Here is a 114821-nt window from a genome sequence, read left to right on the forward strand (position 1 = left end):
CACCGCAGCCATCGCCACCATCCTGGAGGTGGACGAAGCCGCCCTTGTCGGCGCGATCCTCCCGGGAGTCAGGGAGGCTCTGCGCAATGGTCTGCTCACGGCATCCAGCGGAACCTGACGTCCAACCTCCCACGCAAGTTGATCGGGGAGTGGTGGAGAGTTCACCGGACGATTCTGGGGGTTGGGTCTGCTCCGCCAAGCCGTTACCCTGTGCTGAACCCGGCACGCGCCCGTCGAACGGTCATCGCGTCGGGCTACCATGACCCACGACCCGGCCGCCGATGGACTCGTCCTTCGGCGGCCTTGCATCACATCCATCGCCGCGCCAGCAGTATTGAAGGAAAGCCCATGACAGCCAGTCCCCGTCGCCTCGTGATCGTCGAGTCGCCCAAGAAGGTGCCCACGATCAAGGGTTATCTGGGTGATGGTTACGTGGTCGACTCCTCCTACGGTCACGTCCGTGACCTGCCCACCGGATCGGCAGAGGTGCCGGCCAAGTACAAGGGCGAGAAGTGGGCGCGCACCGGCATCAATGTGGAGAACGACTTCGAGCCGCTTTATGTGGTGCAGTCGGACAAGCGTTCGGTGATGAAGAAGCTCAAGGACGAGCTCAAGGAGGCCGACGAACTCTACCTGGCCACCGACGATGACCGCGAGGGCGAGGCGATTGCCTGGCACCTGCTGCAGGAGTTGAAGCCCAAGGTGCCGGTGAAGCGAATGGTCTTCCACGAGATCACCAAGAATGCGATCGACGCGGCCCTGGAGAACACCCGCGATCTTGATCTTGATCTGGTCGACGCCCAGGAGGCCCGGCGCATCCTGGACCGCCTCTACGGCTACGAGGTCAGCCCCGTGCTCTGGAAGAAGGTGATGCCCCGCCTGTCCGCCGGCCGGGTGCAGTCCGTCGCCACCCGCCTGGTGGTCGACCGGGAGCGCGAGCGGATGGCCTTCCGCACCGCGAGCTACTGGGATCTGGAAGCCATCCTCGACGCGGGGGAGCAGGCAGAGCCGCGCAATTTCAGCGCCCGCCTGGCCACCCTGGACGGCGCGCGGGTCGCGTCGGGTCGGGACTTCGACGCCACCGGCACCCTGACCAGCAAGAACACCGTCGCGCTGGACGAGTCCGCGGCAAAGACCCTTGCCAACGCGCTGCAGGCGGCGCAGTTCAGCGTCACCTCGGTGGAATCGCGGCCGTACACCCGCAAGCCCTATGCCCCCTTCCGCACCACCACGATGCAGCAGGAGGCCGGCCGCAAGCTGGGGATGAGCGCGCAGACCGCGATGAGCGTGGCGCAGAAGCTCTACGAGGGCGGCTTCATCACCTACATGCGTACCGACTCGGTGCAGCTCTCCAGTCAGGCGATCAGCGCGGCCCGCAGTCAGGCCGAGCAGCTCTTCGGCAAGCAGTACGTGCCGGACAAGCCGCGGCACTACAGCTCCAAGGTCAAGAACGCCCAGGAGGCGCACGAGGCGATCCGCCCCGCCGGTGAGAGCTTCCGCACCCCCGCCCAGACCGGTCTGCGCGGCGACCAGTTCCGGCTCTACGAGCTGATCTGGATGCGCACCATCGCGTCGCAGATGAAGGACGCCGAGGGCCAGTCGATGACGGTCAAGATCGACGCCCTGCCCGGTTCACCGGTGACGATCGGCGGTAGCGGTCTGGATTCCGTTGCCAAGGCCGGTTTCGTGGCCAGCGGCCGCACCATCACCTTTCACGGCTTCCTGAAGGCCTATGTGGAGGGCAGCGACGACGAGGACCAGAAGTCCGACGACGAGCAGGCCAAGCTGCCCAAGCTCACCGAGAAGCAGGCGTTGGAGGCGGCCAAGCTGAATGCCGCCGGGCACGCCACCAAGCCGCCGGCCCGCTACACCGAGCCGACGCTGGTGGCCAAGCTGGAGGAGCTGGAGATCGGCCGGCCCTCCACCTACGCGTCGATCATCCGCACCATCACCGCCCGGGACTATGTGTACAAGAAGGGGTCGGCGCTGGTCCCCACCTGGCTGGCCTTCGCCGTGACCAGGTTGCTGGAGGAGCACTTCCCCAAGCTGGTGGACTACCAGTTCACCGCCGCCATGGAGGGTGACCTGGACGAGGTGGCCAAGGGCAACCTGAAGCGGCTGCACGTGCTCAACCAGTTCTACTTCGGAGATGCTGCGGGCAGTGGCGACGCATCCGCCGAGCTCGCCCCCGACGGCCGCGAGGGCCTGCACCAGCTGGTGAACAACCTGGGCGACATCGACGCCCGGGGCCTGTCCACCTTCGGGATCGGTGACCTGGATGACGGGATCAACGTCCGCGTGGGCCGCTACGGCACCTACGTCGAGGACGAGGAGGGGCGTCGGGCCAATGTGGCCGACGACCTGCCCCCCGACGAGCTGACCGTCGAGGTGGCCAAGGAGCTGCTCAGCAAGCCGATGGGCGAGGAGCGGGAGCTGGGTCTGGACCCCGAGACCCACACCATGATCGTCGCCAGGAACGGCCGCTTCGGGCCCTATGTCACCGAGGTGCTGGGCGAGGACGTGCCCACCAAGGGCAAGAATGCGGTCAAGCCGCGCACCGGCAGCCTGTTCAAGTCGATGAGCGTCGACGACGTCACGCTGGAGCAGGCGCTGCGGCTGATGAGCCTGCCGCGCGTGGTGGGCACCGACGCGGAGGGCGTCGAGATCACCGCCCAGAACGGCCGCTACGGCCCGTACCTGAAGAAGGGCACGGATTCGCGCAGCCTGACCACCGAGGAGCAGATCTTCGACATCACGCTGGAGGAGGCGCTGGCCATCTACGCGCAGCCCAAGCAGCGTGGCCGCGCCGCCGCCAAGCCCCCGCTGAAGGAGCTGGGTGAGGATCCGGAGAGCGGCAAGCCCGTCGTGGTGAAGGATGGCCGCTTCGGCGCCTATGTCACCGACGGTGAGTACAACGCCACCCTGCGCCGCGACGACTCGGTGGAGGAGATCACCCTGGAGCGCGCCGCGGAGCTGCTGGCCGAGAAGCGCGCCAAGGGCCCGGCCAAAAAGACCACCCGCAAGAAGACGGCCGCCAAGAAGACGACGGCAAAGAAGACCGCGGCCAAGACGACGGCGAAGAAGACCACCGCCAAGAAGACCACCGCGAAGAAGACGACGGCGAAGAAGGCGGCAACCCCGACGGAGTGACGAGGGCACCTCGACAAGCTCGGGGATCGTGGTGACGTCAGGACTGGACCGCGGCGGCCGAGCCTGTCGAGGCCTCGTCGTCGGAAGCCGTCGAGGTCAAAGCGCCACGGTCACTTGCCAGCCACTAGGGTTCACCTAGCGGACCACGGAGCAGCACTAGGAGTAGTCATGGCCAAGCAGCGCACCTTGCGATTTGAGATGCCCTTTGCCATGAGCGACCCGATCCTGGTGCATCCGGAGCTGGGCATCGAGCACGCCACCCATCGGCAGAAGCGCTCCTTCACCGTCGACACCACCTTGCTGGACACCCCGGATCACCGCCTGCTGCGCGCCGGGATCGTGCTGGCGCACCGGGTGACCGGCGGTCTGGGCGAGTGGTACCTGGACGCGCCCGGCTGGAATCCGTGGTTGCCGACCGATCGCGCCGAGCCGCTGGGCGCCGCGGGTGACCTGCCGGAGGGATTCGCCAGTCTGGTGCGTCCCTTCCGTCGCAGCGCAACGCTGGGCCCCGTCGCCGCGGTGAACACCGAGCGCAATGAGTGGCTCCTGCTGGACGACGACGGCGAGACCCTGGCCAAACTGCGCGACGAGCAGATCACCATCCGTCGCGGCGGGCTGACCACCGCCCGGCATCGCGAGCTCACCTTCACCGCCGAGGACTCGATGAATCGGGAGCAGCGGCGCTTCGTGCTGGAATCCGTGCTGGCGATCGGCGGCACCCAGGTGGAGCGTTTCCCCACCCTGGTGGAACGGATCGGCGCCCCGGCCACTGGCCTGACCGACTTCCGCGGGCCCTTCGAGCGCGACGACGATGCCACCCTGGAGGGCTTCGTCAGCTGGCTCTTCGCTCGTCGGCTGGATGCGGTGATGCGCGCCGACCTGACCCTGCGCAGCGGCCAGAGCACCGACATGGATCTGTTGCGCAGCGAACTGGCCGAATTCCGTGGCGAGGTGCGCAGCCTGGCCTTCGCGCTGGAACCGACCTGGCGGGAGGTGGTGGAGCAGGAGCTCGATCTGGTGCTGCACGAGCTGGCCTCGCGCACCATCCACCAACTGGGCGACGAGTACTTCGACGTGCTGGATTCCCTGGTCCTGGGCGTGCGCGCCCCCAAGCTGGGTGATCTCTCCCAGCAGCAGGCGCTGGCGGTGCTGATGCAGCAGGCGGTGGCCAGCGCGACGATCCTGTTCGACCGGGCGCGGTCCCTGACGCTGAGCTCGCCGGATCATCGCTGGACGGCCACGCTGGCATCGGCGCAGCAGATGACCGCGCTGGCGCACACCAACCAACTGCTCTTCGGCAAGAAGGCGCGCAAGCTGGAGCAGGCGCTGGACGAGGTGATCGAGCGCCTGCAGCTGGCGCAGATGCCGCCCGGCGTTGACGAGCCGGCGATCGACCTGGACTGGGATGCCGTGACGGCCTTCCAGGAGGGGCGCCGCTTCGAGCGTCGTCGGCAGGAGTGCAGCGCGGCCCGCCGGGTCTTCATCGACCAGTGGCCGACGCTGGAGCAGCGGATGCGCAAGCTGAAGAAGAAGGGGAAGATCACGTGAGCGGGCTCTTCGTCGTCTTCGAGGGGGGCGATTCCGCGGGCAAGTCGACCCAGGTGCGACAGCTCGCCTCCTGGCTGAAGCACGTGCAGCGCCCTCACCTGGTGACCCATGAACCCGGGGACTCCTGGCTCGGGGGTGAAATTCGACGGTTGGTGCTGAGCACCGATTCGGGTGACATCTCCGCCCGCGCGGAGTGCCTGCTCTACATCGCTGACAAGGCGCAACACGTCGTTGAGGTGGTCAAGCCGGCCCTGGAGCGGGGTGAGGTGGTGATCTGCGACCGCTATGTGGATTCGACTATCGCCTACCAGGCCGTCGGCCGATCGCTGCCCGCTGACGACGTGGAAACCATCGCCCGCTGGGCGACCCAGAGCCTGCGTCCGGACCTGACGGTGCTGCTGGACGTCGACCCCACCCAGGCGGTCAGCCGGATTGCGGAGAAGGACCGGATCGAGAGCGCGGGGGAGGACTTCCACCGGCGGGTGCGGCAGGGTTTCCTGCGGCTTGCCGAGCGCGACCCGGAGCATTACCTGGTGCTGCCCGCGCGGGACACGGTGGACTCCATCGCACGACGGGTGCGCCTGCGGGTCGCCCAACTCCTCGAGGCGGCAGAGGCCGAGCCGAGCCCAACCACGGCGGCCGAGCCGAACCCAACCACGGCGGCTGAGCCGAACCCAACCGCGGCGGCTGAGCCGAGCCCAGCCACGGCGACCGAGCCTGTCGAGCCCCCCGAAGAGGCCCCAGAAACCGTCGTCGAACCCACCCGCTTTCCCACCCCCACGGAGCTGGCGCGGAAATTGTCGGACCCGTCTGGCACGGTGGAAACGTGACCAGCACCCAGCAGCCTTCCGCCGATCTCTGGTCGGAACTCGTCGGTCAGGCCAAGGCCGTCGAGGTGCTCAAGCGCGCCGTGGCGGGGGATGCCCATGCCATGACCCACGCCTGGCTGGTGACCGGCCCGCCCGGTTCCGGCCGCTCCAATGCGGCGCGCGCCTTCGCCGCGGCCCTGCAGTGCCCGCGCGGCGGCTGCGGTAGTTGCAATGAATGCCGAACCAGCTTGTCGGGGGCGCATCCGGATGTGACGCTGGTGCGCACGGAGATGCTCAGCATCGGCGTCGACGAGGTGCGGGATCTGGTCCGTCGGGCCGCGATGAGCCCCACCATGGGCCGCCACCAGGTGATCGTGGTGGAGGATGCGGATCGGGTGACCGACCGGGGCGGCGACGCCCTGCTGAAGGCCATCGAGGAGCCCGCGCCCAAGACGGTGTGGATCCTGTGCGCGCCCACCGCCGACGACGTGGTGGTGACCATCCGTTCCCGCTGCCGCAAGCTGGCCCTGGCCACCCCGAGCGACGACGCGGTGGCGCACCTCCTGCAGTGGCGCGACGGAATCGATCCGGCCCTGGCCGCACATTCGGCGCGGGCGGCGCAGGGGCACATCGGCCGGGCGCGGGCGCTGGCCCGCAATGAGGACGCCCGCAACCGTCGGCATGAGGTGCTGCTGATCCCCGGGCGCCTGACCAGCGTCGGGGCCTGCCTGACCGCTGCCGACAACCTGGTCAAGGCCGCCGCGGCGGAGGCGGCCAAGGCGACGGAACAGACCGATGCCGCGGAGCGCGCCAAGCTGGAGGAGGCGCTGGGTTTTGGCACCAAGGGTGCCCGACCGCGCAATGCCAATGCCGCGCTCAAGGAGTTGGAGGAGCAACAGAAGGCCCGCGCCAAGCGGATCCAACGCGATGCGCTGGATCGGGTGCTGACCGAGCTGACCACCTTCTATCGCGACGTGCTCGCCCTGCAGACCGGCGCGCTTGCGGCGCCGACCCCCGCGCAGGCCCTGCACTCCGGAACCCCGAGTGGCCCCGGGCCGCACCTGATCAATGGGGAGCTGCGGCCCCAGCTGGAGCGCGCCGCCCGAGCCTCGACGCCGGAACTGACGCTGCGCCACATCGACGCGATCATCGCCTGCCGGGAGGCGCTGGAGACCAATGTCGCCCCGCTGCTGGCGATGGAGGCGCTGCTGCTCAACCTTGCCGAGAACCGCTGAGGGGGCAGGGGCTGAACCGCGGTGGCCGAACCTGTCGAAGCCTCCAGTGCTCAGGATCGCCAAGGGCTGAACCATCTGACGCGTGTCCGCCCGCACAGTCGGGCGTCGGGTGTCACCATGGAAAAGTACTTCGGGCGCCACTGGCGTTCTTCCCCTCAGCGAAGGATCACCCCATGCCCAGCAGCAGCTACGACAACAACATCTCCGGCGCCAGCGAGCACACCGCCGTCCTGAACGACGACGACCTGCGCGCCCACCAGCAGGCCGAGCGCGACCGCGCACTGGGCCGCGTCCGCACCACCGGCCCCGACCCGGTGCGTCCGGAGGTCCCCAAGCCCACCACCCACAAGTTCCTGCCGTCGCTGGGGCTCTTCCTGCTCCGTCTGGTGACCGCCGGGATCATGGGCATCCACGGCTACCAGAAGATCAGCGACCTCTCCAAGACCCAGGCCTTTATGACCAGCCTGAACCTGCCCAGCCCCACCTACCTGGCGTGGGGGATCGCGATCGCCGAGATCCTGGCCGCTGTTGCCCTGGTCTTCGGCCTGCTCACCCGGGTTGCCGGTCTGGGCATCGCCGCGCTCACCATTGGCGCGCTGGCCCTGGTGCAGTGGAAGGCCGGCAATCCCTTCGAGGCCGGCAAGCCCGGTTTCGCCGGTGAGCTGGAACTGCTGCTGGCCGCGGTCGGCATCCTGCTCTTCTGCGTCGGCGCCGGCCGGTGGGCCATCGACGGGCAGCTGAGCGCCAACCGTCGCAAGGCGAAGTCGGAGATCTGAGCCCAGTCACCCTCGGCAGTGGCCCCGCACCGCATGGTGCGGGGCCACTGTGCTGCCCCGCCCTGGCACCATCGGCCCGACGTTCCCCCCGTTTGCGCCAAACCGAATCCTGAACGGAGCCCCGCCCCCCGTGCCGCACTGAGGCCTCCAGGGTGCACCCGACTCCGGCGTGCGGAGGTCTGGGCGCGACGGGTGGGGTGACAGTGCGGTGCGCGGGTCGCAGCGTGGCCGACGCGCCGATCCGGAAAGCGCCGCCCAAATTGGCAATTATTTGACGATTGGAACGAGCCAAGAATTTTCCGTGTCCGCCTGGCTGCCATTTTGGGCGATGGTCAATTGACCCAGGATCGAGTTCGCGGAAAGCGCGCCCCAAGAACTGACCAAGGTGAAGAAAACTGTTCACTCCCAGGACATGAAATTCCGCGGCGTCTGTCACCTTCGGCCCTTTCGATGGCACGCAGACCCCCACGCAGAGGAGTTTCACGTGCTTGGCTCGCCTGACAACGGAGTGCCCGTTCTGAAAACCGAGGACGCGCGCAAGCGCCGCCTCGTGATGCCCCTGTTCATTGCTGCGCTGGCCGGGCTGCTCGTGCTGGGGCTGGTCTGGAACCGCGGCAATGACTCGCAGATCCGCGGCGCCGGATCCACCTTGGCCGCGCCGCTGATCGACCGCTCCGCCATCTCCTACCGCAATGCCTTCTCCGCCGACAATCCCGAGCGTCCCGATCAGACCGGTCGCGACTGGGTAATGGACGGCAATGGCTTCAGCTATGAGCCGGTCGGCTCGCTGGGCGGCATCATGCGACTGGATGACCCGGAGGTTGACTTCGCGGTGAGCGACTACCCGCTCTCGCTGCAGACCATCAATGACAAGAAGCTGGGGCAGTTCCCGATCGCCGCCGGCTCGATCGCGCTGGTGCATGACCTGGATCTGGACGGCAAGGCGCTCAAGCTGGAGGCGGAGACCGTCGCCAACATCTACCTGGGCAAGATCAAGACCTGGAATGATCCCAAGATCGCCGCCCTGAACCCTGGCGTCACCCTGCCCGACCAGGAGATCACGCCGGTGCACCGCTCGGACGGCTCCGGCTCCACCGAGGGGTTCACCAAGTGGCTGGTGCGCACTGTTCCGGCGTGGAAGGACGGCCCCGGTTCCGGCCCGCAGATCACCTGGCCCGAGGGCATCGGCAAGGCCGCGGAGCGCTCCGGCGGCGCCATCGACGCCGTGAAGAAGACCAAGGGCGCGCTGACCTATGCCGAGCCTGGCCAGGCCAAGTCCGCAGGGCTGCAGGTGGCGCAGGTGAAGAACGGCGCCAACGAGTTTGTCGCCCCCGACGCCGCCGGCATGGCCGCGGCGCTGAAGGGCACCGACTGGGCCTCCACCGATCACTTCACCAAGCTGGCCGCCAAGCCCGATGCCAAGGGTGCCTACCCGCTGACCGTCCCGATCTACGTCGCGCTGAAGCGTGAGCCGCAGCAGAAGACCGACGGCAGGCGCAGCCTGGCCTACCTGATGTACGTGATGAACAAGTTCGACGGTTCGGCCGCCAAGCTCGGCTACCTGCCGCTGCCCGCCGAGGGCGCCAGCGAGGTCAGCAAGTACATCTCCGAGACCTTCCCGCATGCCCCGTCGGTCAACTGACCTGACACGCACCATCCCCAGCCCAAGACCCTGACATACCCCCAACCTCAAGGACGTATCGCCATGGAAGTGGACATCTTCAAGGAAATCCTTGTCCCCGTCATCGGGGGCCTGGGAATCTTCCTGCTCGGCCTCGAATTCATGGACAGCGGCATCCAAGCCCTGTCGGTCAACAAGATGCGGGAGTGGCTGGCCAAGATCGCCGGCACCCCGATCAAGGGCCTGATGGCCGGCACCGTGATCACCGGCATCATCCAGTCCTCCACCGCCATGACGGTGATGACCGTCGGCCTGGTGAATGCCGGCGTGCTCTCGCTGCGATCCGCGATCAGCGTGATCATGGGCGCCAACATCGGCACCACCCTGGGCAACGGCCTGATTGCCTTGCCACTCGGCCCGATCGGTCTGCTCTTCAGCGGCATCTTCGCCTGTGTCTACGTCTTTGGCCGCAAGGACAAGACCCGCAACATCGCGCTGGCCTGCATGGGCTTCAGCTTGATCTTCTACGGCCTGAACCTGATGACCGGTGGTCTGAAGCCGCTGCGCTCGATGCCCGAGGTGATGGCCGTCCTGCAGAAGCTGGATGCCACCAACTTCATCGGTGTCGTCTCCTGCGCCCTGATCGCCGCCCTGATCACCGCGATGATCCACTCCTCGTCGGCCACGATCGGCATCGTGATGGGCCTGGGTGCCTCCGGCGTGCTGCCCTGGCAGACCGCCATCGCCTTCGCAATCGGCGCCGACCTGGGTACCACCATCACCTCCTGGATCGCGTCGCTGAACCTCTCCAAGAACGCCAAGCGCACCGCCTACGCCCACATCGTGTTCAACTTCATCGGTGTGCTGGTGGTGCTGGCGCTCTTCTTCCCGGCCATCAGGCTGCTCAGCTGGGGCCTGGGCATGTTCGGCATCGATCCCGGCAAGGCCGTGATGGTCGACGGGCAGGAAACCTTCCCGATGGTGCCGGTGGCCGTCGGCATGTTCTCCATCGTGTTCAACATCTTCAACGTGATGATCATGTTCCCCTTCGTCGGCACCTTCGAGCGGGTGCTCTCCAAGGTGGGCGCCAACCACGACGACGTCGAGGACTACTCGGTGCCGCGCTTCCTGGACCAGAAGGTGCGTGACGACTACAACAAGGCCGTTCCCGCAGTGCAGGCGGAGATCCAGCGCTCGCTGGTGGCCGGCTCGATCTTCCTGGACATTGCCCGCGGCAAGCCCGACGCGCCCAAGGAGATCGGCGAGCACGCCGAGGCGGCCGATTCGCTCTCCCGCGAGATCCGCGCCTATTCCGCGCACCTCTTCCACGAGGACCTCAACCGGGAGCAGATGGACCTGGTGGCCAGCCTGATCGAGGAGGTGGACTTCACCAGCTCCCTGACCGAGCAACTGCACCAGATTGCCCGCCGGGTGAAGCGCGAGGACTTCAGCCCCGCCAGCCAGGTCTTCCTGGAGGAGGCGCTGGAGCGGCTCGACCGTCGGATGACCGACATCGTGGTGCCCACCGACGGCGAGTCCAAGCTGCCGCCCGGCCACCACAAGGAGCAGAGCATCGATGAGCTGCGCTGGCGCGTGATCGACACCAAGTCGCTGCCCGCCGGTGAGAAGGGTGCCCTGGTGGCGCTGCTCGGCTCGATCGAGCGTTCCGAGGGTCTGATCCAGCGGATCAAGGAGGAGCGCGGTTCCGTCGATCGTGGCATCGCCAGGATGGGCCAACCCACCGCCTGACCCGACTCCGTCGAGACCCGGTCCGGTACCCCAGCGGTACCGGGCCGGGTGCGTCTTCTGATGGCCCCTCGGCAGGCTCGGGGATCATGGTTGCGCTGGGCGGGTAGGCAACCACGGTGGCCGAGCTTCTCGAGGCCACTTTCGGGACCCTTTTCGGCAAGCCTCTAGTCTTGCCCCATGGCGCGTGTGATGGCGGTGACCTTCGAGACCCACGGTCAGCTGCACTACCTGGACCCCGGGGAACAGCAGTGGCGGGTGGGCCAGCAGGTGCTGTACCCCACCGACCACGGCCCCGAGGTGGCGCAGGTGGTGTGGGCGCCGGAGTTCGTCGACAGTGAGAACCTGACGGGGCTGCCTGTCTGCGTCGGTGAGGCGACGGAGCAGGACCTTCGTCGGGATGCGGAGAACCGGCGGCACCGGGCGGAGACGATGACCGTCGCCAAGGCGCTGATCGCGCAGCACAACCTGCCGATGAAGGTGGTGGGGGTGGACTGGGTCGACCGCTCCGAGGACTTCGACGTGATGGCCGCCATCTACTTCACCGCCCCCGGCAGGGTGGACTTCCGGGCGCTGATCTCTGACTTGGCGCGCTCGTTGCACGCCCGGATCGACCTGCGCCAGGTGGCCTCCCGGGATGCGACGCGGATCAGCGGTGGGATCGGCTCCTGTGGGCGAGACCTGTGCTGCTCCACCTTCCTGACCGACTTCGAACCCGTCGGGCTGCGGCTGGCCAAGGTGCAGGACCTCTCGCCCAACCCGTTGGCCATCCAGGGGCAGTGCGGCAAGCTGATGTGCTGCCTCAAGTACGAGCATCCGCTCTATGCCGACTTCAAGAAGCAGGCGCCGGCGGTGGGGGATCGGGTGGACAGCCCGATCGGCGAGGGCACCGTGATCGGCCATTCCGTGCCCGGGCAGAGCGTCACCGTCCGCAACCGGCAGGGCGAGGTGGCCCGTTGCCCGTTGGTGGAGGTCTGCCCCAGCTCCCTTCGTCGCAAGGAACGCGACGCCCAACTGCCCGACCCCGAGCCGTCCACCCTCGCCAGCGAGCCCCCGCAGCCCGAGGGCAAGCGCAAGCCGCGGCACAAGAAGCGCGGCGGTTTCGCCGGACGCAAGCCACCGACCGCACCACCCGCACAGGAGCCCCGATGAGCACCCGAAGCCTTCCAGTCCGGCTCACCGTGCTGGCCGCCGCCACCCTGATGGTGGCCTGCACCCCCAGGACTCCGGGCGGTTCCCCGTCGGCCTCGGATGGGGCGTCGACGCCGGCCGTCAGCGCGTCGGGGCAGGCCGGGCAGGATGCCCAGGGGGCAGAGGTGAAGACCACGGCGGCCGACGTCGCGGGCTTTGACCCTGACGCGCACCAGAAGCAGAGCAAGTACACGTCGCCGGATCGCACCACGATGACCTCCAATGCCAGGCCCGAGGGTTTCGCGGAGCCGCCGGCCGGCAGCGGTCGGCAGCGCTATCTGGACCAGAAGCTGGGCTGGAAGGATTGCGACGGCTACCAGTGCGCGTCGGTGCTGGTGCCACTGGACTGGGACCGTCCGGACGGCCAGGCGATCACGCTGAAGGTGAAGAAGCGGCCCACCCAGGGCAAGCGCACCGGCACCATGTTCATCAACCCCGGCGGCCCCGGCGGATCGGGGGAGGAGATGGTGGACGGCTTTGACGCGGACAGCTTCCCCGGTCACGACGTGATCGGCTGGGATCCCCGCGGCAGCGGCGAATCCACCCCCGTCGTGTGTGGCAGCAACCAGCAGACCGACGCCTATCTGGCCAGCGACTCCTCGCCCGACGACGAGGCCGAATGGGGTCTGGCGGAGAAGGCGAACAAGGACTTTGCAGCCCAGTGCCGGGAACGTTCCGGGGCACTGCTGGATCACATCTCCACCATCGACAATGTGCGTGACCTGGACTTCCTGCGCCACCTGGCGGGCGAGGACAAGCTGGACTACCTGGGCGTCAGCTACGGCACCTACATCGGCTCCATGTACGCCGAGCTGTACCCGCAGCGGGTCGGGCGGATGGTGCTGGACAGCGCGGTGAACATCACCACCGACGAGTCGGTGATCCAGTCGATGGGCTTTGACCTGGCGTTGAACGACTACGCGACGTGGTGTGCGCAGCAGAAGTGCTCGCTGGGCAGCACGCAGCAGCAGGTGCTCGATTCGGTGACCGGAATCCTGAAGAAGCTGGATTCGCAGCCGCTGGCCGTCGGCAAGCGCCAGCTCACCCAGTCGCTGGCGGTGACCGGCGCGGTGACCTACCTGTACTTCGGCAGCCAGGGCTACACGCAGCTGACCGAGGCGCTGGAGGCGACCCGCAAAGGCAACGGGAAGCCGTTGCTGTTCACCGCCGACCTGATGAATGGCCGCGAGGCCGACGGCTCCTATGGCTCCATGACCTACTCCTTCCCCGCGATCGCCTGCGCGGACAGCGAGGATCCGGGTGCCAAGGGGGCTCGCGACGAATGGCCGAAGGACATCCAGAAGGCGCCGATCCTGGCCCCCTTCTTCGGCCCCAATCTGCAGTGTTCCTTCTGGACGACGAAACCGTCGGAGCAGCTGAAGCTCACCGGCAAGGGTGCCGCCCCGATCCTGGTGCTCGGCGCGACGGGTGACCCGGCAACCCCGTACCAGCAGGCGGTCTGGATGGCCGATCAGCTGGAATCCGGTGTGCTGCTGACGTGGAAGGGCGCCGGCCACTCGGCCTGGGACCTGGGCAACGACTGCGTGAAGAATGCGGTCAAGGGCTATGTGAACGACGGCAAGGTGCCCGCCGACAAGATGACCTGCTGAGGCACAGGGCTGAACCCCGGCGGCCGAGCCTGTCGAGGCCTCAGCACCGCAGGGATCAGTGCGTCGCGGCCCACTCCGCCAGGAAGGCGTCCACCTCGGCGCGGGTCGGGGCCGTGGCCGGGCCACGGCGGGTGACCTTGAGCGCGGCGGCAGCATTGGCCCGTCGGGAGGCCTCCACCCAGTCGCCACCGAGCAGGTACTCGGCGGAGAGCACCCCGGTGTGGCAGTCGCCGGCGCCATTGGTGTCGACGGGCTTCTGCGGGTAGCCGGGAACCAGGTGGGTCTGGCCGTCGACGTGCACGGCACAACCCTCCCGACCGTCGCGGACGATCGCGATGGCACCCTCTGGCAGGAAGTCGGCGGCCTCCCGGGCGGCGGCCTGCATGTCCCGCTCCATGGTGAGCTGGTAGGCCTCGTCGCCATTGGAGGTCCACACGGTGGTGAGCGCCAACATCCGCTGCCGGACGGGCGCGGGCAGGGCGCTGAAGGCGGCGCCCGGGTCCAGCAGCACGATCACGCCGTCTGGCAGGGATTCCAGCCACTCCAGCAGCGGCTTGCGGGTGCTGCGCACCACCAGGGAGTAGCCGGTGACGTGCACCAGGTCTCCGGGTTGGGGATCGCTGGTCTGCAAGGATTCGACGCTGATCAGGCGTTCCGCGCCCATCGTGGTGACGAAGGTGCGCTCCGCGGAGGGCTCGATCATCACGAAGCAGATGCCGGTGTCGATGTCGTCGACGACGGGAGAGCTGACCTGGATTCCCTCGGCGTCCATCACCTGCCGGATCAGGTCGCCATTGGGGCCCTTGCCGTGGGCGCCGGCATGCACGCTCTGGGCGCCGGTGCGGGCGCTCGCGACCAGGATGTTGGTGGCGCCGCCGGCATAGCGGTGGTAGCTGGTGGCCATGGAGTTGTCGCCGCGCCAGGGCAGGGCGGGGATCTCGACGACCTCGTCGACCAGTGCCTGGCCGGTGTGGATCACGCGCGCCATTGTTGCTCCTCTCGGGCCCGGTTGGGCATGGGATCAGCCTATTGGCCGTGGCCGCGGTAGCGTGCCCGCATGGCAACCTTCGAGGATCTTGAGCTCTACCCCGGCGACCCCATCTTTGGCCTGACCGACATGTTTCGCGCCGACCCCCGGCCGCAGAAGGTGAATCTGGGCGTGGGTGTCTACCTGGACGAGCTGGGGCGTCTGCCCTTGCCGCAGGCGGTTGGCGAGGCCGAGAAGCGGTTGGCGGAGCAGCAGGCGCCGCACGGCTACCTGCCGATGGGCGGCAGCCCGGAGCTGGTGCCGCTGATCCAGCAGCTGGTCTTCGGTGCACCGTCGCCCGAGCCTGTCGAGGGGAACTCAGCCACGGCGCCCGAGCCTGTCGAGGGCTTGTTGGAGCGGGTCGCCACCGTCCAGACCCTGGGCGGTTCCGGCGCGCTGAAGGAGGGTGCGGACTTCCTGCACCAGCTGATGGGGGCCTCGACGGTTGCGCTGAGTGACCCGTCGTGGGCCAACCATGCCGCGATCTTCGGCGGCGCGGGCTATGACGTGGTGCGCTACCGCTACTACGACGCGGTCAATCATCGGGTGGACATTGACGGGATGCTGGCCGACATCGCCGCGCTGCGGCCCGGCACCGTCGTCGTGCTGCACGCCTGCTGCCACAATCCGACGGGCTACGACCCGGCCGCCGAGGACTGGCCGCGGATCGCCGACGCCGTCGCGCAGACCGGAGCCATCGCCTTCCTGGACATGGCCTACCAGGGCTTCTCCCGCGGGCTGGCCGAGGACCGTCTGGCGGTGGACGCCTTCGGCGCCAGCGGGCAGCGCTTCTTCGTCGGGAATTCGTTCAGCAAGAATTTCGGGCTGTACGGCGAGCGGATCGGCGGACTCTCGGTGGTTTGCCGCGACGCCGACGAGGCCCAGCGCGTGCATTCCCAACTGTGCAAGGTGATCCGCACCAACTACTCCTGCCCGCCCAGCCACGGCGCGGCGATCGTCACCACAGTGCTGGGCGATGCCGAGCTGCGCGTCAGCTGGGAGGCCGAGCTGGCCGGGATGCGCTCCCGGATCCGCACCATGCGCGAGGCCTTGGCCGCCGGGCTGCGCGCGGCCGGCGCCGAGCAGATGGACTTCGTGCTGCAGCAGAACGGCATGTTCAGCTACTCGGGTCTGAGCGTCGAGCAGATGCACCGGCTGCGCACCGACCACGGGGTCTACGGCACCGACGACGGCCGGATCTGCGTCGCCGGCCTGAACGAGGAGAACGTGGGCTACGTCGCCAAGGCGATCGCCGCGGTGGTCAAGGGCTGACCCGGACCCCGGCGCCCGAGCCCCCCGTTTCGTTCCCCGAGCTCGTCGAGGGGCCGTGAGTCCACCCAAGGCCCACCGCGCAACCGTTCAGAACAGGTGCAACCGCTAGGACGGTTGCACCTGTCAGCAACGGTTGCGCGGTGCCCGTCCTCCGCTGAACCCAACGACGCGCAGCCGCCCGAGCCGTTCCGTGGCATCTACGGGATGCCGATGTTCGCCAGGATCCCGTGCCCGGATCTGGCTGCGTCGGTGGACTTCTGGACCAACGCCCTGGGCTTCTTCGAGCTGTTCGGCATCCCCGGACAGCTGGTGCACCTGCGGCGGTGGGCCTTCCAGGACGTCCTGCTGGTTCCCGGCCCCGCCGCAAGCCCGTCTGGGCTGCAGCTCAGCTTCGCGTGTGTGCTCTCCCAGCTCGACGAGGTGGCCGACGCGTGCCGTTCCTTCCCTGACGCCAACGTCCAGGGGCCGACGGACATGCCCTGGAACACGCGCGACCTGACGGTGACCACGCCCGAGGGAACCCGGGTGGTGTTCACCGCCGCGAAGCCGCTGGTGGCGGGGAGCGCGGAGGAGGCCGGTTTGAAGGACGTCGGGATCGTCGCGCCTCGGTGACCGACGACAATGGCTGCATGGACAAGCAGCCCGAGGAGGTCGCCGTCGGCGTCGCCGCCGCGCGCGTGGGCCTGACGGTGCGGACCCTGCACCACTGGGACCGGATCGGGCTGGCGAGCCCGTCGGGGCGTTCGAGCACTGGCTATCGGCTGTACGGGGCCGCCGATCTGGAGCGGCTGCGACGGGTGGTGGCCTACCGGGAGGCTGGCCTGTCGCTGGAGGAGATTGGTGACGTGCTTGCGGCTGGCTCGTCCGATGTGGGCGCGATGCTTCGGAAGCGCCGGGTGCAGCTGGCGTCCGAGATGGAGAGCATGCGACGACGGGACGAGCGCCTCGCACGTCTGGTCGACGCCCACGAGCGGGGCGTGCTGTTGACCGGCGACGAGCAGCGCGCGGCCTTCGGGGAGGGGTGGCGTCCCGAGTGGCTGGGCGAGGCCCGCGCACGGTGGGGCGACAGCGCCCAGTGGGCCCAGTTCGCGGAAGGTTCGGCAGGCCGGACGGCCGACCAGTGGCGCGCCCAGGCGGACGCGATGAAGCAGTGGGAGCGCGACGCCGCCGAGGCGCTCGGCAGGGGAACCGATCCCGACGGTGACGAGGCCCGGGTGTTGGCCGATCGCTACCGGGCCGCGTTCAGCAACTGGTTCCCGATCACCCGCGCCATGCAGGTCTGCCTGGGCCGGCTGTTCGAGTCCGACGAGGGCTTCGCCGCCTACTACGACCGGCTGAACCCCGGCCTGGCCGGCTGGATCCGAGAGGCCTTCGACGAGGCCGCCCGGGCCGAGGGGCTCGACCCGGACGAGGCGAGGTGGGAGTGAGCTGCTCCGAGCCCGTCGACGGCCCTGTGCCATCCTCCGGGAACGACCCCGCAGCAGTTACTGACAGATGCAGGCGTTGCAGCGGCTGCCCCTGTCACTACCGGCTGCGCGGTTGCTCGGTGGCTGGTGTCCACGAGCCGCAGGCTGCAAACACGATGCCCGAGCCCGTCGAGGGCCCCGCCCAAAGTCTCGCCCGAGAATTTCCGCGGCGGGTGTGCATGTGCAACACATACACACCTCTCGTCAGACGATCAGGGAGATGGACCCTGACCGATGCCGCCAGTCCGGCTACTGGGTGATCGACGTCGCGGCGAACAGGTCCGCGGGCATCGGGATCCGCAGCTCCCAAGTGATCGCGATCGGTCGGTCGCCGGTGTGGCTGACGTACCGCGCGTCGCCCAGGAAGACATACGGCGAGGTGCCGAACTCCCCGTCGCGCTGCTGCCGGACGAACAGCAGCGGGGTGCTGGCGCCGGTCAGGTAGCGCTGACCGGTTCGGGAGCTCACCGACGTGGTGGACTGCGATTCCCAGTGGAACAGGCTTCGGCTGATCGGGTAGTCACGGTAGAGCGTGCTGGGGGAGTAGTCCGCCTCGGACTTCTTGAGCGTGATGAAGAAGGCGTCCACCGGCCGGCCGTCCACCTCGGTGAACAGCACACCCTCGCGGAATTGCGACGGCGGTCGCCCGGGCCGGGCGTGACCGAGCCCCGCCAACACCTCCTCGCGGGTGTAGCTGGCATGCGGGCGCAGCGGCAGACCAGTGAGCGGTCCGGCCAGCTCGACGGTCATTCGGTGGGTGTTCTCGAAGGCGAGGTCCACCACCTGGCTCAGCTCGTCGGTCACCGTCCCGTGGTTTCGCAGGCTGGCTAGGCCTTCCTCGGGCGAGGCGAAGCCGCCGCCGTCGGGCCAGAGCGTCCAGAACAGCATCCGGGCCAGCGCCGACTCCAGGTCTCCGGTGCCGCGCAGAATGTCCTGGTAGGCCTGTGCTCGCTGAGGATCGTCGACATGGGTGACTGCCCGGACACGACGCAGCAGCTTGGACTCCAGCGGGCTCGGCGCCGGTACCAAACCTGCGTCGGCGCGCAGATGCGTCCAGCTGCGGTTGTTGCCCGGACGCACCACCTGGGACAACTCCAGCTGGTTGTTGTCCAGGAAGTCTCGCAGTCTGTCGGTGGGGTCGGCGCGCAGTTCCCCGACCAGCTGTGGCCAGCGCATTTGCAGGTTGTTCTTGAGGTTCTCCAGAACCGTCTTCTGCGCCACCCGGTCCAGCACGATCTGGCAGCCCGACGGGAGCAGCGGGAAGCCCTGATCCACCTGCTTCTCCAGCTCCTTGCCGCGGTGCCCGGTGAGCGCGCGGAAGCGCAGATCCAGTCGGTACTCCTTGCGGTGCTGGGCGACGAAGTCCAGGACGGTCAGCACATCCTTGTCGGGGCAGGTGCGCAGGCCGCGGCCCAACTGTTGCAGGAAGATCGTCGGGGATTCGGTGGGCCGCAGCAGCAGGATGGTGTCCACCTCGGGGATGTCCACGCCCTCGTTGAAGATGTCGACGGTGAAGATGATGCACAGCTCGCCCGCGCGCAGCCTCTTGATGGCGGCGTCGCGCTCCTCACTACGGGACATGCCGCTCAGCGCGATGGCATTGAGCCCGGCACGGCGGAAGGTGTCGGCCATGAACTCGGCGTGCTTGACGCTGACGCAGAAGCCGATCGCCTTCATGCCCGACGGGTCAATCACCTTGTCGCGCAGCTGTTGCAGCACCAGGCGTGCCCGGGCGTCGCTGCTGGTGTAGATCTTCTCCAGCTCGCTGATGTCGTAGCGGCCCTGCCGCCAGTTGACGTGGGTCAGGTCGACGCCATCGCTGATCCCGAAGTAGTGGAAGGGCGCCAACAGACCCTGCTGGACGGCATCCCAAACCCGTAGTTCGGCGGCGACTCGGCCGTCGAAGAAGGTGCGGACGTCCATCCCGTCACCGCGTTCCGGGGTGGCAGTCAGGCCCAAGAGCTCCTTGGGCTGGAGGTGGTTCAGCAGCCGCTTGTAGGTGGCGGCTTCGGCGTGGTGGAACTCGTCGACCACGACGACGTCGAAGGCGTCGGTGGGGATCTTCTCGGGGCCGTAGCTGCTCAGCGACTGGATGCTGGCAAAGACGTGGCTCCACTTCTCGGGGTGGTTGCCGTCGACGAACAGCTCGCCAAAGGTGCCGTCGGCGAGCACCTCGCGGTAGGTGCGCAGCGACTGGATCAGGATTTCGCGGCGGTGAGCGACGAAGAGCAGCCGCGGGCGCTGGTTTCCGGTGCACAGTGAGCGATAGTCGAGCGCGGCCATGACCGTCTTGCCGGTTCCGGTGGCGGCGACGATCAGATTGCGGTGCCGATCGTGAGCGGTCCGCTCAGTTTGCAGCGCGTCCAGGATTGCCTGCTGATACGGGTAAGGGCGGACTTCGAGCCCGGAGATCAGGCTTTCGCTCGGGGCCATCCGGACACCCTTGGCGCGCTGGAGCTCCCGGTCGAGGCGTTCGGCGTCCTCGGCGCCGCGGTAGGGCTCGAACCGTTCGCTGTTCCAGTAGGAGTCAAAGGTGGCGGAGAACTTGTCCAGCAGGTGCCCGGTGGTGGCGGACGAGAGCCGGACATTCCACTCCGCGCCGTCGACGAGCGCGGCGCGCGACAGGTTCGAGGAGCCGACGTAGGCGGTGTCAAAGCCGGTGTTGCGGCGAAAGAGCCAGGCCTTGGCGTGCAGCCGGGTGACGCGGGCGTCGTACTGGACGCGGATCTCGGCGCCGAAGTCCTGCACCAGCCGGTCCAGCGCGCGGCGCTCTGTGCCACCGATGTAGGTGGTGGTGACGACGCGGATGGGCACGCCCCGGTCGCGAGCGTCGGCCAGCTCGGCTTCCAGGAAGCGCAGGCCGTGCCACTGGACGAAGGCACACAGCAGGTCGACGCTGTCCGCCGACGCGAGTTCCGCCCGTAGCTCGTGACCCAATCCGGGTTCACCAGGGGCGTTGGTGAGGAGCGCAACCTCGGAGAGAGGAGTGTTGGGCCGGCGCTCCGTGACGGCTTGGATGCCGGGGCGCGCTTCCGGGCTGAGCCGGAGCAGTTGTCGGATGGGGGCGACCGGTTCCTCGTCCGGATCCTGCAGGAGGCCGAGCAGTTGGTTGACGACGCTGATCCGCTCTTCGGGGTTCTTGGGCAGGCGACGACGCAGAGCCGCCGCAAGGTGCCGGGCGAGGACGTCGGGCTGATCTGCGGCGTCGACGTCTCTCAGTTCGGCTTGAAGGTCTGTCTGATCCAGCTGGTTGGCGAGCGCGCGCGTCACCAAACTCTCATACAGGCCGGGCTGGACGGCTGACTCACTCATAGCGACCAGGTTGGCACAAGCCTCTGACAGATTTCGCGAGGCCGGCCGCCCGGGCGACGGCGCGGTCTCGTTCGCGCCCGGGTAGGCGGACCGGCTATAGTTCTCTGGTCCGCTCCGGCGGGCGCGCCGCCCTAGCTCAGTTGGTAGAGCAACGCACTCGTAATGCGTAGGTCAGGGGTTCGACTCCCCTGGGCGGCTCCATCAAGTCCCCTTGTCAGGGGGGTTCGTCTTTTGTCTGGGAAAGAGAACGCCGCAGATCTCGTGGATTGCAACAAATTCTGCAGGTTTTGGTCCGGCGTCACCGACGTGCATCGCGACCGTGGTCCAGGCAGGCTCAGTGGAACCGGTTCTTGGTTCGCTTCAACATGAGACTTGCGGTTCCGAAGCGGATCGATGAGACCTCGGAGTCTCCTTCTACCGCGCTCCGGTTAGGTCCATGGTGGGTCCGGTGATCGCACGGACGAAGGTCTGGCCTCGCTGTCCGCCGTCGCAACCCAGAGTCCGCGGGGGAGAGTGGAGCTCTCAGCAGCAGTGCGTTCGGAAACGAAGCCATGTTTGTATCTGTCCGCCCCGGATGAACCACCCAAAGCATCAGGCGGACAGCTCGAGCCGGACTCAGTGCAGGTCCTCGTCCCGCGCTGGGGGTGGATCGTCCAGGGCCTCGTGGGGCGGATGGTGTTGTAGAAGTCGACCCACGTAGGGTTGCCAGCTCGATCTGATCGACACTGCCCCGGGGCCTTTGGAGCGGATCAGTTTGGTCTTGAACGGCCCGATCCGAGCGGCGCTGCCTCGATCGCGTGTGCCAGTGAGAGGCTGCTCGGTATGTGAATCACTTCCCGGCTGGCATCGTCAGACTAAGCTGCTGCCAGCGGGTCGTCGAAAATTCACGGGAGGCGAGAATTAAATGAGCCAGAATTTCGAAATTGTAATCCATACAAGTAATCCAAGAATCAATGGAATCGAAGGTCGCGTTTCGTATTTTGGTGGCGTGGGTGGAACTCAGTTCTACGATGGAGTTCGCGCTCAGCGAGGGGTGGTGACTATTGCCGGTAGTCGGAAGAGGATTAGTGCGGATAATCTATTTATCACTAAGAATAGTACTTACCTTAAGGCTGTTTCAAAGTCGATGCTTCTTTGTTACTTCAAATTTGGCGCCTTCGAGATCTTGGCATTGGATGCGAGGGTTGATGATTTGTCATGTAAAGTTCCAGAACTAGTCCAGAATTTCAAGGCGTCGCCTAAGTATCTTGACAAGAGCTTTGCTATTCCCGCACTCGAGCAAGGAGTTGAGTCTTCGGAGGTGGCGATGACTTCCGCTATGCAATTGGTGCTGGGTGCTAGTGATCCGATTCTTGAGTTTGACTATGCATGGCGAGCCTTTAATCGACTAGCTGGCTACAAGTCTGGTAAGGCGCAAGACTTTGAGATGCTCAAATATATCCGTAGGGAGATTAATTCTTCCCCGGAACGATTCCCTCGTGCTATGGCGTATGCGGCAACCGTAGACCAAGCTTTCTTGGAGGATCGGTGGATTATCGCGATGATTAACAACAACATCCCAAGAGCATCGAAGAATGAGGCGAAGAGAGTCGTCGAGTTCCTTGGGGGGTTCGATGACTATCGCGTGTGTGGGGCTTTGGCTGGGAAGGCCTCGTGCAAGAAGAAGATTCTGAAAGATGCTGGCTTGTGGGAGGGTACAATCGATCGACTCGACAATGTAGCGGAGTCGGGTCTGAAGAAGGATGCAGATGTTCTACGACTGTTGATTTTGAAGTACTGCTATTATCTACGAAATAAGTATTTCCATGGTGAGCGGTGGCCCTCTGAGTTCATCTTCTCTGAGACGGCAAATGCCCAGGAGTTGGGCTTGATGGCCAAGCCATTGACGCTGTTGTGCTACGACCTGCTCGAGGCGCTGTAGGCCTAGTTTCAATTTTTCATGAGTCCCGGCTGGTCCGTTGTTCAGTATCGTTATTGTCGCATTGTCCTAAGTTTGGCATGTGAGTGGCCGAATGATGGTTCTGGTCGAAGGCCGCCGGGAAGTGAGCCGAACCCGTGGCGGGTCATTGGCGCTACAGCCACACCCGCCCTGCATGACCGCAAGACACTCCAAGCGCAAGAGAAATAGGGCCCGAGCCGTCATCGCCGAAGATAAGACCGCCCCACACGCCGCGGTTAATTAGCGCCAGCAAGGGCACCGCGGCGCTGAACAGAGACGCCCTGGCCCAGGTGAAACGAAACCGCAAGGCCATCGAGAATATCTCAGGGCACTAAAGAGATCCAAAGCAGGGTCTGCAAAGAGGTGGATTGAGCTCGACGACCCGGTTTGCGCGGCCTTCCTTGGCTACGATCTGCAGGACGTCACTCTCGCAGCGGTCTTCATCTTCCGCCGGTGTGGTTCGATGCTGCTGCGCCCAAAGTCGGGAGCAGATCCGCCGGAGTTGGGTCTTCCTAGTTCTTGCCTAGATGGGCGCTTAGGGCTCTGGGGCTTGTGTTTGGGGGCCCTCAAGTTCCGCCATCAGAGCAGGTACCTCTGGGGGGACAATAAAATAGGCTGCTTTTACCCCGCGTGGGTAGCGTGCTGAAAATATAGCTCGTACACCTTCGGGTATTATGTTGCGATATTGGAGTAGTTCGGTTAGACGGGTGAATGGCCTTGTGAAACCACGGAGCATCCTGTCGTCGTCATACTCGCCCAAAGCATAGATCCGCTCCCGGTCGATGCGGCCTCCGGGGTTTTTCGCAGCCTCTCTCAGTGCCATGGCTTGGACGGGCGCCTCGTCATCCAAGGCGCTTAGAAGCGCCCTCAAGGCATCCAATGTCCACTCTTGTGGTTCCTCGGCATGCTCGTCGGCTCCTCCCTCTTCGGAGATGCGCTCCGCATCCCGGCTTGATTCTTCGGAGATTGGAACTTGTAGGGCTCGTGGTGCGATCTCAAGTACGTCAGCAGGTCGGAAGAAGAATACGCGCCTGCCCTCCGATGCTTCGGAATATTCATTAGCTAGCTCTGGGCGCGGCCCTAGGAATGCACCTCTTTGTTTCCACCACCAGTCCTCCTTTTCGTCACGCGTCACAAAAACCAAGTCAGTTTGAACTTGGCTGGCATATTTCATTGCTTGGTACCAGACCAAGTAGTCGCCTGCGGCGCCCTCGGCGCGTCCGCTATCTTCCTTTTCTTTGTCCAAGTATCCAGGGGGCTCTTCGGCTTGAACACGGCGCTTTCCCTCGATGACGCACTGTTCCCACTCTTCCTCGCTCAGTCTGGGAGTAACATGTCCCTCGGCTAAAGCGGCAATTCTCTCAATGAAACGGTCGCCGGAGGGGGTTGCGGCGTCATCTCCTTCTAAGGTGTCGGCTGCTGTCTGCAGAACTGAACTGATGCTATCGGCGACTTGGTCGCGTAGCTCCGCGACCTCGTTGTCGTTGACTCCTAGGCTCTTCCCCCACTGTCGGAGTGCCTCCTCCATGGCGCGTTGGTTCTTTTGGAGTGCTGCCCTCAACGTATCTGTGGCCCCCTCAGGGGACGATTGGGTGCGGCTGTGTCGGCGCCAAAATTCTCGGACGACTTGGTATGGAATGACGAGACGATCTCCGACCTGCTCCAAGCTGGACAGTAGGTCTTCCGCTGTTTGTGGACGGTATCGATATAAGTCGATCAGCACATTTGTGTCGACGGCTACGGTGGCGGTGGCAAGCGCATTCTCAAGTTCAGGTCTGGTTTGTCGCCTGTAGCCAGCGAAGTTCCCTGTGAAGAGTCCACCCATCTCAGTCATGAATCATGTCTATCGCAGGATGCGAGCGTTCGCTACTGAACCAGATGGACAATCTCGTCTGTCGTCGGCAGACTGGTCGAAGTTGCAAGTCAGATGCGGTCTGTTCGTGACGAGCTCGAACTGCAGAGTCTTACGCGCCTCGCACTCGTCCCACGAACTCCACGAGTTCGGCGACTACCTCGTCGCGGCTCTCCGGCTCGTTGTGCACCTCGTGCCTGAGCCCGCTCCACTCCCGAACCCGGACGTCCTCGTGACCCGTCGCCACAAGGCGGTTCGCCACGTGGTACGCGCCCTCGCCGTAGTTGGCCACCGGGTCCTGGTCACCGGCCAGGATCAGGACGGGGAGGTCCTGGGGGAGCTTGGCGTAGAAGTCGTCGGAGTTGGCAATGTCGTAGAGGTCCACGAAGCCCTTGAGGAAGCGCGAACTCATTGGGGCGCCGAAATTGTTGAACGGGTCGCGGCCGTGGTCGGCGACAATCTGCGGGTCCTTCGCCACCCAGTCCGTCGGGCCGGGATTCTCCCCGCAGCGGTCCAGGAAACCGTCAAACAGCTGCCCAACCAGTTCATCCGGTGCGGGCTCGGCGACGGAAGGGGCCGTGGCAAGGGACTCCAACCGTTCGCGGTCAATCGTCTGCTCGATGCCCTTCATCTGCGCCGCAATCCCGCACAGCGCCAGCGCGCTCAGCCTGGCCTCGGGGCGGATCGCCATCGCCCGCGCGATCATCGAGCCCCAACTGTGCCCAAAGGCCACATACGGCAGATCGGGGAACAGCTCGCGCGCCTTGGCCTGCAGCGTCAGCTCGTCGGAGACCACCACATTCGCGGCGTCGTCACCCGCGTCGCCCCAGATGCCGTGCTGCATCGCGGTGCGCCCATGCCCGGCATGGTCATCGGCCACGACGACGAAGCCCTGGTCAACCAGCGCCGAAATCAGTCGCAGATACCGGCGGGAATGCTCGCCCAGGCCATGGATGATCTGCACCACCGCGGTCGGCTCGCTGACTGGCGTGTATACCCACGCCTGAATGGTGTCGCGACCGTTCAGTGACGTGAACTCGATCTCCTGCAGAGCCTGCAGACCTCCTTGTCGTGCAGCCGAAACACCTGTCCCACAACCTACGCCGCATGCGTCGAGGCGGTGCCCGTTTCGGAGTGTGGATTTCACCGGCTCTGATCAGTTCCTCAAAGACTCAAGAGCCTTGGGGGAAGCCACAAGCGAGTCACCTGGTGGTTGCCGACGGTTGACCTCGTCGTCACGCGCCTTCCATTCGAGGCTGGTCGACTGGTGCAGATCTGCCTGCGGCGGATCGTGTTGGCAATACCCACCCCCACAAGGAGAATCATGCGCACCATCATCGTCCCCTCCGTCCTCGGACTTGCCCTGGCGGCAACCGCACTGGTGCCCGCCGTCGCGGCTCCGGGAAAGCCCAATGGCGTCGATCGCACCCTGACTGCCACAGCTACAACATTCATCACGCGCAGGGCGCCGACGGTGTCCTTGATCTGGAGCGCATCGCCACCGTCCTGGAGCAGACCGACGCGCAGGTGATTGGTCTGCAGGAGGTGGATCGTCACTGGGGTGAGCGCTCCGAGCATGTTGACCAGGCCAAGTGGCTGGCCGAGCGGCTCGGCATGAACTACTGCTACACCGCCAACCTGGACAATCCGCCCGCCGACGGGCACACCGAGAACCGCCAGTACGGCACGGCGATCCTGTCCGACTACCCGCTGGAGAACTGCACCTCAACCCCGCTGACCAATCACCCGAAGGGCGAGCAGCGCAGCCTGGCGCAGGCCGATCTCAAGGTGCGCGGCGTGCCCGTGCGCTTCTACAACACCCACCTGACGCACAACTCGGATGCTGGCCGGGAGGTGCAGGCCCGCGAGATGAACGAGATCATCGCCGCCGATGACCGCCCGGCGATCCTCGTCGGGGACCTGAATGCCGGCCCGGAGAAGCCCGTCTACCAGGACTTCGTGAAGCACCTGACCGACGTGTGGGCTGCGGTGGGCGAGGGCGACGGGTTCACTTTTGACTCGGACAACCCGAAGGGACGAATCGACTACATCCTGGCCAGCGGCCAGGTGGTTCCGATCTCCATGAAGGTGGTCCCGACCATTGCGTCGGACCACATGCCGATCGTCGCGGAGCTGAAGCTTCCGCATCCTTCCGAGGTGCGCGGACGCTGACGTCGCTGTAGTCACCGTTTCATTGACACTATGGTTCGCAATTGCGAACCATAGTGTCAATGGAGCCCGTTGGGTCTGGACGAGCCTGCGGTTGGGTGAGCCGACGGCAATGAACTTGGGATATTCACAAGTTTGGCGTAGGCTTGGTGCATGAACGAGACCATCGGCGCGCGCGTCGCCAAGGCAATCCCAGAAGGTGTCACCCGTCGGCAGATCGCCGCCAAGGTGGGCATCGCGGAGGATGCCTTTTCGCGTGCCCTGCATGGCAAGCGAGGGTTCTCGGCGTTGGAGCTCGCCCGACTGGGTGAGGCGCTGGAGGTTGACGTTCATGAGCTGATCACCGGTCGGCCGGACCCAAACCGGTTGGTGCTGGCCGCCCGTCACCAAGTGGATCGCGACACGTGGGAGCGGACCAATGATGGTGCCGCCGACGACAAGCAGATCCTGGCCGATGTCGGCATTGCCCTGCGCAATGCGGCGCGCGTCGCTCCGCAGCCCGCGAGCACCATCCCGCAGGATGTGGAGGATGCGCGTGCTGCCTTGGGCTCCGACTTTGTACGGCCCTTCATGGAGCGACTGCGGGATCTGGGAATCGACGTGGTCAGGGTCGCGGGTCTGGGAACGTCCTACAGCCTGCACGTTGGCAACCGGGCGGTCATCGCGGTACCGGAGAACGGCAACTGGTTCCGGGAGAACTGGGACATGGCCCACGAGCTGGGGCATCTGGTGCTGGGGCACCGGGAGGTTGACTGCACCACCCGGAACGACGTTGACCGGGAAGAGGCGGCGGCCAATGCCTTTGCTGCTGAGCTGCTGCTGCCAGCGGAAGAAATGCGGGCCGTCGACTGGTCGTCTGTGACGCCCGCAGAGGTGGCCGGGCAGGTCTGGGCGCGGGGTGTCTCGACCAGCGCTCTGGCAACCCGGATCGGCTGGCTGAAGCTGCCGGTGGACGAGCATCTGCTGGCTGGCCTCGACGTCACCACGCAACGCTATCTGCGGCAACACCGGAAGCCTGTCGGCGGCGGCGACCCGATCACCACCAGGATGAAGGAGGCCGCCACCCGCAGTTTTCCCGACTGGGTGGTCACCGCCTGCCTCGACGGAGTTGCCACGGGCGTGGTGCGGAAGTCGCTGCTGGCGTGGGTCCTCGGCGTGGACGAGGAAGCACTGGAGGTTGAGGAGTCCGAAGCTGAGTCGATTGACGGCGACAAGCTGATGAACCTGCTGTCATGACGGCTGCTGAACTCATCTTCCCCGACACCACCGTGCTGGTGAACTTTGCTTTGATCGACCGGATGGACTTGCTGGAACAGATCGTCAACGGTCGGGGGACGTGGTGCGGCACGGTTTCCGAGGAGTGTGCACGGCGCGCTGAGCGGATGGAACTGCCGGAGATGCTCCGCTCCACTCAGATCTTCGGTGAGCCGGTGCGCCTTGTCACCAGGGCAGAGTTTGATGACTACCAGCTCAATCTGGACTGGTTCGCGTCGGTTTCCACCGACCCCAATGCGGGGCATGAGGGTGAGTCGGAAACCTTGGCCATCATGATCAATCGCAAAGAGTCTGGGCTGATGGTCACCGATGACACGTCAGTTCCCAAACGGGTGGAGGTCCTCCAGGCGCAGCAGCGGATCAGCGTCTGTACCACCTGGGACCTCTTGCGTATCGCCCTGTGGCGAGGGCAGATCGAGGAGACAGACTTCTGGGCATACCGGCGGACATTGCTGGGCAACAAGCGCGGTTGTCCGAATCACGTTCGGCGTGCCGAGCTCTGTGCAGCATGGATCAAGCGATCCAGCTGAAGAGTCTGGCCCGACGGGCTTGAACCCAGCAGGGTTCCGCAGAGAATCTGACATCCCCCCAGCGGGATGCCTGGGGAAAGGCCACCCCGCCGTCGAGCCCTGACCCGGCGGGGTCTGGAGTGTCTGGCAGAAAGAGTCCTTCTCGGATTGTTACTCGAAGCACGTGCGAGGCAAGATCTGGGTCCGGGCAGCCGATGCTGCCGTGAGACTTGGGTCTTTTTCATGTCCCGACCACTTCGGTGCTCGTAACAGTCCCAAGGAGCAGACATGGAACATGTCGTCGCAGCCCTCGCCGGCGGTCTGGTGGTGTCCTGCCAGGCCCTTCCCGGTGAGCCGATGTATCGCCCCGACGGCGGTGCGATGCCGCTGTTCGCTATTGCCGCCGAGCTCGCCGGCGCCGTCGGCATGCGCGCCAACTCCGCCCGCGACGTTGCCGAGATCAAGCAGGCCGTCGCGCTGCCGTTGATCGGCCTGATCAAGCACAAGCACCCGCCTCGCCCTCCTGGCGCTGCACACGGCCCGCTTGGTCACCGCGGCTCGGGGCTGAACTCCAGCAGGATTCCCTCGTCGGAGGGGATTCGGCGAACGTGGCGCAGGTCGGGGATCAGCACGTCGACGGTGGTCGGGTCGAGCTTGTCGCCGACGCCGACCACCAGGCCGGCCCCGGCGGCCCGCGCCGCCTCGACCCCCACCGACGCGTCCTCGAAGACCGCCACCCGGGACGGCTCCAGGCCCAGCAGTTGCGCGCCGCGCAGGTAAGGGTCCGGGTTGGGCTTGCCCAGCGTGACGTCCTCCGCGGTGATCATCCGCGTCGGGTTGTGGCCGGCATTGGCCAGCCGCGGGACGGCCAGCTCGCGACCGGCGGAGGTGACCACCACCCACTTGTCCGCCGGAAGGCTCTCGGTGAAGGCGACGGCGCCGGGAACCTCCGGCATCCGGTGGGATTCGGAAACCTCCATGTCCTCGATGGACTTGAGGGCGCCAGCGTGATCCTCGGGCGAAACCCACGGCGCGATGATGTCGCGCGCCGGGGTGCCGTGCGGGAAGTCGACGGTGGGGTCGAAACCCGGGGTCCAGATCTTGCCCCACTCCCGCCAGACGCCCATGGCCACCGCCAGCGAATCCACCAGCACCCCGTCGCTGTCGAAGAGGATGCCGTCGACGTGTGCGGTGTGGATCATGTGCGGCCTTCCCCGGGGCGAGTTCGCCGGCGGACGCCGACGGGTTCAGGGCAGAGCCTAACCCCAGCGATCCCGGCCCCGGGTCAGCCAGCAAACTGCTGCACGTCGGTCGCCTCGAAGCTGGTCCAGGCAGCATTGCTGTGCTCGAAGCGGACCATGAAGCCGCCACCGTCAGCGCCGTCCGGGTAGGCCCGACCCACGACGCAACCGCGGGTGCCGATATCGATCAAGTCCCACGGCAGCGACTCGGTCATCGTCCAGTTCATGCCATGACAGGAATAGGTGGTCAGCTTGCCACCCCAGCGTTGGAGGCCCAGCAACTCGTCCACCGTCGAGGGAGTCGCGTAGCGCAGCGCGGCCTTGCGGTTCTTGGCGCGAATGGCGCTGGCCAGGGCCTTGAAGGTGCGCCACTCGTTGTAGTACGCCGGCTTGCTGCCCACCAGCTTGCGCTTCTTCTTGCTCCAGTTGATCTTGATGGTGGCGCTCTGGGTGCCCCACAGATCGCTGTCGTCCGGCTGGCCAACGGCGATCGCATGGATGGTGGCGACGCCCTTGCTGAGCTTGACGGAATGCACCTGCGCCCGGCCGGAGGCATAGCCGAGCTTGATCGTGCTGTAGCTGCCGACGATCTTCATGTTCTGGTCGTAGAAGACCACCACCTCGGGCCAGGCGACACCGCCCTTGCTGCAATGGAAGGTGGCGACGGCGCCGGTGCGCTCACCGGGCTTGACCGCACGGTGTTGGAGAGGTCGATGTTGATGCTGCCGGGCTGGCCGTCGCGCCAGACACCCTTCCTGAGCTTGCCGGGGCGGTGTTCGCAGAGCGACGGGACAGGCGCGCTGAGCAGCTTGGCCTTGGTGATGGGGGCCGGGCCGGCGCTGGCCGGCGCGGCCGTCAGGGTGCCGCACATCACCGTCGCTGCGAGTGTGAGGGGCAACAAGCGTTGAGTCTTCATGGTTCGTCCAATCCAGGGGCGCTTCGGGTGGCCATTGGCAGGCTAGACCCGCGGGCTGCCCTGGCGGACCCCCAGTTTCTTGGGGGTGATGCCGACGGACGAGGCGCCAAGGCCCTCCCTTGTTCACACGTGCGGATCACGGTCCTTCAACCAACCTGTCGGTCAGTACAGCTAGCTCGATCGGCGAGCTTCCGACAGAGTCCTGAGCCTCACGCGAACGCCGTGAAGCTCACCCACCCATCGCCCGGAGCCCCACCAGGATTCCCTGAGTGAGGGACGGGTCGGCCAGCACGTGGGGCAGCGCATGGCCCACCAGCACGGGCATCAGGCTGCGCCCACCCCAGACGTAGATGGCCGAGAGAATGGTGAACATCACGACTGAGGAGGCCATGTAGGTGGGGGTGAAGTGGCCCCCGATCACGCCGTGGTAGCTGCCCATTGCCAGCCCGCCCACCAGCACCTGCACCCAGCGCGCCACGCTGGCCCGGTGCAGGTGGTCCAGGATGAAGGCGCGCGCCACCTCTTCGCCGAAGGCCAGCACCGGCCCGGCCAGGACCATCGGGATCCGCTGCCAAGCCGTGCTGGTGGGGTCGCCACCAGAGGCATAGGACAGTGCTGCCCACAAGACGCCGAAGGTGACGCCCGCCACCCACGCCCAGCATCGGGCAGGGCGACGCCAACCCAGATCCGCCAGCGTTCGGCCGGTGCGTGGCAGCCACCACAGCGTCACGGCCGTCACCGTCAGGAAACCGACGACGAAGACCATGTCCAACACGAAGGCCGCGTGCACGCTGGTGCCCATCCGTCTGTGGATGGCACTGGCGGCCAGACCGAAGCACCCCACGCCAAGGACCAGCCACAGCACGGCCGTCATGCCAAGAGCCCGTACCCACGCTGTGCTCAGGCCCACCGGGGTGGCGGTGGGGTGGTCTGCGGTGGCGGGGCCTTTCATCACGCCGGAACCTCCTGAAGTGGAATTGTGGGTCACTTCGTCCCCATCGCACCGATGGCGGTGCGGAAAGGGTTCCGGGCAAGAGTCCGCTGTGAGTTCGTCTGCAGGTAACCCGATTGTCGCTCCCCTGTCATGGCACTTCCCACGGCAAGGGACCCCTGGCTCGATGGGCTCCTTTGGGGTACCACGGAGCCCCCGCATTGCGCCCGTGGTGAATCCACCCCTTGGTGGGTGTCCTCATCAACCCGGCTGTGCGACGATCTTTGGGTCCGCGACGTGAGGAGATCCCCGTGACCAGCACGAACGAGCACGACCAGCAGCTCACCGACGACATCACGCTGCTCAGTGAGCAGCTCGTCGTGCAGGGTGAGATGCGTGAATGGACCCGTGCGCGGGTCACCCGCCGGATCGTCACCGAGCAGCGCTCCATCACGGTCCCTGTCCGCCGTGAGGAGCTGGTGGTGGAGTACTTGGGAGGCGCGCCCGACCCGGAGCTCAGCACCGTCGACGGCTCCACTCGGGTGGCCGGCAGCCACCAGATCGAGCAGATCGTGCTGCACCAGGAGGTGCCGCGGGTCGAGTATGACCTGGTGCCCTACGAGGAGGTGTCGCTGGTGGTGGACACCACCGTGCGCGAGGTGCAGATCGACGGGGAAGTGGCCCGCGAGCAGCTGGACATCCAGGAGCAGTGAACCACCCCTCGACAAGCTCGGGGATCGTGGTTGAGTTCCTGCGCGGGGATCGTGGTTGAGTTCCTGCCTCGCGGAGCGTGACTGGCGCCCGCCCGGCGACGTGACCACGATGGCCGAGCCTGTCGAGGCCCCAGACGCCCAGACACCTGGACACCTTCAGAGAGCGGTGTGCATGCACACCCCCATACACACTCGTGTTCGCAGGTTGCGCGGCAATGCCCCTGGACAAGCTCGGGATCGTGGTTGGGGTGTAGCTCGGTGACGCGACCACGGTGGCCGAGCCTGTCGAGGCCCCGAACGACAGTGTGGGTGGTCACCACCGTCGACGGCGGCAACCACCCACACGTGGTGCAGGGCTGGAGTCAGATCACTTGGCGGTGGGCTCCCGCTTGCCCAGGCGCACCTTCTTGACCTCCTTCTCGCCCTCCAGGTCGGCGTCGGAGAAGCCGAACATGTAGGTGAGCACGAAGGACGTCACCAGCGCCGCACCCGAGGCAATCAGGAAGCCCCAGAAGCTGGAGTCGATCCCATCCTTGGGGTTGATGAAGGAGGTGAAGCCGATCAGCGAACCGGTGAAGCCCCACATGTTGACCTTCAGCAGGCCGGTCAGCAGGCCACCGACGGCACCACCGATCGACGCGGTGATGAAGGCCCGCCCGTACTTCAGGTTCAGGCCGTACATGGCGGGCTCGGTGATGCCGGCGAAGGCCGCCAGCGTCGCGGAACCGGCAAGCTCCTTGATCTTGGCCACCTTGGTCTTGGCAAAGATCGCCAGCACGGCGCCGCCCTGGGCAACCATCGTCGCGGAGATCAACGCGTTCAGGTTCGAGTTGCCGGTCTGGGCGATGTCGCTGGCCACCAACGGGATCACGGCCCAGTGCAGGCCGAAGATCACCAGCGACTGGTAGAGCGCACCGATCAGGCCACCGGCGATCGTCGGGTTCAGGTCGTAGACGCCCTGGATGCCCGCGGCCAGGCCGGCGGACAGGAAGGTGACGATCGGGCCCAGGATCAGCAGGATCGCGGCAGAGACGATGAAGACCTCGAAGAAGGGCACGAAGATCATCCGCACGGTGACAGGAATGATCTTCTTCAGCCACGGCTCCACCTTGGACGCCAGCCAGGCGGCCACGATGATCGGGAAGATCGAGTAGGAGTAGCTGGCCAGGTGGTACGGCAGGCCGAAGAAGTCGGCGTTCAGGCTCATCCCGGCGATCTTGCGGGTGCCCTCCTTGGCGGCCTCGGTGGTCAGCACCGGGTGGGTGAGCACACCGCCGATGATGGCTACGACGATCGGATCGGACCCGAGTCGTTTGGCGGCGGTGAAGCCGACGAAGATCGGCAGGAAGTAGAAGACCGAGTCGCTCATCGCGTTGATCGCCGCATAGGTGGACGACTTGTCGGTGATCACCTCGAAGTTCAGCAGCAGCGCCAGGACACCCTTGAGGATACCGGCGGCCGCCAGCAGGCCGATGATCGGAATCATCGAGCCGGTGATCACGCCGATCAGCTCGCTGAAGCCGTACTTCAACCACCCGACCAGGGTGGTGGGCTTCTCCCGGTCATCGATGACGTCGACGGTGCTGTCCACCTGCGGCAGCTGCTTGGTGATGGCGTCGAAGACGTCCTCGACGGCCGGGCCGATCACCACCTGGTACTGGCCGCCGGCCTTGGCGACGTCGATCACGCCGTCCAGGTTGGAGACGACGTCGTCATTGGCGAGCTTCTCGTCCTTCAGGTAGAAGCGCACCCGGGTGATGCAGTGGATCACGGAGCGGATGTTGTCCGCGCCGCCGACATTGTCGATGATGTCGAAGGCCAGCAGGTCGTGGCCGCTGAGCGTGGTGCGGTCCACCAGCTGGTGGTGGTTCGACGCGTTGGCGGGAGCGGCCCCCTCGACGGTCTGGGCGGCCGTGCTCGCGGCGGCGGGCACCGCAACGGCCCCGGCTGCTGCAGCGGCGGGCGCGGCGGACTTCTTCACCGGGGCGGGCAGTACCTGCGCGGTGGCCACCTGGGCGCCCAGCGAGGCGGGGCCGTGGTTCACGTCGAGCCCACCCAGCCGCTTCTTGGTATTGGTGATCACCAGGATCGCCGACGTGTCCTTGCCCGCCGCCACCACCTGATCCAGGTCCATGGTGCCGATCGGTTCGCCCGCGGCCACCTCCTGGCCCTTGGCGACGGTCAGGGCGAACGGCTTGCCCTCCAACTCGACGGTGTCGATGCCCAGGTGCAGCAGCACCTCGAGCCCCTCGGGCGACCGCAGACCGATGGCGTGGCCGGTCTTGGCCACCATGAAGACCGTGCCGGCGACGGGGCTGGCCACCTCATTGCCGGTCGGGCGGACGGCGAAACCGTCGCCCATCTTCTTGCTGGCAAAGGCGGGGTCGGGCACATCGGCCAGATCCACCACCTCGCCCGCCATTGGGGCGACCAGTGTCTCGGGACGGATCTCGGGGATCACATCATCGGTCATTGGGGTTCCTCTCCCTTGGGGTTGTGTGGCGCCCGGGACAGTAGGCGCATTGGGTGGGCTCAGCCCTCGGCGACGATGCCGAGAGCCTCATAGGGGCGAAGCACCAGGCGGGATGCCAGTGCAACGTCGTCGTGGTTGCCGATCAGCACCGAGCCGGCGGCGAAGTCCTCCGCGATGGTGACCTCGGCCGGTTCCGCGTGGAAATTGGCCAGCACCAGCAGGCGTCGCCCCTGGTGGGAGCGCAGATAGCCGAAGACCGCCTCGTGGCCCGGGTCGAAGGACTCGTAACTGCCCTCACTGATCAACTCGTCGCGCTTGCGCAGCGCGATCAACTCCCGGTAGTAGGGCAGGATCCGGCCACCGGCCTCCTCGTCGGCAACATTGATCCGCTCCTGGTTGGTGGGCCGCAGCCACGGCGCGACGTCGCTGAAACCGGCGTGCGTCGACGAGTCCCACTGCATCGGGGTGCGGGCATTGTCCCGGGCCTTGGCATGCACGATCTCGAACGCGCGCTGGGGCGTCTCGCCATTGGTCACCAGCTCCGCGAAGGCGTGCTGCGCCTCCACGTCGACGTAGTCCGTCATGGCCTCGTAGAGCGGATCGGTCATGCCGATCTCCTCGCCCATGTAGACATAGGGCGTGCCGCGCAGCAGGTGGATGGCGGTGGCCAGCATCGTCGCGGATTCGGTGTGGTAGTTGGCCGGATCACCAAAACGGTCGATCGCCCGCGGTTGGTCGTGGTTGTTCCAGAACAGCGCATTCCAGCCATTGCCGGCCTGCATGCCGCGCGCCCACTCGTCGAGCAGCCGCTTGAGTTCGGCCAGGTCGAAGGGCATCAGCGTCCACTTCTGGCCTCCGGCATAGTCCACCTTGAGGTGGTGGAAGTTGAAGACCATCGACAGCTCGTGGTTGTCCGGGTTGGAATAGCCGACGCAGGCCTCGATCGAGGTGGACGACATCTCTCCGACGGTCACCGAATCCTCGTCCTGGCCGAAGCTGGCGGCGGCCAGCTCCCGCAGGTAGGGGTGCACATCCGGCCCGTCGGTGTAGGCGTCGCGACCGTCGGTGCCGGGGGTGCCGTCCAGCAGCTCTGCCTGCTTGCCGATCAGGTTGATCACGTCGAAGCGGAAGGCCTTGACCCCCTTGCCCCGCCAGAAATTGACCACCGCCGCCATCTCCGCCCGCACCTCGGGATTGCGCCAGTCCAGATCCGCCTGGGTGATGTCGAACAGGTGCAGGTAGTAGTCGCCGGTGTCGCCGAAGGGCGCCCAAGCATTGCCGCCGAACTTGGAGCCCCAGCTGGTGGGCGGCGAACCGTCGGCCTTCGGCGGACGAATGATGTAGTAGTCGCGGTACTTCTGCTCCCCGGCCAGGGCCTTCTGGAACCATTCGTGCGCGGTGGAGGTGTGGTTCAACACCATGTCAAGCATCACGCCGATCCGGTGCTTTCCCAGCTCCTCGACGAGTTCCTCGAAGTCCTCCATGGTGCCCATCGACGGGTCGACGGCGCAGTAGTCGCTCACGTCGTAGCCATTGTCACGCTGCGGCGACGGGTAGAAGGGGTTCAACCAGACCAGGTCGACGCCCAGCGAGGCAATGTGCTCGACCTTCTCGATGATGCCGCGCAGATCGCCGACGCCGTCGGCATTCGAGTCGCGGAAGGATTTGGGATAGATCTGGTAGACGACAGCGTCATGGAAACTCATGCTCACCCCGTTGTGCAGACGACGCGGCGGGCGCCACGCTTGCCCGGCACAGTAGCAACGAACCGATGAGGCTGGAATGGTGTTCCGCTGATGGACGAACACGGGAGCCGAGGACGGCTTCCGGCTCGGTCAGGTCCGTGGTGTGAGTCAGTCCGTGCGTGAGTCAGTCCGTGCTGTGAGTCAGTCCGTGCTGTGAGTCAGTCCGTGCTGTGAGTCATGTCGGTGGGGTGCGTCGCGTCTCCGGATCTACAGCCCGGCACGGCGACCTCGGTGCCGGTCTGCTTCTTCGTCGCAACCCACGCTCTGGTGCGTTTCAACCATCCCAGCGCCGTGCCGGGCTGCAGATCCTCCGACGCGCCGCTCGCGGACGCCTGCGGGGCTGCTGTGATCCTCGGAGGACCGCTCCGCGGCCCGTCCTCGTATCACGGCCCCTCGACAGGCTCGGGGATCGTGGTTGGGAAGTCAGCGGGACAGGTCCGCCGCCCCGATCATCCCGGCGGAATTGCCCATCACGGCCATCCGGATCTCCGGTTCGGGACGGAACTTGCGCGCCGTCAATGACTTCTTGAAGGTCTTGTGCACCGGGGTGCGCAGCAGGTCACCGGTCTCGCTGACCCCGCCCGCCAGCACGAAGACGTCCGGGTCCAGCACCGCGGACAGTACGGCCATGCCGCGCCCGATCCAGGTGCCCAGCGTCGAGTAGCAGTCCAGCGCGGCCGCGTCGCCCTCCTGCGCGGCCTGGGTGACGTGCAGCCCGGTGATGTTCAGCGGGTTGTCGTCGGCCAGTTCCAGCATTCGCTTGCCCAGGTTCGGATCTAGCGCGGAGAGCTCCCGCGCCTCGTGCACCAGCGCGGTGCCGGAGCCGTAGCGCTCCCAGCAGCCGCGCAGGCCGCAGCCGCAGCGACGCCCGTCGGGGCGGATGATGAAGTGCCCCAGCTCACCGGCGAAGCCATTGGAGCCGCGCACCAACTGGGAATTGGAGATGATCGCGCCGCCAATCCCGGTGCCGATGGTGAGCACCACGGCGGAGCTGACCCCCTTGGCGGCGCCGAAGCGGGCCTCGGCCCAGCCGGCCGCGTTGGCATCGTTCTCCACGACGGTGGGCAGCCCGGTGGCCTGCTCGACGATCTGCTTCAGCGGCTCATTGCGCCAAGCCAGGTTCGGGGCGAAGATCACCGTCGAACGTTCCTGGTCGACGAAACCGGCCGCGCCGATCCCGATGGTGGTGGCGCCGTGCTCGTCGGCCAGCTGCTTGGCCATGCTGGCGATCAGTTCAGCGGTGCGGGTGGTGTCCTTGGCGGGGGTGGCGCGGCGCAACTGGGCGATGATCCTGCCGTCCTCATCCACCACTCCGGCGGCGATCTTGGTTCCGCCGACATCGACGCCGATGGCCAGTGACATGACAACTCCTGTGGGGCTATTCCCTGCGACAGGCTCAGGGACCGTGGTTGGGCGGCGCTGGGCCACCGTCAGCCTAGGGCCTGTTGGGTGGCGACGACAGTCTCGCTCAGGCCTCGTCCTCGGGATCGCCGGGGAAGTGCAGCCCCACCTGGTGCCGAGCCTCGTCCATCACGGTCAGGGCGTTCAGCGTCGCCTCCTGGTGCGGCCGGGCCAGGGCCGGCTCGGCGACCAGCCGGGCGAAGGCCTGCAGCACATGCGCCTGCTGCGGCAATTCCTTGACCACCTCGAGATCCTCGTGGGTGGAGCTGTGCGCCCACCAGATCCGCATGTGCTTCGGGTTGTCGATGGCGTCGATCTCCAGCGACGCGTCCTCGCCGGAGATCACATTCCATGACTTGTTGGCGGAGACCTTGGAGCAGGTCACCGTCGCAGTGAAGTCGGGATAGTCCAGCAGCAGGGTGGTGGAGCCGTCGATCCCGTTGGAGAGCTTCACGCTGGAGGCGCGTACCCGCGACGGCAGCCCGAACAGGGTCATCAGCGGGTGCAGGCAGTAGACGCCCAGATCCATCAACGCGCCGGCCGCCATCTCCGGCTTGAAGATGTTCTCCACCCGGCCGGCCAGGAAATTGTCGTAGCGACGCGAGCGCTGGCACAGCTGCAGGTTGATCTGCCGCACGGGGCCCAGGCTCTCCAGATAGGCGTTGACGGTGCGCCAGCTGGGCTCGTGCACGGAGCGGACGGATTCCAGCAGCACGACGCCGCGCTGCTCGGCCACCCGCAGCAGATCCAGCCACTGCTCGGCATTGACGCAGGCGGACTTCTCCACCAGCACGTGCTTGCCGGCGGTCAGCAGCATTCGCGCCTGCTCATGGTGCAGCACATTGGGGGAGGCGATGTAGACGGCGTCGACGCCCCGGTCGCGGGCCAGCTCGTCAAGGCTGGCCACCCCGCGGGCGCCGAAGCGTTCACCGAATTCGGTGGCCCGCACCAGATCCCGGGAATAGGCGACGGTGTAGTCAGCCTCCTCGACCATGGCCGCAGCCTGGGCGAAGAGCTCGACGATTGAGCTCGTACCGATTGTGGCGAACCTCACCATTGCCTGCCCCCTCTCTGAGCACGGCCAGCCTAGGGGAGCGTGGGTCCAGAGCCCTCCTCACCCCCAGCGGAATCACAGGCGATGAAGGAAAAGCGGAAGGCCCCTCGACAGGCTCGGGGATCGTGGTTGGGTTCCGCGCCAAGGATCAGGCGGACTCCAGCACCGCCTCGCGCAGCACATCCAACCCGACGCCACCGATGTCCAGGGCGGTCCGGTGGAAGTCCTTCAGGCTGAACGCGTCGCCCTGCTTGGCCTTCACCTCGTCGCGCAGTTGCAGCCACAAGCGCTCACCGATCTTGTAGGACGGGGCCTGGCCGGGCCAGCCGCAGTAGCGGTTCACCTCGAAGCGGGCGAAGCCCTCGTCCATGAAGACGTGCTGGTTGAAGTACTCCCAAGCCTTGTCAAAGGTCCATTCGCCACCACCAACCGAATCCGGAGCCGTCAGCCCCAGCTCTGCTCCACAGTGCAGGCCGATGTCGATCACCACCCGCACGGCGCGCAGCATCTGGCCGTCGAGCAGGCCCATCAGATTGCCCGGGTCGTCCTGGTAGCCCAGATCGGCCATCAACCACTCGGCGTACAGCGCCCAGCCCTCGCCGTGGCCGGAGACCCAACAGCCGTGCCGGCGCCACAGGTTGAGCAGTTCGCTGCGGTAGGCGGTCTGGCCGATCTGCAGGTGATGCCCGGGCACACCCTCGTGGTAGACGGTGGTCAGCTCCCGCCAGGTGCTGAAGCTCTCGACGCCTTCGGGGACGGCCCACCACATCCGGCCGGGGCGGGAGAAGTCCTCGCTCGGGCCGGTGTAGTAGATCCCGCCGTCGGTGGTGGGGGCGATGCAGCACTCGATCCGACGCACCGGATCGGGAATGTCAAAGTGCACGTCGGCCAGCGCGGCCACGGCCTCGTCGGCCTTGCCCTGCATCCATTCCCGCAGGGCGTCGGTGCCGTGCAGCCGGTAGTCCTCATCGGCATCCAACAGCTCGACGGCCTCGGCGATGCTGGCGCCGGGCTTGATCCGTTCGGCGGTCTGGCGCTCCAGTTCCTGGATCCGGGCCACCTCCGCCAGGCCCCACCGGTAGGTCTCGGCCAGGTCCACCGTCGATCCGAGCGAGGCGCGCGAGAGCAACTGGTAGCGCGCCACCCCGACACCGTCGACGTCGGTTCCGGCGGCGTCCAGCTCGGTGCGCAGGCTCAGCGCTGCCCCGACGAAGGCGGCGCGCGCCACCTCGATCCCGTCGGAGAGGTCCGCGGCCAGGTCGTCGGCCAGCGGGCCGGAATCGGTGCGGGCGCCGTCCCGCAGGCCGTCCAGGAAGCCGCCGTCGGCGCTCCACTGTTCCACCTGCTCGGCCAGCTGGTCCACCTGGCGCCGGGCGGGCAGCAGGCCACGCTCCACCGCGGCACGTTGGCTCGCCAGCCAGCCGTCGATGGCATCCGGGACGGTGTGCAGGCGTCGGGCGATGGTGCGCCAGTCCTCGTCGGTGGCGGTGGGCATCATGTCGTAGACGGAGCGGATCTGGTGCAGGGCGGTGGCGATGTTGTTGATGCCCAGCAGATCCTGCCCGGATTCGTGGATCTCCACCTCCAGGCCGAGGCGTTCTCGCATCGCGGCCAGGGTGACCCGGTCGATCGCGTCGGCGGGGCTGGCCTGCTCCAGCCTGGCCAGGGTCTCCCGGTTGAGCGCGTCGTAACGCTCCAGCCCGGCGGGGGAGAAGTCGTCGTACTCGTGCTGCCGCTCGGGACGGCCCAGGCTGGTCAGGTAGCAGGGGCTGAGCTTCACCGCGCTCTCGAAATAGTCGTCGGCGATCTCATCGATCGCGGTGCGAGGGCGGGTGGCGACGGGGCTCTGCGCTGAGATGGTCACCCGGCAACCCTAGCGACGGGGCCGTTGGTCGCACTAGGGTCCGGGGCAATGCGGTCGACGTCGATCGCACCACCCCCACTCAATGAGGAGAACCATGCAGCACCGAAACAGGGCTCTGCTGAGCAGCCTCGCGGCCACGGCACTGGCCGCCTCGTGCCTGACGGCCGTCCCCACCGCCCACGCCGAGGGCGCCGACCTTGGCCGGATGTCCGACTACATCAAGATCGCCACCGGCGACCAGAATGGTGAATTCGTGAAGAACCGCTGGCTGGTGCGGGTGGAGGGCGCCGCCCTTGCCGACGGCGGCAGCAGCACCGCCGTCGACGCGTCGCAGCGCGCCGTGGTGAAGGCCGCCGCCAGCGCCGGCGTCCGGATCAAGGGCCAGCGCACGTACTCGCGCACCTTCAACGGCATGGCCGTCACCCTGGACGCCAAGCAGGTCACCAGACTGGCGTCGGTGAAGGGCGTCACCGGCATCTACCCGGTGGCCCAGATCGAGCGGCCGGTGACCGAGGGCACCGAGCCCAACCTGGCCCATGCCGTGAACCTCTCCGGCGCGGCCGTCGCCCGGGATGATCTTGGCTACGACGGCTCCGGGATCAAGGTTGGCGTGATCGACTCCGGGATCGACATCGATCACCCTGATCTTGGTGGCGGCGGCACCAATGGTGGCACCGCCTTCCCCACCTCCCGGGTGAAGTACGGCCACGACTTCGTCGGCGACGACTACAACTCCAAGATCGACGGTTCGGTTCCGGTGCCCGACGCCGTGCCCGATGACTGCGGCGGCCACGGCACCCACGTCGCCGGAATCATTGGCGCCGACGGCGACACCAGCAAGCAGGGCGTCAAGGGCGTTGCCCCCAAGGTGACCCTGGGCGCCTACCGGGTCTTCGGCTGCAAGGGCAGCACCAGCTCCGAGGTGATCCTGGCCGCAATGGAGCGGGCCGAGGCCGATGGGATGGACGTGGTCAACATGTCCCTGGGGGCGGACATGATGACCTGGCCGGACTACCCGACCGCCACCGCCTCCGACGCCATGGCCAGGCGCGGCACCATCATGGTGGCTGCGGCCGGCAACGAGGGGGAGAGCGGCGTGTTCACCTCCGGCGCGCCCAGCGTCGGCAAGCGCACCCTCTCGGTTGCCAGCTATGACAACACCCACCTCACCCAGCGGGTGTTCACCCTGGTGGGCACGGACAAGAAGTACGGCTACGGTGCCGCCTCGCCGGCCCCCGCCCCCGCCACCAGCGGCCAGCTGCCGCTGGTCAGCGTTGGGGAGCCCGGCACCCCAGCAGCGGGTGGCTGTGACCCCTACGGTGACGAGCTGAAGCAGAAGTTCGCGACGCCCGCCGCGGCCCTGGTGCAACGCGGCACCTGCACCTTCTACCAGAAGGCGCTCAATGCGCAGCAGGCCGGTGCCAAGGCCGTGGTGCTCTACAACAACCAGCCGGGCACCATCAACCCCAGCGTCGAGGGTGCAGTCCCGATCACCATCCCGGTGGTGATCATCAGCCAGGCCGACGGAGTTGATCTTGCCGCGCAGGCCAACCCGGTGATCGAGTGGACCAACCAGACCATCTCCAGCAAGGATCCGGCCGGCGGCCAGGTCTCCAGCTTCTCCAGCTGGGGAGTCTCGGCCGATCTCACCCTGAAGCCTGATCTTGGTGCGCCCGGCGGCAACATCTGGTCCACCTACCCGCTGGAGAAGGGCGCCCACGCGTCGCTGTCCGGCACCTCGATGGCCACCCCGCACACCGTCGGCGCCATTGCCCAGCTCCTGCAGGCCCGGCCAAAGCTGAGGGGCAAGCCCGAGAAGGTGCAGCAGTTGCTGATGAACACCGCCGTGCACGACGCCCCGTGGAGCCTGAACCCCAAGCTCGGGCTGGCCGAGCCGGTGATCCGGCAGGGCGCCGGCCTGATCCAGGTGGATCGCGCCATCCTGACCCAGCAGACCATCAGCCCCACCAAGATCAGCCTGGGGGAGCAGCGGCATCGAGGTGTCACCACCACGCTCACCCTGCGCAATGATTCCCGTCGGGCGGTGGTCTACACCCTGGGCAATGAGACCTCGATCGGCACGGTTGGCACCAGCGACCCGCAGTTCGACCTGCTGGATGCCCAGGTCAGCCTGCCGAGCAAGGTCGTCGTGCCGGCCCGCGGCAGCAAGCGCATCAAGGTGAGCATCCAGGCGCCGAAGGATGCTCCCAATGGCTACCTCTACGGCGGCTGGATCGTCGCGAAGTCGGCCACCGGAGCGACCCTCACGGTGCCCTACCTGGGGATGGCCGGTGACTACCAGCGCGTCGACGTGCTGCACGGCCCCGGATCCGACGCCCCCTGCCTGGGCTCCGTGATCGACAAGACTCCCACCTGCTTCGACGAGCAGGCCGGGCGCAGCTACTCGATGGCCAACGACGATCGTCCGATCGCGGTCTTCCGGATCGAGTACCCGGTGGAGACCTTCCAGATCCTGGTGCACCGCGCCAATCCCGACGGCTCCAAGGGTGAGCTGCTGGGCACCGCACTGGAGTTGGAACACAACGGTCGCGAGGTGGGCAATCTGGCCTGGGGCTGGGACGGCACCTACCTGACCACCGGCAAGAATCCCTACCTGGCCAAGGCCTCCGCGGGCGACTATGTCTTCGAGATCAAGGCGCTGCGGGCCCTGGGCACGGCGCGCAAGGCCGACGACTGGCAGAGCTGGACCAGCCAGAAGTTCACCGCCCGCTTCGACGCCGGCAAGCCGGCCGTCAACAGTGCGTCGGTGATCGATCCGATGCAGGTCACGCACCAGGAGGGCTGACCGGGCGGCGCCCCGGAGAGGGGCGTTGCCCCCAACCCATCGGGCACAGTTCACCCCAGTTGGCAAGGGGTCCCACCGTCAGGTGGGACCCCTTGTGCCATGTTCCTGCAGGGCGCCCCCGGCGAATTTCTCGTCGGAGCGCCCAAGTAGAGTCGTGCCCAGAAAATGACACGTCATCCTGGAGGGTCGCGATGCTGGACTGTGTAGTGGTGGGGGCCGGACTGGCCGGTCTGAGTACCGCGACGAAATTGGTGCAGGCCGGCCGGGATGTCGTCGTGCTGGAGGCCCGGGATCGGGTTGGCGGGCGGCTGGAGAATGTCACCGCCGAGGGCGCGGTGCTGGAGATGGGCGGGCAGTGGATCTCCCCGTCGCACACCCGGATGTACGAGTTGGTGGACCAGTTCTCCCTGACCGCGCTCGATCCCACCAGCGGAGACATCGTGGTGCGGGTGGGCGGTGCCTCCCGCAAGGTGCCCACCAACAATGAGATCGAGCAGGATCTGTCGCCCTTCGAGATGGCCGATCTGGGGCAGGGGCTGTTGCGCTTCCGTCGCCTTGCCGAGCGGGTGATCAAGGATGCCGCGTGGGCCGACGCCAATCGCAAGTGGCTGGAGCAGACGGTCAGCACCTGGGCGGCCACCAACCTGCGCACCCCCGGGGCGCGAGCCTGGTTCGGCCGGGTCTTCGACTCGGCGATGGGAGTTTCCGCTGACCAGACGCATCTGGTGGAGGGGCTGCAGCGGGTCAACAATGGCGTGGACATGGAGTCCCTGATCGCCGTCAACGGCGGTGTGCAGCAGCAGCGGATCGCCGGCGGCATCGTGCAGATCTGTGAACTGCTGGCCGAGCCCCTGGGAGATCGGGTGCGCCTGGGGCAGGAGGTTCGCGGGATCCGTCAGGAGGCCGATGTGGTCACCGTGATCCTGGCCGATGGCACCGAGTTGCAGGCGCGTGACGTGGTCATCACCCTGCCGCCGCGGCTGGTCTGCGGGCTGGAATTCACCCCGGCACTGCCCGAATGGCGAAGCCAGATGGCGCAGAAGGTCCCCGCGGGAAATGTGATCAAGGCGGCCCTGGTCTATGAGGCGCCGTGGTGGCGTCGCGCCGGCCTGTCCGGTCAGCTGGGTTCCGACGAGGGCGCCATGCGGGTGATCTTCGACAATTCCGGACCGAACGACAAGCACGGCGTGCTGATGGGCTTCTTCGAGGGTGATTCCAGCGTCGGCAAGCGCTCCGGCTTCCTGCGGCAGCGGGCGATGGAGGAGACGGTCAAGGCCGCCTTCGGCGCCGAGCACCCCGCCCCGATCGCGTATGTGGATCGGGACTGGGCCGCGGAGGAGTTCACCGGGGGCTGCCATGGCGCCCACTTCGCGCCCGGTGTCTGGACGACGTCCGGGCCCGCGCTGGCCGCCAGCGAGGGGCGCGTGCACTTTGCCGGCGCGGAGTACGCCAGCAAGTACAACGGCTACATGGAGGGCGCGGTCCGCTCCGGCGAGGCCGTCGCGCAGACCCTGCTCGGCTGACCCTCACCCGGCTGACCCCCGCCCGGCTGACCCCCGCCCGGCTGACCCCCGCCCGGCTGACTCCGGGTGGGGCGCCCGGCCGGATCGGCGCTGGTCAGTGGATCAGCCCGCGTACAGCTCGTCGTGGGCGTCCAGCATCTCCCGCAGCAGCCGCTGCACCTCGTCGGGATCGTCCCCGAGCACCGACGCGATCCGCACTGCAGACAGGGCCGTCATCCCCATCATCCGGGATCGCCACGGGGCCAGTTGGGGATGCAGCGTCTCGGCCCGCGCCACCAGGGCCTCCACCAGGCCCGTCTCCAGGGCGCGCTCGCTGGAGATCACCAGGTGCGCCACCTCCGGCCGGTTGGCCATCAGACAGCGACGCCGGCGCCACAGGTTCTCGTCGCGGGTGCTCAGCTGGGCGAGCCGCTCAGCCACCAGCCGGGTGCTGGCCCAGACCGGCTCGTCGCCGGGGCGTTCGCTCACCAGTCGGGAGACCTTCTCGACGATCACCTCCGGCACGCCCATCAGTGCGGCCTCCTTGGTGGGGAAGTAGTTGAAGAAGGTGCGCGGGGAGACGCCGGCGGCCCGGGCGATGTCGTCGGTGGTGACGCCGGACAGGCCACGTTCGCTGACCAGCACGATGGCGGCGCGGTGCAGGCCATGGCGGGTCTGGCGCTTCTTGCGCTCCCGCAGGCCCTCGCGCTCCTCGGCACCGGGGAACTCGGGACCAGCTGGCCCGGGCTGATCTGCACTCATGCGGAATATTTTGCAGTAACTGCAAGTTCTTGTCACACTGGATGAGTCGCACCACCCGCCCAAGGAAATCTGGGAGGCCACGATCCGGGCTCCCGCAGACCGGCTTTTCGCAGCGACCATCCCACCTCCGCATCCGCTGCACCACAGGGAGTTCCGCATGTCCACCACCGCCGCCGTCCCCGGCAACACCCCGGGCACCTCGCCCGGACCCGGGGCCTCGGGCACCGACGCGCCGAGCGAGGCCTTCGAGGGTCTCAGCCCGCAGAACAAGCGCATCTTCATCGGCCTGATGCTCGGCATGTTCGTCGCGTCGATCAGTCAAACCATCGTCGGGCCGGCCATGCCCCGGATCGTCGCCGAGCTGGGCGGGATGGACCACTACTCGTGGGTGGCCACCGCCACCATGCTGGTCAGCGCGATCACCGTCCCCATCGTCGGCAAGCTCTCCGACCTCTACGGCCGGCGCGGGTTCTACCTGGCCGGCCTGCTGGTCTTCATGTTGGGCACCTGCCTGGCCGGGGCCTCGCACAGCTTCGGCTTCCTGGTCTTCGCCCGCGCTGTGCAGGGCCTGGGCACCGGCACCCTGATGCCGCTCTCCCAGACCATCATCGGCGACATCATCCCGCCGCGGCAGCGCGGCAAGTACCAGGGCCTGATGGGCGCGGTCTTCGGGATGAGTTCGGTGGCCGGTCCGCTGGCCGGCGGCTTCATCACCGACCACTGGGGCTGGCGCTGGCTCTTCTACGCGTCGCTGCCGGTGGGCATCGCCGCCTTCGGGGCGATCTTCCGCTTCCTGCACCTGCCGCACGAGAAGCGGGAGGTGAGCATCGACTGGGCGGGCATGGCCGTGCTCTCCACCGCGCTGGTCTGCCTGCTGCTGCCCACCTCCATGGGTGGCACGACGTGGGCCTGGAGCAGCCCGCAGGTGATCGGGCTGTACATCGCGGGGGCGGTGCTGACCGTCGCCTTCGTCCTGATCGAGCGCAAGGCCGCCGAGCCGGTGATCCCGCTGCGCCTGTTCCGCAGTTCGCTGTTCACGCTGAGCAACCTGGCCGGCTTCTTCATCTCCATGCTGATGTTCGGCGCCATCATCTACATCCCGGTCTATGCACAGGGCGTGCTGGGGGTATCCGCGACGAACTCCGGCCTGATCCTGATGCCGATGAACCTGGCGTTGATCGGGCTGAGCATCCTGGGCGGCCTGCTGGTCAGCCGCACCGGCCGCTACAAGGAGTTCATGCTGAGCGGCGTGGCGATCATGGGCGTGGGCTTCTGGCTGTTGACCCGGCTGCACGTCGGCTCCTCGCAGGGCCAGCTGACCCTGGCGATGACCGTCTTCGGCATCGGCCTGGGCCTGTGCATGCAGCAGTACACGCTGGCCGTGCAGAACACCGCCTCCCGACGGGATCTGGGCGTCGCCACCGCCGCCACCCAGTTCTTCCGCAATGTCGGCAACACCATCGGCATCGCCGTCTTCGGCACCATCATGACCACCCAGATGAAGACCGCCATCCCGCGTCACCTGCCGCCCGAGGTGGCGGCCCAGATGCAGGCCAGCGGAGCACAGCTGTCCACCGGCGACGTGCTCGATCCCGACGCCCTGGCGAAGATGCCGCCCGTGGTGGCCGAGGCGATTCGCGCGGGGCTGGGCGACGCCCTGCACACCGTCTTCGTGATCGGCATCCCGCTGAGCATCCTGGTCTTCGCGATCAGCATGTTCATCAAGGCGGTTCCGCTGCGCGACACCGTGCACACCGCGGACCAGGCCGGCGCGGAGCTGCTGGACACCATGGCCCAGTCCAATGGCAGCGATCCGCGGGTGCCGCTGGGCCGGCTGGGCGGTTCCACCCGCTCCGGGGAGCGGCTGCTGGGCCTGCAGCTGGACCTGATCGCCCGGCAGGCCGAACGCGACGACCGTCCGCTGCTGCGCCAGGCGGTCGCCGATCTGGGCTATGGCAACTACCACGACGGCGCCTGGATCCTGGCCCAGACCGGCCGGATGCTGACCAGCGAGGACGGCGACGAGGTGGCCGAGCTGGAGAAGTACGGCGCCGAGGTGGCGCACCGTGCCAGCCGCAAGGGCGGTGTGCTGGGGGAGGAGCTGCGCCGCGATCTTGCCGTTCGGGTGGCGGAGGTCACTCGGGCGGACCACGAGGGGGTGCTGGCCGGTGCCGAACCGACCGTCGCCGACCGCTTCGAGGCGGTCGACGTCAGCAAGCTGCGCGAGGCCAGCCATGACCTGACCAATGCGCTGATGCTGGACCTGTTCGACCACCCGACGCCGGTGGCGCCCCGCCGGGCGTTGTGACTGTCCGGGGACTCGCCTGCGGACGGCGATGAGGGGCGGTGCCATCGGCACCGCCCCTCATCCCCTTCCTTGTGCAGCGAGCACGCCCGGCGTACCCGTCAGATGGCGGCGTCGCCGCGTTCCCCGGTGCGGATCCGCACCACATCCGCGATGGGGGAGATCCACACCTTGCCGTCGCCGACGCTGCCGGTGCGGGCCGCGTCGCAGATCACCTTGACCACGGCCCAGGCCTCGTCCCCGGCGCACAGGATCTCCAGCTTCACCTTGTCGGTGAAGTCGATGGTGATCGCGTCGCCGCGGTAGACCTCGGTGTGGCCGCGCTGCCGGGCATAGCCGGAGACCTCGGTCAGGGTCATGCCGTTGATCCCGTGCTGGTGCAGGGCAATCTGCACGTCGTCGACGGCGTCGGGCTGGATGATGGCGGTCACGAGGTTCATGCCTCGACCTCCTGCTTCTCGGTGTTCTGGGGGAGGGGGACGACCAGCGACTTGCTGTAGCTGGAGTACTGCACCCGGGAGAGGTCGTAGCCGTTCTCGGCGTGCTCGGTCAGGTCGATCCCGGCGGCCTCGGCGCGGGCATCCACCCGCAGCCCGATCGTCCGGCCGACCACCAGCGCCAACAGGTAGCTGAGCACCAGGCTGTAGACCAGCACGGCGACGGCTCCCAGCGCCTGACGGCCCAGTTGCTCCAGCCCACCGCCATAGAACAGGCCCGCCGCCCCGTCGGCCAGCGAACCCTTGGCAAACAGCCCCGCCGCCAGGGTGCCGACCAGGCCACCCACCAGGTGCACGCCCACCACGTCCAGCGAGTCGTCGACGCCGAAGCGGTACTTCAGGCCGATCGCACAGGCGCAGGCGGCGCCGCTGAGGGCACCCACGGCGATGGCGCCCAGCGGGGTCACCACCGCGCACGCCGGGGTGATCCCGACCAGCCCGGCGACGATCCCCGACGCTGCGCCCAGGCTGGTGGCGTGGCCGTCGCGGAAGCGTTCGGTGACCAGCCAGGCCAGCATCGCCGAGGCGGCCGCCACCAGGGTGTTGACCCAGACCATCGCTGCCAGGCCGTCGGCGGCCAGGGCGGAGCCGGCATTGAAACCGAACCAGCCGAACCACAGCAGACCGGCACCCAGCATCACCAGGGTGAGGTTGTGCGGCCGCATCGGGGTGGTGCGAAAGCCGATCCGCGGGCCCAGCACGATGGCCAGCACCAGCGCGGCGGCGCCGGCATTGATGTGGATCGCGGTGCCGCCGGCAAAGTCGAAGGCCTTGACGTCATTGGCGATCCAACCGCCGCGCTCCGCGGCGAAGCCGTCGAAGGCGAAGACCCAGTGGGCGGCGGGGAAGTAGCAGACGGTCGCCCACAGCACGCTGAAGGCCACCCAGGCGGAGAACTTCATCCGGTCGGCCACCGCGCCGCTGATCAGCGCGACGGCGATCACGGCGAAGGCCGCCTGGAAGCCCGCGAAGGCGAAGGCCGGGATCTGGTGGCCCTCGGCGCCAACCGTCGCATCGAACAGGCCGCGCATCCCCGCGAACTCGAAGGGGTTGCCCAGCAGACCGTGCCAGGAATTGCCGAAGGCCATCGAATAGCCGTACAGCACCCACAGCACCCCGACGATGCCCATGCTCACCACGGACATCATCATCATGTTCAGCACGCCCTTGGAGCGGACCATGCCGGAGTAGAACAGGGCCAGCGCGGGGGTCATCAGCAGCACCAGGGCGGCGCTGACGAGGACCCAGGCGGTGTCACCCGCATTGATCTCGATCAGGTTCATGCGGAGAACAGTGCCGGGTGTGAATTTCCGCACTGTTGAGCCGGTGTTACAGCGATGTCAAGAAATCCGCGCCCATGTTTCGGGCGGGTTTCGGCCATTGACCGCATCCGGCACCGACTACGGTGCCAGATGCGGTCAGTACAGTCGTCCAGCTTTGGTGGGCTCAGCAGCGCCGGGCGGGCGTGGCCAGCTTCGGCGGGCGGGCCGCCACCTGCTTGGCCAGCTGGGTGGTGATGCCGACGCCGGTGGCGTAGCCGACATTGGCCACCACGATCACCACGGCGAGCCGCTGGCCCTTGACGGTGACCACGCCCAGCTGGCGCACCGTGTAGCGGCCATTGCGCTCCGGGCCCCAACCGCCCTTGAATCGCGCGCCACGGATGCTGCCCAGCCCCCAGCGCTGGTCAGAGCGCACCTGCCCCATCAGTGACAGCGTGCTCGCGGCATCTCCTCGGCAGGGCAGCGAGGCGGTGAACCGGGCCTGGTTGGCCGGGCTCCAGCCGGTCTGGCCAAAGATGGTGTAGCCCCGACGCTTGCGCACCGACGGCACGACGGTATGCCGGTCACCACCGGCGCGGATCACCGCGGTGGTGGCCGCCGCGGCCTGGCGGCTGGTGCCCAGGGAGCGGAAGAGTTCCTCGGCCGCGGCATTGTCCGACGCGGTGATGGCGGCGCGCATCCGGGCGCGGGTCTTGGCCCCACGCGGGTACTTGCGCTGTGCGGCGATCGCCACCGGCACCTTCGACGTGGACCAGGCGGCCGCATTCTTCAGCCGACCGGTCTGCCACGGTGTGGCCGTGGAGCCGACCGGCAGCACCGCCACCGAGATCAGGGCACCGTGCTTGCGCTCCAGCCGCTGCACCAGGGCGCTGACCTCACGTCCGGTGGCGGCCTGTGGCAGCAGGGCTGCCTCCTCGGCCGGAAGCGTGGTGGGCTGGATCTGCTGGGCCAGAGGCGCCTGCGCGACGGCCGGTGGCGCCGCGTCGGCCGCGGGCACCACCGCGCCAGTTGTCAGGAAAGCACCCGTGATGGCACCGCTGAGCAGTAGCGTTGCGGCTTGAACACTGCGACGTCGCAGTGGCGGGTCTTGGAGCATATCTTCTCCCCGGGTCGTTGGGCGGCGTCGGTGCAGATCGGGCGCCAGCCCAAGTCAAGCAGGTGGGCCGTCCACCTGGCCCGGAGCAGGTATGGAGGCGGGACATGTTTTGCGCGCGTTGTGGCCGAAAGGTGGAGGCCAGCGCCACGACGTGCCCCGCCTGCGCCGCCGAACTCTCGCAGGCCGGCGCGATCCGGCTGACCTCGGCCCAGGAGCCGGGGCAGGACTTCTCCGAGATCTTCCCGGAGGTCGACCACCCACCGACGGTGGCGCTGACCACGAACCCCGCCCAGGCGCCCGCTGCTGACAACACCCTCAGGGACGATCACGAGCTCGACACTCCCACGCCTGGCCCCGGGAGCGCGACGGGCGCCCCGAGCGTGGCCGGGGCCCCGAGCGCGCAGGCTCGACCCGCCCCGCCCCCCGGCTCCTGGGCAGCCTTCGACCTGATCCGGGAGCGCCACGGTATCCCGAGCACCACCCCCCAGCACGGGGAGTGGGAGCCCGGTGCGTGGACGCGCGTCAAGGACTGGTTCACCGCACTCGCCGCTCCGGCCCCCGCCGCCAGCGCGGCCACCGGTGACGCCGTGGCCGGCGCGGCCACGGCCCGCCCTGTCGCGGCCGAGCGGCCGGCCGACCCGAGAGCTCGCGATCTCTCGTCGGTCACCGTCGTCGAAGCACATCCTGCACCAATCGTCGGGCTTGCCCCAGCGGCGACGACCGACGCGCCAGCAAGCCGCGACGCCGAACCCGGCCAGGGAGCGCTGGCCACTGCGGGCAGCGCGCTGCAGGCCACCGGCAGTGCGCTGAAGCAACGCGGCACGGCGATGAAGGATCGCGGGGCCGACCTGATGTCCGGTGCCGCAATCACCACCCTCCCGTCCCTGGCCTGGATCACCGCCAAACCGCGCAGTGCGCGGGACAGCCTGCGTCGGCATCGCCGGACCCAGCTGGTGCTCGCCCTCTGCTTCGGCGCCGGGCTGCTGGCGCTCGCGCTGATGGTGTCCGTCGCGCCCCTGATGCGGCACATCGGGCCGTTGAAGATGTCGCCGGTGGGTGGCGCCTCGCACAAGGCGTCGGCCAAGAAGAAGGCCACCATCACCCCGACGCCCACCCCGACACCCACGCCGTCGGAGGACACCAGCGATCGGGCCACGACGCTGCCGGGATCGGCCAAGGTGTGCACCACCGCTGTCGGCGCCAGTCAGAGCACCAGCTGCGGTCTGGCGAAGGCCGTGCAGCAGGCGCTCCCGGACAAGCCGAAGGGCACATTCCAGCTGAAGGCCACCAGCCCGGTCAGCGGTACCACCTATGACTTCAGCTGCACCGCCGACCGGCTGATCGTGTGTTCCCGTGGCACCTCGGTGCGGGTCTACATCATCTACTGAGAGCCACGGAGCCGGGCGGCGCGGATACCGCTGAACCCCGCAGGTCAGAGCCGGCGGATGCCCGCCAGCTTCAGGCTCTGGTCGTCGGTCAGGCTCGCCCAGCCGCGCTCCAGCGTGAAGTGGCTGAAGGCGCCGGTTGGGAACCAGCACTTCATGTCATCGGCGGTCGACGGGTCGCCGGCCCAGGTCAGGTCCGCCGCCAGCGACGGGATCGCGGGGGAGTGGGCCACCACCAGCAGACCGGTCACCTCGTCGTCGATCTCGCCGATCCGCTGCATCAGCGTCTCGGTGCTGCAGTTGTACAGCGCGTCCATGTACTCCACGGGCACGCCCAGGTTGAGGCAGTCGACCGTCTCCCGGGTCCGCACCGCCGATGAGCACAGGATGTGCTGGATGCCGAGCCCGGCCAGCTCCTGACCGGCCAGCGCGGCCTCCTTGCGGCCCATCTCGTTCAGCTGGCGTCCCTTGTCCCCGGTCAGGGCCCAGCCCTCGGCAGCGGCGTGCCGCATCAGCACCAGCGTGCGGGTCATCGGATCTCCTCCTGCTTCACGGCGACCATCAGGTCCCGGTTGATGGATGCGTCGACGCGGTGTGCAAAGCCCTTCCACCGCTCGTCATCCTGCGGTTCCAGGCCACTGGCCCGCATCAGCTCGGCCAGGTCCTCCCGGGCCAGGCCGTAGGTGTTCCAGCTCATCCCCAACGCGCCGCCTGGGCGCAGCTGGCTGGCCCAGACCGGCAGCGCCTCACCGATCAGCCCCGCGGGTGAGCGATCGCGCTTGCCGGCATGGCCGCGCACGTCGGTGGCGTGGTGGGCGCCGTGCACCACGCCATAGGGGGCGTCGGTGATGATGGCGTCGAACTTCTTCTTGCCATACAGGTATTGCGAGGTGCGGGTGTCGCCGGTGAAGACGGTCAGCTCCAGCTTCTCGGTGGTCAGTTTGGCGTCGAAGCGCTTGCCGACGGACTTGCCCTCCCGGCGCACCGGCGTGGTGTCGGCGGTGTGCTTGATCCGCTTGCGGCGCAGCCAGGTCTTCACATACGACGCCATCTGCTCGACGGCCTTCTCATCACCCTCGACGCCGTAGCCGTTGTGGCCCAGCAGCCAGGCCACCAGCAGGGTGGTGCCACGGCCGCACAGCGGATCCAGGATGGCCAGCGGGCCCTGTGCCGCCTTGGGGTTCAGTTCGGTGTCGATGCTGGCCAGCGTGACATTGACCAGCAGTCGGGTGAACTGCTCATTGGTCTTGCCCGGGTACTTGGGGATGGTCACCAGGTCGTCGTCCAGCGTGAGCGCGTCGGGCAGCTCGACGGGGCGCAGCAGTTCCCCCTCGACGCCGAACAGGGCCAGCGCGGCCGACTGGCGGGCCAGGGTGCGCAGCGCCGCATCGTCCAGCTGGTCGGCGTCGAAGCCCAGGTAGTCGACCCCGGCGACGGTGGTGGGGGCCACATTGCGCACGAAGGGTGCGCTGATGCTCAGCTCACCCGCGGCGAGTTGCGCGGACTCACCTGCGTACACTCGGTTGGCGGACGGGGCGAGCAGCATCAGATGGTTCGGCACCGCTCAAGTCTCCCATGATCGCAGCAGGCAACCTAGCCGGAGGTGAACCCGTGATGCCCGCTGACCACCCCCGGCCGCCGGTTGACCCCGACGTCGACCACTTGGCCTCCGCGCGGCCGCTGCACCTGCGGCCCCGCTACCTCTTGGTGGTCTGCGTCGGTGGTAGCGCGGGCACGCTGGCCCGCTGGTGCCTAGTCGAGCGACTGGCGACCCGCGACGGATGGCCGGTGGGCACCCTGACCGCAAATCTGCTGGGGGCCTTCTGCCTGGGCCTGCTGCTGGAAATGCTGCTGCGGTTGGCGCCCGACAAGGGTCGGCCCCGGCTGGCCCGCCTGTTCTTCGGCACCGGCTTCCTGGGGGCCTTCACCACCATGTCCGCCCTGGCCACCGAGACGGTGTTGTTGGCCGACGCCGCCCGGCCGGGGCTGGCAGCGGGTTATCTGGCGATCAGCCTGCTGGGCGGGGTGCTGCTGGCCTGGCTGGGAATGCTGTCCGGTACCCGATTGGCTGCCCAACGGGTGATGGGGTCGTGATGAACCTGGTGCTGATGGCGCTCCTGGGCGGTGTCGGGGCGACGGCCCGCTTCGTCGTCGATGCGCTGGTGCGTGCCCGTCGCCCCGGGTCCTTCCCGCTGGGCACCCTGCTGATCAACCTGCTGGGCTCCCTGCTGCTGGGGATGCTCACCGCCGCCACGCTGCGCGACGGGATGGACCCCGACGTGAAACTGGTGCTGGGTACCGGTTTCTGTGGGGGTTTCACCACCTTCTCCACCGCCAGTGTCGAGGTGGTGCGGCTGGTGCAGCAGGGCCGAGCCGCACTGGCCCTGGCCTACCTGCTGGGTGGTGCCGCCGGCTGCCTGGCGATGGCGGGGACGGGTTTCTGGTTGCTCGCCTGACGCCCGGGAACGCCCCGTCGCCGACGTCGCGCCGGTGGGTGTTCAGGGCAAACAGAAGGGCCCGCTCCGTGGAGCGGGCCCTTTCGGTGTTCAGCGGCACGACGGCGCTGCGATGCACCCCCGTGCGACTCGCCACATTGCGAGCGTGCCTGATGTGTCCAGGATCAGTGCGAGACGTAGACGGTGTGGTGCTCGTACGCCGTCCCCTTGGCGCGCTCGAAGGAGTTCACAACCTCGGCCTCGGCGTTGGCGCGGCCGGTCCAGGTGGCGCCCTCCACCGACTTGCCGGGCTCCAGGTCCTTGTAGACCGTGAAGAAGTGTTCGATCTCCAGCAGCATGTACTCGGGAACGTCGGTGATGTCCTGCAGGTGGTTGCGACGCAGGTCGGCCGTCGGGATGCACAGCAGCTTGTCGTCGCCGCCCATCTCGTCGGTCATCCGGAACATTGCGATCGCGCGGCACTCGATCAGGCAGCCCGGAAAGGTCGGCTCGTTGCCGATCACCATGGCGTCCAGCGGGTCGCCGTCCTCACCCAGGGTGCCCTCGACATAGCCGTAGTCGTAGGGGTACTGGGTGGAGGTGAACAGCGTGCGGTCCAGGCGGATGCGACCGGTGTTGTGGTCCATCTCGTACTTGTTCTTGGTGCCCTTGGGGATTTCGATCGTCACGTCGAAAGTGACGCCCGGAGGCAGTCCGTTGAGGTTTGGCTTCACGAAGTCATCTGTCACGGTGAGCTCTCTCTATGATTGGGGCACCTGAACATTCCGTACACTACCGCCTAACGGGGGAGGATCGTGAGCTCACAGCGTGGTCAAAACCGCTCTGGTCAGGGTCGCGGGGTCCTCGCTGTGGTGCTGGCGGCGGTACTGGTGGCGGTCCTCACTGTTGCCGGGGCCATCTGGTGGCGTCCCGCGCTCTATGCCAGCGGGCTCTGGGTTGAGGGCGGGTCGCCCACTGTTTCTCCAACATTCTTCGACGAGCCGTTCCAAAACCCCTCCTCAGAGCCCTCTTCGGGCGCCGAGAGAGGCAGTGGTGTGGTGTCTGCGGCCGCCCCTGCCGCGGTCGGCAAGCCGGTGGACAAGGCCGCCCTGGCCAAGGCGCTGGGGGGCATCCCGGTGACCAAGATGGGCACCACCTCCGGGGTCGTCCTCGACGCCCGTACGGGTGCCGAACTGTGGACCAGCCGCCCCCAGACCGGGCAGATTCCGGCGTCGACCATGAAGCTGCTCACCTGTGCCGCGGCGCTGAAGGTGCTGGGCCCGGACAAGACCTTTGCCACGACGGTGGTGCAGGCCAGCCCCGGCAAGATCATTCTGGTGGGCGGCGGTGATCCGCTGTTGGCCGCCAAACCGGCCAAGGCCTACCCCTTCCCCGCCACCAGCCAGGAGCTCGCCCGGCAGACCGCGGCCGCATTGAAGCAGCAGGGGATCTCCAAGATCAGCTTGGGCTTCGACGAGTCGTTGTTCACCGGCCCCAACTGGCATCCCAGCTGGCCGCAGGGCTACCACGACCAGGTGAGCACCATCAGTCCACTGTGGATTGACAAGGGCAAGCCGGACGAGAAGTCCCCGCCCAGCCTGACCCCGGCGCTGACCTCGGCCACGGTCTTCGCGGCCCAGCTGAAGGCGGCCGGGATCACCGTCGTCGGCGCCCCGGCGAAGGCGTCGGCTTCCGCGAACGCGCGCCAACTGGCCGCGGTGCAGTCGCTGCCGGTCGCCGACCTGGTGCAGGAGACCCTGGTGCACTCCGACAATGGCGCCGCCGAGGTGCTGCTGCGCCACATCGGGCTGGCCACCGGCAATGGCGCCAGCTTCGCGGGCGGCACCAAGGGCATCCAGACGCAACTGGCGGAGCTCAAGATCAACACCGCGTCGATCAAGATCAGCGACGGCTCCGGTCTGAGCCGGGGCAACCTGCTGCCCGCCGACGCGCTGGCCCAGGTGCTGCAGAGGGCGGCTGCCACCGACAAGCTGCGTCCGCTCTTGGAGGGGCTGCCCAGCGCCGGCGTCAGCGGCACCCTGCAGAGTCGCTTCTACAACCCCGAGGAGGCCGCCGGTCGTGGCTGGGTGAATGCCAAGACCGGCACGCTGAGCAAGGTGGCCACCCTGGCCGGCTACACCCGCACCCGCAACGGGCAGGAGGTGGTCTTCGCCTTCATGGCCAACAACCCCACCCAGGAGTGGGATGTCCGGGTCTGGCTGGATCGGATGGCAGCCACCCTCACCGGGTGTGACTGCTGATGGCCCGGCGAGCCCTGGGGCCTGCGCAGCTGGCGGTCGTGCAGGCTGTCAGGCCCGTGCTGACGCAACTGGGCGGCTCGCTGGTGGTGGGCTGTTCCGGTGGTGCCGACTCACTTGCGTTGACCGCCGCCCTGTCCCAGCTCGCGCCGCAGGCCACCACCGCCGTCGTGGTGGACCATGCCCTGCAGCCCGGCTCCGACGCGGTGGCGTCATCCGTCGCCGAGACGGTGCGGGGGCTGGGCGTCGCGGCCCGGGTGACGCGGGTGACCGTGGCCGAGGCCGGGCAGGGGCTGGAAGCCGCTGCCCGACAGGCCCGGCTGGCGGCGCTCTTTACCGACGGCAAGCCGGTCTGGTTGGCACACACCCTGGACGACCAGGCCGAGACGGTGCTGTTGGGGCTCGCCCGCGGCTCGGGGTGTGCGTCGCTGCAGGGGATGGCGCCGATCCGGCGGCACGACGGCGGGCCGCTGCTGGTGCGTCCGCTGCTGGGCATTCGACGCGAACAGACCCGCGCCGCCTGCGCCGAATGGGGCCTGACGCCGTGGGACGACCCGATGAATGACGATCCGCGCTTCCGGCGGGTGCGGGTACGGCGGGAGCTGCTGCCTCTGCTGGACGACGTGCTCGGCCCCGGCGTGGTGGACGGGTTGGGCCGCACAGCGGGGCTGGCGCGCGAGGACAATGACCTGCTGGACCGGCTGGCCGCCGATGCGGTGCGAGACCTGGTGCGCGGCGACGAACTGGATGCCGTCGGCCTGTTGCACCTCTACCCGGCGCTGCGTGGCCGGGTGCTGCGCAGCTGGCTGACCGCCCGCGGGGTGCCGTCGCCGTCGATGAGGCATGTCCGGGCCGTCGCCGCGTTGGTGGAGGACTGGCACGGCCAGCGCGGGATCGACCTGCCCGGTGGCCTCACCGTGCGGCGCGTGGGCGGTGCGCTGGTGACGCTGCCGACCTCGGCTGGGTAGGGTGGCGGTGTGGACTCTGCTGACGTTTCGAATGACCTGACCCATGTGCTGTACACCGCCGACCAGGTGCAGGAGCGGGTGGTGGAGTTGGCCGCCCAGATCGACGCCGACTATGCCGACCGCGACGTCCTGCTGGTCGGCGTGCTGAATGGCGCCGTGATGGTGGTCAGTGATCTGGCCCGGGCGATGAAGATCCACCTCACGATGGACTGGATGGCCGTCTCCTCCTACGGTTCGGGCACCAAGAGTTCCGGCGTCGTGCGGATCCTCAAGGATCTCAGCAGCGACATCACAGACCGGCACGTGCTGATCGTGGAGGACATCGTTGACACCGGCCTGACGCTCAGCTGGCTGGTGCAGAACCTGAAGAGCCGCGAGCCCGCCAGCATCGAGGTGGCCGCCATGTTCCGCAAGCCGGAGGCGATGACCGCCCCGGTCAACGTGAAGTACGTCGGCTTCGACATCCCCAACGAATTCGTCGTTGGCTACGGTCTGGACTATGCCGGCAAGTACCGCAACCTGCGCGACGTCGGCACCCTGGCCCCACACGTCTACAGCTGAGGGCGGCGCCCCTCGACAGGCTCGGGGATCGTGGTGCGGTTGTGCTCGGGGATCGTGGTGGGTTGCCTGCCGACATGACCACGATGGGCGAGCCGGTCGAGGCCCTCTGAGGTGGCCTTGAACTCGCCTCGGAGTTCTTCCCGCCGCTGGTAGGGTGCAGGATGCTCCGTCGTCCAACGTCAGGTCGTCAATGAACAAGTTCCAGAAGGCCACCCGCAACCCCCTGTTGTTGGTGCTGTTGGCCATCGTCTTCGTCTTCGGTGCCGTCCAGCTGGCCAATTCCGCGTCGAACAGCGAGAAGGTGCCCACCAGTCGCGCGCTGCGGGTCCTGCAGGGCTCAGAGCCGATCCAGCAGGTGGTGATGAATGACGGTGACCAGTCGCTGAAGATCGTGATGAAGGACGCCAAGAAGACCTACCTGTCCACCTGGACGGGCAGTCAGGGCGACGACATCGTGCAGCTGCTGAACCAGCGCACCGCGGCGAAGAACCTGGACGAGTGGCGCGGCGAGAATCCTGGCCCGAGCATCTGGTCGAGCCTGCTGTACACCGGCCTGCCCTTCCTGTTGATGTTCGGCCTGTTCTTCTTCCTGATGAACATGGTGCAGGGCGGTGGCGGCGCCCGTGGCGTGATGGGCTTCGGCAAGTCCAAGGCCAAGGTGGCCACCAAGGACACCCCCAAGACCACCTTCAGCGACGTCGCCGGTTGCCAGGAGGCGATCGAGGAGCTGCAGGAGATCAAGGAATTCCTGGCCGAGCCCGCCAAGTTCCAGCGGGTCGGTGCCAAGATCCCCAAGGGCGTGCTGCTCTACGGCCCGCCCGGCACCGGCAAGACCCTGCTGGCCCGCGCCGTCGCGGGTGAGGCGGGTGTGCCCTTCTTCAGCATCTCCGGCTCGGACTTCGTCGAGATGTTCGTCGGTGTGGGCGCCAGCCGCGTCCGTGACCTGTTCGACCAGGCCAAGGAGGCCAGCCCGGCGATCATCTTCATCGACGAGATCGACGCCGTCGGCCGGCATCGTGGTGCGGGCATGGGCGGCGGCCACGACGAGCGTGAGCAGACCCTCAACCAGCTGCTGGTGGAGATGGACGGTTTTGACTCCACCACCAATGTGATCCTGATCGCCGCCACCAACCGGCCCGACGTGCTCGATCCGGCGCTGCTGCGCCCCGGCCGCTTCGACCGGCAGATCGCCGTCGAGGCGCCCGACCTGAAGGGCCGCGCACAGATCCTCAAGGTGCACGCCCAGGGCAAGCCGATGGCCGCCGACGTCGACCTGGAGTCGATCGCCCGGCGCACCCCCGGCTTCACCGGCGCCGACCTGGCCAATGTGCTCAACGAGGCGGCGCTGCTGACCGCCCGGCTGAACCTGCCGGTGATCGGCAATGACGAGCTGGGTGAGGCGATCGACCGCGTCATCGCCGGCCCGCAGAAGAAGACCCGCCTGATGGACGACCACGAGCTGCTGGTCACCGCCTACCACGAGGGCGGCCACGCCCTGGTGGCGGCGGCGATGCCCAACAACGATCCCGTGCAGAAGGTGACCATCCTGCCGCGCGGCCGGGCGCTGGGCTACACCATGGTGATGCCCGACCAGGACAAGTACTCGTCGACGCGTGGCCAGCTGCTGGACCAGATGGCCTACATGATGGGCGGCCGGGCCGCGGAGGAGCTGATCTTCCACGATCCGACCACCGGCGCCAGCAATGACATCGAGAAGGCCACCAAGGTGGCCCGGGCCATGGTCACCCAGTACGGCATGACCGAGCGCCTCGGCGCCGTGCAGCTGGGCGGCGGCGACACCGAACCCTTCCTGGGGATGAGCGGATCGCAGCCCAGCCGCGGCTACTCCGACATCACCGCAGCGGTGGTGGACGAGGAGGTCAGCAAGCTCCTGATGGCCGCGCACCAGGAGGCCTTCGACTGCCTGAAGGAGAACCGCGAGGTGCTCGACGAGCTGGTCCGCCAGCTGCTGGAGCACGAGACGCTGGACAAGGCGCAGATCGCCGCCATTTTCGAGCCGCTGAAGCGTTGGCCTGACCGCGGTGCGTGGACGGGATCCGAGAACCGGATCCCGTCCGACGCGCCGCCGGTGCCGGTGCCGCCGCGTCGCCAGCAGCAGGGGGAAACCCCCGCTGGTGGCACCCAGCTGCCGCCCGGCAACACCGGCCCGGTGGATGCTCCCGGCAAGGATTGGCAGGCCCCCGGCGACTGGGCCCCGCCCGGCGTCACGCCCAACCCGATGCCCCCGGCCAATGACCCGTGGAACACCCCCGCGGGCCCCGCGCCGCAGCCCCCGGCGAATGATCCGTGGAGTGCCAAGCCGGAGTCCTGGCCCACCCAGCCGCCGCAGGCCGGGCCCGACACCACCCCCGGGCTGCCCGGTCAGGATCTTCAGCCGCCCACCGACGGCGGTTCCGGTGCCAGCCCGTGGGATCGCCCCCGGCGCGGCAGCGTCGACGACTGATCGATCATCCGAATGGCGACGGGCCCCAGCGCAATGCTGGGGCCCGTCGCCATTCTTCGTGTGTGGGCAGACCTCGCGAGCGTGGCCCGTCTCCTACCATGGCGGGGTGACCCCTGAATGCGCACCCATTGACCAGGACCGCATTGCCGCGGCCGTCCGCGAGATCCTGCTGGCCATCGGCGAGGATCCGGAGCGGGAGGGCCTGCGGGAGACCCCGGCGCGGGTGGCGCGCAGCTATGCGGAGATCTTCGGTGGGATGGGCCAGGATGCTGCGGAACTGCTGGCCACCACCTTCGACGTCAGTCACGACGAGATGGTGCTGGTCAAGGACATCGAGCTGTGGAGCATGTGCGAGCACCATCTGGTGCCCTTCACCGGCGTCGCCCACGTCGGCTACATTCCCGCCAAGGACGGCCGGGTCACCGGGCTGAGCAAGCTGGCGCGGCTGGTTGACCTGTACGCCAAGCGCCCTCAGGTGCAGGAGCGGCTGACCACCCAGATTGCCGATGCCATCGTCGAGCACCTGCACGCCCGGGGTGTGATCGTGGTGATCGAGTGCGAGCACCTGTGCATGACCATGCGCGGGGTGCGCAAGCCCGGCGCCAAGACCGTCACCAGCGCGGTGCGCGGCTACCTGCGCGAACCCGCCACCCGAGCCGAGGCGATGGCGCTGATCATGGGCGGTCACCGATGACCGCGGTCGTGCCGGGAATCCCGGGCCGCACCCTGGTGATGGGTGTGGTGAACGTCACTCCTGACTCCTTCAGCGACGGCGGCAACTGGGTCACCCCCGAGGCAGCGATCGCGCACGGCCGGCAACTGCTGGCCGACGGCGCCGACATCCTGGACATCGGCGGCGAATCCACCCGACCCGGTGCGGTGCGCCCCAGCCCCGACGAGGAATTGGCCCGGGTGGTCCCGGTGGTGGAGGCGTTGGCCGCCGAGGGGGCCGTGATCAGCGTCGACACCATGCGCGCCGCCGTCGCCCGGGCCAGCGCCGGGGCCGGTGCGAGGATCATCAACGACGTCTCCGGCGGCCTGGCGGACGACGCGATGATCGGCACCGTCGCCGACCTGGAGGTCGACTTCATCTGCATGCACTGGCGCGGCTTCCTGGGCACCGGCGACACCAATGCCAGCTACGACGACGTGGTCACCGAGGTGCTCGCGGAACTCGTCGAGCGGCTCGACGCCTGCCTGGCCGGCGGCATCGCCCCCGAGCGGCTGATCAGCGACTGCGGCATCGGCTTCTCCAAGACCGCCGAGCAGAACTGGGAACTGCTGCGCCACCTGGACCGCTTCGAGGCGTTGGGGCATCGGCAGCTGGTGGGGGTGAGCCGCAAGCGTTTCCTGGGGGAACTGCTCGATGGCCGTGAGCCGGCCGGTCGGGACGCCGCCACCCAGGCGATCACCGCGCTGTGCGCGCACCAGGGGATCTGGGCGGTTCGCACCCACGAGGTGCGCGCGAATGCCGACATGGTGCGGGTCTTCGAACGCCTGCGGGGTTGAGGCCCGGCCGTCGCAGGGCCACGGCTGGGTGAGTAGGTCCGGAGTTGGGGGGTGAGCAACGTCCTCGTTCGGGGCTGACGGTGGGCGTCGGCCGCCCCTCGACAGGCTCGGGGATCGTGGTTCTGTCTGTGGGGTGGCTCGGGGATCGTGGTCGACCGCTGCTCGACGCCACCACGGTGGTCGAGCATGTCGACGGCTTGCGCGCCACTCGATTGTCTGCCTGACTTGGGCGATTTCCGGTCGGACCGGCAGGCTCGGGTACTGTCAGCTCTGTTCGAGAACCCACCCGGTGACCGCCAGTCACCACCGAAGCCGGACTGGAGGCGCGATGGCAGACCTTGACTGGATCAGCGTCCAGGGTCTTTCGGCAACCGGCTTCCATGGCGTCTACCCGGAGGAACGACGCGACGGTCAGGTCTTCGTCGTCGATCTACAACTCGGACTGCACGTGGTCACCGACACCGATCGGCTTGCCGACACGGTGGACTATTCGGTGATCTCCGCCGACGTCGTCCGGATCATCACCGGCGACCCGGTGGACCTGATCGAGACCCTGGCTGGACGGATCGCCCGGCGCTGCCTGGAAGAACCACTGGTCGAGGTCGCCAAGGTCTGCGTGCACAAGCCCACGGCCCCCATGGGTTTCACCTTCACCGATGTCTCGGTGAGCATCACGAGGAGCAAGTCATGAGCAATCCCTTCGTCCCCGATGTCGACACCCTCGGCAACCTGAAGCCGATCGCCAAGGTCGTCTTCAGCCTGGGTTCCAACCAGGGCAACAGCGTTGACCTGCTGCAGAGCGCCGTCAATTCGCTCGCCGACACCCCGGATCTGATCCCCGTCGACCTGTCCAGCGTCTACGTGACCAAGCCGGAGGGCGCCGTGATCGAGCAGCCCGACTTCCTGAACATGGTTCTGGTGGCCGAGACCGTGATCGAACCCGCCATCCTGCTGGAGCGCGCGCACGCGATCGAGGCCGGCCTGGGCCGCACCCGCGACGTCGTCGGTGGCCCCCGCACCCTGGACATCGACCTGATCATGGTGGGCAAGCGCACCGTCAACTCCGACGCGATGACCCTGCCGCACCCGCGCGCCCACGAGCGCGCCTTCGTGCTGGTTCCGTGGCTGGAGATCGATCCCGACGCCGAGCTGGCGGGTCACGGCAGGATTGCCGACCTGGTGGCCGGCATGGACATCAGTGGCGTCGTCAAGAGCGACGAGGTCGTCGAGCTCCCGTGATCGAGCAGCAGGGCCCGGGCCTGCCCGGCGATCCTTCGCCGGGCGGGCTGGGGCTGACCACCCGTCGACAGGCCGTCATCTCCGTGATGGCGGGCATGCTGCTGGGTTGGTTCATCGTCGGCACGCTGCAGGCCACCGGTCAGCTGGTGCCCGTCACCCCGTGGAGCCTGCCCTTGGTGCTCGGCGCCCTGGGGGCCGCCGCGCTGGTCTACGCCCGGGTGCTGCGACGCCAGGTGGCCGACCGCCGGGGCGACCTGCCGCACGAGAGCGGCGTGCGCGCCCTGGTGCTGGGCAAGACGATGCTGATGACCGGGGCCGTGCTGGCCGGCGGCCACCTGGTCTACGTGCTGGTCTACCTGGGCAGCTGGAGCATCCCGGCCCCGCGGCAGCGGGTGATCCACGGCCTGGTGACCATTCTGGCCAGCGCCATCTTTGCCCTGGCCGGACGGGAACTGGAGCGGGCCTGTCTGGTGCCGCCCGGTTACGACGGCTCGGAGACCGATGAGGATGCGGAACCGGGCACCGATCAGCCTGCCTGAGCGGATGGTTGCCGGGGATGGGCGGACACGACCGGCTCCCAGCGGTCGATCCGCCCAAAGTCACCGGTTCGGCATAAACTGGCGCCATGCCCGCCCGTCAGATGCCCCGGATTCCGCAGTCCCGTCGCCAGTCCCTCGTCATTCTCAGCGTCGGGACCATCGCCGCTCTTGCCTGCAGCCTCGGCCCGCTGTGGCTGACCCGCGTCGGACTGGGCATCGCCCTGCTCACCACCTTCGTCACGGTCTGGCTGAGCTGGCGCCAGATGGACGCCATGTTGGTCGAGCACGCCGCGGAGCTGAAGGCGCTGCGGCACCAGGCCCGCGACGCTGCCCACGCCCACCACGTCGAGATGATGGCCACCATCGCCCGCCACACCAAGCGGCAGGAGGCCTTGCGGGCGCAGCTCGCCGAGGCCCAGGGCCAGCTGGGGGCCGTCCGGGTCGAGTTGACCGGTGCCCAGCAGGAGGCCGCCACCAAGCAGCAGCGGATCTCCGCCTTGAACAAGCGGATCAGCGATCTGGAGAAGCAGCTGGCCGCGGCCGAGGACGAGGTGCTCAATCTGCCCCGACGCGGACTGGCCCGTCGCAACCTGGATGTCTCCAACATTCCGCTGGTCTACCCGATCCAGGGACAGCGCCGCCAAGCCTGATCTTCGGCGAACAACAGTCGATCCGCCACCGGTTGCCGGTGGCGGATCGTTCTTTGTGGCCTACTTGTCCAGGTCTCCGTTGGTCCAGCCGAGGGAGGCAATGACCACCTCCACCTCGGCCATCGGGCACCCGATCAGGGCTTCCTGCAGGGCCTGGACATTGGCCATGCTCGGGGTGCGCAGCTTCAACCGCCATGGAGTCCGTTCCGCGCGGGATACCAGCAGGAATCCGGCCATTCCCCAGGGGGCATCGATCGCCAGATAGGCCTCGCCATCGGGCAATTTGACGATCTTGGACAGTTTGGTCTCCACCGGCCCGGCAATGTCTGCCAGCTCCGCCACACAGCGCGAAATCACCGCGGCACTGCTCCCGATCTCGGCGGCAAGAACCCTGAAGCGGCTCGCCGCATCACCCCGCGGGGTGAATTCGTCGGCCATGCCAGCGGAAAGTTCATCCTTCAACTCCGGATAGGCCAGGTAGGGATCGAGCAGCCGCAGATCACGCTCGATTCCGCTGGCTGCGGCCACCGGTCCACTCAGCGAATAGGCATCGATTACCCGGGCATCCAGCACGCCCAGCGCCTGCCCAATCCGTTGCGAATCCAGAAGTGCGGTCAACTGACGGGCAAGGGCAGCGCAGTCGTCCGCCCACCGCCGGAATTGCCACAGCCATTCGGCGTCGACGTCCAGCGCCAGACCACCGAGCCGGTTCAGCATCGGGTGCACCCGGTTGCCGCTGATCGCCAGCATGAGTTCCCGGCCGGCGATCCGCGCCGTGCGCAGTCGGGCCGCCAAGGCCTGGTCATCGGCGCGGTGGGGAAGGAAGCCCAGGTGCGCCAGATGGCTGCCGATCCGGGCGTGTTCGGCCAGCAGCGTGCGCAACCAGGTGGCACGCACCGGCGGCACCAGCCCCATCAGCTGTTCGCAGACCAGTGCCACGCCGAGTTCACCGGTGAAGGGCGACTGCCAGTCATGCCGGTCGGCCAGCATCAGCAGCTGGCGATAGTCCCGCACCTCGAAGAGCTTTTCGGCACTGCGGTGGTTGAAACCGGGTTGCACCCGGGCGGCGGTGATCACGTCGTCATGGGTTTCGACGTCGATCAGCAGCAGCCCGGTACGTGACGGATGTTCCGGCCCCAGATCAAGGTGGCGGCATTCTCCCGGACGGTCCGCGCCGCGCAGGGCAGCGGGTGCGAGGGCGCCGATGGCGAGGTGCTGGAGCTGGGTCACGCACCGATGGTATCGAAGCCGAATGATGAACAGCGGGTGGGTATTTCCGGGTTGTTTCCTTCGGGGGGATTTGAAGTGGGCGTCATTGTCGATACCATGAATACAGAATCACTTACGAAAGGATTACCCGATGGCTCAGCGCGTGCACATCGTGCTCGAGGACGATGTTGACGGTTCCCCTGCCGCCGAGACCGTTTCCTTTTCCCTGGATGGCGTTTCCTATGAGATCGACCTCAGCGAGGCCAATGCCGCCAAGCTGCGTGAGGGTCTGAACGTGTGGGTGGAGAACGCTCGTCGAGTTGGTGGGCGTCGTTCCACCGGCAAGAAGGCCAAGGCGGGTGCCGCCAATGACATTCGCGCCTGGGCTCTGGCACAGGGCATGCAGGTCAGCTCGCGTGGTCGTGTTCCGGCTGAGATTCGTGAGGCTTACGAGAAGGCCAACGGCTGAGAATTCATTTCTCCTGATTACGGTTCTCGGGGCTGGACGATTGTCCGGCCCCGAGAACCGTTCTGTCTGCCCCGGTTTCGCTCGAACGGGCGTGCCAGGCGTTCGGCGAGGCTGGCCTCTGGTGCCCGTGGGCCCCGGCGGGCTCGGCCTCGTGGCCGGGTCAACTCGTCGGCCGCGTCGGGAACAGAAAGCTGTCGGTGGGAGTTACTAGACTTGATGCATCTGCAACGCCTGCCGGACCGACCGGCGAGTGCGATGCGCGACCGGGCCCGCCGGGCCTGTAGTGAGGAGTCCAATGTTCGAGCGGTTCACTGACCGGGCGCGACGGGTTGTCGTGCTCGCCCAGGACGAAGCCAAGATGCTTAACCACAACTACATCGGCACCGAGCACATCCTGCTCGGCCTCATCCACGAGGGTGAGGGCGTTGCCGCCAAGGCCCTGGAGCAGATGGGCATCTCCCTGGAGGCGGTGCGCTCGGAGGTCGAGGAGATCATCGGCCACGGGCAGACGGTGCCGACGGGGCACATTCCGTTCACCCCCCGCGCCAAGAAGGTGCTGGAGCTGAGCCTGCGGGAGGCCCTGCAGATGAACCACTCCTACATCGGCACCGAGCACATCCTGCTCGGGCTGGTGCGTGAGGGTGAGGGCGTTGCCGCCCAGGTGCTGATCAAGCTCGGCGCCGACCTGAACCGGGTGCGCAACACCGTCCTGCAGCTGCTCTCGGGCGGCCAGGGCAAGGAGGCGGCCACCGCTGGTGCCCCCGACGTCGGCCCGGCCCCGAGCTCCGCCACCGTGCTGGACCAGTTCGGCCGCAACCTGACCCAGGCCGCGCGGGAGAACAAGCTCGACCCGGTGATCGGGCGCGAGAAGGAGATCGAGCGCGTGATGGTGGTGCTCAGCCGCCGCACCAAGAACAACCCGGTGCTGATCGGTGAGCCCGGCGTCGGCAAGTCGGCCTGCGTCGAGGGCCTGGCCCAGGCGATCGTCCGCGGCGACGTCCCGGAGACCCTGCGGGACAAGCAGATCTACACCCTTGACCTGGGTGCACTGGTGGCCGGTTCCCGTTACCGCGGCGATTTCGAGGAGCGCCTGAAGAAGGTGCTCAAGGAGATCAAGACCCGCGGCGACATCATGCTGTTCATCGACGAGATCCACACCCTGGTGGGTGCGGGTGCCGCCGAGGGCGCGATCGACGCCGCCAGCATCCTCAAGCCGATGCTGGCCCGCGGTGAGTTGCAGACCATCGGTGCCACCACGCTGGACGAGTACCGCAAGCACATCGAGAAGGATGCCGCGCTGGAGCGTCGTTTCCAGCCGATCCAGGTGGCCGAGCCGAGCATTGCGCTGACCATCGACATCCTCAAGGGCCTGCGGGACCGTTACGAGGCGCACCACAAGATCACCATCACCGACGAGGCGCTCAGCGCCGCCGCCAATCTGGCCGATCGCTATGTGCAGGATCGCTTCCTGCCCGACAAGGCGATCGACCTGATCGACGAGGCGGGCGCGCGGATGCGGATCCAGCGGATGACCGCCCCGCCGGACCTGCGCGAGTTCGACGAGAAGATCGCCGCCGTCCGACTGGAGAAGGAGGCCGCGATCGACGGGCAGGACTTCGAGCGTGCGGCCTCCCTGCGCGACGACGAGAAGAAGCTGCTCGCCGAGCGCGCCCAGAAGGAGGAGGAGTGGAAGGCCGGTGACTCCGAGGCGCCCGCGAATGTGGGCGAGGAGGAGATCGCCGAGGTGCTCTCCAGCTCCACCGGCATCCCGGTCTTCAAGTTGACCGAGGAGGAGTCCAGCCGCCTGCTGCACATGGAGGAGGAGCTGGGCAAGCGCTACATCGGCCAGCACGACGCCGTGAAGGCGCTCTCGCGCTCCATCCGTCGTACCCGGGCCGGGCTGAAGGATCCCAAGCGCCCGTCGGGCTCGTTCATCTTCGCCGGCCCCTCCGGCGTCGGCAAGACCGAGCTGACCAAGGCCCTGACCGAATTCCTGTTCGGCGACGAGGATGCCCTGATCACGCTCGACATGAGCGAGTACTCGGAGAAGCACACCGCGTCGCGGATGTTCGGATCCCCGCCCGGCTATGTCGGCTACGAGGAGGGCGGTCAGCTCACGGAGAAGGTGCGCCGCAAGCCGTTCAGCGTCATCCTGTTCGACGAGATCGAGAAGGCCCACCCGGACATCTTCAACTCGCTGCTGCAGATCCTGGACGAGGGTCGCCTGACCGACGCCCAGGGCCGGGTGGTGGACTTCAAGAACACCGTGATCGTGATGACCACCAACCTGGGTTCGCGGGACATCTCCAAGTCGGTCAGCCTGGGCTTCAACCGCCAGGGTGACGAGGCCTCCAGCTACGAGAAGATGAAGGCCAAGGTCTCCGACGAGCTGAAGCAGCACTTCCGTCCCGAATTCCTGAACCGCGTGGACGAGGTGGTGGTCTTCCACCAGCTCAACCAGGCCGACATCGAGAACATCGTCGACCTGATGGTGGCTCAGGTGGAGGGCCGGCTCAAGGACAAGGACATGGGCATCGAGCTCACGCCCGCCGCCAAGAGCCTGATCGCCAAGCGTGGCTTCGACCCGCTGCTGGGTGCTCGTCCGCTGCGTCGCGCCCTGCAGCGCGACATCGAGGACGTGCTGGCCGAGAAGATCCTGTTCGGCGAGCTCTCGGCCGGCCAGATCATCGTCGTCGACGCCTCGCCGGAGGGTTCGACCGATCCGTTCACCTTCACCGGCGTCGCGAAGGCGGAGCTGCCCGACAGCCCGCCGGCCGAGTTGGCCGCACCCACGGAGGGTGAGCAGGGCGAGGGCCAGCAGGGCTGAGTGGGCTGGAGCGGCGACGCGTGGGGCGGAGACCCTGCTGAAACGCCACCAGCCACAGGCAAGCACGAGGCGGGCATCCGGGGAGACCGGGTGCCCGCCCCGTGGCGTCCAGCGGGCAGGGGGCATGCCCCCTGGCACGCGGCATGGGGCAGACTGAAGCGTGCTTGGGGAGAACGAACGAGGAGCAGCCATGACGCGGTGTCGTTTCATCAGTAGGTCAGTTCTTGCAGTCTCGCTGGCGGCGGGGCTTGCTCTGTCCGGAGCGCCCGGCGCCTCGGCCCAGGACGACGAGCGCGAGAGCCCCACCCGACGGGCCGGGGCCGGTACGCTGCACCGTGGGATGGTGAGCGCGCAGGCCAGCACGGACATCACCCCCGCCGCCGCGGTGCAACGGCTCAACGCACACCGGGCCCGCTACGGCGTGAAGCCCATCGCGCTGGACACCTCCGTCACCACGGCGCTGAACAACCACGGCAAGTACGTCAACCTCAACGCCAACACCGACGAGGACTTCTACTCCGAGGAGAGCAATCTGCCCGGCTACACCCAGTCGGGGGCGGAAATCGCCCCCTACACGGAGGCGATGTCGGTGGGCAGCCTGACGGCCACCATCAATGGGATGATCAGCGATCCCTACCTGCGCACCAGCCTCGCGCTGGATCCCACCGCCACCAGGATCGGCTTCGGCGGCTACGGCCAGGTCCGTACCGTGGCCATGACCTTCACCGGCGAGCTGCCCACCGGCCATCCGCGCTCCTACCCGGCCGGCCACAATGTCACCGAGCTGCGCAACCAGGCGCCCTGGCTGGCCAGCACCGGCTGCTCCGGCACCGGATTCCCGATCACCGCAGCCTGGGACTACGGCGTCTACGGTGCGGTCAGCAAGGTCTCCGGCAGCCTGAGCGCCGACGGGGTGGGCGTGCCCACCTGCGTCGTGCCGGCCGAGTACATGACCGAGGCCGCCGGCGCGCTGGTGCCCGCCACCACCCTGAAGCCCGGTACCCACTACACCGGGCAGATCACCGCCACCCTCGGCGTGCTCGCCGGCGGCAGCAAGACCCTGACCCGCACCGTGGAGTTCACCACCGCCTCGCCGGCCACCGGGGTGGCGGGGGACCAGACCGGCGATCGCGTCGCGGACGTCTACACCGTCAACGCCGCGGGCGACCTCTTCCTGTACAAGGGACGCGCCGGCGGCCGCCTGGGCCACGGCTGGAAGATCGGTCACGGCTGGGGCAGCACCAACTGGCTCAGCCTGGCGGGCGACGTCAACAAGGACGGCCGCAGCGATCTGCTGGCCCGACGCACCGATGGCAGCATGTGGCTGTACCGTTCGCTCGGCACCGGCCAGTTCCGGGCCGGCACCAAGGTGGGCAAGGGCTGGGGCGCGCTGAGCGCCCTGACGGTGGTCGGCGACATGAACGGTGACAGGGTGACGGACCTGGTGGGACGCACCGCCGACGGCAGCCTGTTGCGCTACAACCTGAGCAGCACCGGGATCACCGGCCCCACCACCATCGGCAGCAAGTGGAATGGCATGCAGTACCTGATCGGCCCCGGATCCATGAATGGCGACGCCCGGGCGGACATCGTCGCGGTCCGCAAGGACGGCAAGCTCTTCGCCTATGCCAGCGATGCCAGGGGCCGGCTGACCGAGGGCAAGGAGGTGGGGCACGGCTGGACGGGCTGGACCGCGCTGTTCATCCCCGGTGACCTGAACGCCGATGGCCGGCTGGACATGATCGGCCGCAGCCCCGACGGTGTGCTGTACAGCTACCTGAACAAGGGCGGCTCCTGGGGCCCCAAGGTGAAGGCGGGAACCGGTTTCGGCGGCATGCGGCTGATGGCCTGAGGGGTTTTCACCCCGGCGACGTCGCTGGCGGGTCAGCCGTTCAGGGCCTCCAGCGACGTCAGCAGCCGCTGCCGTGCCCGCTCGGTCCCCGCTCCCTGGACGGCCGTGGGTCGCGCCGCGCCCTCGACGACGGCCACCAGCGCCGCATACAGCCGGTAGAGCGCGACCCGGGTCTGTCCCTGGGGCGACAGCTCGCCGGCCGAGCCGAGCCGCCCGGCCCCCAGCAGCGGATCGGCCCAGAAGACCCGGTCGGGCTGGACGATCCCCACCAGGTGGGCCTCGTCGTCCACCACCACGTCGTCCAGGCCGAAGGCCCAGGGGCAGAAGACCGGTGTGTCCACCTCGTCCAAGGCGGTCCCGTGGCTCAGCAGGGCGGCATGCACCCGGTCACGCTCCACCCCCAGCTCCACCCCCAGACGCTGGGCATCGGCCAGGGCATCCTCCACCAGGCCGCTGAAGGCGTCCTGCCAGGAATCCAGCGTGGGCTGCTGGAAGCGGCCGAATCCGTCGCCGGTGATGCCGTGCAGGGCCCGGGCGGCCCCGTCCAGCTCGGCGCGCAGGCCGGCCAGCTCCTGGTCGGTGGGGGTGAGCTGCGCCAGCGGCCGGCCCGGCAGGTACTCCCGGGCGTACCACTCGGCGCCCACCAATTCGTGGCTGTCGTCGTGGTGGTGCATCGCGGGTACCGGCACCCCGGTGTGCTCGGCGATCACCTGCAGCGCCTCCACCTCGCTGCTCAACAGATCCGCCTCGTGGGTCAGCAGCGGGGTCTGCTCGTCGGGGGCGATTCGCACCACCACCTGCTGTTCGTTGGCCAGCCGCGCCAGGTAGCCGCTGCTCGGTCCGGCGGTCACCAGCGCGACGGCGAAGTCATGGCCCGTCGGGGCCAGGGTGGGGCCGTAGGCGCTGCGCAGCATGCGCCGCAGATCGTCGGTGGTCAGGCGCTCGTCGGTGCGGTTCACAGGTCCCCTCGGTGGTGTCGATCCAGCCTAGCCCGGCCCACAGCAAACTCTTGGCTGGCACCCCTAGGGTTGTTCGCGTGACTGAACAATGGACGTCGGGAGTGGCCCAGCCGGCACGTCGCCAACGCCCGCAACTGGCCGTGGTGACCTGGAGCATCATTGCGCTGTGCGCCGCGGTGTGGCTGGGTGAACGGACCCTGCCCGGCTTCACCGAGCAGGTGGTGCTCAGCCCGGCGATCGGGCAGAGCGAACCCTGGCGGTACCTGACCTCGGCCTTCGCCCATGATCCGGGCGGCATCATGCACATCGCCTTCAACATGTTCGCCCTGTGGTCGGTGGGGCAGTGGATGGAGCTGTCGCTGGGCCGGGCCCGTTTCGCTGCCCTGTACCTGATCTGCGCGCTGGGTGGTGGCGTCGGCTACCTGCTGCTCGCCCAGCCCGGTGCCCTCAGTTGGTATGCCCCCGTGGTGGGGGCCTCCGGTGCCGTCTTCGGGCTCTTCGGCGCGTTGCTGCCGATGTACCGCCACATCGGAGCCTCGTCACGCTCCATGTGGGGCGTGCTGCTGATCAATGCGGTGATCTCCTTCACCATTCCCGGGATCGCCTGGCAGGCACACCTGGGCGGCTTCCTGACCGGACTGGCCGCCAGTCAGTTGATGATGACCGCGGTCAAGCGCACCTGGCAGGGCAAGCCCAATCGCACCTGGCCGTGGCTGGCCCTGGTCACTCTGCTGCTCGTGCTGGCCATGGTCGCCAAGTACGTCCTGGTCTGATCTGGCTGGCTGATCCGGTCAGCGGATGATCGCGTCCGCTCGCCCAATGGTCTCGGCCACCAGCCGCGCATTGCGGCCGTCGGTGCCCTCCAGTGCGCGTTTCCTGGCCTGGTGCGGATCCCGGCCGTGTGCGACGTGCCGGCTGACCAACCGATCCACCCGGAGATCCTCGTCGGGGGCCACGAACCAGACCTCGTCGCAGAGCTCGGCCGCCCGCAGCCAGGGGGCCTGGTCAACCAGCAGGTAGTTGCCCTCGGTGATCACCAGCCGGGCCGAGCCCGGCACCTCGATCGCTCCCGCGATGGCATCCTCGATCTCGCGCCGGAATTCCGGGGCCCAGACGCTGCGCTGGGTGGGTTCACGCACCCGCTCCAGCAGCGCGACATAGCCGTCGGCGTCGAAGGTGTCGATGGCGCCCTTGCGCTCCACGTCGCCGCGGGCCTCCAGCACGCTGTGGGCCAGGTGGAAGCCGTCCATCCCCACCACGACGCTGCCCGCAATCGCCCTGGCCAGCGCCGACGACAGGTGGGACTTCCCGGCCCCGGGAGAGCCGGCCAGCCCCAGCAGGACGCGGCCCGTGGTCTGGTCAAGCAGGGTTCGGGCCCGGGCGACGGCGCCGGCTTCGTCGAGCGTCAGCATGGCCGCCAGTCTAGGGAAGGTGCTGATCGGGGCTCGCCCGACTGTTCGTGCCCGGGCATGGCAACACCCGCGTACGCTTCGGGGGATGCGCTCGCGGGTGTTGCCTGTCCCGGCTGCGGCTCGGGGGATCCGTTCGCCGGGTTGTGCAGAGGCAGTCGGCTCGGGGGATCCGTCCGCCTCGGTTTGTGGGGTGACCCGCCGGCTCGGGGGTTCCTGCAGGTCAACCGGGTGAGACATTCCGAGTCGGGGGATTCGGCCTGTCTCGGTACAAGTTAGACGTTAGTCCAAATTGGGCTTGGGTGCACCTGTCCGGGGCGCCCGGACGGGCGGATCCCGGATCCCCGGCGACATCGACAGCCATCGATATTTGTCGCTGTAATGCCTTGTCAGCGTGCATTGTGCAAAATGTCACATGCTAGCTGTGATGGGCTGTTAACATGCCTGAGCTACTTCAGGGGAAGTTCAGCCTGTCGTCATAGTTTTCAGCGGGTTGAGGGCCTCCTGGCTGGCCTCGGGTGCCACCCTGATCACCAGCGTTGCCAGTAGCCACGGTCGGTTCAGCCGCCAGTGCTCGGCCTCCTGGGCGGCCCAACGATCCCACCACGGTGCGTAGCCATTCCCGTCGCGGGCCAGCGCGCGACGCTTGCGTTCCGCGTGCTCCAGTTCCAGCCAGATGCCCAACCCGGCCAGCGGTGCCGAAGCGACGCTCAGGGCGCCGCAGCCCTCCACCACCATCGGGCGGCCGGGATCCAGCTCCACCCAGTCGGCGGGACGGTTGCGTTCCCAGTCCCAGCGACGGTAGCCGGGGGTGGTGGGGTGCAGGATGTCGTCGACGACCATTCGGGAGCCGACCGCCAGCCCGTCCCAGCCGGGGTAGCAGTCGTCCAGGCTGACCAGCTGCACCTGCTCGGAGCACAACTCGCTCCAGTGTGCCTGGAGCCGGCGGGCGAAGCTGGTCTTGCCGGCCCCGGAACCGCCGTCGACCAGGATCCGGCGCAGCGGGCCAGTGACCCGGAGGCCCAGGCCACCACCATCAGCAGACACCATCAGGAGAGCACCGTCAGCAGGGTGCCGAAGTGCCAGGCGGCCAGCAGCGCGGCGGCCGCGATGGCGAAGGTCACGAGCACCGCGATGGCGTCGGGCCAGCCCACCATCGACGGCCGGGCCCAGGTGCGTTCGACTGGTCCGCCGAAGCCCTTGGCCTCCATCGCCGTCGCCAGCCGGCCGCCGCGGCGCAGCGCGAGCACCAGCAGCGAGAAGCTCATCAGTGCCCAGCGCTTGAAGCGCCCGGCGTCACCCAGGCCGCGGGCCCGCCGGGCCTGCCCCAGGGTGCGCCAGTCGTCGGTGAACAGCGCGAGCATCCGGAATCCCGCCAGACTGCCCAGCACGAAGCGCGAAGGCAACCGCAGCACTTGGGAGAGGCCGTCGGCCATCCGGGTGGCGTCGATGTCTGCCAGCAGAATCATTGCGGGCAGCGCCAGGGCGAAGATCCGGATGAAAAGGCTGATCGCCAGCTCGATCGAGTTGTCGCTGACGGTGATCGGCCCCCAGTGCCACCAGACTCGGCCGCCGCTCTCGCCATAGAGCAGCATGCTGACCGCGCCCAGCGGGGCGATCAGCACCAGCGGCAGCAGCCGGCGCAGGATCCGCAGCGGGGAGATGCCGCAGAGCACCAGCGCCACCGCCTCCAGCCCCAGGGCGACGGATGCGCTCACCCAGTCCAGCGTGATCATCAGCGGGATGCTGAGGACGATCGCCAGTACCAGTCGGGTGGCGGGATTGATCCGCTCCAGCAGGTTGTGTCCACGGCTCATGGCTGTGGCTCCAGCCTGATGTGGTGCTCGCCCAGGGTGGCGATGAAGTCCGCGTCGTGGGTGATGCTCACCACGGCGCGGCCGTCGGCCAGCATGGAGCGGACCAGCTCCACCATGTCCAGCCAGGTGTTGCGATCCTGCCCGAAGGTGGGCTCGTCCAGGAAGATCACCCGCGGGGCGGTGGCCAGCACGGTGCCGACGCTGAGCCGGCGCTTCTCCCCGCCGGACAGGGTGAAGGGATTGGCGCCGGCGATGCCGCCCAGGTGCAGGATGGCCAGCAGCTCGTCGGTCCGGGCGTCGATCCGCTGCGGGGTCCACGACGGGTCGGTTCCGGCCAGCGCGCGCAGCCCGACGGCAAGTTCATCACGCACTGTGGTGGCGACGAACTGGTGCTCGGGGCTCTGGAAGACCGTGCCGACGCGGGTCAGCAGATCCCGCGAGGCCCAGCTGCCGGGGTCGGTCCGGTCGATCCGGCGACGTCGGCTCCACCGGCCCAACTTGACCGTGGGGCTGGGCCACAGGCCCTGGTCGGCCACCACCCGGCCGTCGAGCTTGGGCAGCAGGCCGGCCAGGGTGAGCGCCAGGGTGGACTTGCCGGCGCCATTGGGGCCGGTGATCATCGTCGAACGACCGGCCGGGATGGCGACGTTGACGTCGTGCTGCACCGGATGGTCGGGGCTGTGGCCAATGGTGAGGTTCTCGGTGTGCAGGAAGTTGGCGACAGGGGAGGCCTCGACAGGCTCGGCCGCCGTGCTTGCGTTCCCGCGCAGGGAGCCGGCCACGATCGAGGCCCCGGGCAGGGGCTCAGCCACGACGGCCGAGCCTGTCGAGGCCCCCGGGGCCGCGGTGTTGGACACCACCGACAGCCGGTCCCGGGCGTCGGGCAGCGGTGTGCCGGGCACCCAGACGCCCGCGACCAGCAGGGCGTCGCGGTGCTCGGCGAAGACCCGGTCGGGGCTGCCGTCGGCCAGGATCCCGCCGCCGGGCGCCAGCACGATCACCCGATCAACCAGATCCGCCCACAGCTCCACCCGGTGCTCCACCACCACCAGGGTGGTGCCGCGTTCCCGCACCAGGGAATCGACCACGCCGCGCACCTCGCGCGCGCCCTCGGGGTCAAGGTTGGCGGTGGGTTCGTCCAGCAACAGCACCTGCGCCCGCATCGCCAGCGCCCCGGCGATGGTCAGCCGCTGCTTCTGCCCGCCGGACAGGGCAGTGGTGGGTCGGTCCAGACTGACGTCCAGCCCGACGGCGTCCAGGGCGTCGCGCACCCGCGGCCAGATCTCGTCGCGCGGGACGGCCAGGTTCTCGCAGCCGAAGGCGACCTCATCGCCCACCCGGGCCAGCACCACCTGGGTGTCCGGATCCTGCATCACCAGCCCGACGTGGCCGTGCATCCGGGTGGGGTGGCGGCCGTCCACCAGCAGCCGGCCGGCCTCCTCGCCCTCCGCGGCCCCGCCCAGCACCCCGGCCAGGGCGTGCATCAGGGTGGACTTGCCGGCCCCGGACGCGCCCAGCAGCAGGACCCGTTCGCCGTCGCCGATGGTGAAGCTGACGTCACGCACCGCCCAACCGCGGCGGCCGGCGTGCCGCCAACCCCAACCCTCGGCTACCAGGGGCATCCGCTCAGACGGCCTGACGTGCCTGGTTGCCGGACTCGAAGCGGTTCAGCGCACCTGCCGAAGCCAGCGCCTTGGTGAGCACGTGTGCCAGGCCGCCGGCCAGGACGGCCCCTGAGATCACCAGGCAGATGAAGTAGGTGGCGTTGTAGGTCAGGCCGTAGGCGTGATTGCCCTTCAGGTATTCGTAGGTGAAGGCGCCCAGCGCGGCGCCGATGCCGGAGAGGATCGCCACCGGCAGGTTCCACCGCCTCCAGGCGAAGATCGCGAAGACGATCTCCGCGCCAATGCCCTGCGCCAGGCCCGAGTAGAGGGTGGTGATGCCCCACTTGTTGCCCGGCAGCACGGAGACGGTGGCGGCCAGCGTCTCCACCAGCAGCGCCGCTCCGGGCTTGCGGATGATCAGGCCACCCAGCGGGCCGCCCAGGAACCAGACCCCGGCGATCAGCCCGGCCAGGCCGGGCAGCACGGCGTCGATCGGATCCCAGAAGCTGGCGATCGTGTTGTTGAAGGCCCAGAAGACCAGGCCGACGGCCACGCCCAGGACGGCGGCGACGACGATGTCCACCACCCGCCAGCCCTTGGTCTCGACGGGACGGGTGAGGTCTTCGGTGGTGCTGCTCATGTGTTGTGCCCTTTCCAAATGGGCACGGGTGACAGCCGACCCTCGGCTGCCGCAAGAGGCCTCCCTGCGCTGGCATGACCCAGATCAGGTTCGACGGTCGAAGGTGCGAAACCTTCCTCTCAGCCCGGTGCTCCGGACTCCCGTGTGCGTCGACCAAACTAGCAGGAGAGCGACGGGGGAAGCGTCCGGCACGCAGGGCTGGGCGGTCAGGGTTCCCTCAGCCGTGCCTCCTTCACCGTGTTTCCTCCACCGTGAGGCTGAGCCGGGCTCGACGGATCGGGTCCATGGGCCGATCCGGGGCGACCCCCGCGGAATCTACGCTGTTTGCATGGTGTGGACGCGCAAGGTCACGGGGCTGCTGCTGATGCTGGGCGGGTTGCTCTACTCCGTGTGGCTGCTGGAATTCCTGGTGCACACCGACCTGTCGCCGATCACGTCCTATGTCAGCGAGCTGGGCGCCGAGGGCGAACCCAATGCCTGGCTCTTCCGGCTGGGCGACACCTTGGCCGGCCTATCGCTGGCGGTGGCCGGTCTGGTCACCCTGCTGGTGCGACGACGCGACCGTCGGGGGCCCCGGGGCGAGCTGTGGATGTATCGGCTGTTGACCGTCTTTGGCATCGTCACAGTGCTGGACGCCAGTTTCCCGATGAGCTGCGTGGCCACCCGGGACCAGGCCTGTCACGCCCGGGAGGCCGCCGGCGCCGTGCCGTGGACGCACATCGCGCACGAGGTGACCAGCGTGCTGGCCGGCACCGCGCTGTGGATCGCCTTCCTTGTGCTGCTGTGGCGGCGTTCGCATCGCAGTTGCTGGATCGGCCGCCGCGGCCGACAGCTGCTGACCGGGCTGTTCATCGCCTGGATGGCCACCACGGCCGTCACCCTGGCGTTGCACCTGCCAGGCCTGCCGGTGGGTTTCCTGGGCGCGGTGCAACGGCTGGAACTGCTGTTCTCCGCGGCCCTGTTGCTGGTGCTGGGCTGGCGACGCTTTGACTCCTCCGAGCAACCGCTCGAACCGGAAGACAATCGGGTCACAGTCGCAGCAGACCCTGGTCGGCTCGCAGCAACTCGTCGTTGATCAGCCCGGACAGACTGCGTTCGGCCTGTTCCCGGTCCGCCCAGGCCTCCAGCGCCAGTTCGATCCGCACGCCGTCGGGATTCTGCCGGACCAGATCCAGCAGCACCCCACGGCACTGCCGGTCGGTGCCGTGCCAGGCCTGGGCTCGGCGGGGCGGTCCTTCGTGCCGCGGATAGCCGGCCGAGCGCCAGGCGCACAGCTCCCGTACCGGGCAGTCGTCGCAGCGCGGACTGCGGGCGGTGCAGACCAGGGCGCCCAGTTCCATCGAGGCCGCGGCCCAGTGGGCGGCCTGCGCCGGTGATTCGGGCAGCCAGCGCTCGGCGTCGCGCCACTCCGCGACGGTGGCCGACTGCGGTGGGAACTGTTTGCCCTGTTCCAACCGGCACAGCAGCCGACGAATGTTGGTGTCCAGCACCACGGCGCGGCCGCCGAAGGCGAAGGAGTGGATGGCGGCCGCGGTGTACTGGCCCACGCCGGGCAGCGCCCGGAGCTCGTCCAGCCCCTGCGGGACGCGGCCGCCGTGGCGCTCGCTGATCACCGTCGCCGCCCGGTGCAGCCGTTGTGCCCGACGCGGATAGCCCAGCCGCCCCCAGGCCGCCACCGCTGCGCCCGGTTCCTCCGCCGCCAGGTCGTCGGGCTCGGGCCAGCGCTCCAGCCACTCCTGCCACGGGCCGAGCACCCGGCTGACCGGGGTCTGCTGCAACATGAACTCGCTGACCAGCACGCCCCACGGGGTCGAACTGCGCCAGGGGAGGTCTCGTCGGTTCTCGTCGAACCACGCACCCACCCGCCGCACCGCGTCAGCCCTGTCCAGAGTCACCCGGCCATGGTAGGGCCCGTTGTTGGAGAACCCGGCTGGGACGGGGCTCGTCGGTCTGTGCGTGCGGGCGCGATCGCCTGTTAGGGCGTGGTTCCCGGGGATCGCCGGGCAATTCCCTACGATCGGTGCCATGAACTCGGTGAGGCACCCGGCGGGCCCGGAAGACGCGAACACCTACTGGCTGCGGCGCGGCATCGTGATCGGTGCGCTGCTGTTCTCCTTGGTGCTGATCTGGTGGGTGCTCTCCGGGTTGTTCGGTGGGGGTGACAAGGGTACGGTGGCCGCCACCCCGCAGAACCCGTCGGCGCTGAACACCGCCGGGGGAGCAACCCCCACCCCCTCGGCCACCCCCACCCCCTCGGCCACCCCCAGCGGCTCCGCCTCGGCAACGCCCAGTGCCTCGGGCTCACCGTCCGCGAGCGCGTCCTCGGCCAGCCCGACTCCGACCCCGACGCCCACCGAGGTCACCACCTGCGGCTCCGACGGCCTGACGCTGTCCATCGACGGGGACAAGGCGCCGAAGGTGGGTTCCAGCGTCGCCTTCAAGGTGGGCATCTCCAATGGCGGCAGCAATGCCTGCAAGCTGGATCTGGCCAAGGCGCCGGTGCAGGTGGCCGTCACCTCCGGTGCCGACCGGATCTGGAGCAGTGTGCACTGCGCCAAGTGGGCCCCGGCCGGCGAGGTGGTGGAACTCGCTCCCGGCAAGGGCATCACGGCGTCGGTGAGTTGGCCCGGCAAGCGCTCGGCCGACGGCTGCACCCTTCGACCCGACAAGCTGCTGCCCGGTACCTACCGGGCGACGGTAAGCGCCGACGGCGCCCAGCCCGACACCATGGTGATGAATCTGAAGTGACCTGGGTTCAGAAGGAGCCAAAGGCCATCACCACGGGGATCAGGGTGGCGACGGTGAGCACCGGGATCAACAGCGTCACCATGAAGATGTCCTTGTAGGACTCGCGATGGGTGAGGCCGCAGACCAGCAGCAGCGTGATCACGGCGCCATTGTGCGGCATCGAGTCCAGACCGCCCGAAGCCATCGCGGTGATCCGGTGCATCGCCTCCAGGCTGACTCCCTGCTCGAGCGCCATCCGCTTGAACTCCTCGCCCATGGCGTTTAGGGCGATGGTCATGCCACCGGACGCGGAACCCGTGATTCCGGCCACCACCGAGGTGGAGACCGCCGAGGCGATCAGTGCACTGCCGCTGACGCCCAGGATGCCGTCGCGGATGATCGCGAAGGCGGCGGCGCTGGCGATCACGGCGCCATAGCCCACCTCGGAGCCGGTGGTCAGGATCGGGATGAAGGCATTCTTCACGCTGTCACCCATCACCTTCCAGAGCAGACCCAGCTTGCGGAAGTTGAGCAGCAGCACCGTCAGTACCGAGGCCAGCATGGCCACCAGGGCCGCCCAGACCGCCAGCCGGTTGCCCAGGGTGGCTCCCTTGTACGGCTCCTGCTCCAGGAAGCCCCAGTCCATCGAGGGCAGCACCCACTTGGTGCAGACCAGGTTCACGGTGAACATCACCAGCAGCGGGATGAAGGCCAGCCCCGGATGCGCGGGGGTGAGCAGCGCATGGGTGGAGGCCTCGGTCACCTCGGCGTGGCTGTCCACGGCCTCCCCATGGGTGACCTTCGCCTTCTCCGTCTCGGTGGGGGCCGCGAAGTGCTCACCGGCCTTGGCCAGCTGGCGGCTGCGGTAGGTCAGCCAGGCCAGGGAGCTGAACAGCATCATCGCGCCACCCAGCAGGCCAAGACCGGGGGCGGCGAAGGCACTGGTCTCGAAGGCATTGCCGGGAATGATGTTCTGGATCTGCGGGCTACCGGGCAGGGCCGTCATGGTGAAGGTCAGGCTGCCGACGGCGATGGTGGCGGGCATCAGGCGGCGGGGAATGTCCGCCTGACGGAAGAGTTCCAGGGCCAGCGGGAACATCACGAAGACCACCACATAGGTGGAGATGCCGCCATAGGTCAGCAGGCCGGAGGTCAGGGCAGTGGCCACGAGGGCGTGCCTGGCGCCGAAGGTGCGAGCCAGGATCTGCGCAATCGCCTTGGCATAGCCGGCGGTGGTCATCAGGCCGCCGAAGATGGCTCCGGTCGCGAACAGGGGGAAGTAGTTGCGCACGAAGTTGCCCAGCGCCGGCATGAAGATCTCGGTGTAGCCGGGCAGCAGCGGGGCCCCGGACATCGCCATCGCGAAGAAGGCGCAGATGGGGGCGGCGAGCACCACCGACACACCCCGGTAGGCGAGCACCATGAGCAGGAGCAGGGACATGATGATGCCGATCAGGCCGAGGATCATGGATTCGTCCGTTCCCGGAGCCGTCCGGGCTTCGGTGCCCGAGGCTTCGTCGTCAGTGCTGGCGGTGCGAGTCATCCTGCTGGGCGCCAGCCCGGCGCGCAATGACCAATATCGCGACGCCGTTGTGCGAATCTGCAGAACCGCGCAAGAATCCTGTTCATGAATGCCGATGACCTGGTGGTGCTGCTGGAGGTGGCCCGGGCGGGAACCCTCAGCGGCGCGGCCCAGGCCCTGGGGCTGAACCACACCACGGTGGCTCGGCGGATCCACCGGCTGGAGGCGCAGATCGGCTCACCGGTGCTGGCCACCGGCGCCCAGGGCAGTTACCTCACGGCTCGGGGCCGGGCGCTGCTGCCCGCCGCGGAGCAGATTGAACGCTCCGTGCTCGAGGCCCGCTCCACCGCCGCCGGGGTGGATGATCTGGTGGGTCTGGTCCGGGTTTCCGGCCCCGAGGCCTTCGCGGTCTGCTTCATCGCCCCGGCGGTGGCGGCGGTGCGGGCGCGGCATCCGGGTTTGGAGGTGGAGGTGACCACCGCGACCCGGCCCCTGCTGCAGGGCAGCCAGGCCGACGTGGAGATCGGTCTGGCGCGCTCCACGGCCCGGCGTGCCGGGGTGCTGGAACTCTCCCCTTACACCTTGGGGCTGTATGCCAGCGCGGAGCACCTGTCCCGATGCCCGGCGCCGCGCTCCCGCTCGGAACTGGCGGAACACTCCCTGGTCTACTACGTCGAAGGGTTGCTGCGGGTGGAGGACCTGACCTTGCTGCCACGGCGCGCGGTGGCGGTGGGATCCACCAGCGTCTTCTTCCAGCTGGAGGCCACCAGACGTGGCGCCGGGCTGGGCCTGCTGCCTCGCTTTCTGGCCGACCGCCACTCGGATCTGGTTCCGGTGCTGGCCGACGAGGTCCGCCCCACCCTCACCTTCGTCGCCGCCCTCGCCCCCGGCCAGTTGCGTCGGGCCGGTGCCCGCGCCGTCCTGCAGGCCATCCGCTCCGAGGTCCGGGAGCGCCGCAAGGAGTTGCTCCCGCAGTGAGCCGGGGCCTCAGTCGAGCCGCTCCGCATTGGCGGCGTCGGCGATCCGGGCCAGGCCCTCGCGCACGACCCGGGCACGGCCCTCCCCGATGCCTTCCACCTCCAGCAGGTCCGCCGTGGTGGCCCCCATCAGCGCCTGCAGGCTGCCGAAGTGCTCCACCAGGCGACGCCCCAGACCCAGGGGGATACGAGCGAGCTGGCCGATCTGGCGGTAGCCGCGCGGTTCCAGCCGGGTCTCCAGATGCATCCCGTCGCCGAAGCCCATGGTGCGGGCCACCATGCTGAGCTCCAGCAGCTCGTCTGAGTCCAACTGCTCCAGGGCACCCACCCGGAAGCTGACCTCGTCCTGCCCCGCGGGTCGGTAGTCCAGTTCCAGTGCGGTGGCCAGCTCGTCGACTCCCAGGGTCAGCTCGGCCAGCTGCATCGCCAACAGTCGCCCGTCGACGCCGAGTGCGGCCACGCCGGCCCGAAGCTCCCGATCCAGGCGTCGGATCATCTCGATCCGCTGGGCCACCTGACTGACCTCCTTGACGGTGGCCTGGTCATGCACCTCCATCGCGGAGAGCACCCGGGTGGTCTGCTGCAGGCGCTCCCGGTAGCGGGTGAGCGTCGCGAGGGCCTGGTTGGCGCGCGAGAGGATCACCTCGGAGGTCTCCACCGCATGCCGTTGCCCGTCCAGGAAGAGCGCGATGGTGGACATCGACGCGGAAACCGTCACCACCGGCATCCCGCTCTGCTGGGCGATCCGGTCGGCCGTGCGGTGCCGGGTTCCGGTCTCGACGGTGGGCAGTGCGCCGTCGGGGACGAAGTGCACTCCGGCCGCCAGGATCCGCTCGAAATCCGACGACAGCACGATCCCGCCGTCCATCTTGGCCAGCTCGCGCAGCGCGGTGGGGGTGAACTGCACGTCCAGCGCGAAGCCGCCGGTGCTGATCTGCTCCACCTTCGGATCATTGCCCAGTACCACCAGGGCACCCGTGCGGCCGCGAAGGATCCGCTCCAGTCCCTCCCGCAGCGGCGTTCCGGGAGCCAGCAGCGCGAGGTAGCGACGGGGTCTGGCCTGGAGCTCTGCGGAGGTGGGTGCTGCCATGGGGGCGATCCTATCCAGCCAGTCGGGGTGCAACGGACCCGTGGGGCACTTGACGCGAGTCCGGTCCATCCATTAATTTCACCGATATAATCCAGATCAAATGTGGCGTCGAGGTGGTCGCCACGGATTTCCAGGACGCCTGCCTTGTCAGCAGGGACTCACTGATCGACCCGCCGCGCAGCCACCGCGGCGGGTCGTTCGGATTCTGCGGGCAGGTGGCCTGGGCCCCGACCGGCCCGTCCTCACGACTTGGGCCGGCGCTTCAGGCCGAGCACGCCCAGGGCTTCCGCGACGCTGGCCACCTCCACCACCTTCAGCCCGCCCAGCGGCGGCACCTTCTGGGTGGTGTCCCGGGAACGGGCCGGAACGATGGCCAGTTCGAAACCGAGCCGGCCGGCCTCCTGCAGCCGTCGCTCCAGGCCCGGGGTGCGACGCAGGTCACCCGCCAACCCCACTTCGCCGACCGCCAGCACCCGTTTGGGGAAGTTCACCCCCAACTGTCCTGAGGCCACCGCGACGGCAATCGCCAGATCCGCGCACGGATCCGCCACCCGGGCGCCACCCACCGTCGCGACGTAGACATCCTTGGCGGCCAGACTGATCCCCGCCCGGGTCTCCAGCACCGCCAGGATCATCGCGACCCGGGAGGACTCCACCCCGTTGGTGGTGCGCCGCGGGTTCTTCTCATTGGTCGCCTGCGCCACCAAGGCCTGCACCTCTGCCAGCAGCGGACGGCGCCCCTCCATCGTGACGGTGACGCAGGTGCCAGGCACGGGCTCCTCCTGATGGGTGGTGAACAGCCCCGACGGGTCCGGCACCTCCACGATCCCGCGCTCACCCATCTCGAAGCAGCCCACCTCGTCAGCCGGTCCGAAGCGGTTCTTGGCGGCCCGCACCATCCGGAAGCCGGAATGCCGATCGCCCTCGAAGTTCAGCACCACGTCCACCAGGTGCTCCATGGTGCGCGGCCCGGCGATGTTGCCGTCCTTGGTGACATGCCCGACGATCACCACGGCCATTCCGCGTCGCTTGGCCACCCGCACCAGGGCGCCGGTCACCTCCCGCACCTGGGTGACGCCGCCGGGGGAGCCGTCGGCCTGGGCGGTGCCGATGGTCTGCACCGAATCCAGCACCATCAGGCTGGGCTCCACCTCTTCCACGTGGCCCAGCACCGTGCCCAGATCGGTTTCGGCCGCCAGATAGAGCTCGTCGCCCAGGGCACCGGTGCGATCCGCCCGCAGCCGCACCTGCGCCGCCGACTCCTCGCCGCTGACGTAGAGCGTGCGTCGGCCGGCGCTGGCCCACTTGGCCGCCACCTCCAACAGCAGGGTCGACTTGCCGACGCCCGGTTCGCCCGCCAGCAGCACCACCGCGCCCGGCACCAGCCCGCCGCCCAGCACCCTGTCCAACTCGCCGATCCCGGTCAGGTGACGACGGGTGGCATTGGTGGGCACCTGGTTGATCGGGATCGCCTTGGCGGTCGGCAGGCTGGAAGCCACCTCCGCCAGCTTGGGCGCACCCCGCTCGGCCACGCTGCCCCAGGCCTGGCACTCGCCACAGCGACCCACCCAACGCGTCGATGTCCACCCGCACTCGGTGCAGGCCCACTGGTCTTCCTTCGTCTTTGCCACGCACCAGACCCTAGAACAGCCCTCCGACAAAAGGCCCGGGGAAGCACTCCGGCGCGGTTCCCTTAGTGAGGAACCGCGCCGAATGGCTTGTCAACTGCCAATTGGGTGCCGGGGGATCAGATCCGGACGATGCCCTTGTTCGGGGTCTGGAAGGTGATCGCGTCCATACCGGGCTGGCCATTGGGAGCGGTGAAGTTCAGCTCGATCCCGTCGAACTCGTCGCCCAGCTCGATGCCCAGCCAGTCCTCCATCCGCGGCTTGGAACCGGCGATGTCCATCTTCAGGACGTCGATCTCGCCGGGCAGGGCGCTCGGCAGCACCGAGTGGTCGGATTCCCACTGCAGGAAGTAGGGCAGCTGCGGATCGGCCATCAGGCCCTTGATCCCCACCTGCTTCCACTCCAGCAGCCGGCCGTCGGGGAAGTGGCGCGAGCCCTCCACGGCGCTGCGGCCCAGCCGCTGTTCGTACAGGCTGATGTCGTCCACCGAGATCACCCAGCCGAGCCAGCCGCCGCCCATCTCGGTGCGGGCGCGCACGGCCTGGCCGAAGAGCGCCTTGTCGGCGGCCGGGTGCTCCAGCACCTCGACGATCTCCAGGTAGCGGTCATCGGCAAGGGGGAGGATGTGGTTGCGCGTGCCGAACCGCGGGTGGAAGCCACCATCCTTGAACTGGGCGCCAAGAAGGTCGCCCAGACGCTCTACCTCAGCTTTGAGGCCTGCGGGTCCAGCTGCGAAAACGAGGTGGTCGACATGCATGAGTTCATTCTTGCGGTCTTGGGGGCCGATCACGAAACTGGGGCTGTCAAACCCGGCTGACAAGGCGCGGGAGAGCAAACATCTGGCGCTATGGGGGCCCTTGGCCGGGCGTTCAGCCGCCCGCGGGGTGCCGCAGCACACCCGCCTCGCCATGCTCGTCGATCAGGCGGCACAGCTCGTCATAGGCGCCCTGACCGAGCAATTCCACCAACTCGTCGCGGCAGGAGAGGTAGACCGGGCGGGCGCCCACATGCGCCGTCGGGTTGGAGGTGCAGTACCAGTCCAGATCGGCGCCACCCGCGCCCCAACCCTCCCGGGTGTACTCGCCGATGGTGATCTCCAGCAGGGGAGTGCCGTCGACCCGCTCCAGGTGCCGGTAGGTGCGCCGGATCGGCAGTTGCCAGCAGACGTCGGGTTTGGTCTGGATCGGGCTGAGCCCCTCGCGCAGCGCCAGACCGTGCAGCGCGCAACCGGCACCGCCCGGGAAGCCGGGTCGGTTCTGGAAGATGCAGGCGCCGTCCAGCACCCGGGTCTTGCGCCCGGGCAGGGCATCCTCGTCATCGGGATCCGGATCGGCATCCGGATCGTCCTGGGCCCAGTCCTGCTGCCCGGCGGTGAAGTTCTGCCACGTCTGTGGGGTGAGCCGGGCAACGTGCCCCGCCACCCGGGCCTCGTCGGCGGGTTCGCTGAAGTGCGCGCCCAGCACGCAACAGCCGTCGTCCGGCCGCGACGCGTCGATCCCCGGGCAGCCCGCACCAAAGATGCACGTCCAGGACGAGGTCAGCCAGGTCAGGTCACAGCGCACGATCTGGTCCTCATCGGCGGGGTCGACGAATTCCACCCAGCTGCGCGGGAAGCGACGGGTGATCTCCACGGGGACGCCATTCACGGCAGGCACCCTACCCGCGGGACGCCAACATCCGTGGCAGGTCGGGCGGCGGCTCCCGGCAGCGGCTAGTTTGGTGACGTGAGCCAGACCTCGAACCAGGAAACCCGTGCCGTCAGCCCGGCCAAGCTGGGTCTTTCCACCAGCTCGGTCTATCCCGAGTCGACGGCCTCGGGTTTCGAGGTGGCCGCGGCGCTCGGCTGGGACGGCGTCGAGGTGATGGTGGGCATCGACCCGCTGGCCGCCGACATCGACCGGGTGGAGGCGCTGCGCGACTACCACCAGGTGCCGGTGATGGCCATCCATGCGCCCTGCCTGCTGGTCACCCAGGGCACCTGGGGCACCGACCCGTGGGATAAGCTGGAACGTTCTGCCGAGGCGGCCCGCCGGTTGGGTGCCAGCGTCGTCGTCGTGCATCCGCCCTTTCGTTGGCAGGCCAGCTATGCCCGCAACTTCGTCGAGGGGATCCGACGGCTGAACCAGGAGACCGGGGTGATCTTCGCCGTCGAGAACATGTACCCGTGGCGCACCCCCGGCACCCCCTTCCAGGCCTATGTGCCCAGCTGGGATCCCACCGAGCTGCCCTATGAGCACCTCACCCTTGACCTCTCGCACGCCTCCACCGCCAAGAAACAGTCGCTGGACTACCTGGAGGCCTGGGGGCCCCGGCTCAAGCACGTGCACATCACCGACGGCGCCGGCTCCCTGATGGATGAGCACCTGCTGCCCGGCGAGGGTGACCAGCAGGCCTTCGAGCTGCTGCACCGGCTTGCCGAGCGGCGCTTCGACGGGCATGTGGTGCTGGAGGTGAACACCCGCAAGGCCGGTTCCCGGGCCGCGCGGGAGGAGATGCTGGCCAGCTGCCTGGCGGATCTGCGCACCCACCTGGGGCAGGCCTGACGTGGCCGACGAGGACGTCACCCGGCCGCTCGGCCGGCTCAGCCACTCCCTGCTGCGGCTCGGCGAATCCCAGCGCGCCCATCGCGTCGTCACCTCAACCCCTGCTGTGCGGGAGGTGGTGGGCCGCTTTGTCGCCGCGGAGGAGGTAGACGACGCCCTGCGGCTGGTGGCCCGGGATCAGCGCAAGGGACTGAGCGCCACGCTGGAGCCCCTGCTGCCCGCCGCCACGGATCGGGAGCAGGCCAGCCGAGCCCGCGGCGCCTACCTGGGCCTGCTGGATTCGCTCGCCCGGGCGGGGCTGGGGCAGGCCGCCGAGGTGACCGTGAAGCTCTCCACCCTGGGGCAGGGGATGGCCCGCGACGGGCAGCGGCTGAGTACCACCAACCTGGCCGAGGTGTGTGCCGCCGCGCGCAATGCCGGTAGCCAGGTCACCCTTGACCTGGAGGACCACCGCACCACCGACGCCACCTTCGCCACCTTCGAGGCGCTGCACCAGGACTTTCCTCGGCTGGGCGTCACAGTGCAGAGCCAACTGCGCCGCAGCCTGGCCGACAGCCGCTGGCTGGCCACCATTCCCGCGCGGGTGCGGCTGTGCAAGGGCGGCTATTCCGAGCCGCGCATCATCAGCCTGGCCAGCCGGGAAGAGATCGACGCCAATTTCGCCGAGTGCACCGCGGTGCTGATGGCGGGCAAGGGCTACCCGATGATCGCCACCCATGACCCTCACCTGGTGGCCGTCGCCGACGAGCAGGCCGCGGCGCACCATCGGGGTCGGCAGGACTACGAATTCCAGATGTACTACGGGGTTCGCCCCTGGGAGCATCGACGGCTGGTGGACACCGGGCACCGGGTGCGGGTGCACCTGCCGATCGGCCGCGACTGGTACGCCTATCTGGTGCGACGGGTGGCCGAGCGTCCCGCCAATGTGATGCCCCTGCTGCGGGCCCTGGTGACCCGCCGATGACCCCCGAGCAGTCAGCCCGGATGCCCGAGCACAACCCAACAACGATGCCCGAGCCTGTCGAGGGCCCCGAGGCTCCCGAGGGCCACGGCGTCGAGCCAAGCCAACCCCGTTCCCCGAGCCCGTCGAGGGGCGAGCACCGCCTGCGCCGGCTGCTGCTGATCGAGGCCGCCATCCTGCTGGCGCTGTCCCTGGGGCAGTCGGCCATCTACTCCATCCTGCGGATCATCGAGCGGCTCACCCGGCAGGTGGCGCTGAACCAGCAGACCAGCTCGCTGAACCAGGCCGCCACCCCGGACCGGCCCTGGCTGAGCGCGCTCTACCAACTGGTCGATGTGGCCTTCCTGGCCGTTCCGGCGCTGCTGGCGCTCTACCTGCTGCGCACCGTCGCCCACCCGCGCGGCGGGGTGCGCCGGGTGCTCGGGCTGGGGGTCGACGGTGTGCGCAAGGACCTGCTGTGGGGCTTCGCGATCTTCGCGGGGATTGGGATCCCCGGCCTCGGCCTCTATCTGGGCGCCCGGGCGCTGGGGTTGAACACCACGGTGCAGGCGGCCAACCTGGGCCAGTACTGGTGGACCATCCCGCTGTTGGTGGCCTCGGCGGCCGCCAATGCGGTGCTGGAGGAGTTCGTGATGATCGGCTACCTGTTCACCCGGGCCCGCCAGGCGAAGGTCGCGCCCCTGGTGGTGCTGCTGGTCTCGGCCGTGATCCGCGGCAGCTACCACCTCTACCAGGGCTTCGGCGGCTTCGTGGGCAATGTGGTGATGGGGGTCATCTTCGGCCTCTGGTTCACCCGCACCAAACGGCTGTGGCCGCTGGTGCTCGCCCACTTCCTGCTGGATGTGGCCAGTTTCGTCGGGTACGCACTGCTCGCGGGCCGGGTCTCCTGGCTCTGAACATGAGGCCAGATCACTCGGGGTTGCACAAGTTGGCAATCTTTTGAGGATTTGAACGAGTCAAAACGATTTCTGTGTCAGCCAGGCTGCCAACTTGTGCGGCACCCGGGCGGCGGGGGCCGGCCGTCGGACAGTCCAGGCCCGTCTGCCTGTCACATGGGACGCGCGGGGAGCCGAGCGGCGCAGCACGTAGGCTGGCTCCCATGCGCGTAGGAGTCTTTGGAGCAACCGGCCAGGTGGGTGGCGTCATGCTGACGCTGCTCGAAGAACGCAACTTTCCCGTCGACGAGTTGAGGCTCTTTGCCTCGGCCCGCTCCGCCGGCAAGAAGATCGCCTTCAAGGGCCAGGAGGTGACGGTGGAGGACACCGAGACCGCCGACTTCACCGGCCTGGACATTGCCCTGTTCAGCAATGGCGGCTCCACCTCCAAGCGGATCGCGCCCAAGGTGGCCGCCGCGGGCGCCATCGTCGTGGACAACTCGTCGGCCTGGCGGCTGGATCCTGAGGTGCCGCTGGTGGTCAGCGAGGTCAACCCGGAGGACGCCAAGAATCCGCCAAAGGGGATCATCGCCAACCCCAACTGCACCACCATGGCCGCGATGCCCGTGGTCAAGCCGCTGCACCAGGCCGCCGGCCTGAAGCGGCTGGTCGTCGCCACCTACCAGGCGATCTCCGGTTCCGGCGGCGAGGCCGTGGTCAATGCCGAGCGGCAATTCCGCGTCGGCGTCGAATCCGGCAGGCTCGACGAGCTGCGCCTGGACGGCTCCGTGATCGACTTCGGTGACCCGGCGCCGTACGTGAAGCCGATCGCCTACAACGTGCTGCCGATCGCCGGCAACCTGGTGGACGACGGCACCGGCGAGACCGACGAGGAGCAGAAGCTGCGCAATGAGTCGCGCAAGATCCTGCACCTGCCCGATCTGCTGGTGGCCGGCACCTGCGTGCGGGTTCCCGTGCTCAGTGGCCACTCGCTGGTGGTGCACGCCGAATTCGAGAAGGACATCACCCCCGAGCAGGCCACCGAGATCCTGTCGAAGGTCGAGGGCGTTGAGCTGATGGACGTCCCCACCCCGCAGGATGCAGCCGGTCAGGATCCGTCCTATGTCGGCCGCATCCGGCGCGACCAGTCCGCGCCCGAGGGCAAGGGCCTGGTGCTCTTCCTGTCCAACGACAACCTGCGCAAGGGCGCCGCCCTGAATGCGGTGCAGGTGGCCGAGATTGTCGCGGCCAACCTGAAGGGCTGAGATGCGGATCGCCCTGATCGGCGTCGGCAAGATGGGCGAGGCCGTGCTGAGCGGCCTGGCCGCGGCCGGGAGTCATGACCTCGTGGTGGTCAATCGCCGCCCGGAGCGCGACGCCGAACTGGTGGAGCGCTACGGCGTCACCGCCGCACCGCTGACCGAGGCGGTGCCCGGCAGCGACGTGGTGGTGGTGGCCGTCAAGCCCAAGGACGTGCCGGCCATGCTCGACGAGCTGTCGCCGTCCCTGGGCGAGGACGCCGTGCTGGTCAGCCTGGCCGCCGGCCTGCCGATCCCGGTGATGCGCCGTCACCTGCCCGAACAGACCGCGGTGGCGCGGGTGATGCCCAATACACCGTCGTTGGTGGGGCGGGGGATGAGTGTGATCTCCGTCGACGAGTCCGTCACCGACGAACAGCTCGGCCGGGTGCGCGAGGTGATGGCTGCCTGTGGCGAGGTGCTGGTGGTGCCCGAGGGTCAGCAGGACGCGGTGACGGCGGTCTCCGGCTCCGGCCCGGCGTACATCTTCGCCGTCGCCGAGGCGATGATCGAGGCGGGCGTGCAGCTGGGCCTGCCCCGGGAGGTCGCCACCCGGCTGGCCAACCAGACCATCCTGGGGGCTGGCACCATGCTCACCGAATCCGGCGAGCACCCCAGCATCCTGCGGGAGAACGTCACCTCACCCGGCGGCACGACCGCTCAGGCGCTGAAGGTGCTGGACCAGCGCGCGGTGCGGGCCGCCTTCGCCGAGGCGATGCAGGCCTGCCACGACACATCCGCCGCCATGGGCCGGGCCGCGCTGGGTTGATTGGCGCTGGGTGGGCCCCGCAACACGCTCGGGGAGCGTGGTCGGCTTCGGGCCTGCTTGAGGTGGTCACGGTGGCCGAGCCTGTCGAGTCCTCCCCGTGGGGCGTCCGGGAAACGGCCAGATTTCTCCCGACAGGGCCCGGACGGTAGAGTTGGGGGGTCGCCCTCGCATCGGCACACGCCGGGCGGGGAGGAAAAGTCTTGGCTGGAAGGGATTTCCAGTCTCATTCGAGGAAAGGCTCCACAGTGGGTTCTGTCATCAAGAAGCGTCGCAAGCGGATGGCCAAGAAGAAGCACCGCAAGCTGCTGAAGAAGACGCGCATCCAGCGTCGCCGCGCAGGCAAGTAATTCCTGCAACCCTCGGCGCAGCGCGCGTCGAAGGTACTCGACGATGCGACTGTGGCCACGAGGTGATCGTCGCCAGCCCGCAGCCTCCACCGAGGCTGCGGGTCTTGGCGTACCCGAAGAGCCCGTGATCGACATGCACGGTAGTGACGTCCTGCTGCTCACCCGGCAGGGTTGTCACCTGTGCGAACTGGCCGAGCCCGTGGTCCAGGAGGTCTGTCGGGCGCACGACGCCAGCATCACCACGCTCGACGTCGATTCCGACGAGCACCTGCGCGCCCGGTACACCGACCACGTGCCGGTGCTCTACGTGCGTGGCCGGCTGCTGGACTACTGGCAGGTGGATGCCGGGCGGCTGCAGCGTGCGCTCGCCGGGGAACCGGTGACGGGGCCGCCGCCCTTGTGAGCCGGGAGTTTGCCCGCGGAGCCGTCGCCAGTCCCATTCCCGAGCACACGGCTTTGTGAACTTTTTCACCGATGGTTACAGTGCACGGGAAGCAAAGATGCCCGCGCGGACCCGCCGTCGCGATGACAGGCCAGGAGTGTGATGACGAGCCCCGCAGACCAGATCCCGGAGGCGACGATTGCGCGCCTGCCCGGCTACCTGCGGGTGCTGGTGGAACTCGACCAGCGGGGCACCACCCGGGTCAGTTCCACCGAACTCGCCGAGGCAGCCGGGGTGCAGTCCGCCCTGCTGCGGCGCGACCTGTCGCACTTCGGCAGCTATGGCACCCGGGGCGTCGGTTATGAGGTGCCGGTGCTGATCCGGGAGATCGGCGAACACGTCGGCAGCGGCACCACCTGGCCGGTGATGGTGGTGGGTGTCGGCAACCTGGGGCGGGCACTGGTCAGCCACACCGAGCTCTTCGACCCGGACTTCCAGCTGGTTGCCCTCGTGGACAACAATCCGGCGGTGATCGGCCGCAGCATCGCCGGGGTCGCCGTCGCCGCCGCCGAGGAACTGGAGGCCGAGGTGCACCGCACCCAGCCGAGGATCGCGATCATCACCACCCCGGTGGTCGCCGCGCAGGAGGTCTGCAACCGAGTGGTCGACGCCGGGGTGACCAGTGTGTTGAACTTTGCCCCGACAACCCTCAACGCTCCGGAAGGCATCACCGTCCGAACGGTGGACCTCTCCCAGGAGCTGCACATCCTTGCCTTTCACGAGGCGCGACGGGTGGCCGGCCAGGCCCCCGCCACCATTTCCGCGCAGGAGAAGACGCAGTGACTCTGCTTGCCGTCAGCATCAACCACCGCACCGCCGGGCTCGACCTGCTGGCGCGGACCTCGATGGACAACGAGACCAGTCGGGAGCTGGCCAAGAGCCTGGTGGCCGCCGCCCACGTCGGTGAGGCGCTGGTGCTGTCCACCTGCAACCGCACCGAGGTCTACCTGGACACCGAGCGTTTCCATGCCGGGCTGGAGGCCATCGCCCAGCCGCTGGCCCGCCGCGCCGGGGTGGAGCGTGCCGCGCTGCCGGAGGTCTGTCGGGTGTACTACGACGAGGCCGCCGTCACCCACTGCTTCGGCCTGGTGGCCGGGCTGGACTCGCTGGTGGTTGGGGAGAACCAGATTCTGGGGCAGGTGCGCGAGGCACTGTCCAGCGCGCAGGAGGACCGCACGTCGGGCCCCGCGATCAACCAGCTCTTCCAGACCGCCTTGCGGGTGGGCAAGCGCGTGCAGTCCGAGACCTCGATCGGCGCCGCGGGGCGCTCCGTGCTGTCCGCCGCGCTGGACCAGCTGGGCGACGACCTGCAGGCCGACAGCAGTTCGGTGCTGGTGATCGGCGCCGGGGCGATGGCAGGGCTGGCCGCCCGCACCCTGGCCTCGCGCGGCGCCCGGGTGGACTGCACCAACCGCACGCTGGCCAAGGCGGAACGGCTGGCGACCGAGGTGGGTGGGGTGGCCATCCCCTTGTCGGAGCTGGATTCCGCGGTGGCGGAGCATGACGTGGTGGTGACCTGCGTCGGCGCCGCGGGCAACCTGGTCAGCGCCGAGAACCTCTTCGAGGGGCACGCCCCGCGGATCGTGATCGATCTGGCGATGCCGCCGGACGTCGACGAGAACGTCGCCGACAAGGGCGTGCGCCTGGTCAACCTGGCCAGCCTGAAGGCCGCCTCCAATGGCGAGGACGAGCTGGACGTGGAGGCCGCCCGACGGCTGGTCGCCTCCGAGGTGACCGCCTTCCTGGCCAAGCAGCGCGCCCAGGCCGTCACCCCGACCGTGGTGGCCCTGCGCCAGATGGCCACCGGTGTGGTGGACAAGGAGATGGCCCGGCTGGAGCGCCGGGTGCACGGGCTGGACGAACAGGCCGTCGCGGAGATTCACAATGCGCTGAACCGGGTGGCGGAGAAGCTGATCCACTCGCCCACCGTGCGGGTGCGGGAGTTCGCCGGCGGAAATGCCCCCGTCGACTATGCCGCCGCGCTGCGCGCCCTGTTTGCCCTGGAGGGGCACTGCATCGCGCTGAGTGATCCCGACGACTGCCCGCCCGAGGCCCGACGGGCGGTCACCGAGCAGGTCGACGGGTTGCCGGTGCCCGTGCTCGACGTCGCCCATTCGCAGGAACAGGAAGAGGCAACCGCATGATCCGGATCGGAGCCCGACGTTCGCCGCTGGCCGTGGCGCAGGCCGAATGGGTGGCCGCCCGGCTTGCCGGGCTGGGCCATCCGTGCGAACTGATCGGCATCGACTCGCTGGGGGATGTGGACCGGCGTCGGCTGACCGAGATCGGCGGCACCGGCATCTTCGCCACCGCCGTCCGCGAGCAGCTGCTGGCCGACGGGATCGACGTCGCCGTGCACTCGCTGAAGGACCTGCCCGTGGCTCCCGCGCCTGGGCTGAGCGTGGCCGCCATCCCCGCCCGGGAGGATGTCCGCGACGTGCTGGTCGGGCTGCCGGTGGAGCAGTGGCGCGATGGCACCGTCGTCGGCACCGGATCGCCGCGGCGCGCCGTGCAGCTGGAGCAGCTGGCCCGCGAGCGGGGCGTCACCATCGAGGTGGTGCCGATCCGCGGCAATGTGGACACCCGGCTGGCGCTGGTCCATGACGGCGAGGTGGACGCCACTCTGCTGGCCGCCGCCGGGCTGCTGCGGCTGGGTCGGCTGGACGCGTCGGTGATCACCACCGGCGTCGACCAGAGTCAGGACGTGACCATCGGCGAGCTGCCCGCGCGTCTGCTGGCCGTCGACGTGCTGCTGCCCGCCGCCGGGCAGGGCGCGCTGGCCGTCGAATGCCGCAGCGATGCCCCCGACGAGGTGCTACGAGCCCTGGCCGAGCTGGACCACGCCGAGACGCGCTCCGCCGTCTCCGCCGAGCGGATCTTCCTGTCCACCTTGGAAGCCGGCTGTCTGGCCCCAGTCGGGGCGCTCGCCCGGGGTGGCGCCGATTTGACGCTCAGTGTGGTTGCCGGGAAACAATCATCCGATGATGGACTGCTGCGTGCGGTCCGCCAGGGTCACAGCAGCGAGGCCGAAGCCATCGGCGCCGCGCTGGCCCAGGAGTTGCTGCCCCAGCTCAGCGCTGGCGCCGAGGAGAAGGTGGAAGTACCACGGTGAACAAGGAAGATGCCGCCGGCATCGCGAACGCGCCCGGACGGGTGCAGTTCGTCGGGGCCGGCCCAGGTGACCCCAACCTGCTGACCCTGGCTGCGGTCAGTGCCCTGCAGGAGGCGGCCGCCGTCCTGGTGGACAGCGAGGAGTTGCGCGCCCTGACCGGTCATCCCCTGGTGAAGCTGGATGCCCGCACCACCGTCCTCAGTTTTGCGCCCACCGAGCAGGCCCCGGAGGCCCCGTTGGAGGCACGGGTCAAGGCCGTCACCCAGGCCGCCGCCGAGGGTCGCACTGTGGTGCGACTGGTGACCGGCGACCCCTTCCTGGACGGCAGGGTCTCCCGCGAGGCCGCCGCCTGCGTGCAGGCCGGGTTGGACATCGAGATCGTCCCCGGAATCTCCGCCATGACCGCCGTCCCGGAATATGCCGGCGTCGCGCTGGATGCGGGCGGGGTCCACCTGCTCAATGCCGTCCCGCACGAGGGTGAAGCGGCCCCGTTGGATGACGCCCACCAGTGGCCGCTGGACGGCACCCTGGTGGTGCGCGCCACCGCCAGCCAGCTGGTGGCCGTGCAGCAACGCGCCCTGGCCTCCGGCCGGGCCAATGACGAGCAGGTGCTGCTGACCTTCTCCGGCGGCAGTACCAAGCAGAATTCCCGCCAGGCCAAGCTCTCCGAGCTGCCCCGGGTGGCTCGCACCCTGGACCCGGAGGTGACGGTGCACGTGATGATCGGCGCGGCTGTGGCCCAGAGCCCGCGCGCCGAGCTGGACTGGTTCGAGAGCAAGCCGCTGTTCGGCTGGCGGGTTCTGGTGCCCCGCACCAAGGACCAGGCCGGTGAGATGGTGGCCCGGCTGCAGCTCTACGGTGCCCATGCCGACGAGGTGCCGACCATCTCCGTCGAGCCGCCGCGCACCCCGCAGCAGATGGACAAGGCCGTGCGTGGCCTGGTGGAGGGCAGTTACGAGTGGGTTGGTTTCACCTCGGTGAATGCCGTCCGCGCCGTGCGGGAGCGGCTGGAGGAGTACGGGTTGGACGCCCGTGCCTTCAGCGGCCTGCGGATCGCCGCCGTCGGGCACACCACCGCCAAGGCACTGCGGGACTGGGGCATCGTGCCGGATCTGGTGCCCACCGGTGAGCACTCCGCCGCCGGGCTGGCCGCCGAGTTCCCCGCCTATGACGAGGTGCTCGACCCGATCAACCGGGTCTTCCTGCCGCGTGCCGACATCGCCACCGAGGTGCTGGTGGCCGGCCTGACCGAGCTGGGCTGGGAGGTCGACGACGTCACCGCCTACCGCACGGTGCGCGCCGCCCCGCCGCCCGCCGAGACCCGCGAGGCGATCAAGACCGGCAAGTTCGACGCCGCCGTCTTCACCTCATCGTCGACGGTGCGCAACCTGGTGGGGATCGCGGGCAAGCCGCACAACCACACGGTGATCGCCGCGATCGGGCCGCAGACCGCCACCGCCTGCACGGAGCATGGTCTGCGGGTGGACGTCGTCGCGCCCCAGCCGGGTGCGATCGAGCTGGTGGACGCCCTGGCGGCCTTCGCCCGGGAACGTCGCGCGGAGCTGATCGCGGAGGGACGCCCGGTCACCAAGCCCAGTGAGACCCGTCGTCGTCGCAAGGTGGCAACGGCCTAGACTGGCCCAATGATCAATCGTCCCCGCCGTCTTCGTACCAACCCGGCCATGCGCGGCATGGTCAGCGAGAATGTCGTCGAGGCGCGGCACCTGATCCTGCCCGCCTTCGTCGCCGACGGACTGGACGAGCCCCGGCCGATCTCGTCGATGCCGGGGGTGCAGCAGCACAGCATGGATTCGCTGAAGCGGTTGGCCACCGAAAGTGCCCGGGCCGGCCTGGCCGGGATCATGCTCTTCGGCGTCCCGAAGCCGGAGGACAAGGATCCCAATGGCACCAAGGCACTGGCCGAGGACGGCATCCTGAACCGCGCGATCCGTGAGGTGCGCGACGAGGTGGGCGACGACCTGCTGGTGATGAGCGATGTCTGCCTGGACGAGTTCACCGACCACGGCCACTGCGGCGTGCTGAATCCCGACGGCGTGGTCAACAATGATCTCACCGTGCTGCTCTACGCGGAGATGGCCCGGATCCACGCGGAGTGCGGCGCCCACGTCGTCGCCCCCAGCGGAATGATGGACGGCCAGGTGCTGGCGATCCGCGAGGCGCTGGACGACTCCGACCACGACGAGGTCGCGATCATGGCCTATGGCGCCAAGTACGCCAGCGCCTTCTACGGCCCCTTCCGCGAGGCGGTGGACAGCTCGCTGCAGGGTGATCGCAAGACCTACCAGCAGGATCCGGCCAATGCCCGCGAGGCGCTGCGCGAGGTCTTCGCGGACATCGAGCAGGGCGCGGACATCGTGATGGTCAAGCCCGCCCTGCCCTACCTGGACATCCTGCGCCAGGTGGCCGACGCGGTGGACGTGCCGGTGGCCGCCTACAACGTCTCCGGCGAGTACTCCATGGTGGAGGCCGCCGCCGCCAACGGCTGGCTGGATCGCGAGCGCACCATCGACGAGACCCTGCTGGCCATCCGTCGCGCCGGCGCCGACATCACCCTGAGCTACTGGGCGCTCGAGTGGGCCCAGCGCGCCGCCCGTCGCTGAGGTCCGAGCCGGCGGAGCGCGGACCGGAGAACGGTCACGGATTCGGTGCTCACACAATCGCCGCATAGGCTGGCCCCCATGCAATCCGTGCCCGTCAGTGAGGACCTGTTCGCCCGCGCCCAGAAGGTCATTCCCGGCGGGGTCAACTCGCCGGTGCGCGCCTACCGCGCCGTCGGGGGCAACCCGCGCTTCATCACCAGCGCGCAGGGCGCCTTCGTCACCGACGCGGATGGCAATGAGCTGGTTGACCTGGTGGGTTCCTGGGGGCCGATGATCCTGGGCCACGCCCACCCGCAGGTGCTGGATGCCGTGCAGGCCACCGCCGCCAAGGGCACCTCCTTCGGTGCCCCGACCCAGGCCGAGGTGGAACTGGCCGAGCTCATCACCGAGCGCACCCCAATCGAGATGGTGCGGCTGGTCAACTCCGGCACCGAGGCCACCATGAGCGTGCTGCGGCTGGCCCGCGGCATCACCGGCCGCAACAAGGTGGTCAAGTTCATCGGCTGCTACCACGGCCACGTCGACTCCCTGCTGGTGGCGGCCGGTTCCGGAGTCGCGACGCTGGCCACCCGCGAGGTCGGCGCCATCCCGTCCAGCCCGGGTGTGCCCACCGCCGTCGCCGGCGACACCATCATTGCCAACTACAACGACCGCGCCGCGGTGGAGCAGATCTTCGCCGAGCACGGCGACGAGATCGCCTGCATCATCACCGAGGCCAGCCCCGGCAACATGGGCGTGATCGAGCCCGGCGTCGTCAACGGGGAGCACTTCAACGCCTTCCTCAAGCGGATCGCCCACGAGCATGGCGCGCTGTTCGTCAGCGACGAGGTGATGACCGGTTTCCGGGTCACCCGCAGCGGCCAGTTCGGCAAGGATGGTGTCGAGCCCGATCTGATGACCTTCGGCAAGGTGATGGGCGGCGGCTTCCCGACCGCGGCCTTCGGCGGTTCCGCCGAGCACATGCTGCACCTGTCCCCGGTCGGCGGCATCTACCAGGCGGGCACGTTGAGCGGCAATCCGGTGGCGTCGGTGGCCGGCGCCACCACCCTGAAGCTGTGCACCGAGGAGGTATACACCCACCTGGACGGCATTTCCGCCACCCTGCAGCAGGCGGTGCACACCGCGCTGAGCGCCTTCGGCGTGCCGCACACCATCAACACCGCCAACAGCATGTTCAGTGTCTTCCTGGGCACCGAGGGCCCGGTCACCAACTACACCGAGGCGCAGCAGCAGAGCCCGGAGGCCTTCGCCGCCTTCTTCCACGCCATGCTGGACGCGGGGGTCTACCTGCCGCCGTCGGGCTACGAGTGCTGGTTCCTCTCCGCCGCCCACGACGCGAAGGTGATCGACCGGGTGATCGACGCCCTGCCGAAGGCCGCCGCCGCGGCCCGAAAGGCGCTGTGACCGTGGGCCATGAACCTCGGGGGGTGCGCCGCCGCACCGTGCTGAATGCCGCGCTGGCCGGCGGGCTCGCCCTGCCGCTTGCGGGCTGCAGTGACTCGTCGGGGGTGAATGCGGAGGACGGCTTCGCGATCGGCGACGGCAACTACGCCGTGATCGCCCCGGCCGACCGCAAACCGGCCCCGGAGATCTCCGGCACCACCCTGGACGGCAAGCAGCTGAACCTGGCCGACCACAAGGGCAAGGTGGTGGTGGTCAATGTCTGGGGTTCCTGGTGCCCGCCCTGCCGTCACGAGGCGCCGGCCCTGGTGGAGGCCGCCAAGAAGACCAAGGACACCGCCCAGTTCATCGGCCTGAACACCCGCGACACCAATACCGCGCAGGGGCAGGCCTTTGTCCGCACCTTCGGCATCACCTATCCCAACTTCTACGATCCCGACGGCAGCCTGCTGCTGGCCTTCAAGGTGCTGCCGGCCAAGGCGATTCCGAGCACCCTGGTGATCGACAAGGAGGGGCGGATCGCCGCCCGGATCCTGGGCGAGGCCACGACGTCCACCCTGGTGGGCGTCGTCGAGGACATTGCCGCCGGCAAGTGAGTGAACCCCGAGTGAGTGATCCCGCGTGCTGACCCTGCTGCAGACCACCCTGCCCGGCCTGGCCGATCCCGCTGCGGGCGCCGCCATGCTGCCCCTGCTGGAGACCGGCGCCTGGGTGCGCGACGCGCTGGGCGGTTCCATGCTGTTGGCCATACCGGTGGCGGCGCTGGCCGGCCTTCTGAGCTTCTTCTCGCCCTGCGTGCTGCCGCTGTTGCCCGGCTACCTGAGCTTCGCGACGGGGCTGAGCGCCGCCGAGGTGCAGGAGGGCGGCCATCGCGGCCGGATGCTGCTGGGCAGCTCACTGTTCGTGTTGGGCTTCGCAGCGGTCTTCGTCGCGACGGGTGCCGTGATGGGGAGTCTGGGCGCCGCACTGATCACCCACCAGCGGCTGATCAGCGTCGTGGTGGGCCTGCTGACCATCGCGCTGGGGGCGGTCTTCCTGGGGCTGGTGCCGCTGGGGCAGCGTGAGCTGCGACTGCACCGGGTACCCCGGTTGGGCATTCTTGCGGCGCCTCTGCTGGGCGTCGTCTTCGGGGTCGGCTGGACGCCCTGCATGGGTCCGGCCCTCTCGGTGGTGCTGGGCCTGGCGATGAACGAGGCCTCCCAGGGGCGCGGCGCCTTCCTGGCCTTCTGCTATGCGCTCGGATTGGGGCTGCCCTTCATCCTGGCCGGGCTGGCGCTGACCCGGATGGGGCGGGCGATCGGCTTCGTCAAGGCCCACCAACTGGCGGTGCAACGCCTCGGTGGGGCGCTGATGGTGGCCGTCGGGCTGATGCTGGTCACCGGGCTGTGGGACCTGATGATGGCCGTCCTGCGGCAGTGGGCCGTCAACTACGGAGCCCCGATCTGATGGGCACACGAGAGGAACAGATGAGCACCAGCACCGGCAGCACGACGTCGGCCCTGAAGCCGGTGGAGATGCTGCGCTGGGTGTGGACCCAGTTGACCAGCATGCGCACCGCCCTGGCGCTGCTCTTCCTGCTGGCGCTGGGCGCCATCCCCGGCTCGCTCATCCCGCAGCGTGGGCAGAGTGCCCAGAAGGTGACCGCCTTCAAGGCCGACCATCCGACGCTGGACAAGTTCTACGAGCCGCTGGGGATGTACGACGTGTACACCTCGCCCTGGTTCAGCGCCATCTACCTGCTGCTCTTCGCCAGTCTGATCGGCTGCATCGTCCCCCGGATCCGGGTCTACTGGCGGGCGGTTCGCGGCCGGCCCGCGCGGCTGCCGTCGCGACTCGACCGGCTGCCCGAACACCGCCTGACCAGCCTGGACGCGTCGGCGGCCGGTGCCAGCCTGGACAATGCGGAGGCCTGGCTGCGCAAGCGTCGCTTCCGCACCGAGCGTCTCGAGCTGCCCGACGGGCAGCAGGGGATCAGCGCCGAGCGCGGCTACCTGCGCGAATTCGGCAACCTGCTCTTCCACCTCAGCCTGGTCTTTGTGCTGCTCGGCATCGCGTGGAACAACATGCTCGGCTTCAAGGGCTCGACGATCCTCGTCGAGGGGCAGGGGTTCAGCAATTCCATCACCCAGTACGACGAGTACCACGCCGGCGCCTGGGTGGACACGGACAATCTGGCCCCCTTCACGCTCAAGCTGAAGAAGTTCATCGTGAAGTTCGAGACCGGCCAGGTGCAGCGGGGTGCCGCGCGGGACTTCCAGGCCAAGATGGACGTCACGGAGGGCGGCACCACCAGCGCCAGCACGGTGCGGGTGAACCACCCGGTGACCATCAAGGGCAACAAGATCCACCTGATCGGTCACGGCTATGCCGCGCACGTCACCGTGAAGGACGGGGCCGGCAAGGTCGCCTGGTCCGGGCCGGTGGTCTTCCTGCCGCAGGACGGCAATTTCACCTCGTCGGGCGTGATCAAGGCCCCCGACGCCCGCCCGGAGCGGCTCGCCTTCCAGGGCGTCTTCCTGCCCACCGCCCCGGAGAGCGGGATGATGGGCCAGTCGCTCTTCCCCGACGCCTACAACCCCAAGCTCTTCCTGAACGCCTATCACGGCAAGCCGAAGACCGAGACCGGCAAGCCGGAGAACATCTACGCACTGGACACGGCCGGACTGACCCAGTTCACCGATGGTGACGACGTGCTGCGTTTCATGCTCAAGCCGGGGGAGGGCTACACCCTGCCCGACGGCAAGGGCAGCATCGAGCTGGATGGTTGGAGCCGGTGGAGCAAGGTGCAGATCAGCCGCGCGCCGGGCCTGCCACTCACCTTCGGCTCCATCGCCGCCGCGGTGCTGGGACTCTGCCTGAGCCTGTTCGTCCGTCCGCGACGGCTGTGGCTGCGCACCAGGGCCCTGGAAGATGGCACCCTTGTGCTGGAAACGGCCGGGCTGGATCGAGCCGACGCCCGCACCGGGCTGGCCGAGGACGTCGATGACCTGACCGCCGCGGCCATCGGCACAGAGGAGAAGAAGTGAGCATCCAGGAGCTGTCCGCGCTGGGCATCGTCACCGCGGCGGTGGTGTATCTGCTGGCCTTCATGGCGCACGCCGCCGAATGGGCCTCGGCCCGCGGGCTGTCCGCGGAGCCGACCGGGGCTGAGCCGGTCGAGGCCCCGGAACTGGTTGGTGCCCGCGCTGGGTCCACGGCGGGTGGGCCGGTCGAGGCCACCACGTCGGCTGAGCCTGTCCACGCCAGTCGCCTCTCGTCGCCCGACGACGAGGCGGCCCGCGTGCGGGTGGACATGTTCGGCCGGCTGGGGCTGGGCCTCACCCTGATCGCGCTGGTCAGCCATGCGCTGGGCACCGTGCTGCGCGGCGTCGCCGCCAACCGCGCGCCCTGGGGCAACATGTACGAGTTCACCATCTCCGCCCTGCTCTTCGTGGTGGTCGCCTATGTCTGGCTGGCGCTGACCAGGAACATGCGCTGGCTCGGGTTGCCGATCACGCTGCTGCTGGCCGTCGGCAATGGTCTGGCCGCCACCGTCTTCTACGTCGCGGTGGCCCCGCTGGTGCCGGCCCTGCACTCGGTCTGGTTCATCATCCACATCGTCGCCGCCTGCATCGCCGGCGCGGCCTTCAACCTGGGAGGCATGGCGTCGATCATCTACCTCTTCCAGGAGCGTGCCGAGGCGAAGGCCGTCGGCACACCGCGCACCGGTTACCTGGCCAAGTTGCCCACCGCCAAGCAGATGGACACCTTCGCCTACCGGGCGCATGCCTTCGCCTTCCCGATCTGGACCTTCACCATCGCCGCCGGCTCCATCTGGGCCGAGTACGCCTGGGGACGTTTCTGGGGCTGGGACCCCAAGGAGACCTGGAGCCTGGTCACCTGGGTGGTCTACGCCATGTACCTGCACGCCCGGGCGACGGCCGGGTGGCGCGGCCGCAATGCCGCCGTCATCGCGATCATCGGCGTGGCCAGTTTCTGGTTCAACTTCATCGGGATCAACCTGCTGGTCAGCGGCCTGCACTCCTACGCCGGCATCTGAGCCAGCGGTTCCGCCCACCGCGACGTGCCGGGTACTGGACGGGGATGCAGGCGCACCGGGCGAACGGCTAACGTCGGGGCCATGACAGTTGAACCAGAGGCCGTCGTCGGATCGACGCGGCGTGGCTGGCTGCCGGTCACCACCCTGGTGCTGGCCCTGCTCTGCGCCGCGGGTCTGCCCTGGGCCTACCTGATGGGGGTGATGGCCCCGCTGGTGGTCGCGCTGATGGTGACGGTCTTCGGACTGGTCGGCTCCCTGGTGGCGGTGCAGCAGCGCCGCACCAAGCTCTTCATCGCCAACGCCGTGGCCGCCTTCGCCCTGGTGCCGCTGATGCTGGTGCTGGTCACGCTGCTCTCCGGCCCCTGAGCCCTGGACTCCGCGCTGTGCGCCGGTGGCCCAGGGCCGACCCGTTCGCCTTAACCTCGGGATCGGCCGACCGGGGTGGCCCAAGGCGCACCCGACTAGGCTGTGGCCATGCATGCACTCGTGACCGGAGCATCCGGCGGCCTGGGACAGGCCTTCTGCAATCACCTCGCCAGCCAGGGCCATGACCTGGTGCTGGTCAGCCGACGCACCGAACAGCTGGAGCAGATCGCCGCCGACGCCCGCGCCCGCTACGGCGTCGGGGCCATCGTGATCCCCGTCGACCTCTCCGAGGAGGCCGCCCGCAATGAGTTGGCCGCCGAGCTGGAGCGACGCCAGATCACCGTCGACGTGCTGGTGAACAATGCCGGTTTCGGCACCATCGGGGAACTGGCCACCGCCGACGTCGACCGGCTGAACGACGAGATCGGGCTGAACTGCGGCGCGGTCGCCCACCTCAGCCGGCTCTTCCTGCCCGGCATGCTGGCCCAGAGCTCAGGCTCGATCATCAATGTGGCCAGTACCGCGGCCTTCCAGCCGATCCCGACGATGGCCGTCTACGCCGCCACCAAGGCCTTCGTGCTGAGCTTCACCCAGGCGCTCTGGCAGGAGACCCGCAACACCCCGGTGCGGGTCACCGCGATCTGCCCCGGCCCCACCGAGACGCCCTTCTTCGACGCCGCCGGCGATGACCAGGTGCTCGCCAAGCGCCGCACCCCGGATCAGGTGGTGGCCAGCACCTTCAAGGCCCTGGATCGCCGGCTGCCCAGCGTCACCGACGGCCTCTACAACGCGCTGCAGGGACATGTGGCCAAGATCATGCCGGCGATGATCTCCGTCCCGATCGCTCGGCTGGCGGTCAAGCCGGCCAAGCAAGCCCAGCGGTCCAAGCGGGCCTGAGTTGGTCGCGCTGGACGCCCAGCCATGCCCCTGCGGGAGCGGCCAGACCTTTGCGCAGTGTTGCGGGCCCTTCCTCGACGGGCATCTGGCGCCCACCGCCCAGGCGCTGATGCGCTCGCGCTACACCGCCTTCGCGCTGGCCGGGCGGCATCCGGCGGCCGCCAATCACCTGTGGCGCACCTGGCACCCGTCGAAGCGCCCCGACGACTGCACGCCAGACCCGGGGCAGGTGTGGGAGGGGCTGCGGATCACCGAGGTCGTCGACGGTGGCCCCGACGACGAGTCGGGCGAGGTGAGCTTCACCGCGCGCTGGAGGCAGGGCCGCGCCCGCGGGGTGCTGGCCGAGCGGAGCTTCTTCGTCCGCCGGGCCGGGCGCTGGGTGTACCTGGACGGCGACCTGGAGCAGTGACCCCTGGGTACTGGGCCGATCTGCCCCGGTCCAAGCCACCCGCTGTTCCGTGGCTGCGGGTGTTAGGCTCCCCACGTGCCGCAGTTGAGGATATCCGAAGCCGCCAGCCTGTTGGGCGTGAGCGATGACACCGTACGCCGTTGGATCGACGCCGACCGGCTGGGCGCCAGCAAGGACGCGTCGGGGCGCAGCGTCGTCGACGGCGTGGAGGTGGCCCGGCTGGCCCAGGAGCTCGCCGGCGCCCAGCGCGAGGACCCTGCCACTCGCACCTCGGCCCGCAACCAGTTCCGCGGTCTGGTAACCCGGGTGGTCTCCGATCAGGTGATGAGCCAGGTGGAGCTGCAGTGCGGCCCCTACCGGGTGGTCTCGCTGATCTCCACCGAGGCGGTGCGGGAACTCGGGCTGGAACCCGGCGTGGTCACCACCGCGCGGGTCAAGGCCACCAATGTCGTCCTGGAGAACTGAGGAAGCATGCGATCCCGAACCACCCTGCTGGCCGCCGGCGCCCTGCTCCTGCCACCGGCCCTGCTCGGCTGCTCGGGGCCGGACAGGAAGGCCGATGCCGCCACGCTGCATGTCTTCGCCGCCGCCTCGCTGAAGTCCACCTTCACCACCATCGCCAAGGACTTCGAGACCGCGCACCCCGGCACCACCGTCGCGCTCTCCTTCAACGGCAGTTCCACCCTGGTCACCCAGATCAAGGAGGGCGCCCCGGCCGACGTCTTCGCCTCCGCCGACGAGAAGAACATGACCACGGCCACCGAGGCAGAGCTGGTCACCGGCACCCCCAGGATCTTCGCCAGCAATGTGCTCACCCTCGCGGTGGCCCCCGGCAACCCGAAGCAGATCACCGGGCTGGATTCCTCGCTGGACGGCAAGAAGCTGGTGGTCTGCGCCACGGGCGTGCCCTGTGGCAATGCGCTGGCCACGCTGCAGGCCAGGCTCAGGGTCACGCCCCAACCGGTCTCGGCGGAACAGAGTGTCACCGACGTGCTGGGCAAGGTCACCTCCGGCGAGGCCGACGCCGGTGTGGTCTACGCCACCGACGCGAAGGGCGCGGGGGAGCAGGTGGCCACGGTGGCCATCCCCGGCGCGGAGCGGGTGGTCAACCGCTACCCGATCGCCGTGACGGCCGCCAGCAAGCACCCCCAGCTGGCGCAGGACTTCGTCGACGAGGTGACCGGCCAGAAGGGGCAGCGGGTGCTGGCCGACGCCGGTTTCGGCACATCGTGAGCCCAGGCTCGCCCCTGCCGCGATGGTTGTACTGGCCCGCCGGGTTCGGTCTGCTCTTCGTCGCCCTTCCGATCGCGGGGCTGCTCAGCCGGATCCCGTGGCCGCGGCTGGCCACCCTGATCGCCCAGCCCGAATCGCTGGCGGCGTTGCGCCTGAGCCTGCTCACCTGCGGCTGCTCGCTGGTGCTGGTGATCCTGCTCGGCCTGCCGCTGGCCCTGCTGCTGGCCCGCGCCAACGGCCCCTGGGCCTTGGTGGCAAGGGTCTTCGCGGTGCTGCCGATGGTGCTGCCGCCGGTGGTGGCGGGTCTGGCGCTGCTGGTCACTTTGGGCCGACGTGGCCTGCTGGGTGCCCACTTCTCCGCCTGGGGGATCGAGATCGGCTTCACCACCCTGGCCGTCGTGATCGGCCAGACCTTCGTCGCCATGCCCTACTTCGTGGTGGCGCTGGAGGGGGCGCTGCGCACCCTGGATCCGGATTTCGAGCGGGTGGCCGCCACCCTGGGGGCCTCACCCACCCGGGCCCTGACCAGGGTGACATTGCCGCTGCTGGCACCGGCCCTGATCGGCGGCGCGGCGATGGCCTTCGCCCGGGCGCTGGGGGAGTTCGGGGCCACCCTCACCTTCGCCGGCTCCCTGCCCGGGGTCACCCAGACCCTGCCCCAGGCCATCTACCTCACCCGGGAGAGTGACCCCGACGGTGCGCTGGCCCTGTCCTTCGTGCTGTTGCTGTTGGCCGCGGCGCTGATGGGTTTGTCCGGCTGGATCACCCGCAGGCAGCCCCATGTTTGAGCCCGACGGCGTGCGGATCAACGCCCGGGTTGCCGTCCGCGACGTCCAGGTGGACCTGGCCTTTCCCGCGGGGCTGACCACCGCCGTGGTGGGCCCCAATGGTGCCGGGAAAACGACGCTGGTGCAGCTGGTCGACGGTCGGCTGCGCCCCGACGCGGGCAGCGTCGCCCTCGGGGGGATGACGATCACCGATGCCTCCACCCACCTGCCCACCCACCGTCGCCCGATCGCCCTGCTGCAGCAGCGGCCGCTGCTCTTCCCCCATCTGGATGTGCTGGACAATGTGGCCTTCGGCCCGCGCGCCCGGGGAGCCTCCCGCCGCCGCGCCCGGGAGCGGGCGAGTGCGGAGCTGGCCGCCGTCGGGGCCGAGCACCTGGCAGGCCGTCGGCCCGCGAGTCTGTCGGGGGGGCAGGCGCAGCGCGTCGCGCTGGCCCGGGCGCTGGCCACCGACCCGGCGGTGCTGCTCCTGGACGAGCCCTTCGTCGCCCTGGACGTGGGGGTTGCCGCGGTGATGCGTCAGTTGCTGGCCCGACGCCTGGCCACCCCGCCGCGCCCCACCACGCTGCTGGTCACCCATGACCCGCTGGACCTGTGGGCGGTGGCCGATCAGCTGGTTTGCCTGGAGGCCGGCCGGGTCACGGCTCAGGGGGCGGTGGCCGAGCTGCTGGGGCGCCCGACCACCGGCTTCCTGGCCGAGCTGTCCGGCACCAACCTGATCCGAGGGAGGATCGACGGGGGCCAGCTGCGGGCCGAGGGGGTGGTGGTGGCCGGGCTGTGGGATGCCCCGGTCCCGGATGCCCCGACACCGGCTCGGGGTGCGTGGGCGCTGGCAACCTTCGATCCGTCGGCCGTCTCACTGCACCGCGATGCTCCCGGTGGGAGCCCGCGCAATGTCTGGCCGGTGGTGGTGGTGGGGATCGATCCGCGAGGAGCCACCGCCCGCATTCGGCTGACGCTCCCGCAGGGCGGTCCGCTGGCCGCGGATCTCACCGCGCAGTCGGTCGCCGCACTGGGGATTGCCCCGGGCAAGCGGCTGTACGCCCAGGTGAAGGCCACCCAGGTACGGCTGCACCTGCGGCCGGAGGGCTGAGCTCGATCATCCTCGGCTCCGGAAAAGAACCGAGGGCCGAGGAACTGTTGCTCCTCGGCCCTGCTGGTGTTTGCAGCGTCCGTGCCCCCACACGAGTCTGCAGCTGGTCGGCGCGGCCTCCGAAGAGCGCGCGCCCGGGCGAACGATCCCGGGCCGACCTGGATGGGTCTCCCCATGCTGGTGAAATCAATTTCGTCGCATTGACACCGAAGGGCAACCGCGCATCCCGTGATTTCCTTCGATTCCTCAATTTTGGCACTGTTTGCTTCAGCTGAAAAACCACAGGGGGCCTCGGAGGCGTTGCTTCAGGCTTGGTACAGAGAGCCAACCCCATTTGTCCCCCATTCGGGGGACAAAATGGCACCCGTGTCGTGTAGTCCCTGTCATGGTGCGCGTGACAAGCACTTCTGTCTGACCGGGGAGGGGCGGGAGAACGGTGATGAATGTCACCTTCTGGTGAATTGCTTGACTTGCGGAATGTGCTGCGTTCCTTCATTCGGAAAATTCTGGGCGCCATGGGAAGCAGCCTCTTCTGGCGTTGCGAATTTTCCCGCAGGAAATCCCGGGTGAGGTGTTTTCCTGGCTCCGGGTGCTGGATCCTTGCCCTCATTCGCCGCGGCCGGGGGTGGGCGCGGAGCCGTCCTGCGGGATTTGTGGGTGGGCGCCGGTAGTTTGGTGGGCATGGAGCACTTCGACGTCGTCATCATCGGATCCGGATCCGGCAACATGCTCATCGACGAGCGCTTCGATGGCCTGCGGGTGGCCATGGTTGAGCGCGGCGTCTACGGCGGTACCTGTCTGAATGTGGGTTGCATTCCCACCAAGATGTTCGTGCTGCCCGCGGATCATGCGGCCAGCCCACCCGACGCGGCGCGGATCAATGTTGACCTGCGTCTGGCTGGGGTCGACTTCAACCAGATCCGGGATCGGGTCTTTGGCCGGATCGATCCGATCTCGTCCGGCGGGAAGGCCTGGCGGGAGCAGAGCGACAATGTGACGGTCTTCCCCGGTTCGGGTCACTTTGTCGACACTGACGTGCTGGAGATCGCGATCCAGGGAGAGGACCAACCCGTACGGATCAGCGGCGACCGCTTCGTGCTGGCGGCCGGCTCCCGGGCAACCCTGCTGGATGTCCCCGGTGCCGGGCATCCCGATGTCGCGCCGCGGGTGCACACGTCGGACACGATCATGCGGTTGCCGGAGCTGCCCCGTTCCATGATCATCCTGGGTGGCGGCTACATCGCGGCCGAGTTCGCCCACATCTTCAGCGCCTACGGCGTCGAGGTGACCATGATCAACCGCAGCGAACGGTTGTTGCGCCGGGAGGACCGCGAGGTCAGCGAGCGATTCACCAAGATCATCTCCGAGCGGGTGAATCTCAAGCTGAACCAGCAGGTGACCGCACTGGAGCCCGATGGCGACGGGGTCGAGGTGGTGACCCAGGATCCCAATGGCATCGAGTACAGCTATTCGGCGCAGGTGGTGCTGGCGGCGCTGGGCCGGGTGCCCAATGCCGACGGCCTGGAGCTGGATCGCGCCGGCGTTCGGGTGGATGACGACGGTTATGTGGTGGTGGACGAATGCCAGCGCACCAGCCAGCCGCACATCTGGGCGCTGGGCGACGTCTGTTCGGCGTCGCAGCTGAAGCACGTCGCCAATCACGAGGCCCGGGTGGTGCAGGCCAACCTGCTGCACGAGATCACCGGCCAGGGGTCGCCACTCAGCACGGATCACCGCTTCATTCCGCACGCCATCTTCACCCATCCGCAGATCGCTGCGGTGGGCGCCACCGAGGACGAGCTGCGGCAGGCGGGCACGCCCTACCTGGCCAAGGTGCAGGCCTATGGCGACGTCGCCTACGGCTGGGCGCTGGAAGACCAGGAACACTTCGTCAAGCTGCTCTCCGACGACAAGGCGGAGCACCTGCTGGGGGCGCACATCATCGGGCCGCAGGCCTCCACCCTGATCCAGCCGATCGTCCAGGCGATGAGCTTCGGGGTGGGGATCGAAGAGATGGCGCGCGGCCAGTACTGGATCCACCCGGCGCTGACCGAAGTGGTGGAGAATGCCCTGCTCGGGCTGGTGGAACAGGCCCAGAAGCGGGCACAGGCATGAGGGGCGACAGGTGGACGAGGTTCGGTCAGGGGTGCGCGGCCGGGCTGGTCGGTGTCCTGTTGTTGACCGCGTGTTCGGATTCGTCGATGGAGGATTTCGCCAAGCGTGACGAGACCAGCCCCGCTCCCTTGGCGACCTCGACCGGTGCGTCGGCCGTCTCGACCCCCGCACGCCCCAGCTGCCGGGCCATGGCCGGGGAGTTGAGCCGGGACGAGCAGATCGGCCAGCTGCTGATGGTCGGCACCACCGAGGCCACCCCCGGGGAGACGCTGCGCACCGTCGTGAAGAAGAACCACCTGGGCTCGTTGATCTACCTGGGCGGTGAGCCGCGCAGCCTGGAGGACACGGCCTGGGCCAGCTCGGAGATCCAGTCCTGGGCCCCGGACCAGCTGCCCATCCTGCTCGCCACGGATCAGGAGGGTGGCCAGATCCAGCGACTGCAGGGCGATGGCTTTGCCGACATGCCGTCGGCCACCGAGCAGGGCAAGCTCCCCGACGCCGCGCTGCGCAAGAAGTGGAAGGGTTGGGGGCAGCAGCTGTTGGCGGCGGGGGTGCGTTATGACCTGGCGCCGGTTGCCGACGTCGTCCCGCCGGGGCACGACGCCCGCAGCGAGGGGGTCGGCGCCCTGGATCGCAATTACGGCACCGACGATGTCACCGTGGCGCGCAAGGCGACCGCCGCGGTGCAGGGCCTGGCGGACGCGCGAGTGGCCTCCAGCCTGAAGCACTTCCCCGGTCTGGGCAGGGCCACCGCCAATACCGATTTCGGCACCGCGGTGGACGGCCAGACCACGCTGGACGATGTGGCGGCCTTCACCGGCCCGATGAAGGCCGGGGCCAGTTCGGTGATGATCAGCTCCACCATCTATTCCAAGATCGACCCGGGGGTGCACGCCGTCTTCAGCAGCAAGATCATCAACGACGGGCTGCGCCAGCAGCTCGGCTGGCAGAAGGTGGTGATCAGCGACGACCTGGGCGCCGCCGCCGCGGTCAAGGAGGTGCCGGTGGGCGAGCGTGGTGTGCGTTTCATCGCCGCTGGGGGAGACCTGGTGATCAATGCCGATGCCTCGACGATCGACGACATGGCCGACGGAATCCGTGAACGCGCCGCCAAGGACAAGGCCTTCGCCGACGAGCTGCCCAGGCACGCCGCCCGCGTCCTCGCCCTCAAGGCGGAGGTCGGCCTGGTCACGTGTGCCCCTGAGGGTTGAGCCGCGAGCAACCCAAACGGACCGCCGGGATGACGCGGGCCGATCCCCGATTGGTGTTGGATTGAGTCATGGACAGCGACAAGACCCCCAAGACCGATTTCGGCTGGATCCGAATGGGTTGCTACACGTTGATCATCATGGCCATCTGGGCCGTCTGCTGGGTGGTGACCACACTGGTCACCAGCACCCTGAGCATTGGCTGGGTGGAGGCATCCTTCCCCGGCGTCGGGCTGGCTCTCGCCGGTGGTGCCCTGTGGGAGTACCTGCGTCGGGAGAAGGCCCGCAAGCAGATCGGTTGAGCGGCATCGCCCGATCGGGCAGCGCCGGTTGGACCGGCGAGCGCCACGTTCGTGGCTGGGATAACCTCAGTGGGTACGTCGCGAGACGATTTCCGACGATCTTGAGGACATGATGAACGAGCCGAAGTACCGCTACACCGCCGAGCTGGCCGACCAGATCGAGCTGGCCTGGCAGGATCGCTGGGAAGCCGAGGGCACCTTCCACGCCCCGAATCCCGCCGGGCCGTGGGCCGAGCCCGAGGAGGTCGACGGCCGGGAGAAGTTGCTGGTGCTCGACATGTTCCCCTACCCGTCGGGATCCGGGCTGCACGTCGGGCATCCGCTGGGCTACATCGCCACCGATGTCTTCAGCCGGTACCACCGGATGCTGGGCAAGAATGTGTTGCACGCCATGGGCTACGACGCCTTCGGCCTGCCCGCCGAGCAGTACGCCGTGCAGACCGGCACGCACCCGCGCACCACCACCGAGGCAAACATCGTCACCTACCGGCGCCAGCTGCGCCGCCTGGGTCTGGCCCATGACGACCGCCGCTCGATCAAGACCATCGACCCCGGCTACTACAAGTGGACCCAGTGGATCTTCGCCCAGATCTTCAACGCCTGGTACGACGTCGAGGCGGTGCGGGCCGACGGCAGTCTGGGCAAGGCCCGCCCGATCAGCGAACTGGTCGACGAGCTCGCCAGCGGGCAGCGCGCGCTGACCGGTGACATGGCCGGCAAGCAGTGGGCCGAGCTGGACGCCAAGCAGCAGGCCGACTACCTGGACTCCTTCCGGCTGGCCTATGCCGACGAGGCGCCGGTGAACTGGGCCCCCGGCTTGGGCACCGTGCTGGCCAACGAGGAGGTCACCAACGAGGGCCGCTCCGAGCGTGGCAACTTCCCGGTCTTCAAGGCCAACCTGCGGCAGTGGAAGATGCGGATCACCGCCTACGCGGACCGGCTGGCCTCGGATCTGGATCGCGTCGAGTGGCCGGAGAACATCAAGGCCCTGCAGCGCAACTGGATCGGCAAGAGCCATGGCGCCCGGGTGCACTTCACCGGCCCGAATGGGGAGGATCTGGAGGTCTTCACCACCCGTCCCGACACCTTGTTCGGCGCCAGCTTCATGGTGCTGGCCCCCGAGCACCCGCTGGTCTCCTCGTTGATGGGGGAGGGCACCAGTTGGCCCGAGGGCACCAGGGACGCCTGGACAGCCGGCGCGGCCAGCCCGAAGCAGGCCGTCGAGGACTACCAGCGCGAGGCGGGCCGCAAGTCCGACGTCGAGCGCCAGATGGACGACAAGACCAAGACCGGCGTCTTCACCGGTGCCTGGGCCACCAACCCGGTCAACGGCGCCCAAGTGCCCGTCTTCATCGCCGACTACGTGTTGATGGGCTACGGCACCGGCGCGATCATGGCGGTGCCCAGCGGGGATGAGCGTGACTTCGAGTTCGCGCAGGCCTTCGACATCGACATCATCGACGTGATCTCGCCGGTGGACGGCGATGGCAAGGCGGCCGCAGGGTGGGAGGGCACCGTCGCCGACGGCAAGGCCTTCACCGGCGAGGGGGTGCTGGTCAACTCGTCGAATGACGAGCTCGACCTGAACGGCCTGACCGTTGCCGAGAGCAAGCAGGCGATGATCGCCTGGCTGGAGGCCAAGGGCTGCGGTACCGGCACCATCAACTACCGCATGCGTGACTGGCTGTTCAGCCGCCAGCGCTACTGGGGCGAGCCCTTCCCGATCGTCTACGACGAGCAGGGCGTTGCCCACTCGCTGCCCGACAGCATGCTGCCGCTGGAACTGCCCGAGGTGGACGACTACTCGCCGCGCACCTTCGACCCCGACGACCGGGACTCCCGGCCCGAGGCGCCGCTGGCCCGCGCCACCGACTGGGTCGAGGTCACCCTTGATCTTGGTGACGGGCCCAAGAGGTACCGCCGCGAGACCAACACCATGCCCAACTGGGCGGGTTCCTGCTGGTACTACCTGCGCTACCTGGATCCGGCCAATGACCAGGCCCTGATCGACCCGGCCGTCGAGCAGTACTGGATGGGCCAGCAGGCCACCGCCGTCGCCGGTGCCCCGGAGGGAACCCGCGATCCCGGCGGTGTCGACCTGTACGTCGGCGGTGCCGAGCACGCCGTGCTGCACCTGCTGTACGCCCGCTTCTGGCACAAGGTGCTGTTC

Annotated in this window: 103 protein-coding genes, 1 tRNA gene and 2 pseudogenes (2 of these 106 cut by a window edge); 73 read left to right on the forward strand and 33 right to left on the reverse strand. The window is 68.3% G+C overall.

Going from position 1 to position 114821, the window contains the following annotated elements; translation table 11 throughout:
* The 10 genes and pseudogenes from AAEX57_RS01755 to AAEX57_RS01800 all read left to right on the forward strand — a co-directional run.
* On the forward strand, positions 1–118 hold the final stretch of the coding sequence (locus tag AAEX57_RS01755) for a DUF7059 domain-containing protein (protein ID WP_342090540.1). 1385 nt of this gene lie to the left of the window's left edge; only the last 118 of its 1503 coding nucleotides appear in the window; its start codon lies off the left edge, out of view; its stop codon occupies positions 116–118.
* 230 nt (positions 119–348) lie between these two features.
* Positions 349–3150: a type I DNA topoisomerase gene (gene topA, locus AAEX57_RS01760; RefSeq protein ID WP_342090541.1), complete on the forward strand. Its 2802-nt coding sequence runs from the start codon at positions 349–351 to the stop codon at positions 3148–3150.
* A gap of 168 nt (positions 3151–3318) precedes the next feature.
* Positions 3319–4698 (forward strand): hypothetical protein, encoded by a 1380-nt coding sequence (locus tag AAEX57_RS01765; RefSeq protein WP_342090542.1) that lies wholly within the window; start codon positions 3319–3321, stop codon positions 4696–4698.
* Positions 4695–5300 (forward strand): annotated as a pseudogene (gene tmk / locus AAEX57_RS01770) (dTMP kinase); the annotation flags it as partial. The gene AAEX57_RS01765 and the pseudogene tmk, both read left to right, overlap by 4 nt.
* Before the next feature lie 224 nt (positions 5301–5524).
* A complete protein-coding gene (locus tag AAEX57_RS01775; protein WP_342090543.1) occupies positions 5525–6742 on the forward strand; it encodes a DNA polymerase III subunit delta' in 1218 nt (405 codons plus the stop codon).
* Positions 6743–6915: 173 nt separating this feature from the next.
* Entirely contained in the window at positions 6916–7518 is a 603-nt protein-coding gene (locus AAEX57_RS01780) for a DoxX family protein (RefSeq protein WP_342090544.1), read from the forward strand.
* 508 nt (positions 7519–8026) lie between these two features.
* Positions 8027–9160, forward strand: coding sequence for a phosphate ABC transporter substrate-binding protein PstS (gene pstS, locus AAEX57_RS01785; RefSeq protein ID WP_342090548.1), 1134 nt, complete (start codon positions 8027–8029; stop codon positions 9158–9160).
* Between the two features lie 63 nt (positions 9161–9223).
* Entirely contained in the window at positions 9224–10888 is a 1665-nt protein-coding gene (locus AAEX57_RS01790) for a Na/Pi cotransporter family protein (RefSeq protein ID WP_342090549.1), read from the forward strand.
* Between the two features lie 177 nt (positions 10889–11065).
* A complete protein-coding gene (locus AAEX57_RS01795; protein WP_342090550.1) occupies positions 11066–12037 on the forward strand; it encodes a PSP1 domain-containing protein in 972 nt (323 codons plus the stop codon).
* Positions 12034–13686, forward strand: a complete 1653-nt coding sequence (locus AAEX57_RS01800) for an alpha/beta hydrolase (RefSeq protein ID WP_342090551.1) — start codon at positions 12034–12036, stop codon at positions 13684–13686. Before AAEX57_RS01795 ends, AAEX57_RS01800 begins: the two co-directional genes overlap by 4 nt.
* Before the next feature lie 55 nt (positions 13687–13741).
* Here the strand turns inward: AAEX57_RS01800 and AAEX57_RS01805 are convergent, their stop codons facing one another.
* A complete protein-coding gene (locus AAEX57_RS01805) occupies positions 13742–14674 on the reverse strand; it encodes a PfkB family carbohydrate kinase (RefSeq protein WP_342090552.1) in 933 nt (310 codons plus the stop codon).
* Between the two features lie 69 nt (positions 14675–14743).
* Here AAEX57_RS01805 and AAEX57_RS01810 point away from each other — a divergent pair, with 69 nt between their 5' ends.
* The 3 genes from AAEX57_RS01810 to AAEX57_RS01820 all read left to right on the forward strand — a co-directional run bounded on the left by AAEX57_RS01810 (position 14744) and on the right by AAEX57_RS01820 (position 17412).
* Positions 14744–15985, forward strand: a complete 1242-nt coding sequence (locus tag AAEX57_RS01810) for an amino acid aminotransferase (RefSeq protein ID WP_342090553.1) — start codon at positions 14744–14746, stop codon at positions 15983–15985.
* Positions 15986–16189: 204 nt separating this feature from the next.
* Positions 16190–16597 (forward strand): VOC family protein, encoded by a 408-nt coding sequence (locus AAEX57_RS01815; RefSeq protein WP_342090554.1) that lies wholly within the window; start codon positions 16190–16192, stop codon positions 16595–16597.
* Positions 16598–16614: 17 nt separating this feature from the next.
* The gene (locus tag AAEX57_RS01820) at positions 16615–17412 is read left to right on the forward strand and encodes a MerR family transcriptional regulator (RefSeq protein WP_342090555.1); all 798 of its coding nucleotides are present in this window, start codon (positions 16615–16617) and stop codon (positions 17410–17412) included.
* A 288-nt stretch (positions 17413–17700) separates the two neighbouring features.
* Here the strand turns inward: AAEX57_RS01820 and AAEX57_RS01825 are convergent, their stop codons facing one another.
* On the reverse strand, positions 17701–20763 hold the full coding sequence (locus AAEX57_RS01825; RefSeq protein WP_342090556.1) for a DUF3427 domain-containing protein: 3063 nt from the start codon (positions 20761–20763) through the stop codon (positions 17701–17703).
* A gap of 125 nt (positions 20764–20888) precedes the next feature.
* Between AAEX57_RS01825 and AAEX57_RS01830 the strand changes: the two genes are divergently transcribed.
* Positions 20889–20964 (forward strand) — tRNA-Thr (locus tag AAEX57_RS01830).
* Positions 20965–21667: 703 nt separating this feature from the next.
* Positions 21668–22684, forward strand: a complete 1017-nt coding sequence (locus AAEX57_RS01835; RefSeq protein ID WP_342090557.1) for a hypothetical protein — start codon at positions 21668–21670, stop codon at positions 22682–22684.
* Positions 22685–23237: 553 nt separating this feature from the next.
* Here the strand turns inward: AAEX57_RS01835 and AAEX57_RS01840 are convergent.
* Positions 23238–24536, reverse strand: coding sequence for a PIN-like domain-containing protein (locus AAEX57_RS01840; RefSeq protein WP_342090558.1), 1299 nt, complete (start codon positions 24534–24536; stop codon positions 23238–23240).
* 130 nt (positions 24537–24666) lie between these two features.
* On the reverse strand, positions 24667–25614 hold the full coding sequence (locus tag AAEX57_RS01845; RefSeq protein ID WP_342090722.1) for an alpha/beta hydrolase: 948 nt from the start codon (positions 25612–25614) through the stop codon (positions 24667–24669).
* A 264-nt stretch (positions 25615–25878) separates the two neighbouring features.
* Between AAEX57_RS01845 and AAEX57_RS01850 the strand changes: the two genes are divergently transcribed.
* The 4 genes from AAEX57_RS01850 (at position 25879) to AAEX57_RS01865 (ending at position 28528) form a co-directional block, all read left to right on the forward strand.
* Positions 25879–26085: a hypothetical protein gene (locus AAEX57_RS01850; RefSeq protein WP_342090559.1), complete on the forward strand. Its 207-nt coding sequence runs from the start codon at positions 25879–25881 to the stop codon at positions 26083–26085.
* Positions 26049–26726 carry an endonuclease/exonuclease/phosphatase family protein gene (locus AAEX57_RS01855; RefSeq protein WP_342090723.1) on the forward strand — a complete coding sequence of 226 codons (678 nt, stop codon included), beginning with the start codon at positions 26049–26051 and terminating at the stop codon, positions 26724–26726. The genes AAEX57_RS01850 and AAEX57_RS01855 overlap by 37 nt, the downstream gene beginning before the upstream one ends.
* Before the next feature lie 150 nt (positions 26727–26876).
* A complete protein-coding gene (locus AAEX57_RS01860) occupies positions 26877–27959 on the forward strand; it encodes a helix-turn-helix domain-containing protein (RefSeq protein WP_342090560.1) in 1083 nt (360 codons plus the stop codon).
* Positions 27956–28528, forward strand: coding sequence for a hypothetical protein (locus tag AAEX57_RS01865; protein WP_342090561.1), 573 nt, complete (start codon positions 27956–27958; stop codon positions 28526–28528). Before AAEX57_RS01860 ends, AAEX57_RS01865 begins: the two co-directional genes overlap by 4 nt.
* 150 nt (positions 28529–28678) lie before the next feature.
* On the opposite strand, the gene AAEX57_RS01870 is transcribed toward AAEX57_RS01865, so the two are convergent.
* Positions 28679–29017, reverse strand: a complete 339-nt coding sequence (locus tag AAEX57_RS01870; RefSeq protein ID WP_342097741.1) for a hypothetical protein — start codon at positions 29015–29017, stop codon at positions 28679–28681.
* On the opposite strand from AAEX57_RS01870, the gene AAEX57_RS01875 reads away from it, so the two are divergent.
* A complete protein-coding gene (locus AAEX57_RS01875) occupies positions 28934–29287 on the forward strand; it encodes a hypothetical protein (protein WP_342090724.1) in 354 nt (117 codons plus the stop codon). The genes AAEX57_RS01870 and AAEX57_RS01875 overlap by 84 nt on opposite strands.
* On the opposite strand, the pseudogene AAEX57_RS01880 reads toward AAEX57_RS01875, so the two are convergent.
* A pseudogene (locus AAEX57_RS01880) lies at positions 29188–29709 on the reverse strand (HAD-IA family hydrolase); the annotation flags it as partial. The gene AAEX57_RS01875 and the pseudogene AAEX57_RS01880 sit on opposite strands and share 100 nt — an antisense overlap.
* Before the next feature lie 83 nt (positions 29710–29792).
* A complete protein-coding gene (locus tag AAEX57_RS01885) occupies positions 29793–30365 on the reverse strand; it encodes a hypothetical protein (protein ID WP_342097737.1) in 573 nt (190 codons plus the stop codon).
* A 96-nt stretch (positions 30366–30461) separates the two neighbouring features.
* Between AAEX57_RS01885 and AAEX57_RS01890 the strand changes: the two genes are divergently transcribed.
* Entirely contained in the window at positions 30462–30656 is a 195-nt protein-coding gene (locus AAEX57_RS01890; protein WP_342090563.1) for a hypothetical protein, read from the forward strand.
* A 237-nt stretch (positions 30657–30893) separates the two neighbouring features.
* Here the strand turns inward: AAEX57_RS01890 and AAEX57_RS01895 are convergent, their stop codons facing one another.
* Positions 30894–31616, reverse strand: coding sequence for a CPBP family glutamic-type intramembrane protease (locus tag AAEX57_RS01895; protein WP_342090564.1), 723 nt, complete (start codon positions 31614–31616; stop codon positions 30894–30896).
* A gap of 290 nt (positions 31617–31906) precedes the next feature.
* Here AAEX57_RS01895 and AAEX57_RS01900 point away from each other — a divergent pair, with 290 nt between their 5' ends.
* Positions 31907–32308: a DUF2382 domain-containing protein gene (locus AAEX57_RS01900; RefSeq protein WP_342090565.1), complete on the forward strand. Its 402-nt coding sequence runs from the start codon at positions 31907–31909 to the stop codon at positions 32306–32308.
* A 367-nt stretch (positions 32309–32675) separates the two neighbouring features.
* Here AAEX57_RS01900 and AAEX57_RS01905 read toward each other — a convergent pair whose 3' ends face one another.
* From AAEX57_RS01905 to AAEX57_RS01925, 5 genes are all read right to left on the reverse strand, one after another.
* On the reverse strand, positions 32676–34781 hold the full coding sequence (locus AAEX57_RS01905; RefSeq protein ID WP_342090566.1) for a glucose PTS transporter subunit IIA: 2106 nt from the start codon (positions 34779–34781) through the stop codon (positions 32676–32678).
* A 59-nt stretch (positions 34782–34840) separates the two neighbouring features.
* A complete protein-coding gene (gene treC / locus AAEX57_RS01910; RefSeq protein ID WP_342090567.1) occupies positions 34841–36487 on the reverse strand; it encodes an alpha,alpha-phosphotrehalase in 1647 nt (548 codons plus the stop codon).
* A gap of 462 nt (positions 36488–36949) precedes the next feature.
* Positions 36950–37888: an ROK family glucokinase gene (locus AAEX57_RS01915; RefSeq protein ID WP_342090568.1), complete on the reverse strand. Its 939-nt coding sequence runs from the start codon at positions 37886–37888 to the stop codon at positions 36950–36952.
* Between the two features lie 106 nt (positions 37889–37994).
* The gene (locus AAEX57_RS01920; protein WP_342090569.1) at positions 37995–38984 is read right to left on the reverse strand and encodes a Gfo/Idh/MocA family protein; all 990 of its coding nucleotides are present in this window, start codon (positions 38982–38984) and stop codon (positions 37995–37997) included.
* A 145-nt stretch (positions 38985–39129) separates the two neighbouring features.
* Positions 39130–40845 (reverse strand): DUF885 domain-containing protein, encoded by a 1716-nt coding sequence (locus AAEX57_RS01925; RefSeq protein WP_342090570.1) that lies wholly within the window; start codon positions 40843–40845, stop codon positions 39130–39132.
* Positions 40846–40939: 94 nt separating this feature from the next.
* On the opposite strand from AAEX57_RS01925, the gene AAEX57_RS01930 reads away from it, so the two are divergent.
* Both AAEX57_RS01930 and AAEX57_RS01935 read left to right on the forward strand, forming a co-directional pair.
* The gene (locus tag AAEX57_RS01930) at positions 40940–43651 is read left to right on the forward strand and encodes a S8 family serine peptidase (RefSeq protein WP_342090571.1); all 2712 of its coding nucleotides are present in this window, start codon (positions 40940–40942) and stop codon (positions 43649–43651) included.
* 191 nt (positions 43652–43842) lie between these two features.
* Complete coding sequence (locus AAEX57_RS01935; RefSeq protein ID WP_342090572.1) at positions 43843–45174, forward strand: flavin monoamine oxidase family protein; 1332 nt, start codon at positions 43843–43845, stop codon at positions 45172–45174.
* 102 nt (positions 45175–45276) lie between these two features.
* Here AAEX57_RS01935 and AAEX57_RS01940 read toward each other — a convergent pair whose 3' ends face one another.
* On the reverse strand, positions 45277–45915 hold the full coding sequence (locus AAEX57_RS01940; protein WP_342090573.1) for a TetR/AcrR family transcriptional regulator: 639 nt from the start codon (positions 45913–45915) through the stop codon (positions 45277–45279).
* Positions 45916–46072: 157 nt separating this feature from the next.
* On the opposite strand from AAEX57_RS01940, the gene AAEX57_RS01945 reads away from it, so the two are divergent.
* Positions 46073–48223 carry an MDR family MFS transporter gene (locus AAEX57_RS01945; RefSeq protein WP_342090574.1) on the forward strand — a complete coding sequence of 717 codons (2151 nt, stop codon included), beginning with the start codon at positions 46073–46075 and terminating at the stop codon, positions 48221–48223.
* Positions 48224–48321: 98 nt separating this feature from the next.
* Here AAEX57_RS01945 and AAEX57_RS01950 read toward each other — a convergent pair whose 3' ends face one another.
* From AAEX57_RS01950 to AAEX57_RS01960, 3 genes are all read right to left on the reverse strand, one after another.
* Positions 48322–48660, reverse strand: a complete 339-nt coding sequence (locus AAEX57_RS01950; RefSeq protein WP_342090575.1) for a P-II family nitrogen regulator — start codon at positions 48658–48660, stop codon at positions 48322–48324.
* Entirely contained in the window at positions 48657–50000 is a 1344-nt protein-coding gene (locus tag AAEX57_RS01955) for an ammonium transporter (protein WP_342090576.1), read from the reverse strand. Before AAEX57_RS01955 ends, AAEX57_RS01950 begins: the two co-directional genes overlap by 4 nt.
* A 163-nt stretch (positions 50001–50163) precedes the next feature.
* On the reverse strand, positions 50164–51096 hold the full coding sequence (locus tag AAEX57_RS01960) for a hypothetical protein (protein ID WP_342090577.1): 933 nt from the start codon (positions 51094–51096) through the stop codon (positions 50164–50166).
* A 104-nt stretch (positions 51097–51200) separates the two neighbouring features.
* Here AAEX57_RS01960 and AAEX57_RS01965 point away from each other — a divergent pair, with 104 nt between their 5' ends.
* Positions 51201–52484 (forward strand): hypothetical protein, encoded by a 1284-nt coding sequence (locus tag AAEX57_RS01965; protein WP_342090578.1) that lies wholly within the window; start codon positions 51201–51203, stop codon positions 52482–52484.
* 44 nt (positions 52485–52528) lie between these two features.
* On the opposite strand, the gene AAEX57_RS01970 is transcribed toward AAEX57_RS01965, so the two are convergent.
* Together AAEX57_RS01970 and AAEX57_RS01975 are read right to left on the reverse strand one after the other, a co-directional pair.
* Positions 52529–53014 (reverse strand): SixA phosphatase family protein, encoded by a 486-nt coding sequence (locus AAEX57_RS01970; RefSeq protein WP_342090579.1) that lies wholly within the window; start codon positions 53012–53014, stop codon positions 52529–52531.
* Entirely contained in the window at positions 53011–54042 is a 1032-nt protein-coding gene (locus tag AAEX57_RS01975) for a TRM11 family SAM-dependent methyltransferase (RefSeq protein ID WP_342090580.1), read from the reverse strand. The genes AAEX57_RS01970 and AAEX57_RS01975 overlap by 4 nt, the downstream gene beginning before the upstream one ends.
* A gap of 53 nt (positions 54043–54095) precedes the next feature.
* Between AAEX57_RS01975 and AAEX57_RS01980 the strand changes: the two genes are divergently transcribed.
* Together AAEX57_RS01980 and crcB are read left to right on the forward strand one after the other, a co-directional pair.
* Positions 54096–54575 (forward strand): fluoride efflux transporter FluC, encoded by a 480-nt coding sequence (locus AAEX57_RS01980; RefSeq protein ID WP_342090581.1) that lies wholly within the window; start codon positions 54096–54098, stop codon positions 54573–54575.
* Positions 54575–54937, forward strand: coding sequence for a fluoride efflux transporter CrcB (gene crcB, locus AAEX57_RS01985; RefSeq protein WP_342090582.1), 363 nt, complete (start codon positions 54575–54577; stop codon positions 54935–54937). Before AAEX57_RS01980 ends, crcB begins: the two co-directional genes overlap by 1 nt.
* A 164-nt stretch (positions 54938–55101) precedes the next feature.
* Here the strand turns inward: crcB and AAEX57_RS01990 are convergent, their stop codons facing one another.
* The gene (locus AAEX57_RS01990) at positions 55102–55665 is read right to left on the reverse strand and encodes an inorganic diphosphatase (RefSeq protein WP_342090583.1); all 564 of its coding nucleotides are present in this window, start codon (positions 55663–55665) and stop codon (positions 55102–55104) included.
* Positions 55666–55974: 309 nt separating this feature from the next.
* Between AAEX57_RS01990 and dacB the strand changes: the two genes are divergently transcribed.
* The 10 genes from dacB to AAEX57_RS02040 all read left to right on the forward strand — a co-directional run bounded on the left by dacB (position 55975) and on the right by AAEX57_RS02040 (position 65104).
* Positions 55975–57177 carry a D-alanyl-D-alanine carboxypeptidase/D-alanyl-D-alanine endopeptidase gene (dacB, locus tag AAEX57_RS01995; protein WP_342090584.1) on the forward strand — a complete coding sequence of 401 codons (1203 nt, stop codon included), beginning with the start codon at positions 55975–55977 and terminating at the stop codon, positions 57175–57177.
* Positions 57178–57233: 56 nt separating this feature from the next.
* Positions 57234–58142 (forward strand): tRNA lysidine(34) synthetase TilS, encoded by a 909-nt coding sequence (gene tilS / locus AAEX57_RS02000; RefSeq protein WP_342090585.1) that lies wholly within the window; start codon positions 57234–57236, stop codon positions 58140–58142.
* Positions 58143–58151: 9 nt separating this feature from the next.
* The gene (gene hpt / locus AAEX57_RS02005) at positions 58152–58703 is read left to right on the forward strand and encodes a hypoxanthine phosphoribosyltransferase (RefSeq protein WP_342090586.1); all 552 of its coding nucleotides are present in this window, start codon (positions 58152–58154) and stop codon (positions 58701–58703) included.
* A gap of 190 nt (positions 58704–58893) precedes the next feature.
* Entirely contained in the window at positions 58894–61167 is a 2274-nt protein-coding gene (gene ftsH, locus AAEX57_RS02010) for an ATP-dependent zinc metalloprotease FtsH (protein ID WP_342090587.1), read from the forward strand.
* A 106-nt stretch (positions 61168–61273) separates the two neighbouring features.
* The gene (folE, locus tag AAEX57_RS02015; protein ID WP_342090588.1) at positions 61274–61861 is read left to right on the forward strand and encodes a GTP cyclohydrolase I FolE; all 588 of its coding nucleotides are present in this window, start codon (positions 61274–61276) and stop codon (positions 61859–61861) included.
* Positions 61858–62676 carry a dihydropteroate synthase gene (folP, locus tag AAEX57_RS02020; RefSeq protein ID WP_342090589.1) on the forward strand — a complete coding sequence of 273 codons (819 nt, stop codon included), beginning with the start codon at positions 61858–61860 and terminating at the stop codon, positions 62674–62676. Before folE ends, folP begins: the two co-directional genes overlap by 4 nt.
* A gap of 328 nt (positions 62677–63004) precedes the next feature.
* Positions 63005–63367 (forward strand): dihydroneopterin aldolase, encoded by a 363-nt coding sequence (gene folB, locus AAEX57_RS02025; protein ID WP_342090590.1) that lies wholly within the window; start codon positions 63005–63007, stop codon positions 63365–63367.
* Entirely contained in the window at positions 63364–63915 is a 552-nt protein-coding gene (gene folK, locus AAEX57_RS02030) for a 2-amino-4-hydroxy-6-hydroxymethyldihydropteridine diphosphokinase (protein WP_342090591.1), read from the forward strand. Before folB ends, folK begins: the two co-directional genes overlap by 4 nt.
* The gene (locus AAEX57_RS02035) at positions 63912–64454 is read left to right on the forward strand and encodes a DUF3180 domain-containing protein (RefSeq protein ID WP_342090592.1); all 543 of its coding nucleotides are present in this window, start codon (positions 63912–63914) and stop codon (positions 64452–64454) included. The genes folK and AAEX57_RS02035 overlap by 4 nt, the downstream gene beginning before the upstream one ends.
* A gap of 86 nt (positions 64455–64540) precedes the next feature.
* Complete coding sequence (locus AAEX57_RS02040) at positions 64541–65104, forward strand: hypothetical protein (protein WP_342090593.1); 564 nt, start codon at positions 64541–64543, stop codon at positions 65102–65104.
* A gap of 60 nt (positions 65105–65164) precedes the next feature.
* On the opposite strand, the gene AAEX57_RS02045 is transcribed toward AAEX57_RS02040, so the two are convergent.
* Positions 65165–66334 (reverse strand): NADH-quinone oxidoreductase subunit D-related protein, encoded by a 1170-nt coding sequence (locus AAEX57_RS02045; RefSeq protein ID WP_342090594.1) that lies wholly within the window; start codon positions 66332–66334, stop codon positions 65165–65167.
* A 130-nt stretch (positions 66335–66464) separates the two neighbouring features.
* On the opposite strand from AAEX57_RS02045, the gene AAEX57_RS02050 reads away from it, so the two are divergent.
* The 3 genes from AAEX57_RS02050 to AAEX57_RS02060 all read left to right on the forward strand — a co-directional run bounded on the left by AAEX57_RS02050 (position 66465) and on the right by AAEX57_RS02060 (position 71461).
* Positions 66465–66782, forward strand: a complete 318-nt coding sequence (locus tag AAEX57_RS02050) for a histone-like nucleoid-structuring protein Lsr2 (protein ID WP_342090595.1) — start codon at positions 66465–66467, stop codon at positions 66780–66782.
* A 295-nt stretch (positions 66783–67077) separates the two neighbouring features.
* Positions 67078–69609 (forward strand): ATP-dependent Clp protease ATP-binding subunit, encoded by a 2532-nt coding sequence (locus tag AAEX57_RS02055; RefSeq protein WP_342090596.1) that lies wholly within the window; start codon positions 67078–67080, stop codon positions 69607–69609.
* Positions 69610–69799: 190 nt separating this feature from the next.
* Positions 69800–71461: an FG-GAP-like repeat-containing protein gene (locus AAEX57_RS02060; RefSeq protein WP_342090597.1), complete on the forward strand. Its 1662-nt coding sequence runs from the start codon at positions 69800–69802 to the stop codon at positions 71459–71461.
* Positions 71462–71493: 32 nt separating this feature from the next.
* Here AAEX57_RS02060 and AAEX57_RS02065 read toward each other — a convergent pair whose 3' ends face one another.
* The gene (locus AAEX57_RS02065) at positions 71494–72420 is read right to left on the reverse strand and encodes a phosphotransferase family protein (protein ID WP_342090598.1); all 927 of its coding nucleotides are present in this window, start codon (positions 72418–72420) and stop codon (positions 71494–71496) included.
* A 77-nt stretch (positions 72421–72497) separates the two neighbouring features.
* On the opposite strand from AAEX57_RS02065, the gene AAEX57_RS02070 reads away from it, so the two are divergent.
* Positions 72498–73193 carry a rhomboid family intramembrane serine protease gene (locus AAEX57_RS02070; protein WP_342090599.1) on the forward strand — a complete coding sequence of 232 codons (696 nt, stop codon included), beginning with the start codon at positions 72498–72500 and terminating at the stop codon, positions 73191–73193.
* An 18-nt stretch (positions 73194–73211) separates the two neighbouring features.
* Here the strand turns inward: AAEX57_RS02070 and AAEX57_RS02075 are convergent, their stop codons facing one another.
* From AAEX57_RS02075 to AAEX57_RS02095, 5 genes are all read right to left on the reverse strand, one after another.
* A complete protein-coding gene (locus AAEX57_RS02075) occupies positions 73212–73832 on the reverse strand; it encodes a nucleoside/nucleotide kinase family protein (RefSeq protein WP_342090600.1) in 621 nt (206 codons plus the stop codon).
* 462 nt (positions 73833–74294) lie between these two features.
* Entirely contained in the window at positions 74295–74879 is a 585-nt protein-coding gene (locus AAEX57_RS02080) for a cobalt ABC transporter (protein ID WP_342090601.1), read from the reverse strand.
* Positions 74879–75646 (reverse strand): energy-coupling factor transporter transmembrane component T family protein, encoded by a 768-nt coding sequence (locus AAEX57_RS02085; protein ID WP_342090602.1) that lies wholly within the window; start codon positions 75644–75646, stop codon positions 74879–74881. The genes AAEX57_RS02080 and AAEX57_RS02085 overlap by 1 nt, the downstream gene beginning before the upstream one ends.
* Positions 75643–77268 carry an ABC transporter ATP-binding protein gene (locus AAEX57_RS02090; protein WP_342090603.1) on the reverse strand — a complete coding sequence of 542 codons (1626 nt, stop codon included), beginning with the start codon at positions 77266–77268 and terminating at the stop codon, positions 75643–75645. Before AAEX57_RS02090 ends, AAEX57_RS02085 begins: the two co-directional genes overlap by 4 nt.
* 4 nt (positions 77269–77272) lie before the next feature.
* The gene (locus AAEX57_RS02095; protein WP_342090604.1) at positions 77273–77890 is read right to left on the reverse strand and encodes an ECF transporter S component; all 618 of its coding nucleotides are present in this window, start codon (positions 77888–77890) and stop codon (positions 77273–77275) included.
* A gap of 328 nt (positions 77891–78218) precedes the next feature.
* On the opposite strand from AAEX57_RS02095, the gene AAEX57_RS02100 reads away from it, so the two are divergent.
* Positions 78219–78965 (forward strand): DUF998 domain-containing protein, encoded by a 747-nt coding sequence (locus AAEX57_RS02100; protein ID WP_342090605.1) that lies wholly within the window; start codon positions 78219–78221, stop codon positions 78963–78965.
* On the opposite strand, the gene AAEX57_RS02105 is transcribed toward AAEX57_RS02100, so the two are convergent.
* On the reverse strand, positions 78919–79785 hold the full coding sequence (locus AAEX57_RS02105; protein WP_342090606.1) for an A/G-specific adenine glycosylase: 867 nt from the start codon (positions 79783–79785) through the stop codon (positions 78919–78921). The genes AAEX57_RS02100 and AAEX57_RS02105 overlap by 47 nt on opposite strands.
* A gap of 130 nt (positions 79786–79915) precedes the next feature.
* Here AAEX57_RS02105 and AAEX57_RS02110 point away from each other — a divergent pair, with 130 nt between their 5' ends.
* Positions 79916–80638 carry a DUF4232 domain-containing protein gene (locus tag AAEX57_RS02110; protein ID WP_342090607.1) on the forward strand — a complete coding sequence of 241 codons (723 nt, stop codon included), beginning with the start codon at positions 79916–79918 and terminating at the stop codon, positions 80636–80638.
* Positions 80639–80645: 7 nt separating this feature from the next.
* Here AAEX57_RS02110 and AAEX57_RS02115 read toward each other — a convergent pair whose 3' ends face one another.
* Positions 80646–82160, reverse strand: a complete 1515-nt coding sequence (locus AAEX57_RS02115) for a GntP family permease (protein WP_342090608.1) — start codon at positions 82158–82160, stop codon at positions 80646–80648.
* A gap of 84 nt (positions 82161–82244) precedes the next feature.
* Here AAEX57_RS02115 and AAEX57_RS02120 point away from each other — a divergent pair, with 84 nt between their 5' ends.
* Entirely contained in the window at positions 82245–83117 is an 873-nt protein-coding gene (locus tag AAEX57_RS02120) for a LysR family transcriptional regulator (protein WP_342090609.1), read from the forward strand.
* A gap of 9 nt (positions 83118–83126) precedes the next feature.
* On the opposite strand, the gene disA is transcribed toward AAEX57_RS02120, so the two are convergent.
* The 4 genes from disA to AAEX57_RS02140 form a co-directional block, all read right to left on the reverse strand.
* Positions 83127–84206, reverse strand: coding sequence for a DNA integrity scanning diadenylate cyclase DisA (gene disA, locus AAEX57_RS02125; protein ID WP_342090610.1), 1080 nt, complete (start codon positions 84204–84206; stop codon positions 83127–83129).
* A gap of 242 nt (positions 84207–84448) precedes the next feature.
* Complete coding sequence (gene radA, locus AAEX57_RS02130; RefSeq protein WP_342090611.1) at positions 84449–85837, reverse strand: DNA repair protein RadA; 1389 nt, start codon at positions 85835–85837, stop codon at positions 84449–84451.
* A 116-nt stretch (positions 85838–85953) separates the two neighbouring features.
* A complete protein-coding gene (locus AAEX57_RS02135; protein WP_342090612.1) occupies positions 85954–86592 on the reverse strand; it encodes a VOC family protein in 639 nt (212 codons plus the stop codon).
* Between the two features lie 112 nt (positions 86593–86704).
* Entirely contained in the window at positions 86705–87481 is a 777-nt protein-coding gene (locus AAEX57_RS02140) for a hypothetical protein (protein ID WP_342090613.1), read from the reverse strand.
* Positions 87482–87559: 78 nt separating this feature from the next.
* On the opposite strand from AAEX57_RS02140, the gene AAEX57_RS02145 reads away from it, so the two are divergent.
* From AAEX57_RS02145 to leuS, 28 genes are all read left to right on the forward strand, one after another.
* Positions 87560–88378 (forward strand): sugar phosphate isomerase/epimerase family protein, encoded by an 819-nt coding sequence (locus AAEX57_RS02145; protein WP_342090614.1) that lies wholly within the window; start codon positions 87560–87562, stop codon positions 88376–88378.
* 1 nt (position 88379) lies between these two features.
* Positions 88380–89342: a proline dehydrogenase family protein gene (locus AAEX57_RS02150; protein WP_342090615.1), complete on the forward strand. Its 963-nt coding sequence runs from the start codon at positions 88380–88382 to the stop codon at positions 89340–89342.
* Positions 89339–90235 (forward strand): CPBP family intramembrane glutamic endopeptidase, encoded by an 897-nt coding sequence (locus tag AAEX57_RS02155; RefSeq protein WP_342090616.1) that lies wholly within the window; start codon positions 89339–89341, stop codon positions 90233–90235. The genes AAEX57_RS02150 and AAEX57_RS02155 overlap by 4 nt, the downstream gene beginning before the upstream one ends.
* Before the next feature lie 194 nt (positions 90236–90429).
* Entirely contained in the window at positions 90430–91479 is a 1050-nt protein-coding gene (locus AAEX57_RS02160; RefSeq protein ID WP_342090725.1) for an aspartate-semialdehyde dehydrogenase, read from the forward strand.
* Position 91480: 1 nt separating this feature from the next.
* Positions 91481–92281 (forward strand): pyrroline-5-carboxylate reductase, encoded by an 801-nt coding sequence (gene proC / locus AAEX57_RS02165; RefSeq protein ID WP_342090617.1) that lies wholly within the window; start codon positions 91481–91483, stop codon positions 92279–92281.
* Between the two features lie 245 nt (positions 92282–92526).
* Positions 92527–92628: a 30S ribosomal protein bS22 gene (locus AAEX57_RS02170; RefSeq protein ID WP_002550589.1), complete on the forward strand. Its 102-nt coding sequence runs from the start codon at positions 92527–92529 to the stop codon at positions 92626–92628.
* Positions 92629–92671: 43 nt separating this feature from the next.
* Positions 92672–93031 (forward strand): glutaredoxin family protein, encoded by a 360-nt coding sequence (locus AAEX57_RS02175; RefSeq protein WP_342090620.1) that lies wholly within the window; start codon positions 92672–92674, stop codon positions 93029–93031.
* Between the two features lie 141 nt (positions 93032–93172).
* Positions 93173–93853, forward strand: a complete 681-nt coding sequence (locus AAEX57_RS02180; RefSeq protein WP_342090621.1) for a redox-sensing transcriptional repressor Rex — start codon at positions 93173–93175, stop codon at positions 93851–93853.
* The gene (gene hemA / locus AAEX57_RS02185) at positions 93850–95214 is read left to right on the forward strand and encodes a glutamyl-tRNA reductase (RefSeq protein ID WP_342090622.1); all 1365 of its coding nucleotides are present in this window, start codon (positions 93850–93852) and stop codon (positions 95212–95214) included. Before AAEX57_RS02180 ends, hemA begins: the two co-directional genes overlap by 4 nt.
* On the forward strand, positions 95211–96182 hold the full coding sequence (gene hemC, locus AAEX57_RS02190; protein ID WP_342090623.1) for a hydroxymethylbilane synthase: 972 nt from the start codon (positions 95211–95213) through the stop codon (positions 96180–96182). The genes hemA and hemC overlap by 4 nt, the downstream gene beginning before the upstream one ends.
* Positions 96179–97816: a uroporphyrinogen-III synthase gene (locus AAEX57_RS02195; protein ID WP_342090624.1), complete on the forward strand. Its 1638-nt coding sequence runs from the start codon at positions 96179–96181 to the stop codon at positions 97814–97816. The genes hemC and AAEX57_RS02195 overlap by 4 nt, the downstream gene beginning before the upstream one ends.
* A gap of 9 nt (positions 97817–97825) precedes the next feature.
* A complete protein-coding gene (hemB, locus tag AAEX57_RS02200; RefSeq protein WP_342090625.1) occupies positions 97826–98803 on the forward strand; it encodes a porphobilinogen synthase in 978 nt (325 codons plus the stop codon).
* A gap of 87 nt (positions 98804–98890) precedes the next feature.
* A complete protein-coding gene (gene hemL, locus AAEX57_RS02205) occupies positions 98891–100207 on the forward strand; it encodes a glutamate-1-semialdehyde 2,1-aminomutase (RefSeq protein ID WP_446721056.1) in 1317 nt (438 codons plus the stop codon).
* Between the two features lie 2 nt (positions 100208–100209).
* Entirely contained in the window at positions 100210–100800 is a 591-nt protein-coding gene (locus AAEX57_RS02210) for a TlpA family protein disulfide reductase (RefSeq protein WP_446721047.1), read from the forward strand.
* Between the two features lie 139 nt (positions 100801–100939).
* Positions 100940–101650, forward strand: coding sequence for a cytochrome c biogenesis CcdA family protein (locus AAEX57_RS02215; protein WP_342090727.1), 711 nt, complete (start codon positions 100940–100942; stop codon positions 101648–101650).
* 20 nt (positions 101651–101670) lie between these two features.
* A complete protein-coding gene (resB, locus tag AAEX57_RS02220; RefSeq protein WP_446721048.1) occupies positions 101671–103230 on the forward strand; it encodes a cytochrome c biogenesis protein ResB in 1560 nt (519 codons plus the stop codon).
* Positions 103227–104243 carry a c-type cytochrome biogenesis protein CcsB gene (gene ccsB, locus AAEX57_RS02225; protein ID WP_342090628.1) on the forward strand — a complete coding sequence of 339 codons (1017 nt, stop codon included), beginning with the start codon at positions 103227–103229 and terminating at the stop codon, positions 104241–104243. Before resB ends, ccsB begins: the two co-directional genes overlap by 4 nt.
* Positions 104244–104324: 81 nt before the next feature.
* Positions 104325–104609 (forward strand): hypothetical protein, encoded by a 285-nt coding sequence (locus AAEX57_RS02230; protein WP_342090629.1) that lies wholly within the window; start codon positions 104325–104327, stop codon positions 104607–104609.
* A 108-nt stretch (positions 104610–104717) separates the two neighbouring features.
* The gene (locus tag AAEX57_RS02235) at positions 104718–105506 is read left to right on the forward strand and encodes an SDR family NAD(P)-dependent oxidoreductase (protein ID WP_342090630.1); all 789 of its coding nucleotides are present in this window, start codon (positions 104718–104720) and stop codon (positions 105504–105506) included.
* Between the two features lies 1 nt (position 105507).
* Positions 105508–105915 (forward strand): YchJ family protein, encoded by a 408-nt coding sequence (locus AAEX57_RS02240; protein ID WP_342090631.1) that lies wholly within the window; start codon positions 105508–105510, stop codon positions 105913–105915.
* A gap of 75 nt (positions 105916–105990) precedes the next feature.
* Positions 105991–106380, forward strand: coding sequence for a TOBE domain-containing protein (locus AAEX57_RS02245; RefSeq protein WP_342090632.1), 390 nt, complete (start codon positions 105991–105993; stop codon positions 106378–106380).
* A 6-nt stretch (positions 106381–106386) separates the two neighbouring features.
* Complete coding sequence (gene modA, locus AAEX57_RS02250; protein ID WP_342090633.1) at positions 106387–107148, forward strand: molybdate ABC transporter substrate-binding protein; 762 nt, start codon at positions 106387–106389, stop codon at positions 107146–107148.
* On the forward strand, positions 107145–107936 hold the full coding sequence (locus tag AAEX57_RS02255) for an ABC transporter permease (RefSeq protein ID WP_342090635.1): 792 nt from the start codon (positions 107145–107147) through the stop codon (positions 107934–107936). Before modA ends, AAEX57_RS02255 begins: the two co-directional genes overlap by 4 nt.
* Positions 107929–109026 (forward strand): sulfate/molybdate ABC transporter ATP-binding protein, encoded by a 1098-nt coding sequence (locus tag AAEX57_RS02260; protein ID WP_342090636.1) that lies wholly within the window; start codon positions 107929–107931, stop codon positions 109024–109026. The genes AAEX57_RS02255 and AAEX57_RS02260 overlap by 8 nt, the downstream gene beginning before the upstream one ends.
* A 681-nt stretch (positions 109027–109707) precedes the next feature.
* Positions 109708–111141 (forward strand): mycothione reductase, encoded by a 1434-nt coding sequence (locus AAEX57_RS02265; protein ID WP_342090637.1) that lies wholly within the window; start codon positions 109708–109710, stop codon positions 111139–111141.
* Positions 111142–111227: 86 nt separating this feature from the next.
* Positions 111228–112352, forward strand: a complete 1125-nt coding sequence (locus tag AAEX57_RS02270; RefSeq protein ID WP_342090638.1) for a glycoside hydrolase family 3 N-terminal domain-containing protein — start codon at positions 111228–111230, stop codon at positions 112350–112352.
* A gap of 68 nt (positions 112353–112420) precedes the next feature.
* Positions 112421–112651, forward strand: a complete 231-nt coding sequence (locus tag AAEX57_RS02275) for a hypothetical protein (RefSeq protein ID WP_342090639.1) — start codon at positions 112421–112423, stop codon at positions 112649–112651.
* Positions 112652–112760: 109 nt separating this feature from the next.
* Positions 112761–114821 carry the 5' portion of a leucine--tRNA ligase gene (gene leuS, locus AAEX57_RS02280; RefSeq protein ID WP_446721050.1) on the forward strand. 870 nt of this gene lie beyond the right edge of the window, so only the first 2061 of its 2931 coding nucleotides appear in the window; the start codon lies at positions 112761–112763; its stop codon lies off the right edge, out of view.

This window comes from Luteococcus sp. H91 (genome assembly GCF_038433135.1).
Taxonomy (GTDB): Bacteria; Actinomycetota; Actinomycetes; order Propionibacteriales; family Propionibacteriaceae; genus Luteococcus.

Excerpts from the sequence above, each read along its gene's own strand:
- topA (WP_342090541.1), top strand. The coding sequence starts at position 349 with ATGACAGCCAGTCCCCGTCGCCTCGTGATCGTCGAGTCGCCCAAGAAG.
- AAEX57_RS01765 (WP_342090542.1), top strand. The coding sequence starts at position 3,319 with ATGGCCAAGCAGCGCACCTTGCGATTTGAGATGCCCTTTGCCATGAGC.
- AAEX57_RS01780 (WP_342090544.1), top strand. The coding sequence starts at position 6,916 with ATGCCCAGCAGCAGCTACGACAACAACATCTCCGGCGCCAGCGAGCAC.
- AAEX57_RS01790 (WP_342090549.1), top strand. The coding sequence starts at position 9,224 with ATGGAAGTGGACATCTTCAAGGAAATCCTTGTCCCCGTCATCGGGGGC.
- AAEX57_RS01795 (WP_342090550.1), top strand. The coding sequence starts at position 11,066 with ATGGCGCGTGTGATGGCGGTGACCTTCGAGACCCACGGTCAGCTGCAC.
- AAEX57_RS01800 (WP_342090551.1), top strand. The coding sequence starts at position 12,034 with ATGAGCACCCGAAGCCTTCCAGTCCGGCTCACCGTGCTGGCCGCCGCC.
- AAEX57_RS01805 (WP_342090552.1), bottom strand. The coding sequence starts at position 14,674 with ATGGCGCGCGTGATCCACACCGGCCAGGCACTGGTCGACGAGGTCGTC.
- AAEX57_RS01810 (WP_342090553.1), top strand. The coding sequence starts at position 14,744 with ATGGCAACCTTCGAGGATCTTGAGCTCTACCCCGGCGACCCCATCTTT.
- AAEX57_RS01815 (WP_342090554.1), top strand. The coding sequence starts at position 16,190 with ATGCCGATGTTCGCCAGGATCCCGTGCCCGGATCTGGCTGCGTCGGTG.
- AAEX57_RS01820 (WP_342090555.1), top strand. The coding sequence starts at position 16,615 with ATGGACAAGCAGCCCGAGGAGGTCGCCGTCGGCGTCGCCGCCGCGCGC.
- AAEX57_RS01825 (WP_342090556.1), bottom strand. The coding sequence starts at position 20,763 with ATGAGTGAGTCAGCCGTCCAGCCCGGCCTGTATGAGAGTTTGGTGACG.
- AAEX57_RS01835 (WP_342090557.1), top strand. The coding sequence starts at position 21,668 with ATGAGCCAGAATTTCGAAATTGTAATCCATACAAGTAATCCAAGAATC.
- AAEX57_RS01840 (WP_342090558.1), bottom strand. The coding sequence starts at position 24,536 with ATGACTGAGATGGGTGGACTCTTCACAGGGAACTTCGCTGGCTACAGG.
- AAEX57_RS01850 (WP_342090559.1), top strand. The coding sequence starts at position 25,879 with ATGCGCACCATCATCGTCCCCTCCGTCCTCGGACTTGCCCTGGCGGCA.
- AAEX57_RS01860 (WP_342090560.1), top strand. The coding sequence starts at position 26,877 with ATGAACGAGACCATCGGCGCGCGCGTCGCCAAGGCAATCCCAGAAGGT.
- AAEX57_RS01865 (WP_342090561.1), top strand. The coding sequence starts at position 27,956 with ATGACGGCTGCTGAACTCATCTTCCCCGACACCACCGTGCTGGTGAAC.
- AAEX57_RS01875 (WP_342090724.1), top strand. The coding sequence starts at position 28,934 with ATGCGCGCCAACTCCGCCCGCGACGTTGCCGAGATCAAGCAGGCCGTC.
- AAEX57_RS01890 (WP_342090563.1), top strand. The coding sequence starts at position 30,462 with ATGTTGATGCTGCCGGGCTGGCCGTCGCGCCAGACACCCTTCCTGAGC.
- AAEX57_RS01895 (WP_342090564.1), bottom strand. The coding sequence starts at position 31,616 with ATGAAAGGCCCCGCCACCGCAGACCACCCCACCGCCACCCCGGTGGGC.
- AAEX57_RS01905 (WP_342090566.1), bottom strand. The coding sequence starts at position 34,781 with ATGACCGATGATGTGATCCCCGAGATCCGTCCCGAGACACTGGTCGCC.
- treC (WP_342090567.1), bottom strand. The coding sequence starts at position 36,487 with ATGAGTTTCCATGACGCTGTCGTCTACCAGATCTATCCCAAATCCTTC.
- AAEX57_RS01915 (WP_342090568.1), bottom strand. The coding sequence starts at position 37,888 with ATGTCACTGGCCATCGGCGTCGATGTCGGCGGAACCAAGATCGCCGCC.
- AAEX57_RS01920 (WP_342090569.1), bottom strand. The coding sequence starts at position 38,984 with ATGGTGAGGTTCGCCACAATCGGTACGAGCTCAATCGTCGAGCTCTTC.
- AAEX57_RS01930 (WP_342090571.1), top strand. The coding sequence starts at position 40,940 with ATGCAGCACCGAAACAGGGCTCTGCTGAGCAGCCTCGCGGCCACGGCA.
- AAEX57_RS01935 (WP_342090572.1), top strand. The coding sequence starts at position 43,843 with ATGCTGGACTGTGTAGTGGTGGGGGCCGGACTGGCCGGTCTGAGTACC.
- AAEX57_RS01940 (WP_342090573.1), bottom strand. The coding sequence starts at position 45,915 with ATGAGTGCAGATCAGCCCGGGCCAGCTGGTCCCGAGTTCCCCGGTGCC.
- AAEX57_RS01945 (WP_342090574.1), top strand. The coding sequence starts at position 46,073 with ATGTCCACCACCGCCGCCGTCCCCGGCAACACCCCGGGCACCTCGCCC.
- AAEX57_RS01950 (WP_342090575.1), bottom strand. The coding sequence starts at position 48,660 with ATGAACCTCGTGACCGCCATCATCCAGCCCGACGCCGTCGACGACGTG.
- AAEX57_RS01955 (WP_342090576.1), bottom strand. The coding sequence starts at position 50,000 with ATGAACCTGATCGAGATCAATGCGGGTGACACCGCCTGGGTCCTCGTC.
- AAEX57_RS01960 (WP_342090577.1), bottom strand. The coding sequence starts at position 51,096 with ATGCTCCAAGACCCGCCACTGCGACGTCGCAGTGTTCAAGCCGCAACG.
- AAEX57_RS01965 (WP_342090578.1), top strand. The coding sequence starts at position 51,201 with ATGTTTTGCGCGCGTTGTGGCCGAAAGGTGGAGGCCAGCGCCACGACG.
- AAEX57_RS01970 (WP_342090579.1), bottom strand. The coding sequence starts at position 53,014 with ATGACCCGCACGCTGGTGCTGATGCGGCACGCCGCTGCCGAGGGCTGG.
- AAEX57_RS01980 (WP_342090581.1), top strand. The coding sequence starts at position 54,096 with ATGCCCGCTGACCACCCCCGGCCGCCGGTTGACCCCGACGTCGACCAC.
- crcB (WP_342090582.1), top strand. The coding sequence starts at position 54,575 with ATGAACCTGGTGCTGATGGCGCTCCTGGGCGGTGTCGGGGCGACGGCC.
- ftsH (WP_342090587.1), top strand. The coding sequence starts at position 58,894 with ATGAACAAGTTCCAGAAGGCCACCCGCAACCCCCTGTTGTTGGTGCTG.
- folP (WP_342090589.1), top strand. The coding sequence starts at position 61,858 with ATGACCGCGGTCGTGCCGGGAATCCCGGGCCGCACCCTGGTGATGGGT.
- folB (WP_342090590.1), top strand. The coding sequence starts at position 63,005 with ATGGCAGACCTTGACTGGATCAGCGTCCAGGGTCTTTCGGCAACCGGC.
- folK (WP_342090591.1), top strand. The coding sequence starts at position 63,364 with ATGAGCAATCCCTTCGTCCCCGATGTCGACACCCTCGGCAACCTGAAG.
- AAEX57_RS02040 (WP_342090593.1), top strand. The coding sequence starts at position 64,541 with ATGCCCGCCCGTCAGATGCCCCGGATTCCGCAGTCCCGTCGCCAGTCC.
- AAEX57_RS02050 (WP_342090595.1), top strand. The coding sequence starts at position 66,465 with ATGGCTCAGCGCGTGCACATCGTGCTCGAGGACGATGTTGACGGTTCC.
- AAEX57_RS02055 (WP_342090596.1), top strand. The coding sequence starts at position 67,078 with ATGTTCGAGCGGTTCACTGACCGGGCGCGACGGGTTGTCGTGCTCGCC.
- AAEX57_RS02060 (WP_342090597.1), top strand. The coding sequence starts at position 69,800 with ATGACGCGGTGTCGTTTCATCAGTAGGTCAGTTCTTGCAGTCTCGCTG.
- AAEX57_RS02075 (WP_342090600.1), bottom strand. The coding sequence starts at position 73,832 with ATGCTGACGCTCGACGAAGCCGGCGCCGTCGCCCGGGCCCGAACCCTG.
- AAEX57_RS02080 (WP_342090601.1), bottom strand. The coding sequence starts at position 74,879 with ATGGTGTCTGCTGATGGTGGTGGCCTGGGCCTCCGGGTCACTGGCCCG.
- AAEX57_RS02085 (WP_342090602.1), bottom strand. The coding sequence starts at position 75,646 with ATGAGCCGTGGACACAACCTGCTGGAGCGGATCAATCCCGCCACCCGA.
- AAEX57_RS02090 (WP_342090603.1), bottom strand. The coding sequence starts at position 77,268 with ATGCCCCTGGTAGCCGAGGGTTGGGGTTGGCGGCACGCCGGCCGCCGC.
- AAEX57_RS02095 (WP_342090604.1), bottom strand. The coding sequence starts at position 77,890 with ATGAGCAGCACCACCGAAGACCTCACCCGTCCCGTCGAGACCAAGGGC.
- AAEX57_RS02100 (WP_342090605.1), top strand. The coding sequence starts at position 78,219 with ATGGTGTGGACGCGCAAGGTCACGGGGCTGCTGCTGATGCTGGGCGGG.
- AAEX57_RS02110 (WP_342090607.1), top strand. The coding sequence starts at position 79,916 with ATGAACTCGGTGAGGCACCCGGCGGGCCCGGAAGACGCGAACACCTAC.
- AAEX57_RS02115 (WP_342090608.1), bottom strand. The coding sequence starts at position 82,160 with ATGACTCGCACCGCCAGCACTGACGACGAAGCCTCGGGCACCGAAGCC.
- AAEX57_RS02120 (WP_342090609.1), top strand. The coding sequence starts at position 82,245 with ATGAATGCCGATGACCTGGTGGTGCTGCTGGAGGTGGCCCGGGCGGGA.
- disA (WP_342090610.1), bottom strand. The coding sequence starts at position 84,206 with ATGGCAGCACCCACCTCCGCAGAGCTCCAGGCCAGACCCCGTCGCTAC.
- AAEX57_RS02135 (WP_342090612.1), bottom strand. The coding sequence starts at position 86,592 with ATGCATGTCGACCACCTCGTTTTCGCAGCTGGACCCGCAGGCCTCAAA.
- AAEX57_RS02155 (WP_342090616.1), top strand. The coding sequence starts at position 89,339 with ATGACCCCCGAGCAGTCAGCCCGGATGCCCGAGCACAACCCAACAACG.
- proC (WP_342090617.1), top strand. The coding sequence starts at position 91,481 with ATGCGGATCGCCCTGATCGGCGTCGGCAAGATGGGCGAGGCCGTGCTG.
- AAEX57_RS02175 (WP_342090620.1), top strand. The coding sequence starts at position 92,672 with ATGCGACTGTGGCCACGAGGTGATCGTCGCCAGCCCGCAGCCTCCACC.
- AAEX57_RS02180 (WP_342090621.1), top strand. The coding sequence starts at position 93,173 with ATGACGAGCCCCGCAGACCAGATCCCGGAGGCGACGATTGCGCGCCTG.
- hemC (WP_342090623.1), top strand. The coding sequence starts at position 95,211 with ATGATCCGGATCGGAGCCCGACGTTCGCCGCTGGCCGTGGCGCAGGCC.
- hemB (WP_342090625.1), top strand. The coding sequence starts at position 97,826 with ATGATCAATCGTCCCCGCCGTCTTCGTACCAACCCGGCCATGCGCGGC.
- AAEX57_RS02215 (WP_342090727.1), top strand. The coding sequence starts at position 100,940 with ATGCTGTTGGCCATACCGGTGGCGGCGCTGGCCGGCCTTCTGAGCTTC.
- resB (WP_446721048.1), top strand. The coding sequence starts at position 101,671 with ATGAGCACCAGCACCGGCAGCACGACGTCGGCCCTGAAGCCGGTGGAG.
- AAEX57_RS02230 (WP_342090629.1), top strand. The coding sequence starts at position 104,325 with ATGACAGTTGAACCAGAGGCCGTCGTCGGATCGACGCGGCGTGGCTGG.
- AAEX57_RS02235 (WP_342090630.1), top strand. The coding sequence starts at position 104,718 with ATGCATGCACTCGTGACCGGAGCATCCGGCGGCCTGGGACAGGCCTTC.
- modA (WP_342090633.1), top strand. The coding sequence starts at position 106,387 with ATGCGATCCCGAACCACCCTGCTGGCCGCCGGCGCCCTGCTCCTGCCA.
- AAEX57_RS02260 (WP_342090636.1), top strand. The coding sequence starts at position 107,929 with ATGTTTGAGCCCGACGGCGTGCGGATCAACGCCCGGGTTGCCGTCCGC.
- AAEX57_RS02265 (WP_342090637.1), top strand. The coding sequence starts at position 109,708 with ATGGAGCACTTCGACGTCGTCATCATCGGATCCGGATCCGGCAACATG.
- AAEX57_RS02270 (WP_342090638.1), top strand. The coding sequence starts at position 111,228 with ATGGAGGATTTCGCCAAGCGTGACGAGACCAGCCCCGCTCCCTTGGCG.
- AAEX57_RS02275 (WP_342090639.1), top strand. The coding sequence starts at position 112,421 with ATGGACAGCGACAAGACCCCCAAGACCGATTTCGGCTGGATCCGAATG.